Source organism: Alicyclobacillus fructus (genome assembly GCF_017329605.1).
Taxonomy (GTDB): domain Bacteria; phylum Bacillota; class Bacilli; order Alicyclobacillales; family Alicyclobacillaceae; genus Alicyclobacillus; species Alicyclobacillus fructus.
The window spans coordinates 1-88,524 of the sequence record NZ_JAFMTY010000012.1; the positions used below are offsets into that span (position 1 = coordinate 1).

Sequence of the window (88,524 nt, forward strand, 5' to 3'; positions counted from 1 at the left end):
TTTAGTTTTCAAGGAGCGACCCCGCAGTATCCCGCGGCTTTCGCGCCGCCTCGCGGGCGGCGAGAATGATACTATCACCCCTGCCCCCTGCCTGTCAAGCGGGATCGCACAAGGAAATTTTTGTTTCACCATGCGCGTGGCGGGCGCGTTCCGGCCCGCCATCTCACACGGCTCGAAAGCTCAATCGTCCTGGCGTTCGCGCATGAGGGGGAACAACAGCACATCGCGAATGGACGGTTGGCCCGTCAACAGCATCACCAGCCGATCGATGCCGACGCCAAGGCCGCCCGTCGGAGGCATGCCATGCTCCAGCGCCGTCAGGAAGTCCTCGTCAAGCGCCTGCGCTTCCTCGTTGCCCGCTTCCTTCTCGCGCAATTGCGCCAAGAAGCGCTCGCGCTGATCGATGGGATCGTTCAACTCGCTGAAGGCGTTCGCGTGCTCGCGGCCGACGATGAACAGCTCGAACCGGTCGGTGAAGCGGGGATCGTCGGCGTTCTTCTTGGCGAGCGGCGAGATCTCGACGGGATGGCCATACACGAACGTCGGCTGAATGAGCTTGTCCTCGACGCGCTGCTCGAAGAACTCGTTCAGGATGTGCCCGTAGGTCATGTGCGGCTCGATTTTCACGCCGTGTTCCGACGCGAGGCGGCGCGCTTCTTCGTCCGACGAGACGGCGCGAAAGTCGACGCCCGTGTGCTCCAGGACGAGATCGGCGATGTGCGCGCGCTTAAAGGGCGACTCGAGGTCCACGACGTGATCGCCATACGGGATGTGCAATTTGCCGATCACGGCCTGAGCCGCGTGACGCACCATGTTCTCGGTGAGATCCATGATGTCGTGGAAGTCGGCGTACGCCTGATACAACTCGAGCATGGTGAATTCCGGATTGTGGCGCGTGGAGACACCTTCGTTTCGGTACACGCGGCCAATTTCGTACACGCGCTCGAGCCCGCCGACGATGAGCCGCTTCAGGTGCAGCTCGATGGCAATGCGCAGGTACAGATCCATGTCGAGCGCGTTGTGGTGCGTCGTGAACGGGCGCGCGTGCGCGCCGCTCGCGACGGTGTGCAGGGTCGGCGTCTCGACCTCGAGGAAGCCCTCTTGATCGAGAAAGCGCCGGATTTCCTGGATGATGCGGGAGCGGGCGATGAAGATCTGACGCACGTCCGGGTTCACAATGAGATCCAGATACCGCTGGCGATAGCGGGTCTCGACGTCCTTCAGGCCGTGCCACTTCTCGGGCAGGGGGCGGAGCGACTTGGTGAGAAACGTCACCTGCTCGGCGAGCACGGTGATCTCGCCGCGGTTGGTGCGAAACACCGTGCCCTCGACGCCAAGGATGTCGCCGAGATCGACAAGGTGCTGAAACGTGTCATACGCGTCGGGGCCGAGGACGTCGTACTTGGCGTAGATCTGGATGTTCCCCGTGACGTCGTTCAGGACGGCGAACGTCGCCTTGCCGTGTCCGCGGCGGGCGATCATGCGCCCGGCGATACGCACGCGCAAGCCCTCGCGCTCGAGCTCCTCCTGGCTCTTGCCTTCGCCGAACCGATGGATATCGGCCGCGTGATGCGTGACCTCGTAACGGCCGCCGAAGGGATCGATGCCGCGCTCGCGCAGGGCATTCATCTTTTCGATCCGGTGTTGAATCAGCTCTTGCTCTTCCAAACCGACACGCTCCTCAGGAAGGTTGGCCGGGCTCGTCCGCCCGGCGTTTCTTGTATCATCATTCGACAAAACGGCGCAAGTTGCAAACCAGGGCGAGCGGAGGCTGGCGCCCGAAGCCACTCGGCCGCTTGCCGGCTCGCCGGGTCTTCGCCAGACATGGAAAGGGACGAGGCGCATGGACCTCGTCCGCACAACCGAATGTCAAAAGCCGGGCGCTCTGCCGCGGAATACGCTTACCGTTTGATCTCGAGGATTTTGAACTTGATGACGCCGGCGGGCACATTCACTTCCACCGTGGAGCCGATTTGCTTGCCAAGGAGCGCCTTGCCCACGGGCGACTCGTTGGAGATCTTGTTCTCCGCGGGATTGGCCTCGGCGGAGCCGACGATGGTGTATTCCACTTCCTCGTCGAGATCCAGATCCAGAACCTTGACGGTCGAGCCGATGCTGACGACGTTCGTGTCGACCTCGTCCTCGTTGATGACGCGCGCATTGCGCAGCTGCTTCTCGAGGGTCATGATGCGGCCTTCGATGAAGGCCTGCTCGTTTTTGGCGTCTTCATACTCAGAATTCTCACTAATATCTCCGTAGCTGATGGCAACCTTGATGCGCTCCGCGACCTCGCGCCGCTTGACGCTCTTCAAGAGCTCGAGCTCTTCCTCGAGCTTTCGCAGGCCCTCGGGCGTGAGCAACACTTCTTTATCTGCCATGGCTGTCTCTCCTTTGCTCCCAGTCGATGCTTCAAGGCTCCTGGAATAGCGAGAAGCGTGCATGCCATCGCTGGCAGCACGCGCGCTTCGAGCCATCGAGGATACCATTGTCCGGAAAACGGAACCGTCACTCGCGGATCTATGCGCCATTATAGAGAGGGCCCCACAGATTGTCAATGGACGATCGCGCCCTGACACCCCGGCGGCGTTGCATCCTCCTCGCCGGGATGTCCGTCCCTTTCGCGCTCCGCGCCTTCGCCCCAGGCGCCATCGGCTCTGGATGGGCCGTACAGCTCCTCCTCGTCGACACAGAGGACGCTCGCGATGGCCGAGGCGAGATCGGGCGTCGGCTGGCGGGTGCCTCGCTCGATCCCGCCGATGGTGGCGAGGCTTATGCCGAGAGCGCGGGCGAGATCGGCCTGGGTCATCTGTTTGAGCTTGCGAAAGGCGCGCAGCCGCCTACCAAAAGCGTCCAACCTCATGCACCTCGTCTTTCCTTCGCAGGCGCGCCGCGAGATCGGCCCACGTCTCGCCCGTCGGAGCGAGGCCGTTGGGATGGAGATCCGCGAGCGGCACCATGACAAACGCCCGCTGCCACATGCGCGGGTGCGGCAGCGTCAAATCCGGATGATCGAGCTCGAGATCGTCGTACAGGAGCAGGTCGAGATCGAGCGTACGGGGGCCAAAGCGGACGTCCCTCGTTCGCCCGGCCCGGGCCTCGATGGCAAGCAGCCCGCGCAAAAGCTCGTGCGGCGAGAGGGATGTGCGCAGGTGGACGGCCAGGTTCAGAAAATCGCCCTGATCCAGGTAGCCCACGGGCGCGGTCTCGTACACGCTCGACACACCGACCACGTCGCCGAGCTGTTTCAGCCCGTCGATGCCGAGGCCGAGATAATGGATCCTGCGCCCCACGTTCGATCCGGCCCCGATGTACGCGTCATGAAGCGGACCGGTCGCCATGCGCCAGGATCGCCTCCATCATGCGCACCACGCGCACCGAATCGCGCACGTCGTGGACGCGCACGTACGCGACGCCCGCCGTGCACGCGTGCGCCACGACGGCGAGCGATCCGGCGAGCCTCTCCCCCACCGGGACGCCGCCCAGCGCGTGGCCGATGACGCGCTTGCGGCTGGCGCCCACGAGCACGGGGAAACCGAGGTCCCGAAACCGAGCGATCTCGGCGAGGCAGGCGAGATCCTGCTCCCGCGTCTTGCCGAATCCGATGCCCGGATCCACGATGATATCCCGCGCGGGCACACCCGCTTCGAGCAGCCGCGCGAGCGGGCTGCGGAGTTCCTCGACCATGGCGGAGACCGGAAGCCCGGGCAAAACCTCATGCCGGGTGTGCATCAGGACATAGCGCAGGCCGTGATCGCGCACGACGGCGGGCATGTCGGGGTCCCGCAACATGGAGACGTCGTTCACGACGGCGATGCCGTAAGCCGCCGCGCGGCGCGCGGTCTCGGCGTGGTACGTGTCAATGGAGATGGGCACGCGCAGCCGCCCGGCAAGCCGCTTGAGGACCGGCTCCAGCCGGCGCCACTCCTCGTCGGGCGAAAGCGGCGTGTGCCCGGGCCTCGTGCTCTCCGCGCCGATGTCGATGACGCCCGCGCCCTCCGCCTCCATCTCCAGAGCCCGCGCCACCGCCGCGTCCGGATCGAGGTAACGCCCGCCGTCCGAAAACGAGTCCGGCGTCACGTTCAAAATGCCCATGACGACGGTCACGGCGCCGCCACCTCCTGCCGCTCGATCTCGGCCATCATGTCATCCAACGCCTCGCGCCCGAACGTGTACACGTTGCCGCAGAAGTGGCACGTGAGTTCGGCCTGACCCTGCTCGTCCCGGATGGCGCGGAGTTCTTCCTTGCCGAGGCTCAACAGGACATCGCGCAGGCGGGGATAGCTGCACTTGCAGCGGAAGCGCACATCCTGCATCGCTAGGATATGCGCGTCCGGGAACAGCTTGAACAGGAGCGAGTCCGCGGCCGGAAACTTCTCCAAAAAGCCCGTAACACTCGGAACCTCCGCCAGGCGCGACTCCACGTAGGCCGCATCTTCGTCCGTATGCCCCGGCATCAGTTGAATGAGGAAGCCACCCGCCACAATGGGGACGTTGTCCGTGCCGACGAGCACGCCGGCACCCACCGCGGAGGGCGTCTGCTCCGAAGTCGCGAAGTAATAGGTGAAGTCGTCCGCGATCTCGCCCGAGACGAGCTCACTCGACGACGTGTAGTACGATCTCAGCCCCGTATCTCGCACCACATACAGGTGTCCACGCCCGATGGCGCCGCCGACATCCAGCTTGCCCTGGCTGTTGGGCGGCAGGTGCACGTGCGGATTGCCAGGATATCCTCGCACGTCCCCGGACGGCAACGCCTCCACCACCAAATAGCCAATCGGCCCGTCTCCTTCGATCTTGACCGTGATGGACTCGTGATTCTTGAGCAGAGAGGCCATCATCGCGGCGATGGAGGCCGTGCGCCCCAGCGCCGCCGTGACCACCGGCCAGGTGTGGTGGCGCCTCGCGAGCTCGCGCACAAGCTCGGTGGTGTGGCTGGTGATGACTCGCACGCGCCCTTCCCGCGCCATGGCACGGATCACGCGGTCTTTCGTCATGTCCATTCCCCCCGCGCGGCGGGCAGACGAGCCCGCCGCCTTATCTCACGCCTCGCACGTCACGATGTGCACGTCCATCGAGGCGGCGAGATCGATCTCATACGGTTCCACAGGGCGGCCATCGGCATCCTCGATGACGCGCACCACGGGATACTGCCGATTGCGCGCCGAGGGCACCACGACGACGCCCAACGTGCCGTCCGACAACCGGACCGACATGCCAAGCGGATACAGCGACACGGTCGTGAGAAACGCCTCCATCACCTGCTTGGGGAGCTTGCCGGTTGCCGTGTCGTTCTCCAAGATGGCGAGTGCGTCGTGCGGCAAGAACGCCCGCCGATAGACGCGGTTGGCCGTGAGCGCCTCGTACACGTCCGCAACCATCGCCACCTGGCTGAAGACGTGGATGTCCCTGCCCACGAGCCGATCCGGATAGCCCGTGCCGTCCAGCCGCTCGTGGTGCTGAAGGGCGATCACGGCCGATCGCGCCGAGATGTCGCCTTGCTTCATCAGGATATCGTACCCGATTCGCGCGTGTTGCTGAATGATGCGAAATTCCTCGTCCGTAAGCCGGCCGGGCTTCTGCAGAATTTTCCGATCCAGCCGCAGCTTGCCGACGTCGTGCAGAAGCGTGCCGATGCCGAGATCGATCAGGTCCTGCCGATTCATGCCGAGCTTCAGCCCGAGCGTCACCGCGTAGAACATCACGTTCACCGAGTGATGGAACAGCTCTCCGTCCTGCACGTAGACCGTGCTCAGTTGGTCCGCGGCCGCCCCGGTCGAGCGGAGTTCGTCGATCACGTCCTCCACCACCGGCGTGAACATCTTGCGAATCTGAAACGCCCGCACATGGGGAGCAAACTGGGTGACCGCGAGTTCATGGAGCGTATCGTAGGTCATGCCGAAGAGGCGCACCTTGGTGTCCTCTTGCACCACTTCCCGAACCACGACGTCTTCGGTGGCCTTGTCCTCGATGCACACCGCTCGCACGCCAAGTTCGATCAGCCTGCGAATCAGGCTGTCCGTCAACACGACACCTCGCGCCAGCAGGGTGCGCCCCCGCTTGTCCGGCACGCGCTGTGCCAGAATCGAATTCGGTTTTACGTATTGTGTGGCCACCCACCTCACGGGGCGCATCCCTCCGCATGTCCTATCCCTGTTGAGCCGAACACCCTATCTTCATTCAAGGCGAGGTGCCCCGGATCCTGCTGACAAGCGTGTTCGTCATCATAATACCTTACTCTAAGCACTTGAATGCTTTCTTGAACGATATGAAAGCCTGCACAATGCGTGCTCAAAGATAGGTCTTACGACTCATGCGGATTATGTTCTTGACCTCTAAAATGTTAAGCAATTCTGGTCAACAGGGAGTGAACCATCGGATGCCTCAGTCGAAGTTTTATGTCAGCGTTCTCACGAAGGTCATCACTGGTGTAGCTTCGCTCGCTACGGTGCTTTCGCCACTGGTGGCAAATGCAGATGCAAGTCCACAAGACTCGAACCCCACCTATGAGTGGCATGTCTCCAGTGTAGGTCCGTCCTTCACGTCAGCTGGACCTTGGAATAATGGGCCTGTGGGATGGGGGCCAGGCATCTTGCAATTTTCACAATCCATATCCGTATCCAATGGCGTAACAGGCCAAATCTATGTATCGGCAACTGAAATCTCAGGGAGCGTTGGATGGAATGTAGGTACTGGGTACACATACTCAGTGAGTTACACCGAGTCTGCCTCTTATCAAGTTTCAGTGCCCAGCGGACGCAAGTATCAAATTCAGTGGAGAAACGATAACGTGTGCAAAAACGTATATCAACAGGAATACGTGGTCAATCACCCTGGACCAACATACCCAGTCGGCTCCCCTGTTACCTGCATCGCATACAGATGGAACAATTTTGAATATCGTCATGTGGATGTGACAAATACATGAGACACATGAGACGTTTATCAACATTCTTACTCTCGGCCACTCTGGTCGCAGGAACAACCGCGGGCTGCGGACACGCAAGCAACCCACCCAATCGCTGGACGGTGTACAATCAGTGGCTCTACTCTCTCGTTACAACCCGCGTGAGTCCCGTAAGTATACAGGTAAACGTCAGCAATCCGCAGACCGGTTCACGATTGCAACTCCGCGGGGCCGAGCTGATTACGGACGCACTCAAACCCATTGCGCCACTCCAAATTGAAACGAGTCAGCAAAAAACGTTCTATCAGTACGCTTTGCTTTGGAATACCCGCGCGGTTGGTGCGTACCAGGCAGCTCCCGTCCGAGTCACCATTCGTCTTACAAGCGGAGAGCAGTCGTTCGCTCTCGGCAAAGCATATACACGCGTCGTCGAGCACCCCGTCGATTGGCTCGCGCTCCCCTACTTGCCTGGCGGAGAAGCGGGACAGCCCGACTACGTGACGGACCCGCACTACTTCGACTTTCGATTCGCAAATCGGTCGGACGTGCCTGTGCGCCTGCTCGGTTTTGAAACCGCGGGAGGATTTCAGTTCTCCAAGGTCGGTTACACGATGAACAGCAAGGACGTTCCAGGTGGCTATCCAAAAGATGCGAAACCGCTCACGAGTGCTGGCGTCCTCATCCCGCCGCACGCCATCTGCAACGTGTACGCGGAGTTCAAGCAGCCGAGCGGATACCTGAACGACCTCATCCAGGTGGCAGCCGTGCTGGAGCGCGGCGGCGTCCGCGGCGAGGAAATTGTGGGTCCGGCAATGTACACCGTGAACTACTTCCTAAACGACGATCCATCCGCCTACTATCCCGCGCTCAACGTGACGAGCTGAGCGCAAGGCGGCGCGGGGATCGACGGAGCGTTCTGCGCCGCGCACTGCGGCCTCATCAAAAGGGAAAGCGGGATGTCGCCACGTCCTTGGCGCATCCCGCTCCTGCATTTTTGCCTTCATCAATTCGGTCCCAGAATCTCCATTACTTCCTTGCGGCCCGCGCACATCCGCATGTTCCCCGATCGACAGCCCAAAATGGGCCCGAAGACTCATGCGCGGCGCGCGAGCGAATTGTATAACACACGTAAACCGTTCGGATAAGGAGGAGTCGCGTGAACCGCGGGCATCTCTGGACCTGTGCCGCTGTCGTCGCCCTCTCCGCAAGCCTCGCCACAGGCTGTGGGCATTCGAGTGCACCGCCGGATCGCTGGACCGTCTACAACAAATGGCTGTACTCCGTCGTGAGTGCTCCCGGAGGAACGGTCAATCTGCAGGTCGATATCACCAACCCGCACAATGAAAAACGGCTCGCACTCCGCGGTGCGACGCTCGAATCGAACGCGCTCCAACCTGTCGCGAAGGTGCACATGCAAGCGAGTCAAACCCCCGAATTCTACCAATATCTGTTTCTCTGGACCGTGCGCGCGGCGGGCGAGTATCAGGGCGAGCCCGTCCGCCTTCACGTGAATCTTGCAAACGGCGAGCAATCGTTCGATCTCGGCAAGGCGTACACCCGCGTCGCAGAGCGTCCGGTTTCGTGGCTCGACATCCGCATCCTACCTGGAGGCGAATCCGGCGAGCTCGCGAACACCGTGCATGATTTCGACATGCAATTCGTCAACTCGTCCGGCGCCCCTATCCGGCTCCTCGGCCTTGAAACCGCGGGAGGCTTTCAGTTCTCGAAGACGGGTTTCGAGCTGAATCAAGAGAATTTTCGAGGCGGTTACCCTCCCAACGTCAAACCGCTCCCGAGCGCCGGCTTCCTCATCCCGCCACACGCCACCTGCAACGTGTACGCGGAGTTCAAGCAGCCGAGCGGATACCTGAACGACCTCATCCAGGTGGCAGCCGTGCTGGAGCGCGGCGGCGTCCGAGGCGAGGAAATTGTGGGTCCGGCGATGTACACCGTGAACTACTTCCTAAACGACGATCCATCCGCCTACTATCCCGCGCTCAACGTGACGAGCTGAGCGCAAGGCGACGGTGCTGGACCGGCTGGCAGGCCACCTGCCCCGACCGGCCGCAACGCGCCTTTTGTCGACATCAGGCCCCGCTCGTATCGGCGCGTCGTCCTGCCTCAAAACGAACAGCGGGACGCCGCCACGTCCGTGGTGCATCCCGCTTTCCACTTGGGGTCTCAGGCCCCTGTTCACCGATACCGCTCCAGGATCTCCTTCACTTCCTCGCCGTCGAGGGTCTCCTTTTCCAAGAGCCGCTCCGCCAGCGCATCGAGCGCCTCGCGCTTCTCCGTCAGGATTCGCCGCGTTCGCTCGTGGCAAGTCTCGACGATTTCGCGCATCTCCTGGTCGATCTCGTACGCAACCTGATCGCTGTAGTTCGGCTCGCCCTGGAGATCCCGGCCGAGGAAGATGGCCCCGCCCGCCCGGCTGCCGTACTGCAGCGGGCCGAGCCTGTCGCTCATGCCGTACTCCGTGATCATCTGCCTCGCGATGTTCGTGACGCGCTCCAGGTCGTTCGAGGCGCCCGTCGAAATCTCGCCGAAGACAATCTCCTCCGCGACCCGCCCGCCGAGCGTCATGCAGATCTCGTCGAGCATCTGCTGCTTGGTGATGAAGTACCGGTCCTCGTTCGGCAGGCTCAGCGTGTAACCGCCCGCCATGCCGCGCGGCACGATGGTGACCTTGTGCACGGTGCGATCCGGCTGGAGAAAGAAACCGACCACCGCGTGCCCCGCCTCGTGGAAGGCGACGAGGCGCCGCTCCTTCTCGCTCATCACGCGGCTGCGCTTCTCCGGCCCGGCCATGACGCGATCGATGGCCTCGTCGATGTCCGCGTTGGTGATTTCCTTCTGCTTCTTGCGCGCCGCGAGCAGCGCCGCCTCGTTCAGCACGTTTTCGAGATCCGCGCCGGTGAAGCCCGGCGTCCGCTTCGCGATGATCTCGAGGTTCACGTCCGGCGCGAGCGGCTTGTTCCTCGCGTGCACGCGCAGAATCTCCTCGCGCCCTTTCACGTCCGGGCGGTTGACGACAATCTGCCGATCAAAGCGCCCCGGGCGCAACAGCGCCGGATCCAGGATATCCGGCCGGTTGGTGGCTGCGATGATCACGATGCCCTCGTTGGCCGAGAAGCCGTCCATCTCCACGAGCAACTGGTTCAGCGTCTGCTCGCGCTCGTCGTGCCCGCCGCCGAGCCCCGCGCCGCGGTGGCGGCCCACGGCGTCGATCTCGTCGATAAAGATGATGCAGGGCGAGTTTTTCTTCGCCTGATCAAACAGATCCCGCACGCGCGAAGCGCCGACGCCGACGAACATCTCGACGAAGTCGGAGCCGCTGATGCTGAAAAACGGCACCCCTGCTTCGCCCGCCACGGCGCGCGCGAGGAGCGTTTTACCGGTTCCAGGAGGTCCCACCAGAAGCACGCCTTTCGGGATGCGCGCGCCGAGGGCGGTGAATCGCTTCGGATCTTTCAGAAATTCTACAATCTCCTCAAGCTCTGCCTTCTCCTCATCAGCCCCCGCGACATCCGCGAACGTGACCTTGCGCTTATCCTCGGTGTACATCCGGGCCCGGCTCTTGCCGAAATTCATCACGCGGTTGCCGCCGCCCTGCGCCTGATTAAACAGAAGGAACATGAGGATGAAGAGGAAGGCAAACGGAACCACCTGTTCGAGCAGCGAGAGCCACACGCTTCCGCGCGGCTGCGGAATGACGTTAAAGGAGACGTTGTGGCTCTGCAGAAAGGGCTCCAGGTTGTTGTCGTACAAAGCCCTCGTCTCGAACTTTTCGCCGTTTTTCAGGGTCCCGTCGATGGTCGCGGTGAGGCCGTCGGGCGTGACCTGCAGCGTGCCCGTCACCTGGTTGTGCTCGACATATTGGATGAACTGGCTATATGGAATCGGCCCGCGAACCTGTTCAGGGCCGGTGAGGTATCTCAGTACGCCGATCAGCACGAACAGGATCAGCACGTACAGGACAACGCTCCGGTAAAAACGGTTCATGCCTTACCTCCTCTCGGTTACGGCGCGACTATTGTACCATACCAGGATGGGCGTTCCTAGCAAGAAAGACGCCCGCCAGGGAGACGCGCGTCAACCTGTCGCATAGATGTCAGACTTGAGGATGCCCACGTACGGCAAATTGCGATACCGCTCCGCGTAGTCGAGGCCGTAGCCGACCAGAAACGCGTCCGGCACCGTGAAGCCGTAGTAGTCCGGCTGAATGTCCACCTTGCGCCCGCTCGGCTTGTCGAACAGCGACACGATTTTGACGCTCGCCGCCTGCCGGCGGATCATCGTGTCGCGCAGGTACGCGAGTGTGAGCCCCGTGTCCACGATGTCCTCCACGATGATGACGTCGCGCCCCTCGACCGGGCGTTCGAGATCGTACAAAATGCGGACCGCGCCGGACGATTTGGTCGACTGGCCATAGCTTGAAATGGCCATGAAGTCGATCTCGACAGGCACGTCGATGCGTTTGACGAGATCGGCCATGAACAGCGCCGCGCCCTTGAGGATGCAGATGAGAAGAGGCGTCTTCCCCGCGTAGTCTCGGCTCAGCGTCGCCCCCATCTCGGCCACCTTGGCCTGCAAGGTTTCCTCATCGAACAGGATACGCTCCAGATCAGGATGCATGAGTGCCTCCCCATATCCGCTGTGAAATGTTCGGCCGCCGGCGTTCACCAGCCGCCGAAGGCGCCGCGAACGGCCTCCGGGGGCCGCGCACGGATGACATGCGCTGGCCCGCCGCGCCACAGGTGCGCGCCGGATCGCACGAGACCGGGAATCCATGCGATCTCGCCGTTTACAAGGAAAACAGGCCAGCGCGCGCGCAAGGCCCGCGGCACCTTGGCGTCGGTGAAGACGTCCTGCAGCTTCTTGGTCCCATGCCCGCCGAACAGCCGCACCCGCGCGCTCGTCGGCATCCCCACGGCAATCCCGACGTTCGACACGTCGGCGGGCAGCATCAGCCACCAGAGAGACGGCATGCGGGCGGACGCCGGACGATTCACGCGCAGCCGGCGAAACCGCCATCGCTCGTCGCCCTCTCCGGCGCACACCTCGGCCGTCCGATCGAGCTCCCACGCCACCCGCGTCGTCGGCGCGGGCATCGCGCTCGGCGGGTGGCCTATGTACAAATGGTCATAGGACCGCACACACCGTACGTCCGCCGCGAGGTGGATTTCGCCAGAAGCCGGGCCGCAGAGCGCCAAGCGGCGAACCGCCTCCACGTGGGCAAACGTCCACTCGCGCGCAGAGAAACAATTCAATAGTATGTGAATCACCCTGCGTTGTAAAGAAACGTGCAATTCGCCAAGCCGGCTGGCGGAAAAAGCGATTCCGCCCTGTTCCCTCTGCGGAGCGAGGCGGGCCAAAGCCTCACGCGAAGCCTCTCGCATGTACTCGTCTTCGGCCCAGAGCATCTCCAGGGCCGCGAGGACCTTTTGATCCACGTGAGGATCGGCGGCGCGAAGCGCCGGGATCACGACCTTGCGAATGCGGTTGCGGAAAAACCGCTCGTCCTCGTTCGTCTCATCTTCCACGTGGGGCACGCCGTGCATCTCGGCGTAGCGGACGATCTCGCCCTTCTCCACCCGAAGCAGGGGGCGCAGGACGCGAACGCCGTTCCACTCCGCCTCGGGGCGCATGGCCCCCAGGCCGCCGGGGCCCGCCCCGCGCAACAGGCGCATGACAAACGTCTCCACTTCGTCCTGCGCGTGATGCGCGACGAAGATGACGCCGCCCTTGGCCTTCGCCCGCTCGGCGAGCGCCTCATACCGCGCTCGCCGAGCCGCCGCCTCCAGACCCTCTCCGCAAGTGTCCACCACCCGCACGTGCACGAGCTCGCACGGGATCCCGTGATCGCGGCAGTAGCGTTCCACGAAGGCCGCGTCGCGATCGGCCGCCTCGCGCAGATGGTGGTGGACGTGAACCACAGAAAAACCGCCCAGCGCACGCGGCGCCTCTTCCGCAGCGCGCCGACACAGGTGCAGCAGCACCATCGAGTCCACGCCGCCGGAGACGCCGATCACCACATGGGCGGTCTCAAGCCGATGTTGTTGGAAGAAAGCCAGAACATGCGTGAGAAGATTGCGCGATGGCCCCAAGAATCGTCCCGCCGTTTCCGAATCTTGGCCGCATGGCGCGGCCGGAGCCTGACTCCACGTCCATTGTAGCAGAGCGCGGCGGCCCGCCGAAGCCCCCCAGAGAGCCGGCGCTCAGAGAAGCCCGAGGTAGAGGGCCCACGCGCAGGCGGTGGAGACGACGGCGCTCGCAAGGCTCGCCCACATGAAGGTCGCCGTCCAGTCGCGATGGCCCGTTTTGGGTTCGTCCTTCACGCGCACCGCGGCAATGGCGGCGCGAAGCGAAGGGGCATCGCCAATCTCGCGCCGCAGCACGCGGTTCCAGACGGGCCGCCAAGCGCCGTCCATCTTGTCCGCGACCATTCTGCCAAGCAGCTCTCGCCGCCTTTCAGGCGGGAGATCGTACAGCGTCGCGGGCCACTGCGCCTCGAGCGAAACGGCCATCAGCATGACGGCGAAGACGTCGTACAGGGCGCTTGCCCGGCGATCGCAGAGCCCGAAAAAGGCGCCGTCCGTCGTCGGCGTGAACTGCCGAACCGCTTTGCCGAACGGCGTGACGCCGCCGGGATCGACAAAGCGCACCTGGCCAGTGGCCTCCTGGACGAGCACGTTCTGCGGCTTGACGTCGCAGAACGCGTGCCCCGTGGCGTGCAGCGCGGCGAGCCCTTCGACAATCCGCAGCATGACCTCTTTGCGCGCGGCGGGCGCGAGCGCCGGCCACGCCTTGTCGAGCGGCCGGCCCGAGATGCGCTCCATCACGTAAAAGTAGCGCGCGCCGGGGCGGTCGGAATCGTCGATCTGCTGAGGAGCGGGAAAGGGCGATCCCGGCCCGCGGACCAGGTTCAAGAGCGACCATTCGAACGCCACCTGGCCCGCCGTTTCACACACCTTCATGGCGCCAGGAAGCCCGTCGTCCCGCTCGACCGCGTACACGATGCCGTTGGCGCCCGTGCCGAGCACGCCGCGAATGCGCCAGCGCCGATGGGTCCACTTGCCCACCACCCATGTGCCTGGCGCGAGCGGGCGAGTGGAAACCGTCATCCGAACTCACGCCGCGGTCCGTCTTCCTCCGCCGCACGCACGCGCGAGAGGAGAAGGTCGGCCGCGTGATCGATGGCCGGGCCGGTCGGCGTGCCGCCTCGCGCCACGAGTTCCGCCTCGAGCGCGGCGACGTTGACCTCGGAGGAGAACGGCTGCACGAGGCGCGTGGCCTCCTCTCCCTTGCCCGGGAAGGCGAGGACCGCGACGGCCAGCGGACCGGATCGCACCTTCAGCGACAGGGCGAGATCGCGCACGGCCTCGCGCACCGTGGGAATCTTGTCGCGCATGCTGGCGCTCGTGTCGAGGCAGACGGCGAGGTCGAGCGCAACTTCGTCCTCGAGCTTCTCCACCACCTGCATGACGCGGGCGCGCTCCGCGGGCGGGAGATCCTCCGTCGACTTGCCCATGACGGCGAGAAGCTCCTGATTCACGACCTGCTGAAGCGTCATCTGCATGGTCTGGTGCGTCATCATCTGGGCGGTCGCCGAGATATCCGTCGGCTGCACGATGCGGCACAGGCCGCCGCCTGCGTCCGCGATGGAGTGCGCCTCGTTGTAGCCCTGTTCCCCCGCGTCGCCGCGGCCCACGATGCCGATGACGTTCACCACGATGCCGTGCCGGTGCGCTCGGCGCGCGGCTTCGACGGGATCGGGCCCGATGTTCGAACAGCCGTCCGTGATGACAAGAATCTGCCGGATGGTCGCTTCCCTGGACAACACAATCCACCTCCGCGAAACTTGCTAGTCGCAGTATCGCCGAGGTGGAACGGTTTCATTCCCAAAAGCTTGATAGAATCCGTTGCGCGGCGCGATCACGCCATGCGGCGCTTTCGCTCGGTGGATCGCAGGCTCGGGACGTTCGGCAGCCGGATGGCCGCCCACTGCTCCTGATACCGCTCGATCACGGCCGCCACCGCGGTCATATCGTCCCGCACCTTGCCGTGCCCGGCCTCGACGGCCATGGCCACGAGCTCGTCCACGAGCGTCTGCGGATCGGTGGAGCGGATCTGCGCGAGCGCGGCTTGAATCCAGTCGTCTTCCGCTCCTTCCGGTGCCGCGTCATAGACGCCGTCCGAGACGAGAATGAGCACGTCGCCCGGGAGGAGTTGCACCTCGATGGTCTGGATCTCGATCTCCTCGAGGATGCCGATGGGCACGCTGTTGCCCGTCACCTTGATGACTTCCTGGCCGCGCTTGATGTAGCTCGGCGCCGAGCCGACCTTCAGAAATTCGCACTTGGCGTGAAACAGGTCGATCACGGCCATGTCGAGCGTGGTGAACATCTCCTCGCGCGAGCGAAGCACGAGCGCGGAGTTGATGGTGCGAACGGCGAGCTTCTCGTCGAATCCGGCCTTCATGAGCCGCTTCAAGAGATCGATGGCCGACTTCGACTCCTGCTTCGCGCGCTCGCCGTTGCCCATGCCGTCCGAGATGGCGAGGGCGTAGCGGCCGTTGCCGAGATCGACGGCCGTATGCGTGTCGCCGGAGACGGGCCGGCCGTCCTTGGCGATGGCCATGGCCGCGGATTGCACCTGGTACTGGCGCGCCGAGGCAAACGTCGCCGTGCAGGGCCCGCCGTGCGGCGGCACGTGAAGCTTGGCAACCGTGATGTGTTCGCCGAGAATGCCCGACAACAAGGGCGCGATCATCCGCGCGGACGTCTCGTGCGCGCTCTCGGAAGGCTGAACCACCTCGATCTCGACCCGCCCCGGCTCGAGGCTGATGATGCGCACGTCGTTCACGTAGAGACCCAGTTCCTCGAGGGCGCTCACAATCTTCTCGCGATCCGACAGGAGCGTTTTCTGCTCCATCTCGAGTTCCTTCGCGATGGCCCGGACGACCTCCGCCACCCCCGCCAGCTGGTGCGCCACGAGCTTTCTCTCTTCCATCATCTTTTTCAGCCACTTGTAGTCCCGGTGCGTCAGATCGAGGTTGTACCGGAGCGTGCTCATCATGGGATCGAGCCGGATGCAGCGATCTCGCAGTTCCGGCGTCGGCGCCGCGCGCCGGCCGTGCGCCGACTCGATGTTGGTGAGCGTGTGCTTCATGGCGTTGTAGGTCTGAAGCATCTCACGCCCCCAGCAGAGGGTCTGGCGCGGGCACAGCGAACAGACGCTGTCGCGCGTCTTTTGAATGGTTTGCGTGACGAGATCGCGCATCAGGCGGTAGTCGTTGCCGCTCACGTCGGAAAAGGTGTCGGCCAGTTCGTCGAAGATCTGGCTGACTTCGTGGATCTTTTCCGTCATCAGCGCGTGGACCCGCTCCGCCCTGGAGCGCTCGTCGGCGGAATGTTCAGGCGTCCCTGGCACAAAGGAACGCAGTTCCGCGAAGAGGCTGCGCGGCGTGATGAGATACAGCACCGAGGCGGCGGCGGCGGCCGACATCTGAACCAACAGCGGCGCATAGGCGTGGGCGTACGCGAGCGTGAGCACCCCGACGCCCGCGACAAACGTCGCGGCCACCGCGAACCGGTTGGCCTCCCGCATCAGCCCACAGATGAGCGCGATGAAACCAAGCACCGCCACTTCCATCAGCGACGCCTGGTGGCTGAGGAGCGACAGCATGCTGATGGCGACCGCGCCGGACACCGCCGGGCCGATGCCTGTCGCGCAGAGAACGAGCACAATCCAGTCGATGGCCACAAGCGCAAGCGGAACGCCGCGGATGGCGAGTCCGTCAAAGCCCATGATGACGGACGCGATGAGGATGACGACGCTCATCACCTGCTCGTAGCGGAGCGTGCGCGAAAGCTCCTGTCCGAGGAAGAGATGAATGCACTGGAGGAAGATGAGCGCTAAGATGGTGACCAGGGCACCTTGGCTGAACGCGAGCAGGGCCTCGGCGAAGGTCAGGCTTGTCCCGAACGTGGCCAGGTGGACGGCGAAGCCCACGGCGCCGGCGACGACGGGCGCCCAGATGATGTCCGCGGTCCTGCGCCGGAAGATCACCCGATGGACGAGCTTGTACAGCACGATCGCGGCAGCGAGTTCGAGCCCCCCCTCGACGCTCGTGGTGAACGCGCCAAGAATGCCGGCATACGCGGGCCACGCGCGGCGCTCCCCAGCGAGCGCCATCACGACGGCGTAGTAGGCGAGGGCAAACGGCGCCACGGCGTGATCGATGGAGGCGCGACCCAGGAGGAAGGCCAGCGCGCTGATGAGGAACGCGCGGCGCCAAGCCCTCCAGGCCCAACGAGAGGCAGGTGTGGAGCGGGACACCCGGTTCGGCTCCGCAGGTGACGAATTGGACCCGCTCCTTGTTCGCTTTCCGACCATACATCCGTCCCCTTTCATCCATGTGTATGGCCATTATAGGGCAGGCAGAACTGCAGATTTTGTCAAACGACGTCTGCGTCAACGGGAAAGTTTTCGAGAATTCTGGACAGGGTTCGGCATGGGGAGGGCGTGATCGACATGGAGACCAGGCGCGAGCGGATGGACTGGCACAGCTTCTTCGCGTCCCAGGCGCGGGTGATGGCGGCGAGATCGACATGCACGAGGCTGCAGGTGGGGTGCGTGGTGGTGCGGGACAAGCGCATCATCGCCAGCGGGTACAACGGGAGCATTCACGGGGACGAGCACTGCGTCGACGTCGGCTGCAAAGTGGTGGACGGCCACTGCGTGCGGGCGATTCACGCCGAGCAGAACGCCCTGTTGCAGTGCGCGCGGTTCGGGATTGCGGCGGAAGGCGCGGATTTGTACGTCACGCACACGCCCTGCCTGACGTGCACGAAGAACCTGATCCAGGCCGGCATTCGGCGCGTGTTCTACGAGTTCGAGTACCGGCCGGATCCGTACGCGATGGAGCTCCTGTCGAAAGCGGGCGTGGTTGTCGAACGAGTGCGAAGCCGGTTGGATCTTCTCGTCTAGCTCCGAAGGGCGCGCCGCGGGACCGAACTTGGCGCGGCGCGCGAGATTCCTGGGCGCGCTTTCTGTCCCCGGCGCGTACACTACATACAACTGCGATGAGCGAGGTGAAGCGGAATGCCGGAATGGCTTCGGAGTCAACTCAGGAGAGCGTTCCTCAATCGCGATCGCAAGGCCATCGTCATGTTGAATGAAGCGTATTACCGATATCGCCAGGCGGACGCGAAGGCTCAGCCGTGAGCCGGGCCGACAGCCGCCGAGCGGCGCCCCGGTCACCCGCCGCGGCCCCTTGAGCCGAAGGTCCGGCCTATCCGGGGAACCCCGCGATCCGCCCGTGAAACTTGCCCAGAATACGGTCCAGCACCTCTTGCGTGATGGGCCCGAGCTGGGCCTTGTACATATCCAGCGAGATATGGCAGCCGTCGCGATCGTTCTCGTTGTCAAAGGCGAGAAACACGCGCGTGCCATCGTGGAGCTCGTATTCGAGATAATAGGTGTCCTCGGGCACGAAACTTCTCCTCTCAAGCGAAACGGGTCTCGAGCGAAGCTTGTCCTTTGTACGCGAAAACACCGGGCCCTTGCAGAACCCGGTGCCTTTTCACGATGTTCTCGCGACGTGAGCCGCCTTTCGGCAACGCTCGCGCTGGCAGCCCGGCCTCAGCCGCGCCGCCCGCCGCGGCCGCCCCGCTTGGCCTCGCTCCGCCGGAGCTGCGCAAGGCGCTCCTCGCTGTCTTTGAGAAATCGGTTCATGATCTGTTCGAATCCCTGGCGCCGATCCTGGCGCTGACCCCCTCGCGATCCTCCGCGATGCGCTCGGCCGGACGACGATTCGTTGGCCTGGCGAATGGACAGGGCAATCTTCCCATCTCCGCTGACGCTCAGGACCTTGACGGTGACCTCGTCGTTCACCTTCAGGTAGTCGTTGACGTCGCGGACGTAGTCGTCCGAGATCTCGGAGATGTGCACCAAACCCGTCTCGCCCTCGGGCAGCGTGACAAACGCGCCAAACCGCGTGATGCCCGTCACTTTGCCCGTCACTTTGCTCCCGACCTCAATGGCCATAAAGTTGCTTGTTCCTCCCTGTCCGATTGAACGAAAAGAATCCGATGAACGGCTTGCTGAGAACGGCGTGAAGCCCCGGCGGCCACCTCCGCTCATCCGTAGGATATCCGCCTTGCGCCCTTTCGACTCACGTACGCCCGCGACGTCAGCGGTGGTTCGACGACTGCAAATCGAACGGCACGGTGTTGGGCATCACGAGGTTCTGATGCTCCGTCGCGTACTTTTCAATGTACGCCGGATTGTTCAATTGTTGCTTCTGCGTCTGCAACGTGCGCTGCTCGGCTTGAAGCGCGCCGAGCTGCCGCTCCAGTTTCGCGTTCTGCGCCGCCAACTGGCGCAATTGGGGACGTTCCGCGTGCCAGTAGTAAAAGAACGCCCACGCGCAGATGGCGAGTGCAGCCACATAGCGGATGCGCACAGGGAAACGCCGGCGCACGGGATGAAGCTGCCGCTTTACGCTGGATACTGGGCGTGACTCGACTGCTCGCACTGCGAAACGCTCCTCGCTGAAGGTTACCGGGCGGCGCGCCGACGCTCGAATCGAACGTCAACGAGCCGATCCACGGCTTTGAGTCAACCAATTCGACGCGCGCTGCCAGAAATCCTCTTGCCAGGAGGCTAGTTTTTTTCTCCATAGGGCGTCGCGGCGGACGTACCGGCGAAGGGGAAACGTCATGACGGCAAACGCGATCGCGACGATGCGGCACGCGACGTTCTCGATCGCCACGCCCGCGCGGTACAGCAGCGTGGCGATGGCGAGCATCGACCTGCCCAGCAGGCGGAGCGGCCAGACGATGGCGATCTCCATCAGGCGCCGGACAAGCCTCGCGATGAACCGGATCACGGCGACGACCACGAACGCGCCCTGCACGACGCGCCGCCTGAGCGTCACGCGGTACAGGCCATAGCCAACGGCCAGAAGCACCAACGTCCAAATGCGAAACTCGCCGTAGATGGTGCGAAACGTGAGGAGATAGACGCCGACAGCCGCCGCTGTCCAAAAGGCGAGATCGCACAAGGGCCGCAGGCGGCGCAGCCAGCGAAAGCCGCCCGAGATGGTGTTGTACCAATCGAAGACCGTCCCCATCGCGGCCCCCGACACGAGCATCCACAGGACGTAGGCCGTGTTCTGTCCGGCGTTCATGGCCGAAGCCGCCCCCACCGCGCAGCCCGCCGATGATCGCCGTACATCAGCGCGCCGATCTCGCCCTCGATGCGTATGACCCCCGTTTGGCGATCGAACGCCTTGATGGCGAGCGATTTCCCCTCGACGCACAGCTCGCCCGCGCGCGTCGCAATCACGAACGTCTCCGCGTCAAACCGATCGAGCCGTTCGACCCCGGTCACCTCGATCTCCCGCCTGGCCAGGATGTGCACCTCGTGTCCCTCGGCCGGAACCATGCCGACACCTCCAACGACCCTGTCGTTGCCAGTGTATGACGGAGGGTGGACGAGTAGACCGGGCGCATCTGCCCCGCGGCGCGCTGCCGATGGACGACGCGGTCCGGATCAAAAAAACAGTAGACCGGCCCAATGGGCCGGTCCGAACCGGGCTCATGGAGTCTCTTGTTCGTCGTCGACAAACTCCTCGTCGACGTCGCCCGCGCGAGGTTCCACGCGGACCAAGTCATACAGAGAAGCCGCTTCGTCCCGCCGCGGGTTCTCCGCGAGGCGCCGGACGACGACCGTCACCGTCTTATTGCCGTAATGGATGACGATCTCGTCGCCCACCGCCACATCCGTGGCCGCTTTGCCGGGCCGCCCGTTGACGTCGACGCGCCCGGCGTCGCAGATCTTCTTGGCCAAGGTGCGTCGTTTGATCAAGCGGGACACCTTGAGAAACTTATCGAGTCGCAAGGTTCTTCAGCGCGTGACTTCCTTGAGCTTGTTGCCCGGTTTGAAGGCAGGCACCGTGGAAGCCGGGATCTCGATGACCTCGCCCGTCTGCGGATTGCGGCCCGAGCGCGCGGCCCGCGAGCGCGTCTCGAACGTGCCGAAGCCGATGATCTGCACCTTCTCGCCGTTGGCGAGGGCCTTCTCGATGACCTCGAACACCTTGTTCACGGCGGCTTCGGCGTCCTTCTTCTTTAATCCCGTCTCTTCCGCGACACGGTTGATGAGTTCCATCTTGTTCACGCGTGCGATACCCCTTTCGTGGGAATGTCGGGAATGTTATTCGTTCTTCTCGCCGGGAATCCTGCTAGTTCGACTGTGAAATTGCGATTTTTGCCTCGTTCCAGTACGCGTCCAGCGCTTCCGAAGACGCCGTTTCCCACGATTCTCCACCCGACCGCAGGCGATCTTCCACGTACCGGAACCGGCGGACAAAACGGCGCGTCGCCTGCGCCAGGACGGTCTCGGCGTCGAGCTGAAGGAATCGGCACAGGTTGACGACGGCAAACAGAAGGTCCCCGGCTTCCGCGGCGAGCTTGGCGGCATCCCGCGGCTCGCGGCGCCGTTCCACATCAAGTTCATTCATTTCCTCTTTCACCTTCTGCCATACGTCGGCCTCATCCGTCCAGTCAAACCCGACCTTGGCCGCCGCCTTCTGGACCGCCTGTGCCACGGCGAGCGCCGGCCCGGCGAGCTTCACGCCCGCTAGGGCGCTCTCTTCACGCTCTTCATTTCTACGCTCATCCCGTTTTACCTGCTCCCAAATGCCACGCACGTCGTCCGCCGTCTTCGCCACCTCGTCCCCAAATACGTGGGGATGGCGGCGAACCAGTTTCGCAGCCAGGCCCGCAAACACGTCGCGAAGCGTGAACGAACCGTGTTCCTCGGCGATCCGCGCATGAAGAAGAATCTGCAACAGCAGATCCCCCAGCTCCTCCGCGAGATGGTCGGGATCGCCCTCATCGATGGCTTCGGCGACCTCGTACGCCTCCTCGACGACATACTTGCGGAGCGACTCATGCGTCTGTTTCCGATCCCACGGACATCCATTCGGCCCGCGCAGGACCTCGACAATTCGCGGAGCCTCGTGCAGATCGCGGTACAGCACGGCCGCATCCTTCGCCGGCGGAACGTACAGCGTCGTCAGGTGATCGATCCACGTCAGGCGGTCGATCTCGTACAGCGGCAACCGCTCGATCCGCTCTTCCCCCCGCACGCCGGCCGCGCGCACGATGGCGACCTCATACGCATCGGGATAGACTTCCATGAGCGTCAACTTCACGTCGCTCGCCACGGCGCGATCGTAGACCTGAGCGACGAACGTGTGCAGCCGCGGGTTGAGCTGGTCATGCCGCAGCGCGAGACCGTCGAGCATCAGCATTCCCTCGACCGGATCGACCCCCAGGCGCGCGACGGCGAGATCGAGAAAGCTTTGGCCAGGTCCGATCTCGACCTCGACATCCGGGCGCGGCTGCGACAACAACATCTGCACCGCCCGTTCGGCGACAAGCGGGTGTCCGGGCACGGCATACACGACGTGCGGGTGATCCTTGGCGAGACCGAGCAGGCGCGCGACAATCGCCTCGTAGACGGCGTCGAACGTGTCGCACTGCTCGTAGAGATCGTCACACGCGCGGTAGGCGACGCCCATTTCGTCGAGCCTCCTGACGGCCGGATGCTCGCGCGTGCGAATGACCACGGGCCAGCCGCGCCGCATGATCTCGTACGAGCCGAGCGGGATACTGTCGGGATCTCCGGGACCCAATCCGACAATGTGCAGAATGCTCAATGCGTTGCCCTCCATGGCGGAACGGTTTTCGTGAGGTTCATTGAAGCTCGCGCTTCAGGCGTTCGCCTCCAGTATACTCCACCCATGCCGCACCGCCAGACGTGCGAGCGACTGGCTCATCTCTCCATGAAGACTCCAGCGCCAGGGCCCTTCCCTCCATGCGGCGAGTGCGAGTTCCTGCACCGGAAGATGCGCCCCCATCGACACAAAAAGACCTCCCGCTGACCTCGCCCTGTCGCGCGGCGCGGGAGGCCCCAAGCGATGCGAGATGGCCGGCTCCGTCGTACGCCGGCAGCACTCATCCGTCGGAAGGGTCTTGCATACTCCGTACATATGTGTTATTTTGTGGTTAACCCGCGTTCACTGCTCCATTTGCTTGCCCAAAAAACCGGCGGCCGTTTCCGCCAGCTTCACCTCGGTCTCCCCCATCCGCACGCTCTCGTCGCGGGTGGCGAGGATGACCGCGCCAATGGGATCGCCCGCGGCAATGATGGGAGCGATGACCCGCGCCCCGAAACGCTCCGGGCGATCCCGCACAATGGCGTACTCCCCCGCCGTCGAATTGTGCACCGTCTTCCGCTCTTCCATCGCCTGCTCGATGTCCTCGCTCACAGGCTTGTCCAAAAACTCCTTTTTTGGCGCCCCCGATACGGCGATGATCACGTCTCGATCCGCAATCATCGCGATGTGTCCTGTGTTTTCGGCGAGCGAATCCGCGTATTCCTTGGCGAAGTCGCCAAGTTCGCCGATAGGCGAATACTTTTTCAGGATGACCTCGCCGTCGCGGTCCACGAATATCTCTAAGGGATCGCCTTCGCGAATGCGCAACGTCCGTCGAATTTCCTTCGGAATGACCACACGACCGAGATCATCAATTCTCCGCACGATGCCTGTGGCTTTCAATAAGATCCCTCACCCTCATGAAGTTTGGCGCAACGGGAATCCGACGTGAGTGTATTATGCGACTCGCCCAGATCCTCTATGCACCAGCGAAGCCATGAGGGCGGGTGAGCGGCGCCGGGTCGCTAGACCCCCGCCACCTCTTCCTGCTTTTTCGACTGCCGCACCATCTCCAGATAGTCGGTCAAAAAGGCGATGAGTTTCTTGACGATCTCGTCTCCCGCGAGTCCCTTCGTGCGGAACGCGACAAACACCATGCCGTTCGGCCGCGACGTGACCTGAGCCTTGTGCTTGACCGCCATGGACAGGAGCTTTGGGTAGTCGACGGGCGCGTGCTTCTCGTTCGGAAAGCGCACGGTCGTGTCGGCCCCCTGCGTCGCAATGTGATCCGCGTGCGCCTGCATTGCGAGGCTCTTGAGCCTCGTCACGTCGAGCAAATTGCGCACCTCCTGCGGCGGATCGCCGTAGCGATCGATGAGTTCGTCCTCGAGATCGTCCGCCTCCGACACCGCCTGAATCGCGCGGAATCGCTTGTACATCGCGACCTTCTGCGCCGAGTCCGAGATGTAGGTGTCCGGGATGAACGCCTCGACGGGCACGTCGATGGTCGGCTCGACCGGCTTCTCCAGCTGCTCGCCGCGCAGCTCGCGGATGGCCTGTTGCAACAGTTCCGTGTACATGTCGAACCCCACCGAGTTGATGAAGCCGTGTTGCTCGGCCCCGAGCAAGTTGCCCGCGCCGCGGATGGACAGATCGCGCATGGCAATTTTGAAGCCGCTGCCCAGTTCGGTGAACTCCTTGATGGCGGCGAGGCGCTTCTCCGCGACCTCCGAGAGCACCTTGGCCGGCTGATAGGTGAAATATGCGTATGCAATCCGGTTCGACCGCCCGACGCGGCCGCGGAGCTGATACAGCTGAGACAGCCCGAACTTGTCGGCGTCGTAGACAATCAAGGTATTGACATTGGAAATGTCGAGCCCCGTCTCGATGATGGTGGTCGTGACGAGCACGTCGATCTCGCCCTCGAGAAAGTCGAGCATCACCCGCTCCAGCTCGGCTTCGGCCATCTGGCCATGCGCCACGCCCACGCGCGCCTCGGGCACGAGCGACTGCACCCGTTCCGCCATCCGGTGAATCGTCTGGACATCGTTGTAAACGAAATACACCTGTCCGCCCCGGCCCAGCTCGCGCTCGAGCGCCTCTTTGATCAGCCCTTCGTTGTACTCCACCACGTAGGTCTGCACCGGGAACCGGTTTTCCGGAGGCGTCTCGATGATGGACAGGTCTCGCACCCCGAGCATCGACATGTGCAGGGTGCGCGGAATCGGCGTCGCGGTGAGCGTCAAACAGTCGACGTTCGCGCGCAGCTGCTTCAGCTTTTCCTTGTGCGTCACGCCGAAGCGCTGTTCCTCGTCCACAATCAAGAGCCCCAGGTCCTTGAACTGCACGGAGTTTTGCAAAAGCCGGTGCGTGCCGATGACGATGTCGATGGTGCCTTCCTTGAGCCCCTTCAAGACCTCCTGCGCTTCCTTGCGCGTCCGGAACCGGCTCAGCATCTCGATCTTCACGGGAAAACCGGCGAACCGCTCCTTGAACGTCTCGTAGTGCTGCTGCGCGAGGACCGTCGTCGGCACCAAGACCGCCACCTGTTTGCCGTCCATGACGGCCTTGAACGCCGCGCGCATCGCCACCTCGGTCTTCCCGTAGCCCACGTCGCCGCACAGGAGCCGATCCATCGGCCTGGGCTTCTCCATATCCCGCTTGATCTCCGCAATGGCCCGAAGCTGATCCGGCGTCTCCTCGTACGGGAACATGTTTTCAAAGTCCGCCTGCCACGGCGTGTCGGGAGAAAACGCGTGTCCGGGCGTCGATTCGCGCTTCGCGTACAGCTTCAGAAGATCGCCCGCGATGTCGCGCACCGACTTTTTCACGCGGTTCTTCGTCTTCTGCCACTCGCTCGATCCGAGGCTGTGCAGCTTCGGCTCCTTCTCGCCCGACCCGATGTACCGCTGAATCTGGTCGATCTGGTCCACCGGCACGTACAGGCTGTCGCCGCCCGCGTAGCTCAGGTACAGGTAGTCGTTGCGGCGCCCATCCACCTCAAGCGTCTTGATGCCCATGTAGCGGCCGATGCCGTGGTTCACGTGCACCACGTAGTCCCCGACATTCAGCTCCTGGTAGCTCTTGATCCGCTCCGCGTCCGAAACCTGCGCGCGCGTCTGGCGATGTTTCCGCTTCGCCGTAAACACTTCCGTCTCGACGATCACGGCGATGCGATGCATCGGTAACTCAAACCCGCTCGATAGGTTAGCGACCACGATCTGCGGCACCTTCGACCCCGGCGTGAACACCTCGACCTGATCCGCCTGGATGCGGTAGTCGTCGAGAACCCGCGCCAAATGATCCGCCCGCTCCTTGGTCGCGGCCGCAAACACCACCTGCGTGTGCGCCTTTTCCCAACGCGCCAGCTCCTGCTTCAGCACGTTCATCTGACCGTGAAAATTCTGCATGCTGCGCGCGGAGATGTTGAGCACCTGCTGGTAGCGCTGGCTGCCCCTCGTGTGCGCAAACGTCGCGAAATGGACCTTCGGCCGGTTCAACTCCTGAAATTTTGCCTCATAGTGAATGGCGTCCACCGTGCCCGACAGGACCTCGCCCCGCATGATGGCGCTCGACAGCCACTCGCGGAATTCCTTCTCGAGCACGTCCGCGCGCTCCAGAATGCGCGACGTTTCGTCGAAACAGACGAACGCCGGCTGCGGGACGTGATCGAACAGCGTGTCCGCGTGCTCGGGGTACAGCAGCTGATACCTGGCCACGCCCGCGAACGGCTGCCCTTCGCGCAGCTTGCGGATGTCCGCCGAGATGGATTGCTCCAGCCGATCCCGCAGGGCGGCATCGGTCACCGTCTTGAGCCTGGCCTCGAGGCGCGCCTCGACCTCCTCCGCGACCTTGTCCGCCACCGGCTGAGGCAGCATCAGATCGAACGCCGGCCCGAACGAGACGCGTTCCCGCTTTTCTTGGGATCGCTGCGTGGCCGGATCGAATGTGCGGATGGAGTCGATCTCGGTGTCAAACCACTCGATGCGATACGGGAGATCGTGGCCCAGCGGAAACACGTCCAGAATCCCGCCGCGCACGCTGAATTGCCCGCGGCTCTCCACCAGATTGACGCGCTCGTAACCGCCGCGCACGAGTTGCGCCACGACGTCGTCGATGGGCTTGCTCTCCCCTACCGCGAGGTTCACCAGCGAGTGTAGAAAGTGACTTTTTTTCGTCACCGGCTGCCAGGCGGCCAAGAGCGTCGTGACCACGACGACGGGGCCCTCCTGCGTGAGGGCCTCCAGCACGTGCAACCGATCCGCCAGCACGTCGGAAGACGAGGCCAGATAGTCGACGAGGGCGTTGTCGCGCTCGGGGTAAAGGTAGACGCGCGCATCCGGCAGGTATTCCTTCAAGTCCTCCCAGATGGTCTGGGCATGACTCGCGGTGTGCGTCACCACAATCATCGACTCTGGGAGACGGCGATTGCGGAGCTGGTACAGGGCTGCCATCACGAGTTGCCGGCCTGCGCCCGTCACACCCGTGATGAGCATGTCGTTTCTGCGCGGCCCCATCCCGTCCGCCAGCGACGCAAGCGCCCCGTCCGCGGCCATGAGTTCGACGAGACCCTTCACCTTTTCCCCCTCCCAGCGCACGCATGTACCTGGATTTATTGTATGATACTTCCTTCCAATAGCAATTCGGGATGACTTGCGATGGCCTGCTCACAGGCGTCGCAAACGGTCTGAATCTCAAATTGGTTTTCGCGCGGGCGGATGACGTCCCATTGGTGATCGGGTTCGAGATGGTGCAGCCCGAGCCGCTCCATCGCGACGCCGAGCGACCAATGAGGCGCCTCCACCTCTCCGATCTTCTGTCTGCAGTAGCGGCAGACGTATTCGAAGCGCATCGGGATGGCCCCCTTTGTCAGACGCGTGTCAGACAAGTCTCCCCATAGTATGGAGAGGAGATGCGCTTCCCATACCTCCGCCGCTTGCGGCGGCCCATTACGCCTGGGCCGCCGCGTTGAAGCGCGTCATGGCTTCCGCGAAGCCGCGCTCGATGGCGTACAACACCGCTTCGGCCGCCGTCGCAAGCGCCCCGCGGATGTGGGGCTCTTCCTCCGCTGTAAACGCTCCCAGCACGTACGGGACAATGGGCGCACCTTTCGGCGGCCTGCCGATGCCGATGCGAACGCGGCCGAACTTCTCGCTGCCAAGCGACTCGATGATGGACTTGATGCCGTTGTGTCCGCCGGCCGATCCCTGTGCGCGCAGGCGCACGACGCCCGGCGGGAAATCCATGTCGTCATAGAGAACGATGAGATCCATAGCCGGATCGATTCGATAGTAGCGGACGATCTCGCCCACGCAAAGGCCGCTTACGTTCATATACGTGTGCGGCTTCACCAGCAGAACCTTTTCGCCCGCGAAGCGCGCGTCGCCGACCAGCGCGTGGAAATCGGCCTGGTCCACGCGCGCCGCGAGTTTCTCCGCAAGGGTGTCAATGGCCATGAACCCGGCGTTGTGCCGGGTGCGCTCGTACTCGCGACCCGGATTTCCGAGTCCCACGATGACTTTCAACGCCCGTCTCTCCTCAGTCGAACAGCTGGCTCACGGATCGCTGCGTGTGCACGCGGATGATGGCCTCGGCGATGAGTTCCGCCACCGACAGCACCTTGATTTTGTCGATCCGCTTGTGCTCGGGCAGCGCGATGGTGTTGGTGACCACCACCTCTTCGATGGCCGAATTCTGCAAGCGCTCCACGCCCTGCCCCGAGAGCACGGGATGAATGCAACACGCGTACACGCCGCGCGCCCCGCGCTTCAGAAGCTCCGCGGCGCCGGCGGTGATGGTCCCCGCCGTGTCGATCATATCGTCAATCAGGATGGCCGTCTTGCCCTCGATGTCGCCGATGATGTTCATGACCTGCGCGACATTCGCGTCCGGGCGCCGCTTGTCGATGATGGCGAGCGGCGCGCCGAGCCTCTCGGCGAACGCGCGCGCCCTCGTCACGCCGCCCATGTCGGGCGAGACCACCACGGGATTCTCGATTTGCTTGTCCAGAAAGTAATCCGCCAGAATCGGCATCCCAATCAGGTGATCCACCGGGATATCGAAAAAGCCCTGAATCTGGCCGGCGTGCAGATCCATCGAGATGACGCGGCTCGCACCGGCCGTCTGAAGCAGATTGGCCACCAGCTTCGCCGTGATGGGATCCCGGGCGCGGGCTTTCCTGTCCTGGCGCGCATAACCATAGTACGGGATCACGACGTTGATGGTGCGCGCCGACGCGCGCTTCACCGCATCCATCAGGATCAGAAGTTCCATGAGGTGTTCGTTGACCGGCTGACTCGTGGGTTGAATGATGAACACGTTTGCGCCTCGCACGCTCTCGCCCAAGCGGATGCGGACCTCGCCGTCCGAAAACCGCCCGACTTGGCAGTCCGCCAGCGGGACTCCGATGTAGTCGGCGATCTCCTGCGCCAATGCAGGATTGGCATTCCCCGTGACGAGCTTCAAGTCGGCGTCAATGGCCACAATGGTTCCCGCCCTTCTCCGGATTCCGATTCTGCCTGCGCGCCTTCCAGGCCCGGACGTAGTTCGGCTTGGTGGTCTGCGGCACGCGGCCGATGGCGAAGCCGTCGTCGCCGACGTCGTCCGTCACCGTCGTGCCCGCGACCACATACGCGCCCTTGCCAATGGTCACGGGCGCAATCAGGTTGACATTCGAGCCGATGAAGCTGTCGTCCCCGATGACCGTGCGATGCTTTCGCTCGCCGTCGTAGTTCACGGTGATGGCGCCGCACCCGACGTTGACATTGCGGCCGATCTCGGCATCGCCCACGTACGCCAGATGGCTCACCTTCGTGTCGTCCCCGATGCGGCTGTTTTTCACCTCGACAAAGTCGCCGATCTTCACCCGCCGCCCAATCTCCGCGCCAGGGCGCAGATAGGCGAACGGTCCCACCTCGGCTCCCTCGCCGATCACGGCCTCCACCGCCACGGTGTATTGAACGCGGGCCCCTTCGCCCACGACCGTATCCACCAACCGCGTGTGCGGGCCGATCACCGCGCCCGGCGAGACGCGCGTGCGCCCCGCGAGCATCGTGCCGGGGAGCAGGGTCACGTCCGGCGCGAGCTCCACATCCGCCTCGATGTACGTGGCGTTCGGATCCACCACCGTGACCCCTTCCGTCATCCAGCGCGTGAGAATCCGCCGCCTGCAGATGGCCTCCACGCGCGCGAGCTCCGCGCGGTTGTTCACGCTCGCGATCTCGTCCTCGTCCTGAGCGATGTGCGCAATGACCCGTTCGCCGCGGCGCGATAAGATCAGCGCCGTGTCCGTGAGGTAATATTCCCCCTGCGCGTTGTCGTTGGTCACCTCGCGCAGGGCCTCTTCCAGGGCGTCGCGCCGAAAGGCGTAGATGCCCGTGTTGATGAGCCGGTGCGCGCGCTCCTCCGGCGTCGCGTCCTTTTCTTCGACAATCCGCTCGACCTCGCCGAGCGAGTTCAAAAACACCCGGCCGAGCCCCGTGGGATTCGCCACTTCGGCCGCAAGCACGACACAGGCTGCGCGGTTCTCCTCGCGCAGCCGCATCAGGTGCAAAATGGTCTCCGGCCGAATGAGCGGTGCGTCACCGTACAGCACGACGACCGTCTCTGTATCGGAAGGCACGAGCGGCAGGGCCGCCCGCACAGCGTCTGCGGTACCGAGCTGCTTCTCCTGGACGGCGACTTCAGCGCGCCCCCGGACCGACGCCTCCACCTGTTCCCGATGCTGTCCCACCACGACCACCACTTGGTCCATGCGCGCCTCGCGCAGGCTGTCCAACAGGTGGTGAATCATCGGTTTCCCGCATACCGGGTGCAACACCTTGTGTGTCTGCGATTTCATGCGTGTGCCGTGCCCCGCGGCCAGCACGACAGCGGTTTGCGCCATGCAGTATCTCCTCCGAGCGCGCGACGTGTGCGCTCCCACAAATCTTGTCGCCACAAAGTGTACCCGATGGGGGGGTGCATTTCAATTTGCCCGGCCTGCGATCACAAAAAAGCCCTGACTTTCGCCAGGGACTTTTCACACAACCTTCACATCGCCGAGTCGCGAAGCGGCTGCGAGTTTTCGGCCTCCGCCTCCTGCGCGCGGTAATACGCGGCAAGGACGGCCTCCTGGATTTTCTGGCGCGTGGACGAAGAGATGGGATGAGCGATGTCCCGGAACTCGCCGTCCGGCGTCTTCTTGCTCGGCATCGCGACAAACATGCCGTTGTTGCCATCGATCACGCGGATGTCGTGGACGACAAACTCGCTGTCGATGGTAATGGACGCGATCGCCTTCATGCGGCCTTCACTCGCCACCCGGCGAAGCCTTACATCGGTGATCTGCACCCTCTTCACCACCCTGATGTCGCGAATTGGTCACATCTGTCTTGCTCGACCAATTCAACATCGGGGCGGCAAACTCCTGCAGAGATCGTCATCATTTTTTCAAAAATTCGACCTCGTTCCCCGTTTTCCGCGGAGCCCTCCTCAGCCCAGGTAGGCGACGAGCTCGATCTCGACCTTCGCTCCGCGCGGCAGCGCAGCCACCTGCACCGTGGACCGAGCCGGTTTATGGCCGCCGAAGAACGCCTCGCACGCCTCGTTGACCACCTGAAACTCGCTGAGATCCGTCATGAAGATGGTGGCCTTGACGACCTGATCGCGCCTTGCGCCCGCGGCCGTGAGCACCGCGTCCAGGTTGCGGAACACCTGTTCCACCTGCTCCTTCACGCCGCCCTGGACGAGATCGCCCTCCGGCGTGAGCGGGATCTGGCCGGACGTGTAGACAAACCTATCCACCTGAACCGCCTGGGAATACGGGCCGATGGCCTTCGGAGCCTGATCCGAGTGAATGATCTGCATCGACAAGACCTCCTCATGCATGGCAATCGCACTTACAGCGCCCCGAGATTGGGGAGCACCTCGAAACCTTGTTCGCGCACGGGGCCGACCAAGAGCAGGGCGACGTAATCGGCGACCATCTTCTCGACCGGCTGTGACGTGGCCATAAACACGGCGGTGCCGCACACCTCGCCGCCGAACTCCCCGATGAGCTCCGCCACCGCCCGCGCCGTGGCCCCCGCGCGCATGAAGTCGTCCACGATGAGCGCTCTGGCGCCTCGCGGGACGAGCCGAGTGCTGAGCGACATGGTCTGAATCCGCTTGGCCGATCCGGACACGTAGTGCGTCGTGAGCGACGCGCCTTCGGTCACGCGCTGCTCCCGCCTCACGATGGCGAGGGGCGCGTGCAAATACCGCGCGGCGCTCGCCGCGAGCGGAATCCCCTTCGTCTCGACGGTCACGACCACCTCGACGCCCGCGTGCGCGAAGCGGCTCGCCACCATGGCGCCCGCGGTGTCGATCACGTCCGGATCGCCAAGCACGTCCGACGCATACAGAAACTCCCCCGCGATGACGCGATCGGGCGAAGCGAGCCGGCGGGCGACGTCCCACAAGAAAGCCTCGGCGCGGCCGCGTTCGACGTGAGGAACGAAGCGCACGCCGCCCTGCGCCCCGACGAGCGTCTCCACCCGCCCCGCGCCATCCTCGGCCAGCGCCTCGCGGATGAGTTGCACGTCTTCGCTCAGCGTCGACTTGGCGACGCCCCACGCCTCGGCGAGCGACGAGATGCCAAGCGGCGCCATGGGGCGCTCGACGAGCCGGCGAGTCAGGCGGATGAGTCGTTCATGCCGCTGCATGGCCGCCTCCTCAACTCCGCCCGTGCGCCTGGGCGTACCCGCCCACGAACCGGCACACGTACACGTCTTTCATGATGCCGCGGAGCGCGTTGTACAGCCGATGCGCGTGCGTCTGCACGGGGGTCAGCACAAACAGCGTCGGGCCCGACCCGGACATGTGCACGGGCCGCTGCGCGATGGCACGCACGCGCTCCTTGAGCGCCTTCAGTTCTGGGTACAGGCTCAGCGTCACGCGCTCGAGGGCGTTGTGAACCAGCTCAAGCGCGCGCTCGTGATCTCCCTCGACGAGGCAGCGCACCATGTCATGGCTTCGCGGCGACGAGGTGAAATCCGACGGCTCCAGGCCCCGGTAGATGTCGGCCGTCGACACGAAGATCCGCGGGTGCAAAAGCACCGCGTACATCGCCGGGACCTGTGGATACCGGGTCACGCGTTCCCCGCGGCCGCGCGCCACGGCGAGCCCGCCGTAGACGCAGTAGGGCACGTCGGAGCCCACTTCCGCGCCGATCTCGGCGAGCTCGTCCAGCGTGAGCCCTGCGCCGGCCAGTTGGTTCAACCCACGCAAAACGGCCGCGGCGTCGCTCGATCCGCCGGCGAGCCCCGCGGCGACAGGGATGTTTTTCTCCAGCTGAATATGCACGCCGCCCGCAAAACCGGTGTGGCGCCTGAAGGCATGCGCCGCCTGCACGCACAGATTGCGCTCGTCCACCGGCACCGAGGACGAGCTGCTGTCCATCGTGATCTCGCCGTCGTCGCGCGGCTCCAGCCAGATGACGTCCGATAGATCCACGGTCTGCATGACCATGTCGACTTCGTGATACCCGTCTTCGCGGCGCCCGAGGACGTCCAGCGTCAGATTGATCTTCGCGTACGCGCGTTGAAACAACAAAGCGCTCCACCTCGACTAGGACTAGCATGCCGAGGCGGCGTGCCAATGTCAAGGATCACAGCATCGCGAGCCGTCCATCGGCGCCATCCGCCGAAACCGCGCCCCACGGCCGCGCGCCGACGCCCTGCAGCGCCTCCTTCAGCGGCGCCAGTTGCTCATAAAACACGCACGCGACGTCCTCTGGGCCGAGCGACCGTATGGCGAGGAGCGCGGCCTCCCGCTCGTTCAGCACGACGCGCACCGGTTTGTCGGGACAAGCCCGCGAAAGAGAACGGGACAACAGCTGCGCGATCTCGCCAGGCTCTCGCCCGCGCAGATCGGCGTCCTCCTTGACCACGAACTCGTCAAACCACGGCGCCAGCGCGCGCCCCGCCTCCTCCACGACGTGATCGGCCCGATCCCCTGGCACGCCGACGACGCCCACGCGGCGCCTGCAAGGGAGCGCCTGAAGCCATCGCCCGACCTCGCGGAAGCCGGCCGGATTGTGCCCGTAATCGAGCACCACGCGCGCGCCGTTTGGCAGCACGTAGAGCTCGAGCCGGCCGCTGTTGTGTTCCGGCAAAAAGCTGGCGAGCGCCTTGGCCACCGTCCGCACCGGCAGTCCCGCCGCGCGCATGGCGGCCGCCGCCAGCGCGGCGTTTTCGACGTGGAACCGCGCCAGGCCGCCGAGGCAGAGCGGGATTTGGGCCACGGCGACGATGGGTCGCTGCGAACCGCCCTGCCATTCGTACAAGACGCCGTCCGAGACCACCACGGCCGTCCCGCCCGCCTGGACGTGGCGCGCGACGTGCGGGTTGGTTGGGTTCTGCGACACGAACACGAGCCGCGCCCGGAAGCGGGGCGCGAGGGCAAGCACGCGCGGATCGTCGGCGTTGAGGACCACCGCCCCGTCGTCGCGGACGCATTCGCCGACCAGCGCCTTCACGAAGGCGATGTCGTCGATGGATTCAAGCCCGTCCTGGCCGACGTGATCGAGCGACAGATTGGTGAGGACGCCGACGTCCGCCCAGTCATACGCCAGCCCGCCGCGCACAATGCCGCCGCGCGCCGTCTCGAGCACGGCGACCTCGACGCGCGGGTGGGAGAGCACGAGCCTGGCGCTCATCGGGCCTGTCGTGTCCCCGCGGCATACGCACTCACCCCCGATGTAGACCCCTCCCGTGGTCGTCAGCCCCACGACCTTGCCTGCGAGCGAGAAACCGTGCGCCACGAGCCTCGCCGTCGTGGTCTTGCCGTTGGTGCCCGTGATGGACACGATGGGAATGCGCCCGTCCGATCCCGAGGGAAACAGCGACTCGACGATGGCTTCCGCCGCGCGGCGGGGCTCGCCGCAGGACGGGTGTTCATGCATCCGGATGCCCGGGCAGGCGTTCACTTCAATGACCGCAAAACCCCCGGTGTCCGCGGACGAGGTGAGCGAGGGCACGACGAGATCGACGCCGCACACGTCCAGCCCCACAACCTCCGCGGCCCGCTCGGCCACGCGCAGGTAGGAAGGATGCAACTCGTCCGTCACGTCGCGGGCCTCGCCGCCCGTCGACAGGTTGGCGCTCTCGCGCAGCGCCACGCGCTGCCCGGCGGCCGGCACCGACTCGGGCGACATGCCCTGGCGCGCAAGCACCTGCCGCGCGATCTCGTCGATGGCGATCTTCGTCAGCGGCTTCTCGTGGCCCTCGCCGCGGCGCGGATCGCGGTTGACGAGATCGACCAGTTCGCGGACGGTGTGCTCGCCGTCTCCCTCCACAAAGGCGGGCTCTCGCACGGAGGCGGCGACGGCGCGGCCCTGCACCACCAGCACGCGCACGTTCTCGCCCGGCACGTACGCTTCGACGATCACGTCATGCGCGTATCGGCGCGCTTCGCGAAACGCCGCGCGCACCTCTTCCTCGGATTCGAGGCGTAAGGAGACGCCCTGGCCCTGGCGCGCGTCGAGCGGCTTGACCACCGCCGGGCAACCGAGCTTTCGCCACAGGCGGACGGCCTCGTGTTCGTCCGCCGCCACGCCGCCCGGCGGAACGGAAAGCGCCGCCTCCTCGAGGAGCTGCTTCGTCAACGCTTTGTCACTCGCGATGTCGGCCGCGACGCACGAGGTCCGATCCGTCAGGGTGGCCTCGATACGCTTGCGGTGCACGCCGTAGCCGAGCTCGAGAAAGCTGCCCTGCAGGCGCCGCACCGGAATGTTGCGCCGCCGGCACGCGTCGACGATGGCCTGGGTGCTTGGGCCCAGGCGGTCGCCTTCGTACAGCCGCGCGATCTCTTGAATCAGAGCGGCGAGATCGGCAGAATGGCGATCTTCGGCGAGCGATGCGACGATGTCGACGGCGGCCTCGAGCGCCCGGCGCTGGGCGGGGAAGGAGGCGCACTCGATGGCCACGTCGTAGAGGCCCGGACGGCCTGCGTACACGGTCTTGCCGTAATTCGCCGGGATCCCCGCGAGATGCCCCAACTCAATGGCGACGTGTTCGCAAATATGGCCGAAGTAGGTTCCATCCTCGAGCCGCTCGATGAAGCCGCCGGGGCGGCCCTTGGCGCAGTGGTGTTGCGAGAGTCCTGGGAAATGATGCAAGAGACGTTCTTGGAATCCGGGGATGTCGGTGCTCTCTTTGCCGGCGTAGACGCCGAGGTCCAAGCGGGCCAGAAGAACCGGACGATACGTGAAGATATTCGGCCCTTCGATGAAGCGAATGCGCACGATATTCATGAGGTTAGCTCCTTCTGGCGAAGCCAGTGTGGAAAGTCGGGAATGGGCCGGCGCTCGCGCAGCAAATAGCCGCACCCCTCCGGGAGCGTGTGCAGCTTCACGTCACACAGGGCCAAGGACTCGTCACGGCGGATTTTGTCCAGGTTCGAATAGGTCATTCCACCAGCGTCCACCACGCTCACCGCGCCGCGCCCCATGACTTCAAGCACGCAGCCGTCGTGCACCACGACAGCCGTATCTTCGTCGATGCCAAGGCCCAAGTGGTGCGGGTATTGCGCGACGGCCGACAACAGCCGCCCGAGCCTGCCCCGCTGCGCGAAATGCTGGTCGATCACGCAACCATCCAGAAATTCCATGCCAGGCGCCATGCGCACGATGGAAGGGCGAGGATTCGTCTCTCCCTCGCCTTCGACGATCATCGTGCTCGACATCATCGAAGCACCTGCGCTTGTGCCGCCGAGCACCGCCCCATTCCGATGCGCCTTGTGCAAAGCCGAATCCACCTTTGTTCCGCCCAAAAGCTTGGTGATCCGCTCCTGCTCCCCGCCCGTGAAAAAGATGCAGGTCGCCTGCGCGATCATCTGCACGGCGCTGTCGCGGTTCGCGGCCTCGCGCGTGGACACGTCGAACGTCCGCACGTCGCCCGCGCCGAGGCGGTGAAATACGTCCACATACTCAGCGCCGACCTCAACCGGCGTTTTCGTCGCCACGGTGATGACGAGCACGCGCGCGTGCTTGCCGCCGCCGAGATCGAGAAACCGGCGCAGAATGCGGCACTCGCCTGTCTTGTCCTCCGCGCCGCCGATGATGACGAGAGGTCCTCGCTGCCCCAACCGCACGCCCTCCCAGACATTGGTTAACTCACCTGATACGTTTCCCGAAAGGCGCGGCGCTCATGCGAACGCCATCAAAAGGCGGCCAGGACCTTCCTGGCCGCCTTCGGTCACCTCTGCCCGGACTTCTCAGCCAACGCTTGCTCCGCGATCTCGATGGCGCGCTTCACCATGTTCCCGGCGTCGCGCGCTTTGATCCCGCCCCAGCCTTCGCGCTGGACCGTGTCGTAGAACCCGAGCTCTTTGGCCAGTTCCACCTTGAACGCATCTGACATGGTGCTCCTGCGCCGTGCCATGCCAAATCCCTCCCTGGTCAGAGGCGACAGGTTTACGATGCGCCGAGGGAGCGCGTTCTATGCGACGGCGCTCGAGCAAAGCGCCACGGAGCGCACACAAAAAGGGCGAGGCCGAAGCCTCACCCGCGTTCGAATTCAGGGTTATTCAAACTCATGAGGCCTGTCCCCGTGCGGACCCCGGCCTGTCTTCGAGGTTCAGTGTTCGACCACGAACTTGGTGGTGTTCCCGTCCTCCTTGCAGAGCATCAGCTCGACGGTCTCGGTCAGCACGTCCGCGTAGCTATACGAAACGCGCTCGAACGATCCGTCCGGCGGGTCCAGCTTGACGACGAACACCGACGGATACGTCTCTTCGAGAACCCCGAAGCGCTCGATGGTTTTCCGCCTGCCTCCGTTTGCACGGAGCAACACGCGTTCACCCACGAGTCCATCCAGACTCTTCTTAATTTCGTGGAGCGCATTCCTGGCCAACACACACCACCTCTTTCCGCGCTTCATTATACCATCGCGCAGAAGGTGGTGTCAAGGAAATTTAATGATTATATCAGCGCATCTTTTTCAGTGTCAATGGGTATTTTACGGGGATCCGTGACGAAGTTGCTCGAATGTCCCCCCTGTGATGACCTGCCGGCGAGTGATGAGCCTCAGGCGCCTTCGCCCGCTCAAGCGCCGAAAGCCGCGCTCGGCCTGATCTCAATACATGGACTTCGGCAGGCCGAGGCGATACTTGCCGCGCGACTCCAGGCCCCCGATGCCGTCGGTGCCGGTGTAGGTGGATTTCACGGCATCGTACAGGTTCACGGTCTCGTGGATGGGAGTGAACGCCACCTTTTCCGCGATGAACACCGGATCGAGCGCGTGGATCATGATCCGCTGCGGAGACGAGGCGAAATTCGCGCCGGCCTCGATGAGCGCCTCGAAATGCGACTGGCATGCCCCGGCGATGATGACGAGATCGTCCATGTTTCGCACGTATTTGCGGGCGTTCGCCACCGTTTTGACGAAGTTTTGCGAGTTTCTATAATTCTTGATGTCCGACCAGTCCTTTCCCTTGCGGATGACGCCGTCGTGGCCGGTTATGATCAGGATGTCCGGCTCATACGTTTCGAGCAGGTGCACGACCTTGCGCGGCATCTCCGATTCGGCCACGTGCTGGCCGACCGCGCGGATCCCGAGTTCCTCGTACATGGCGAGGCATTTCTGCAGATAGGCGCCGTCGCCGTCCAGGTGCAGCACCGTGCCGGGGCGCTCGAAAAAATCCGGATTGGCGCGATATCGGGCTTCTTTCCGCAAAGCGCGCTTTTCCGACTCGTGGGCGCGGCGGGATCGAATGATGCGCAGGCACTCGCCGACGACCTGCGTGCGCATGGCCTCAAACGCGCGCAGATCTTCTTCGGTGACAGGGGCGAGATCGTCAAAGGGCGCGTCGGCCATCAGCCGCACATCCAACCCCTTCAGGATGGCCGTTTCTGTGCTTTCATCGAGTTCAACGATCACGAAGCAGATGTCATGGCCGTATGACCGGCGGGTGACGCGGTCTCCGATGTGCCACACCGTCCATCGCCTCCCTTGGCGGGCTCTAGACTACGGTATGCGGCACATCGTCCTCGTGATCCCGGGAGGGATGGATGCTGGCAACTGCACGCGACATCACTTGCGTCCTGGCCGCGCGCGACGAGGCGCGCCGAATCGCGAACGTGCTGCGGCAGGTTGCGCGGGCGGGGGTCATGCGCGTCTCACTGTGCGTGAACGGCGCGACGGATGGCACGCTGGCGGCGGCGCGGAGGACCGCATCGGAGCTGGAGCTTGAATTGACGGCGACGGAGTTCGCGAAGGCGCTGGGACACGATGCGCCTCGCGCCATTGCGGCGATGGAAGCGTGGCGGCGCTGGCCTCACGCGCACGGCTTGTTGCTGGTGGACGCAGACTGGCAAGGGAGCTTCGGCCCCATGCTGTCCGATTTCATTCAGGACGCGCTTTGCCACCCCGCGTCCATCACGGGCGTCTGCGGCCGCGTGCAGGCGCCCGATCTCGACCGGCTCTGGGAGCGCATCGTGCGCCGCGCAGGCGCCCCGGCGGCGCTTCGACCGTTTTTGCTCCCGCAGCTCATTCCGCTCTCCACGTTCACGCGGGTTTCGCCCCGCTTCGCCGCGTCGCCTGGGCTGTTCTTCGCCCTCACGCGCCGCTCTGCCATCGCGTGGCGCGCATACGAAGCCTGGGACGGAAGACTGGTGGGGAACCCCGCGCGCAGCGCGCAGGAACAGGCGCAAGTGCTGGAGATCCTGCGCGAAGACGCGCGAGCGGCTGAAAGGGCCCTCTTCGGCGGCGCAGGCGATCCGCCGCCGCTTTGGCCAGGATTGCGCAATTGGCGAGAGGTCGAGGCGTGGATGAGTCAAATCCGCGTGGACACCCCGCTCTTGGCCACGGCGCGCGGAGATCAGGACTTGGTGTAGCGATCCGCCACCTTGCTCGCCCCGAACGACTCGGGCTTGATCCGCGCCTCATAGCCGTTGGACTCGATCCACGCGACAATCTCGCGGATCCACTGCTTGGTCTCACCGCCCTCGCCGATGTCGAGGTGGACCTCGATCTGCCAGTCCTGCCCCGCCTTTTGCAGCCATTCGCTCAACAGCCCGCCCACCTGAAGAGATAACGAGGCCTCCGTAAACATGCGCTGCCTCAGCGAGTGAATATGCTCGTGATGTTCTTTGTGGACGTAGTAGCGAGCGCCGCGTCCGACGCGGTGCAGGATGACCGCGGTCACGAAGGTCGCGGATCCCGTGTGCTCGTGTGGCTGCGAATCGGTGCCGATGATCAGGCGAAATCGGTCTTGCGGATGATCTTTCCTCTCCTGGATGACGTCCTCCGCCACCTGCTCCAGGGTGACCACGCCGAGCGTCGGGCTGCGAAACAGCACGCGCACCGCCCCCTCTCGTTGGCTACGCGGCATCCTCGCCTGCTTCGCGGTCATCTGCCGCAGGATGTCACACGGGCTCAGCTGTGCTGGTCAACGCCCCGCCCTCGTCGACGAGCGCGTTGACCTGGCCGCCGTGACGCGCACCTCCGTCAATTCCGACTTTATCCGAACCATACCACACGTCATGCGTCCCATGCAGCATCATGCACGGCGTGTGCCCGAACACCACCAGCTTGCCCACGCGGTGCGGGCGCGTATAAAACCGCTCGCGGATGGTGAGCAGATCCCGCTTGGCCGTCTGCCGCCAGTCCGCCTTCTCAGGGTCGATCCCGGCATGAACGGCCACCCATCGTTCTCCCTCCCATGCGTAGGGCAGAGCGCGGAGAAACGAGGCGAGCGATGCATCTTCGGCAATGGCGCGGTACAGGGGATCTCGCCTCGGGCCGAGCGGTTTCATCCCTCCGCGCATCCAGCGCACCACGGCTTCCTCGTGATTGCCGCGAAGCGCCACGGCGCCGTCCGCGCAGAGTTGTCGGACCCGTCTGAGAACACCAAGGCTGTCCGGCCCGCCCGAGATATAGTCGCCGATGAGAACCAGTTGGTCTCGATCCGGCCGATAGTCGACGACCTTCAGCAGGCGCGCGAAGGGGCGCAGATGCCCGTGGATGTCGCTGATGAAAATCGTGCGTCCACGCGCTTGGTCCGGCACGGCGATCCCTCCCGAAAACGCTTGCAACCCGCGCTCGCGTTTCACATAATAGAAATTGTATTTCATTGTTTAAATCCTTGCCACAGATCACCTGTGAAGCGAGGCTTGGGGGGCTCGCCCATGGACATCCGCGCCATCCCTGGCGTCATGCCGGTTCGCGAGGAAGACAGGCTCGATTGGAATCGACTCCGCGACTACCTCGTGCGCGAGGGCGTGCTTCCGGCCGATTCCGCTCCACTTTACGCCGTTCAGTTTCCCACCGGCGCATCCAACCTCACCTATCTGATTCAGAGCGGCGAGTTCGTGGCCGTGCTGCGCCGACCGCCCCACGGACCGCTCCCGCCGCGCGCGCACGACATGGGGCGCGAATCGTCCATTCTGGCGAGGCTTCATCCGCATTTCCCGAAGGCGCCGAAGCCGTACGCCTACTGCGACGATCCGGCCGTGATCGGCGTGCCGTTTTTCATCATGGAATACCGCCCCGGCGTCCCCTTGGACGATTCCTTTCCGGAAGGGTTCGCGTACACGCCCGAGGTGGGACGGGCCATCTCGGAACGCGCCGTCCGCGCGCTCGCCGAGTTGCATGCCGTCGATCCGGCCGCGTCCGGACTCATGGCGTTTGGCAAGCCCGAGGGCTTTCTGCGGCGCCAGGTCGAAGGATGGATCGAACGGTTTCATCGATCTCGCACAGACGAAGACGTGCCTCACGCCGACACCGTGATGGCGTGGCTCAGCGGCCACGTGCCGGAGTCGCGGGATGTCGCCGTGATCCACAACGATTTCAAACTGAACAACATGCTGTTTGCGCCGCCGGCCTACCAGGACATCGTCGGCATCGTGGATTGGGAGATGGCCACCGTCGGCGATCCGCTGTTCGATCTCGGCGTCATGCTCAGCTACTGGACGGAGCCGTCCGATCCGCCGACGCTCCGGGCGCTGTTTCCGTCCGTGACGACGCTCGAAGGGTTCTACACGCGGGATCAAATGGCCGAACGTTACGCCGAGGAGACCGGGCGCTCGATCCACGACATGAAGTTCTACTACGTCTTTGGCGTATTCAAGCTCGCCGTGATTCTTCAGCAGATCTACGTCCGGTACAAGATGGGGAAAACGTCCGATCCGCGGTTCGCCCGATTCGGCGATGGCATCCGGGCGTTGGTCGAGCATGCGCGGGGCGAGATCGACCAAGGGTAAGATGTCCTCGTGCAAAAAAAGACGGCACCCGCCACCCCGGGTGCCCTATGGCCTTCCTTGATATCCGCTCCACGTAGAGACCTTGGCTGCGCTCTCTTTGAGCGCCTTCACCGCTCGCTCGACGTCCTCTTCCTGAATCACCGACGTCATGGTGAGGCAGGAGAGGACGAGATCGACCTTGTTCTGCTGGTTGAACACCGGTACGGCCACCGCGGAGATGCCTGGCCACAGTTCCCCATGGGAAACCGCGTACCCCTTCTCGCGCACCTCCTGCAACAGCCGCACGTATTCCTCCTCGTCCGTGATGCTGTAGGGCGTGTACGCCTTGAGTCCCTCCCGCAGCACTCGACGCCACGTGGACTCGTCGTCATACGCGAGAAAACACCGGCCAAACGCGGCGCCGTAGACCGGAAACTGCTGGCCCACGGACACCGCGATGCGCACGCCATCTCCCGGCGGCTCGGCGGATCCGATGTAGATGACGCGATCATCCCGCAGGCGCTTGACCAACACAGCCGTCATGCCGGTCTGGGAAGCGACCTGATGGAGTTCGGCGAGCGCGTGCGCGTACACATCGTTCAGGTCGGCCGCGCGCGCACCCAGTGGGATCAGGTACGGTCCCAGGCTGTAGCGGCGGGACTGGGGATCGTACGAGACGAAGTCCTCCCGCTCCAGCGTACGCAACACCCGCAGGCACGTCGTCTTGTTCACGCCGAGCCGCTCGGCGATCTCTGTCAAGGTAGATTGCCGGTACTTGTGCCGGCTCAACAGTTTCAGCACGCGCGCAGCGAGCGCGACAGATGGCACTTGGTAGTCCAACGGACACCCTCATTCCGCGAAAGAGTCTCAGGCTCGCCGTCAGGCGAGCGGTTTGCGGAACGTCGCCGTACCTTGGACGACGCGGACGTCTCCCGGCGACTTCTGCGCCCAGACGTCGCACGTCACCACCTGATAGCCTTCTTCCTCTTTCACCTCTTGGACGACGCCGTCACAGGTGATAATATCACCGGGCCGCACCATGTCAACGAAGCGGACGCCAAAGGACAGCAGATCGCCTTGCTCGCCGATCTCGTCCGTCAACATCTGCGCGACAAATCCCATCGTGAGCATGCCATGGGCGATGACGCCGCCGAGTCCCGCCTCTTTGGCGAACTCCTCCACCGTATGAATCGGGTTGAAGTCGCCCGACGCGCCCGAATACTTGACAAGCTGAATCTTGGTCACGGGCGGCTTGGTGAGCGGCGTGAGGTGATCGCCCGGCTGATACCGCTTGGCCGTCATTTCGCTCCGCCCCCTTCCGGACGATAGATCACCGTCGACTTCGCCTCCTGGACGATCTCGCCGGCCTCATTCTCCACCTTGTAGGTGAACACGAGCAAAATCATCCGTCCGAGCTTGCCCGCCCGCTCTTTCACGTCGGTCAGAGCGAAGCTCGCGTACAACACGTCCCCCGCGAGGATGGGCTTGTGATACGTGTACGACATCTCCCCGTGAATGAGCCCTTCCGTGGGCATCTCCAGCCCGGGGATGACGCCATAATCGAACGTCCGGCTGAAGGTGGGCGGCGCGACCAGGCGGCCGAAGCGGCTTTGCGCCGCATAGGTTTCGTCGTGATACAGCGGATTGGGGTCGCCAATCGCATCTGCGAACTTGCGGATGGCGCCTTTCTCCACCTCGTTTTTCACCGGCTTCGACCAAACCCCAAGCAGCCGCTCGAAATCCGCGAGTTCCATGGCTCATCTCCTCCACAAGGCTCAGTACATCGACACCAGTTGGCCCTTGTCGTACTGCTCGCGCAGCGTCTTTTTCGAGAACTTGCCCACGCTCGTCTTCGGGATCTCCTCCACGAACACGTAGTCGTCAGGCAACCACCACTTGGCCACCATCTTGGACAGATGGGCCTGGAGATCGTCCTTGGTGACCTTGCCCCTGTATTCCTCGCGCAACACGACGCACGCGAGCGGGCGCTCCTGCCATTTCTCGTGCGGGATGGCGATCACGGCGGCCTCCATCACCGCAGGGTGAGCCATCAGGGCGTTTTCGAGATCCACCGAGGAGATCCACTCGCCGCCCGACTTGACGAGATCCTTGACGCGATCGACGATTTGCAAATAGCCGTTTTCGTCGATGGTCGCAATGTCGCCCGTGCGGAACCAACCGTCCTCGGTGAAGGCCTCCTTGGTCTTCTCCGGATCTTTGTAATAGGAATCGATGATCCAAGGGCCTTTGAGGAGCAGTTCGCCCATCTCCTTGCCGTCGTGCGCGACCTCCTCGCCCTTTTCGTTCACGATGCGCATTTCGAGGCCCGGCAAAATGAGCCCTGTCTTCGCGCGCAGTTTGTACTTCTCCTCGTCCGGCAGGTCCTTCAGGCTGGTCTTCGGGAAGGAGACGAACGTCACGGGGCTTGTCTCCGTCTGGCCATAGCCCTGGTACAGCTTGACGCCGAGTTCCTTTTCATACGCTTCGCTGAGCGACGCCGGCAGCGCGGACCCGCCCGACATGAAGAAGCGCACGCAGGAGAAGTCGTATTCGCCCGGATGTTGACGGACGTGATTCAGGATGCCCATCCAGATGGTCGGCACACCGGCGGAATACGTCACGCGCTCGTTGTGAATCAGATCCGCCAAGTCCTTCGCGGTCGGGCGCGGACCGGGATAGACCTGCTTGGCGCCGATCCACGTGTCCGAATACGGGCGTCCCCACGCGTTGACGTGAAACATGGGCACGACGGGCATCGTGACGTCCGTTTCCCGAGTGCCGAGCTCGTCGACAAGCACCGTCAGGCAGTGGAGGTACAGGCCGCGGTGCGTGTAGACGACGCCCTTCGGGTTGCCGGTCGTCGCCGACGTGTAGCTGATGAGCGCCGGGGTGTTCTCGTCGAACGTCGGAAACTCGAAGTGCGGATCGCCCTGGCGAATCAGATCTTCATAGTGGTACACATTCGTCAGCTTCGTCTCCGGCAGCTTGTCGTTGTCCGTCATCACGACGTACGCCTGGACGGTGGTGAGCTTGGGCGCCACCGCTTCGATGAGCGGCAACAGATCCTCGTCGACAAACAGCACCTTGTCCTCGGCATGATTGATGACATACGCAATCTGCTCGGGGAACAGCCGAATGTTGACCGTGTGCAGCACGCGCTGCGAGCACGGCACCGCGTAGTACAGTTCGAGGTGCCGATGATGGTTCCAGGCGAACGATCCAACGTGTTCAAGCGCTTTCACGCCGAGCACGCGATCGAGCGCGTTTGCGAGCCGGCAGACGCGATCGTACAGATCCGCGTAGGTGTAGCGGAACACGCCGTTGTACCCGCGCGAGACGATTTCCTTTTCCGGGAAGATGGTCTTGGCGCGATACAGCGGCGATTTGAGAAGAAGCGGATAGTTCATCATCGCCATCGACTCCTTTCACGAGTCCAGTTCCTTCGACACCGCGCGGCCGGGGATTAGCTCGGCCGCTCAGCTCCCTGCGCCAGTTCCAGCCTCGCCACGTGGCGCTTGTGCACCTCATCCGGGCCGTCGGCGATGCGGATGACGCGCGATTGCGCCCACATGTACGCGAGCGGCGTGTCCTGGCTCACGCCGGCCGCCCCAAACGCCTGAATGGCGCGGTCGATCACGCGCTGCGCCACGTTCGGCGCGACCACCTTGATCATGGCGATTTCCTTTTGAGCCGCCTTGTTCCCCACGGTGTCCATCATGTACGCGGCCTTCAGGACGAGCAGCCGCGCCTGCTCGATTTCTATGCGCGACTCGGCAATCCACTCCCGGATGACGCCCTGTTCCGCAAGCGGCCGCCCAAACGCGACGCGCTCCTTGACGCGCTGAACCATGAGCTCGAGCGCGCGCTCGGCCATCCCGATTTGGCGCATGCAGTGATGAATGCGCCCCGGCCCAAGCCGCCCCTGGGCGATGGCAAATCCCTTGCCCTCGCCCCAGATGAGGTTTTCCTTGGGCACGCGCACGTTTTCAAACAAGATCTCGGCATGGCCGTGCGGCGCGTCGTCATAACCGAACACGTTCAGCGTCCGCACGATCTTCACGCCAGGCGTGTCGAGCGGCACGATGATCATGGACTGCTGCTCATGCTTCGGGGCATCGGGGTTGGTCTTGCCCATCAGAATGGCGAACTTGCAGCGCGGATCGCCCGCGCCGGACGACCACCATTTGTGGGCGTTGATCACGTACTCGTCCCCATCCCGAACGATGCTGGCCGAGATGTTGGTGGCATCGGAGGAGGCCACCTCCGGCTCCGTCATGGCGAAGCAGGAGCGGATCTTGCCCGCGAGCAGCGGCTTCAGCCACTTCTCCTTCTGCTCGGGCGTTCCGTACCGGACAAGAACCTCCATATTGCCCGTGTCGGGGGCGTTGCAGTTAAACACCTCGGGCGCAATGGGCGACCGCCCCATCACTTCGGCGAGCGGCGCATACTCGAGGTTGCTGAGGCCGGCACCGTACTCGCTGTCCGGGAGAAATAGATTCCACAGCCCCGCCGCCTTCGCCTTCGCCTTCATCTCCTCCATAATGGGGGGGACCATCCAGCGGCTCGGCTGCTGAGCGAGCTGCTCGTAGTAGATGCGTTCGCCGGGATAGACGACTTCCTCCATAAAATCCTCAAGCTTGCGCTTCAGCGCCACCACTTTGTCGGAGTACGAGAAATCCATGTCTATCTCTCCTTCACGCCGAGGCGCGATCGTCACATGGCCGTCGTGCCGCCGTCCACCGCCAACACCTGGCCCGTCACATAGTCCGACGCGGCGGACGCGAAGAATAGGGCCGCCCCCTTGAGGTCGTGCTCACCGCCGACCCGGCCGAGCGGCGTGCGCAGCTGAATGAGATTGCCTCCCCGCTCGAGCACGACTCGCGTCATCTTCGTCGGGAAGAACCCTGGCGCAATGGCGTTCACGTAGATGTGATACCGCGCCCACTTCACGGCGAGATCGCGCGTCATGGCGATGAGTCCGCCTTTCGAGGCCGCGTACCCGACCGCATCCAGCACTTCGGGCAAGGAGCCCCGCATGCCCGCCACGGACGCGATGTTGACGATCTTGCCGCCGCCCTGGTCCTTCATGTGCCGGGCGACGCGCTGAGACATCAGGAACGCGCCCGTGAGGTTGGTCTGGATGACCTTCATCCAAGCGTCGTAGGGCATGTCGAGCGCCGGGGCGCCCCAGGACGTGCCGGAGTTGTTCACCAGGATGTCGATCCGGCCATACCGCGCGATGACCTCGTCCACAAGCGCTTGAATGGAGTCCTCGTTGGTCACGTCGAGCGGCAACGCGATGGCTTCACCGCCCGCCTGGGAGATTTCGCGCGCGACTTCTTCGCAGTTCTCGACGCGCCGCGAGCACAAAACCACGCGGGCGCCAGCCTCCGCGTATGCCTCGGCGATCTGCTGACCAAGGCCGCGGCCCCCACCAGTCACCACCGCCACCTTGCCATCGAGGCGAAACAGATCGAACACGCTCATGCGCGAGCCCCCTCCCTCTCAAATCCGCGCGGCCGATCACGCCTGAAGGCGCGATCGGCCCATTGCTCAGCGATGGCGGCAGCCGTCGATATAGATGACCTGCCCCGATACATATGCGGAATCGTCGCTGGCGAAGAACGCGATGACGTTGGCCACGTCCTCCGGCTTGCCGGTGCGGCGAAGCGCAATCTGCTGCGACGCCGCCTGCTTGAAGGCCTCATAGTCCACGCCGATCCGCTCGGCCGTCGCCCGCGTCATGTCCGTCTCGATGAAGCCCGGCGCCACGGCGTTCACGCGGATGCCAAACGGCCCGAGTTCGATGGCCAGCGTACGCGTGAATCCTTGAATGCCCGCCTTCGCCGCGGAGTAGTTGGCCTGGCCGCGATTGCCAAGCGCCGACGTGCTCGAGAGGTTGATGATCTTGCCGGACTTCTGCTGCACCATGTACTTCTGGGCCGCCCGGCTGCAAAGAAACGCGCCCTTGAGGTGAACGTTCATGACGGTATCCCAGTCTTCCTCGGTCATCTTGAAGAGCAGGTTGTCGCGGATGACGCCCGCGTTGTTCACCAGGATGTCGAGCCGGCCCCACTTCTGGACCACGGATTCGATGGCGCGCTCCACATCGTCCGCCTTCGTCACGTCGCACCCGACGCCGATGGCCTCGCCGCCGGCCTGGCGGATGGCCTCCACCGTATCCTTCGTCAACTCCTCCTTGATATCGAACACGGCGACCTTCGCGCCGTCCGCAGCCAGCCGCTTCGCCGTGGCCGCGCCAATGCCTCGCGCAGCGCCCGTCACAATCGCAACTTGTCCATCCAACTTGCCCATGTTCAAGCCCCTCTCCCATGCTCGACGTATGGCTCGAGCGCCTCGCAAGCGCTCTCATGGCGCCAGAGCCATACGCCGGTATGATTGAATTTCCTCAACGTTCTCGCATATCGCACCATTATCGTAGCATACGAGATCGTGTTTTCATAGATGAAATAGAGTTTCGGAACCGCGGTCAGGCATCGGCCTTGGTCCGCTCGTACTCCTTGTGAAGCTGTGCTGCAATGATATTCTTCTGGATTTCCGAGGTCCCTTCGTAGATCCTCGTGATGCGCGCGTCCCGGTAGAACCGCTCGATGGGATACTCCGCGATGAAGCCGAGTCCTCCGTGGATCTGCACCGCCTTGTCGGCGACGCGATTGTACACCTCGGATCCGTACAGTTTGAGCATCGCGGCCTCCTTGATGACGTTCATCTTCTGGTCCGTCATCCAGGCGACGCGATACACGAACGTGCGCAACAGTTCGATTTCAAGCGCCATTTCCGCGAGGTAGTGTTGAATAATCTGCTGCTCGAAGATGGGCTTGCCAAACTGGATGCGCTCGTGGGCAAAGGCAAGCGATTTGTCCAGCAGATACTCACACGATCCCAGGCACCTTGCGGCAAGCCCCGCCCTTCCGTTGGCCAGGATCTTGAGCGCATTCACGTAGCCTTCGCCCTCTCGGCCGAGGACGTTCTCCTCCGGGACCTCCATGTCCTCGAAGAAGATCTGCGCCGTGTGCGATCCGTGCAGGCCCATCTTCTTTTCAATATGACCCACGCGAAATCCCGGAAAGTCGCGCTCGACGATAAATGAGGTGATCCCCTTCGGCCCCTTGGACGGATCCGTCACCGCCATGACCGTGAACACGTGCGCATACGGCGCGTTGGTGATGTAGATCTTCTGCCCGTTGAGAATGTAGCGATCGCCCTTTTTGACGGCCGTCGTCTTAATTGCGGCGGCGTTCGAGCCAGCCTGGGGCTCCGTGAGCGCGAACGCGCCGATCCACTCGCCGGTCGCCATCTTGGGCAAGTACTTTTCCTTCTGTTCCTTGCTTCCGAATTCGACGATCCCGACGGAGCCAATGCCGTTGTGCGCACCGATGATGGTGGTGTACCCATTGATGGTCTTGCCCAGTTCCTCGTAGATGACGCACTTGCCTAACATGCTGAGCCCGATGCCGCCATACTCTTCAGGGATGCTGAGGCCAAACAACCCGAGCTCTTTCGACTTTTCCAGCACGCTGTCCGGCACCCGATCCTCTTCTTCGATCTGCATGGCGAGCGGCTCGACCTCGTGCTCCACAAAGTCGCGAATGGTCTGCCGCATCTCCTCGAGCTCCGATGGGAGGGTAAAATCCACGCGACTCACCTCCGTCATTTACGAATATGAAATCCGAGTTCAAATGAGAACTACACGGAACATGATAGCGGTTTCTGAGCCGGCGCGCAACGGGAAGGCGCGCCATGCGCCTTTCGAAAGCCAAAGGCGCGCAGCTCGATGTGAGCCGCGCGCCTCGCTGACCAGGTCAGTTGCCTGTGGCATTGCCCGTCGCGGTCGCGTTTGCAGTGGTATTGCCCGTTGAAGAGCCCGTGGAATTGGTTCCGTTTGCGGTGGCATTCCCCGGCGCATTGCCTGTGCCGCCACTCACGCTGTTTCCAGTGGCGTTGCCTGTGGAGGCACCGGTCGAATTGCCTGTCGAATTGCTCGACGTGGAATTCCCCTGAGAGCCTGGCGAACTCGGCCAGTTGGCGAGATTCAACCCGGCGGGCAAGGTCGGGACAAGGGTTTGATACTGGTAATTCGCTTTCGTCACGACTTGCACCTGAAGCGCCTGGATCGATTTCTGAGCGTCTGCCCCAAACGTTTGCGTCAAGGATGATCCAGACAGCGCCATCGAACAGAGCTCTTGTATCTGCGCGATGCGCGGAGAGCCGTTCGATGGATCGACAAAGACGCTCACCGTTCCCTTGATAGACTTCAAAAGCTGGGAGACATTCTCGCCCGGGGCCACCGCGCCGACGCTCCGCAGCGCTGACGCCATGGCTGGGGAGTTCGTATTCAACTGCCCGCGAAACACGTCCAGCCCATTCGACGTCCCTGCCCAAGTCACCTGCGTCAAGAGACCCTTCCATTGCAACAGGCTCTGCTCCAATGAGGCATCGGCTTGCGTCGTATTCGTCCAACTCGAGCCGTCCTCCTGGAGGTAATCGACGCCATCGTCGAAGACTTCCTGCAGGCTGTGAGATCCAGCAGCCGTGTGTACCGTCGCTTGGGCCACGCTGTACAGATGTGAACCGACGTGCATCTGTTCGGCGGAGATGGTGAATTGACTGCTCATCTGGTTGAGCAGCGTCTGGAGCTGAGACTGAGCGCCGGGCTTGTTTTGAAGCGCTGGGCTCAGCTCGATTTTGAAACTTTCCGATTCGCTCAGCTGCATTTGAAGATACGGAGCGCTTGTGGACGCCTGGATGGCTTCGGACAGTTCCTCGCGCTTCGCGGGCGGCAGCGTCCACGAGCCCGGAAATGCCGCCAGGGCTTCTGCCAACCGCTTCATGTTGGATACAAACGCAGTCGCCTGCGATGCGCTTAAGACGCCCCCCGTGGATAAGAGTCCCTGCTCCTGCGCCCAGCCGAGCGGCGTCGTGCCGCCCAGCGTCACGTGGTACAGTTTCGCCGCGATTTCCGCCGCCTGGGAAGCCGTGAGTGGATCATTCGCGCCGAATCGCTTCGCGGTATCCGATTTCGCCAACCCCAGTTCGATGGCTTTATGCACGTATCCCCAGAGCACCGACTTCGTGGGCACGTCCACATAGGGCGACTTCCCCGTCTTGTCCGGTTTGACCGCCGCTGTCTGCAGCAAGAGTTCCAAAAAAGCGCCCTTGGTCTCGACCACATCTGCGCTCGCAAGCGCAGGAACCATCGGCGACAACGTCGCGGCGATGCCTAGCGCGAAACCCCAATATCGCATGCTTCGCACGCCCATGAACCCCCTAGTTCAGTTGGAATTTGTGTATCTCTATTCTAGCATTGGTTGAGCAAGACCTGGAAGTCCATTTTTCAAGTTCCTCTTCTTTCGTCTGCTGGAGTGGCCAGGTCAGCCCATCGCAGCGCTCGCCCCGCCGCGATGGGCGTAAAAAGGAGCGATCACGCCCAAGGTGCGCGCGTGATCGCCCGTCGTCCATTGCGTGGTTCTCAGCTTAACTCGGCCGACACCCGGTCCGGAGCGTTAACTCGCCACCTCGCGCGTCACGCGCTGGATGATGGCGTCCGGCAAGCGGTACACGACGCCGGAAGGGTCTGCGTGCACGGCGTCGACCATCTTGCTGAGCTGCCGCTTGTCGAGCTGGAATGAAGCGAACGTATCCGGCAGGCCGACTTCCGCGCGAAGCGCGCGGATTCGCTCGATGAACGCCTGCAGCGCGGCATCCGGATCGGACGGCGGATCCATACCGAGTGCCGCCATAAACTCGCGAATGCGGGGCCGGTAAAAGGCGGGCATCGCAGCCATCACATTGGGAAGGAGCACGGCGTTGGCCAGCCCGTGAGGGATGCCGAACTTCGCGCCAAACGCGTGCGCCATGTTGTGCACGGGGATGGCGTTGAGCGCGAGGCTGAACGAAAGGATGGCCATGGTGCTCGCCATGAGCATGTTGGCGCGCGCCGTGAGGTCCTGCCCCTGGGCCACCGCCGTGGGCAAATGATCGAAGATCATGCGCGCCGATTGGATGGCATACGCGTCGGTGAACGGGTTTGCCTGCGGCGAGAAATACCCCTCGATGGCGTGCGTCAGCGCGTCGAAGCCGGTGAACGCGGTGATGGAAGGCGGCAGGCCGACGGTGAGTTCCGGATCGAGAATCGCGACGTCGGCGTTGATAAACGGATTGATCAGGTTGACTTTCACGCCGAGATCGTCGTGGAAAACCACGGCGATGGGCGACGCCTCGGCCCCGGTGCCCGCGGTGGTCGGCAGCGCCACGTGCGGAATGAAGATGGGCTGCGCCTCGGGCCACATCTCGAGCACATTCCCAAGAAGCGCGGGCCGGATGTCGGTGAGCCCATGATGGAGCATCCACTTGATGCCCTTCACGGTGTCGAGGACGCTGCCGCCACCGAGGGCAATGAGGCTGTCCGCCGCGCATTCGCGATAGGCGCGCGCAGCTTCATTGATGAGATGCGCTTTGGCGTCCTGCTCGACGCGGTCGAACACACCTGCAATGGTGACGGGAGAGGGGACGAGATCGAACAATTCCAGGATCTTGTCGAGCAGCCCGGCACGGACGATGCCTGCATCCGTCACCACAAAGGCCCGCTTGCCGCCCAGCCCGCGCACGGTTTCGGGCAGCAACACGCGCGAGCCGACGCCGTTGGTGATGGTCGTCCGCGCCATGAATTGAAAGCCGGATCGAATGTAAGGCATGCGCTTCACCACCTATGGAAAGTTGAACGCGTCAGCCGCGGTGTGAAAGGACGATGGAGAACCAATGTCGGTTTTCCGGCTCATGCACGAGAGAAGCGTGGACATGCTTAAGCTGCGTGTACTCGTCGAGGGCGTAGGGGCCAATTTCCCGCCCGAAACCGCTCATCTTGTAGCCGCCGAACGGCGCATCGCTGCGGAACATGTGCCAGTCGTTGATCCAGATGGTTCCCGCGCGAATCTCGCGGGCCACGCGATAGGCCTGATTGAGATCGCGCGTCCAGACACCGCCCGCAAGCCCGTACACGGTGTCGTTGGCCAGCCGGATTGCCTCGTCCACGTCCTGCGCCTTCATCACCGCGAGCACAGGGCCGAAAATCTCCTCCTGCGCGATCTTCATGCGGTTGTCGACGTCGGCGAAGATGGTCGGCTGCACGAAGTACCCGCCGTCCAGTCCCGGGCCCGTGGCGCGCTCTCCGCCGCACACAAGCCTTGCACCTTCGGCCTTGCCGGATTCGATGTAACCGAGAATCGTCTTCAGCTGCGATTCGGAAATGATGGGCCCCATGCCCACCTTGTCGTCGAGCGGATTGCCAAGCTTGATCTTGGATGCCTCCGCCGCCAACCGCTCGACCACCTCGTCGTAGATATCTTGGTGGACGATCACGCGCGTCCCACACTCGCACACCTGCCCGCTGTGCAGAAATACGCCGAAAAGAATGCCGGGAATGGCCAGGTCGAGATCGGCATCGGGCAGAACAATGGCCGGCGACTTGCCGCCGAGTTCGAGCGTGACGCGCTTGATGCCCTCCGCGGCGAGCTGCATGATCCGCTTGCCCACCTCGGTGGATCCGGTGAACGCCACCTTGTCGACCTCCGGATGTGTGACGAGCGCTTCGCCCACGGAGCCGCCCGGCCCGGTGACGACGTTGAACACGCCTTTGGGCAGACCGGCCTGCATCGCAAGTTCAGCGAGCTTCAGCGTGGAAAGCGGCGTATTCGACGCCGGTTTCAGAACGATGGAGTTGCCCATGGCGAGCGCGGGTGCGAGCTTCCACATGGCGAGGATGAGCGGATAGTTCCACGCCGTGATCCCAGCGCACACGCCTACCGGCTCCCGCCACACCTGGTTGTGGCTCGGCTGGGGGAACGGTCGGACGGGCAAGGTGCGCGAGTACTCATACGCCTGCGCGAACTTGGCCGTTTGTTGCAGCAGGTCGACAATCAGCATGATGTCGGCGTTGGATACGCGCCGGACCGTGGCGCCTGAGGTCAAGATTTCTAAGAAGGCGATCTCCTGCGCGTGTTGCACGATGAGGTCCGCAAACCGGATGAGCACTTCGGCCCGCTCGTGCGGCTTCGCCCGCGACCACTCGCCGCTTTCGAACGCCCGGCGAGCGGATTTCACGGCGCGATCCACGTCGCGCGCGTCCGACTTGGCCACACGGGCGCACGGCTGGCCCGTGGCCGGGTTGATGACCTCGAAAAACGCACCGCTTTCAGCGAAGGTATACGCCCCGTCGATGAACATGCCGTATTCCGGCAGCTTGACCTCGGTCGTGGTCACCATGCCCGTTCCCCCTCCTCTGGCCCTTCGATACTCGCTGCAAGCGATTGCACCATCTCGCGAAGCTCAGCGACTTGTTTCTGCAGGTTTTCGATCTCGCGGCGAATGCGGGCCAGTTCGGCGTGATCGGCCTGGTTTTGCCGATTGCGCGCCATGCGGGCCTGCATCAGCCACTTGAAGATGATTTGATTCGAATAGTCCTGCGCCACCATGTCGCGCAGCGCGTCCTCGAGCGTCTCGCGCTTTCCGCGCGGCCCGTGATCTTTGCCATACAGCAGATGACGCTCCAGGATCTTCGGGATCTCCGGGTTGTTCGGCCCGCCGCTCTGTTTGTAAAACGCCTCAATCCGCTTTTGCATCGTCAGTTGTTCTTCGTCGTGGCGAGAAAGCGGAGGACGGCCCCCCGAGGCTGCCAGCTGTCCGGGATCCCGCGATTGAAATTGCACTGCCATGCCCACCCCTCCCATGCCGTGGCGATTCAGATCCGCTTCTTCGAGCGCAAGGTGCTCCACAGCGCCGACAGGCCCAGCGCGCCGCTGACGCCGATGCCCACCCATCCAAGCGGCACGATGCCTCCGTGAGCGTCCGCGTGCGTGTCGGCGAAGGCCAACAGAAGCGCGCCGCCCAAGAAGAACGTCCCCGACATGAGGGCCAGCAAAAGTTTGTTCACGACGCGATGCAGGGTCCGGACCGCCTGATGTGACAACTGAGCGTCGAGGTTGACGCGAAAGTCGTTCCACTCAAAATGTTCGAGAATTTTATTGACTCGACGCGGCAGCGTCGCGGTCAGTTTGGCGAGTTCGGCGACGAAACTCGCATTGGTGTGGTAATTGAACCTGCGCATCATCCAGCGCCGCAAGATTTGCACGTCGGCGATCTCGACGAGCTGATGGTACGAGATCTCCGGGCACAGCCAGCGAGCCGTTCCTTCCGCCGCCGAGAAGCCCTTGGTCCACAGCGCAAGCCCGTTCGGGATGCGGCAATAGTTTTTCGCCGCGATCACGATGGTGCTGAGCAGGAGATTGCCCCAGTTGTAGTAGCTCGCCTGGGTGCTGTTCGTATAGTGGATGAGGAGCGAGCGCAGTTGATCGCGCAAGCTCACGAGATCCGTGTAGCGCGTCGGTTCGTAGATGTCCAAGAGCGCCTCGATGGCGTCCTCCTGCTGATTGACGCGAACATGCATGAGCATGCGAAAGATGGCCTCGGTGTGGGCGGCATCCATCCGGCCCACGAGTCCCCAGTCCAGAATGGCGATCCGCTTCGTGCGCCGATCCACCATCAGGTTGGAGGCGTGCGGATCCGCATGATAGTTGCCTTCGACAAACGCTTTCACGTAGTAGTGAGCGAGGTCCGTCATGCGCTCCAGTCGTTCCTCGAAGGTGAAGAAGTCGACCGGAAAGTCCTTCAGGTTCCAGCCATCGATGAACTCCATCACCAGAACCCGCTGCGTGACGTGATAGACCTCGGGAATGTAGAGCGTTTCAAACTCCTCGACCATGGCCCGCTGTTCGTCCATGATCTCGGCCTCTCGCCTCAAATCCAGCTCATTCATCGTACTGCTGTAATAATCCTCGATGATGCCATGCAGATCGAGCGAAACCTCGAGCTGGGGAGGAAGAAGCCGCTGCAATCTTCGCACGAGCTTGCGCACATTGCCGATATCGACTTGAAAAAGCCGATCCACGAGCGGCCGCACAATCTTCACCGCCGCCATCCGGCCATCCGCGAGTTGAGCGCGGTAAACCTGGGCGAGCGACGCCGATCCCAAGGGGTTCGGATCGATCCAGCGAAACACATCGGCCCAATTGGGAATTTCGTCTTCCAGCACGGCCATCATGTAATGAAAGGGAAGCGGCGGAACGCTGTCGAGCAGGGCCGCCAGCTCCGCCGTCACCGCTTCCGGCAAAAGCTCCTGCCGCGTCATGATGACCTGGCCCAACTTGATAAAGGTCGGCCCGAGCTCTTCAAAGGCGGCGCGGAGGCGCTGGCCGATGAGCCGATGCCTCGTCTCCTCGTCCCCGCTGCGATCCCTCAGAACATGGAGAACACCGTGTTTTACAAGCGCTTTCACCACTTCGTGCTGTCGCCTGCGCGGCGTGATTTTCTTCCGCTCTCGCTCGATCATCCGCCGAGCCCGAGCAAGCTCATTCACCTGTTCCTGACTGAGCGCGACCGCCATCTTACCCACCCCCTCGCCGTCCTCGCGGCGATCCGGACACGAGCGCGCCCCTGCGGGACGTCCGCGAGCGCGTGCTCGTACGCTTCGCTTTCTTGGAGTATACAATCCGAAAAACGCTGGCTATATCCCGAGATCGAGGGGAATTCCGCGGCCCCTCCCCTCTATGAGGGGGATGGCTACGAGCCTCCCGAAAGCGGGTGGGGACCGTCTACGAAGGCGGTGTGCACAATGTACCGCATGGGCGCAAAGCCAAAGTAGTCGAAGGGCCAACAGGTTTGCAACGTGAGCGTCTCGTAGCCCGTCGGGGCTGCCTCGTACACGGCTGTTGGCAAGACGATCTGCGCGTTTTTGACCCGATAGGTGAATCGCCCGTACGGCGTGAGAAACATGACGAGATCGCCCGGGTGCAGTCGGCGGAGCACGCGGAACACGGTATCCCGGTGCCCTGCCACATACACGTTGTTATGCTGACCGGGAAGGGCCGATTGCGGATCGTGCCCGGCGCCGAGGGCGAGATCGGCCCATGTGTCGCCCTGAACCACGGGCACCTCGACGCCTTGTTGCGGGAACACGAGCTCGCCAATTTTCTGGCCATTTTTCGGGGCGGGCGCCCACCAGGGTGTCGCGTGCGCCTCGCCTATCGGATTCCGCGGATGATACTCGGGCAACGGGCGGTCGTTGACCCAGGCGGTCTCCCACAGATAAGCCCACCCCACATCGCCGGCAAGCGCAGCACCGGCGAGAGCCATGAGTAGGGGAACGGCCCGCGCGACGTGCGCGAGCCGCCTGCGCTGTATCGCCTGCACCGTTCACACCAGCCAGCGGCGCGTCAACCGCCGCACCGGATAATAGGCAACAAGGCCCAGGGCCATCATCAACAGACCTGTTGCAATCCACAGCGGTTGTCGAGTCGACGTCTGTGGAAGCAACCCTTGATCGCCGCGCCCCGTGCTCGTGGACACGACGATGTGGGGAGGCGTGGTGCCCGTGGTGCCCGTGCTTCCCGTGCTTCCCGTGCTTCCCGTGCTTCCCGTGCTTCCCGTGCTTCCCGTGCTTCCCGTGCTTCCCGTGCTTCCCGTGCTACCTGTGCTACCCGTGCTGCCCGTGCTGCCCGTGCTGCCCGTGCTGCCCGTGCTGCCCGTGCTGCCCGTGGTGCCCGTGGTGCCCGTGCTGCCCGTGGTGCCCGTGCTGCCCGTGGTGCCCGTGGTGCCCGTGGTGCCCGTGGTGCCCGTGGTGCCCGTGGTGCCCGTGGTGCCCGTGGTGCCCGTGCTGCCCGTGGTGCCCGTGGTGCCCGTGGTGCCCGTGGTGCCCGTGGTGCCCGTGGTGCCCGTGGTGCCCGTGCTGCCCGTGCTGCCCGTGCTGCCCGTGCTGCCCGTGCTACCCAACGCATTCACGGCGATCCCGGCAAGCGACCCCGACGCCGCCACTTGCCCGCCCGACGAACCGACATTGACACCCACACCCGCCGCCCCATTCCCGGCGGCGCTTCCGCCCGACGAGCCCACATTCGCGCCCACGCCCACCGCGCCACTTCCGCCCGCGGCTCCCCCGGACGACAGCGCGTTGAGCCCGAGAGCCAGCGCACCTTGTCCTGAAGCGCTTCCCCCCGACGACAGGGCGTTGACCGCAACGCCCAGCGGCCCAGACGCGGATGCCGATCCACCAGATGACAGCGCGTTCACCGAAACGCCCACAGGCCCCGAGGTCGTCGCGGATCCGCCGGACGCCAAGAGACTCAAATCGAGCGAAACCGCGCCCGACTTCGCCGATGCCGCCGTCCCGCCGCCCGTCCCGCCGGTGTTCGACGACGCGCTTGCCGCGCCCAAAGAATACGCCGCCCCCGCCCCGTCTTCAGATGTGGAACTGCCAGCAGACGAAGCGCCCGCCTGTTGCCCGGACGAGTTCGCCCCGTTGCCTTCGCTGCCCGAACCCACGCTCACGCCCAAGCTCACGAGGCCGCCCGATCCCGGCGCTCCGGATCCTCCGCCCGCCGGCAACAGGTTCAGATTCACATCCACCCCCTTCGATCCACCCAGGTCCAGGTTCAGCCCCAACAGACTACCCTGCGAGGCGCTCGACGCCGTCGATGCAAACGCGGTCCCGCCCCCGACCGTGAACGCCATCGCGCCGATCGCCGTTCCCAGTGCCACAGTCCAGCCCTTGTGCATCATGCATCCCTTCCTCCCGCGATCGTCTTCTTTCTCTCTCATGGAATGTGCTCCTAGGCTAGCGCCATGTTCGCATCTGAAACATCCCAAGGTCGTAGGTTTTCTCGCCCCAAAGACACGGGGAGCGGCTGTCAACCTCACAGCCGCTCAACGATGGTCCCTGTCGCCATGCCAAAACCGATGCACATCACCTGCAACCCATAGCGCCCGCCGGTATCCTCCAATTCGTGAAGCAGCGTCGTCATGATCCGCGCGCCGCTTGCCCCGAGCGGATGGCCCAGCGCGATGGCGCCCCCGCGCGGATTCACCTTGGCCATATCGGGCTGGATCTCGCGCTTCCACGCCAGCACCACCGAGGCGAAGGCTTCGTTGATTTCGATCACGTCGATGTCTTCGAGTTTCAGCCCCGCTTTGTCGAGCGCCTTGCGCGTCGCCGGGATCACGCCCGTGAGCATGATGACGGGATCGACACCCACCACCACACGCGACACGATGCGCGCCCTCGGCCGCAGGCCGAGCTTCGCCGCCTTCTCCCCGGACATGAGCAGCACCGCGGAGGCGCCGTCCGAGATCTGGCTCGAGTTCCCGGCGGTGACGCGCCCGTCCGGACGGAACGAGGGCTTCAGACCCGCCAGCTTGTCGAGCGACGTGTCGCGCCGGATGCCCTCGTCGCGCGTCACCGTCGCCTTCTCCGGGCCGACGTTCTCCACCGGGATCCGTTCGCGATCGAACAACCCCGCGTCTTCCGCTTGGGCTGCCTTCTGGTGGCTCTCAAGCGAAAAGGCGTCCATTTCCTCCCGGCTGATGTTCCACCTGTCCGCGATCATCTCCGCGGAGAATCCCTGCGGCACAATCTGAAAGCGTTTGGTCAGAGCGGTGGAAAACTTGCCGAGGTCCGTGCCCATCGGAACGCGGCTCATGCTCTCCACGCCACACGCGATGACGACATCCATATCCCCGGCCAGGATGGCCTGCGCCGCGTTGTGAATCGCCTGCTGGCTCGATCCGCACATCCGGTTCAGCGAAAACGACGGCACCTCCACAGGCAGACCGGCCGCGAGCACCGCCATGCGACCGATGTTGCCGCCCTGTTCCCCCGTCATGGTGACACAACCGGTCACCACGTCCTCCAGCTCCATCGGATCGAGCTGATTGCGATCCACCAGCGCCTTCAACAGCGGCGCCAGCAGATCCACCGGATGCACCGACGACAGGCTCCCGTTCTTGCGCCCTATCGGCGTGCGAATGGCGTCGACAATCACCACCTCGCGCTGCACAAAAGGTCCCCCTTTCCATTGACCCATCGGGTCATCCGGTCAGAACGTGAACAGGTCGATCCCGCCGCAGACCGGCAGACCGATCCCCGTGATGTACTTCGCCTTGTCAGAGCACAGGAACACGATGGCGTTGGCGACGTCCTCCGGATCGCCCGGCTTGCGGAAGGCCGTGCGCTGGATCATCCGCTCGTTCATCTGCTTGTTGCCCATCTTGAAGGCCTCGGTGTTGATGATGCCCGGCACGATGGCGTTCACCGTGATGCCGTAGCGCGCGCCCTCGAGGGCCATGCTCTTGGTGAAACTCAGGATACCGCCCTTGGTCGACGCGTAGCTCGCCTGACCAAAGCCGCCCTGAATACCCACGATAGACGACATGTTGATGATCCGGCCCCATCCCTGCTCCTTCATGTAGGGCCACACGGCCTTCGTGCAGTTGTACGTGCCCGTGAGATTCACGCGCAGATCCCGCTCCCACAGGTCGTCGCGCTGATTCTCAATTTGGGAGACGTGATCGAGCGTGCCCGCATTGTTTACGAGGATGTCGATCCGGCCGAACTCCTCCTTCACGCGGGCGAAGACGTCGCGCACCTGATCCCGATCCGTCACGTCCATCTTGATGGCGAACGATCGCCTGCCCATCTGGCGAATCTCCTCGGCCGTCTTTTCCGCGTAAACCACCTTCGTGCTCTGCATGACCTGGGCCAAGGGCCCGTACTGCTTCGCGGTCTGGCCGCTCGACTCGTCGCTCTCAATCAGGATGTCGGTGATGACGACGTCGGCGCCTGCCTCGGCCAGGGCGAGCGCGTCAGCGCGCCCCAATCCGCGCGATGCGCCCGTCACCACCGCCACTTTGCCTTTCAACAGTTGATCCCAAGACGACATCTTCCATCCCCCCGGTGTCTCATGCTTTGGCCGCCGTATCCTTCAGGAATTTCGCCGGCCGCTTCTGCAGGAACGCCGCGATCCCTTCAAGCGGTTCGCCGGTGCTGAACGTGCGTTCGAAATTCTCCGCTTCGACGCGCAAGCCGCCCTCCAGCGGAATGGCCGCGTCGATGGCCTGCTTGGCGAGGCCCATGGCGAACACCGCGCGCTCGCTCAGGCTTTCGGCGAACGCGAGGACTTCCTCCCGCAGCCGATCCGGCTCGACGGCTTTGGTGACAAGGCCGATGGTCTCCGCCTCCTCCTTGGTCAACCGCTTGGCAAAGAAGATGAGTTCCGTCGCCTTGGCGCGGCCAAGGAGGGCGGTCATGCGCTGCGTGCCGCCCGCGCCGGGAATCAGGCCGAGCGACACCTCGGTGAGGCCGATGGTCCCGCCGCTCATGATGCGGAAGTCGCAGGCGAGCGCCAGTTCGCAGCCTCCGCCGAGCGCGTGGCCGTGAATCGCCGCGATGACGGGGCGCGGAAACTTGGCGACGCGATCGAACACGCGCTGCATGCGGCTCGCGGCGTCGCGAATGGCGCCGCCTTGCCCGGCGTACTTCGACGCATTCTGCGTCATCATCTTGAGGTCCGCCCCCGCGACAAAGTTTTTGGGATGCGCGGAGGCGAGGACGATGACGCGCGCCGACTTGTCTCCCTCGAGTTCCAAGAGAAGCGCGTCGAGATCGTCGACCAGCGCGTCCGAGATGGCGTTGGCCGGCGGATTGTCGATGTCCACCCAGACGACGCCTCGGTCGAGGCGATCGACGCGCAGCGTTGAATAAGCCATGCCATCACCCCCTCACAGGCGCAGGCCGTGCGGCTCGTACAGCCGCCGGGCGACAATCAGGTGCTGGATTTGGTTGGTGCCTTCGAAAATGTCGAAGACCTTGACGTCGCGGTACAATTTCTCCACCAGATGCCCATCGAGCCCAATCGGCCCCATGATCTCGAGGCAATCCGAGCACACCTCAAGCGAAATGCGCCCCGCGTGCGCCTTGCACATCGCCGCTTCCTTGGCGTTCGGTTGGCCGAGATCCGCCTTCCAGGCGGCCTCCCACGTGAGAAGCCGCGCGGCGTGAATTTTCGCATCCATTTCGCCCAATTTCGCGAGCACGTCGCTTCGGACGCGCTGACCGCGCGGATACTCCTTTTTGACAAAGTCGAGCGTGTACTCGTAGGCCGCGCGAGCGATGCCCACCGCCATGGCGGCGACAATCGGGCGAGTGCTGTCGAACGTGGACATGGCCACGCGGAATCCGGACGATCCGGCGCGATTCTCGTAGTGCGCCTCGCCGCCGAGCAGGTTGTCGATCGGCACGAAGCAGTCCTCGAAGACGAGTTCCGCCGTCTCGGACGCGCGCAGGCCCATCTTGTGCGCGACGCGCGTGCATGTGAATCCAGGCGTTCCCTTCTCCACCACGAACGCGCGGTGCCCGGCCCGCCCGAGTGACGGATCGACCGTGGCAAACGCCACGACCCATGACGCGCGGCCGCCGTTGGTGATGTACACCTTGTGGCCGTTGAGGACGTACCCGCCGTCGACCTTCTTGGCCGACGTGCGGATGCCCGACACGTCCGATCCGGCCCCCGGCTCGGTCAGCGCGTACGCGCCCCAGCGCGGTTCGTCCTTCGTGAAGATGCCGAGGAACCGCTCCTTCTGCTCCGGCGTGCCGGTCGACATCACAGGCGGCCCGCCCAGCCCCGGCCCGGGCAGGGACAAGGCGATGGCCGGATCGCCCCAGGCCAACTCCTCGGCGGCGATGACCCCCAAGCGGTTGGTCTGGCGTTCGCGCGGCTCCTTGCGAGCCTCGCCCTCTTTTTTCTTCCCGCCATCTCCGCCGAAGTTCGACATGCTGAGCGAAATGCCCATGCGGTTGACCTTGGCCAACCAATCGTCCGGCACGCGCTCTTCTCGATCCGCGAGGAGAGAGATGGGCCGCATTTCGTGTTCCGCAAACCAGTGCACCATGTCGCGAACCTGCTTTTGCTGCGGGTTCAACTCGAAGTCAATCACACGAGCACACCTTCCTTCTCCGCCACGCCCAGGGCTCGGCCGCCCGCCCGCTCGAACCACGCCGTCTCACGGCCGTACAGCACGCACTGCGCCTGGGCGTCCCGCATCCACTTTTCGACCGGGTACTCCTGCAGATAGCCGGCGCCACCGAGCATCTGCACGCCCTGATTCGTGACGAACCGCGCGCTGCGGAGCGCGTAGGCGAGGGCGCGCGCCGCTTCCCGAACCGATTCGGCGCCGCGCGCATCCACGGCGTGAGCCGCCTGCCAGACCAGGTTGCGCGCCGCTTCCGTTTCGATGGCCATGTCGGCGACGGTGAATGAAACGCCCTGAAACTTCGGAATCTCCTGTCCAAACGCCTTGCGCTGACTCGTGTATTCAATCGTGTATTCGAGCGAGGCGCGCATCACGCCCACGCACTTCGCCGCCTCGAGCACGGCCACGCGGGTTTCAGCCTCGCGAACGAGGGCCTCGGCTTCCGCGCCGCGAGCGAGGATGTCCTCCTGCCGGACCAGGGTGGCGTCGAAGATGGCCCGGCCGACATGCGCCGCCAACAGGCCGAGACGCACGTCGCCCGCCTCGTCCCGCCACTCGGTCTCCGTGCGGTTGAGCCAAGCCAGCACGGCTTCTCCGCCCGGCGCGAAGAAGCTGACCAACAGCTGATCCGCCCCCAGGACGGATCGGCGCGGATGCGTGACACCCTGAAGGCGAAAGCCGCCCTTTTCCTCCACCACCGCGATCTCGCCCGCCTCCAACTTCAACCACGGGACCCGCTGCGCGGCGCCGTCCGCCAATTCGAGCCGGCCCGGATCCGGCAACACGCGGATGAGCGACGAACTGTCGCAAAGCCCGGGCAATCCCTGCACGATGCCGAGATCGCCATAGGACAACGCCTCGAGGATTTGCACCTGCGAGACCAAAGGCAGCTCGGAACCGGCCAACGATTCCGGCAACTCGAGCGAGATGAGCCCGAGTTCATGGGCCTTGGCGACGATGCCGTCCGACGGCATGCGCGATTTCTCCGCTTCCCGGGCCGCCTCGCGCAGTTGGGTGCGCGCGAACTCGCTCGCCACCTCGACAAACGCCTGTTCCTCCTCGCTCGGCAGGAATGAAATCATGTCCTTCCCTCCTAGGTCTCATGCGAACTGAATCGACTTCGCCATTTCACGCAGCTTCTTCTTGTCGACCTTTCCTATCAAATTCTTCGGAAGATAAGGCACAAACTGAATCACCCGCGGCGTCTTGTACTTCGCCAGGTTTTCCTGGCAGTACGCGATCAACTCCTCCTCCGTGACCTCGGCGCCCTTCTTGCGGACCACGTACGCCACCACCTCTTCGCCCATCCGCTCGGACGGCGCGCCGACGACCGCCACCTCCGCCACGGCGGGATGCTGACTGAGCAGTTCCTCGAGGTCGCGCGGGTAGATGTTGAATCCGCCGCGGATGATCACGTCCTTCTTTCGATCCACGATGTACACGTACCCCTCCTCGTCGATTCGAGCCATATCCCCCGTGAGCAACCAACCGTTGCGGAACACTTTCTCCGTCTCGTCTGGAAGGTTGTGATAGCCCGGCGTGACGTTGGGGCCCCGAACCGCCAGCTCGCCCACTTCTCCGGGTGGCAGCGGATGGCCGTGATCGTCCATCACGCACACCTCGACGCCCGGGAGCGGCAGTCCGACCGAGCCAGGCTTCGGCGGCCGGTCAAATCTCGGGGCGGTCACGACGGGCGCGGCTTCCGATAACCCGTAGCCTTCGAAGACCACGCAGTGGAACTTCTCTTGAAACGCCTTGCGCAGCGACTCCGGCAACGCGGCCGATCCCGAGATGCAGATGGACAGCGACGACAGGTCGTACTTGTCGGCGTCCGGGTGATGCAACAGCGCGTGGAACATGGCGGGCACGGCGGTGAAATGGGTCACCCGGTACCGTTCAATGGCCTGGAACACGAGGACGGGATCGAAATAGGGAAGCAGGACGTCCAGTTCGCCCAAGCAAAGCGCCGTATTCATCATGGTGAAACCGAACGCGTGCGAGAGCGGAAGGATTCCGAGGCCGACGCGTTTGTCGCTCTTGAGCGCGTAGTTGGCGGCGAGATCGGCCGCCGCTTTGGCGTTGGCACACAGGTTTTGATGGGTCAGGATGACGCCCTTGGGACGGCCGGTGGTGCCGCTCGTGTAGAGAATAACCGCAGGCTGATCATCTTCCACGGAGATGTCTGGCCGCTTGGTCGGATAGTGCGAGAGCACCGCCTCGAACGACTCGAGTCCCGCGTCGTCCACCGACCAGACGATGGGCGGATTGGGCAGATCCTTGATGGCCTGCTGGATCTTCGGCTTCAGCACTTCACACGTGACCACGAGCTTCGGCGCCGCGTCCTCGACGATGTAGCGCACCTCCGGCGCCTGCAAAAGCGGCATGGCGGGGACCGAGATGGCGCCGCATTGGGCGATGGCGTAGAATGCCATGACCACCTCGGGCCGATTCGGCATGGTGACCATGACCGTGTCGCCCGGGGAAACGCCGCGAGCTCGCATGTGATGCGCCATCTGCGACGAGAAGGCCGCGAGCTCGGCGTTGGTGTACACGCGCCCTTCGTAGACGAGCGACTCGTACACGCCGAACCGCTGCATGTTGTCCTCTAATAATTGAACGAGATTCATATGCCATCTCGCCTTTCCTGAATTTTCTCCAGGGGCGCGCGCCGACCGCCGCGGATCTTGCGTCGCGGCCGACGCACGCGGCGCGGACCGGGAGCCCCGCCGCCCGACGGCGGCGGGGTCACGCCGTCAGGTGGCGGTATAAGCGCTAAGAACGGTCTCGAGCTGCATGGCGAGGCCGAGATCGCCCTCCACGCGGAGCTTGCCGCTCATGAACGCCGCGGTGCCGTTGAGATTGCCCTGCAGCATGTCCTTGAAGTCGTTCGAGTCCATCTCCAGCGTGCAATTGGCGACCTCCTGCTCGCCCTCAACGGCGTACGCCTTGTCGGGCTTGAGGATGAGCTGGTAGGTTCCGGGATCGTCGCCGGTGATGTTGAACTGGTACACGGCCTCGATCCCGCCCGTCCGGGACGGATCGGCGGCAAGCGCCTGGTTGATCAGGTCGAAGATCTCCTTGGTCGACGGTGTGGTGGTCATGTTATCGCCCTCCTGAATCTTTCGATGGATGCGGGAGCGAAGCCAGATGTGCTGCGCTTCGAGACCCGTCCGCCTGTTGATGCCATTGTATCGCCAGGCAAGCGCTTTCCCATCCCGAGGAATCCGGGGAGTTGGGGGATGCCCTCCCCTGAACTCGGGGTTCTCCGTGCGCCCGTCCGCAGGCCGGCTACATCTCGGTGTAGAGCGGCTCCTGCTCCACCTCGAGGTGAGCGGCCGCCCGCGCCACGCCGGATCGGACCGCGGCCGCCTGCACCGCCCGGCTCACGGCCGGGACGACGTTCGGGTCGAACGGGCTGGGAATGATGTACTGCTCGGACAACTGCGATTCCGGCACACACTCCGCAATGGCAAGGGCGGCGGCCTGTTTCATCTCCTCCGTGATGTCCCGCGCCCGGACGTCCAGGGCGCCGCGGAACATGCCTGGGAAGCACAGCACGTTGTTGATCTGATTGGGATAATCGGAACGGCCCGTCGCCATCACGCGCACATGCCCCGCCGCAGCCTCCGGCAGGATCTCCGGGATGGGATTCGCCATGGCGAACACAATGGGATCGCGCGCCATCCGCTTGACGTGATCGACCGTCAGAATCCCCGGGCCCGAGACGCCGATGAACACGTCCGCGCCGCGAATGGCGTCGTCGAGGGTCTCGCGCCGGTTCTCGAAGTTGGTGTTTTCCGCGTACCACTGCTTCACGGGGTTGTCATAGTGGCGGCCGCGCTCGATGATGCCTACGCGGTCGATCCCGACGATATGCCCGACGCCCGCAGCGAGCAGGATCTTCGTGCAGGCCACGCCCGCCGCTCCGACGCCCGCCACCACCACGGACAGATCCTCGATCCGCTTGTTCACAATCTTCAGCGCGTTCAAGAGCCCCGCGAGCATCACCACCGCGGTCCCGTGTTGATCGTCGTGAAACACCGGGATGTCGAGCCGCTTGCGCAGCCGATCTTCGATCTCGAAGCAGCGCGGAGACGAGATGTCCTCCAGGTTGATGCCCCCGAAGGAAGGCGCGATTCGCTCCACCGTCTCGACGATCTCGTCGACGTCCTGTGTGGCCAGGCAAATCGGAAAGGCATCCACGTCGGCGAATCGCTTGAACAGCATCGCCTTGCCCTCCATGACGGGCAGCGCAGCCTCGGGGCCAATGTTGCCGAGGCCGAGAACCGCCGACCCGTCGCTGACCACCGCGACTGTGTTCATGCGAATCGTGAATTCAAACGCGCGATCGCGGCGGTCGCGAATGGCCTCGCAGACCCGTGCGACGCCTGGCGTGTAGACGACCGAGAGATCGTCGCGGTCCACCACGGGCACCTTGAGGTGCGTCGCGATCTTGCCTCCGACGTGAGCCAAGAACGTGCGGTCCAGCGTCTGCAGGCGCCGCACGCCCGGCTCCTCGTCCAGCGCCTGCTCGACGGCGCGGACATCGGCCTCCGTGTCGACCGCCACCGTGATGTCGCGCACGCTGTGATCGGGGTGGAGCACCCGGGTTTCCATGGCAATCACCTCGCCCCCGGCGCGGACGATGGCCCCATACACCTCCCCCAGCGATGCGTTCGCCTCGAGGCTAACGCGAAACATGACTCGAACGTTGCCGGCTCGCGTCAGTGTCACATTCCACTCCCCCTGGATCTCGTGCCCCCTTGCGTTTCGTAGATCCCCAGACGAATTGAAACACAAGGAGAACACATGTATCTGATATATAACAGCTTGATGCCATTGTAGCGCACGAGGCGACCTGCGGCCTCCCGCAAATGTTGCAATATTGTGAATAAGAACCCCGGAAATGTGGGGAGGCATCGTGCGAAGGCCGTTGGCGCGCAAAAGGCACCGCGGATCCAATACGAAAGGCGGGCAGGCCGAGCGGCCCGACCGCTGCGCCAACGCTCAGGAGGTGCAGAGGGAGCGCGTGGATGGATCTCGGTTGGAGGATGGGCCGAGCCCAGCGCCCCGACGGCGCGGCGGCCCGGCGAGCGCTTTCCATCGCGGGCGCTCGCCCATTGTGGGCCCATCCCTGGCCATGCGACCAACCTTCATCAATGGATGATCCGCTCGCGCATGGCTTTTGCGACAGCCTCCGTGCGGTTTTTGGCACCGAGCTTTCGCAGGATGGAGCTGACGTGTTCGGTGACGGTATAGTCGCTGATGTGCAGAGCGCGCCCAATTTCTTTCGTGTCCACGCCGTCCGCAATGAGCTGCAGGATCTCCCGCTCGCGCTTGGTCAACGTCGTGAGGGGGGTGATGGGCGCCGTACCCGCCTGGCGATACATCTGCGCGACGATCATCCGGCCTGCCCGAGCGAGCATCGCCTCCACCATGCGAATGGTCGCGTTGTCGGGCGTGAACGCACGCCCGCCGTGATCGAGCAACATAATCCCCAACATCCTCCGATTGTCGATCACCGGGCACACGAGCAGAGAAGAGAGGTGAAACTTGTTCACGTACGGCTGTGGAAGAATGTTCCCCACATCCTTCAGAAAGACGGGCTTGGCGATCTGCACAAATTGCGTCAGCGACGGGATGTCGCGATCCGTCTGGCGGATGCGCATGATCTCTTCCACGTTCACGTTGTACCCGTGCACGCCTTCCACCGTCTGCGTGATGGGATTGTATAAAAAGAGCGCACTGCGCTTGAAGCCGCCTCGCCGGCACACGTGCTCCACGACGCAGGTCAGCAGCTCGTTCATGTCGCTGGCCGATGCGAGTACGTCGTCAAACTCCAGCAGCACTTCGAGCATCTCGGCGCGCCCGCTCCCGTGGCCGCCTCTCACGTAAATGGACAGCTGTAAGGCGTTCTGAATCCACTGCGCCGTCTGGCGAAAGCGCCGAATGGTCAGCGGATCGTGACGCGCTTCCGCTACCGCGTACAGGTTGTCCCCCACGGCGGCCACAAATGGCGATCCGTCGGACAACGCCTTGCGAACCTGCTCCGTCCGCTCGGGATGGGGCGCCTCGGCCGTCCACATGCGGGTCTCGGGCACGTACAGCGCGGACTCCTCCACGTTGACCTGAGGCCGAGTGCGGACAAGCGCGAACCACTTCCAGTCGCATTCGGCGCTGAGCACGTTCAGCCAGTTGACGAGCGGAGCATCGCACATGTATTGCGTCCGGGCGGCCAGCTTGGCGGGGAAATATCCCTCGGAGAGCGCTTCGCGGGCGAGATCGAAGCACAGGCGGTGGGCAAAGCGCACGAACGACTCAATCTGAGCGGCTTCGACCATCCGCCAAGCCATGGAAATCATCAGTTCTTCGAGAAATCCGACCACCACGAGCACATCGGACGCCATGACGCTCGGCTGAGCGCGCATGACCTCGGCCTGGAACGCGCGGACGAGCGCCTCCTCGTCGGTGAGAGCGCTTTCAATATTTCTCAGAAGAAACTGAAAAAGGTGCGTCAGCACCGGCTGGGTCACTTCGGGGATCTCGAGCCGCGCCATGCGCAGGCTCCAATTCATGCGGCACTCCGCTTCCTGCGCCTGCAAGGTCTGCAGAACCAGCGCGAGCGTTTTTTTGGGAAGCGATTCTCCGGACGGCGGAAGCGGCGACGGACGACTCATCGTACATCCCCCTTCGGGCGGTCAGAGCGACAACCTTTGGCGAGTGACATCCTGATGATACGTCGCCCCGTCATGGGTCAGAACCGAGCCTATCTTGAAGGAACGGAGTTCACACCACACCCGTACGTATCGTGGAGTGTTAGCGACATTATAGAGGAATTCGCACGGGGAAACAAGAAAAGGATATCCACCGCCCGGCCAGTCGGATGGGCCGTGGAGGAGGTTAGCTGCCGTTGCCCCATGCGAGGACGCGTCTAGAAAGCCCCAGTGACCACGGGTTGGGCAACGGCGAAGCGGTCACTTCATGGAGAGCGTCATCGCGGGGATGTCCGCGTGCGAAGTCGTGAGGTAGCCATCGATGGTGAATTCGACCCGCGACAATTCCAGGCGCGGCAGCGTGCTCCCGGCGAGCAAAAGGAGGACGTCCCGCTTGTTGCGGAAACTGCCGATGCTCGCGAGATTGCGGAGAACCGTGGTCTGGATTTTGGTATGACCCACGGTGACGACGCCCCCGGACGAGATCGACATTGTAAGTCCGTCCGCCGTCCGGGCGATCTGCATGCCTTCTATGGTGGCGGATTGGAACGACAAGGTGTTCGTGAGCACGTTCAGCCGGGCGTGATGAGCCTGAATCCGATGGGCCTTGAGGAGAAACGGCGCCGGAGCTGCCACGGGATCCCTCCTTCCTTCCTCCTGCGCTCGCCGAAGCCGCGTCAACTGGTGGACATCTGCATCCCCGGCATCTGGATAGCCTGGGTGCTCATCGACGTGTCGATGGTCAGATTCACGTCGGTGAGGACGAGAGTCGGGATGGGCTTCTGGATGAGCGCGTCCGCGAGGACCGTTGCCACGCTCGGCGACTGCACGTGAAACAGGGACCCGATGTCGTCTTTCAGCGTGCTGAACAGGGAAGTTTTGATGACCGTCTGCCCGGCCGACGCCGTTCCATTGACGGCGATGGTGTAGGTGTGACCGCCGGCAGAATAGGTCAGGGTCATCCCCTGGATGGTGGCGCTCGAAAACGACATCGATTCACCCAGGATGCTGATGACCGCGTTCTGCGCGACGATCTCGGACGCACGAAGCGTAAAGGGAACCCTGCCCGGAAGAATGGTTCCGGCGCGGGGCACTGAAGCTGGCATGAGCGTCATGGCACATGCGGCGGCAACCGCCGTCAGACCCGTCGCCCTCGTCGCGCGCTTGTTTCTGAGGTGCCGCGCGTTTCGGAACCTCATGCTCATCCCCCCTGCCCTTGAATTTCAGAAGGGGAGCGGAGGTTGGCATCCGCTCCCCCTGTGTTGCATGGACATCAGGTGCCATTGGACGTGCTCGTACCGGAAGAACCCGACGAATTGCTCGACGCGGGCGTGATCGACAGCGACATTCCCGGCAGCGTGATGCTCTGCGTGCTCAAGTAGGGCACCTGGAGGTTGGCGTTGTTCATCTGCAGATTGCTGCCGGACAGCGTGCCGGTGGAAGCGTCCATGCTCAATCCCTGCGGGAAGCTCGTGTCGCCGCCCAGGCTCGACGCGTACACCGTCATGCCGGTCGCTTGAACCGGCGTGCTGCCCTTGCCCGCGCTGATGTTGATGTTGAATGTCCCAAGCGGGGTGTTCACCTGCTTGGTGATGGTCATGTTTTGCAACGTGCCATTCATGACGATTTGAGCAGCACCCTGTTGCTGATTCGGCACCTGCCCCGGCGCCAGGCTGAAGCCCGTGCCATTGATGCTCGAAGCCTGCACGGTGAACGGAATCGGCAGATTCACAGCAGCGGACACCACCCCGTTCATCACCATGCCTGTCAATGCGCCGATGCCTGCCACCCCGCCCGCGAGCACGCCGGCGAAGACCTTCCAGTTCGTCCGCCCCTCCACGGGCATGGCCATCTCTGGATACATCCTGAACCCCTCCTTGAGAATTCGCTTACATCCCTCGTAAGGGAAGTTGATTTATGCGGAAGCGGAAGGCGTGTTGGGAAGATTCGGCGCCTTCGATTTTCGGGTCTTCTGTTTGTTAGGCTGCGCCGGGCGCCACGCCACCGCCATCGCACCGCCGACAAGACTCAGCAACATGCCAATCAACAGGCCGCCAAACGAAGCAACAACCAGGGATACGAGCGCGAGCACCACGGTGATGCTTCCGGTCAGCAACGCGTAGAAGGGAAACACCCACTCCAAGAGTCCCATGATGAAAATGAGGATGCCGACCGCAGCGCCGATGGGCACGCTGGACTGCGAAAAAGCGACGACGTGCAAAAGGCTCACCGGCCCCGCCGCCACAATGACGCCGCCGAGCATCGACAGCAGGCCCGCCGTGAAGGGCCGCGTCCGCCGCCACCGGCGGAACCCCTTGCTCGAAGGCTGCGCCGGCGTCGTCTCCGTGGCTTCCACGTCGACGATCACGCCCGTTTCTCGCGACTTGGGGCTGGACTCAGGTGCGGGCGCGACCGACACCGTTTCCGGATCCATGGCCACCATTCCTCCTCTCCGCGGCGCGGACTGCACCTTTCTCCCCCTGCGACGCGTGTCGTCGTCCGGCAACCGAAGCGGATCGCCGCGGACAATCTGCGTGGGCGTCAACACGCCGGGTGGCAGGTCGTCGTTGAAAGCGCCTTCCTCATCGCCCGACGGCTCCGCCTGGTCAACGCCGTCGCTCACCTCGGCCGCTTCTGCCGCAGAGACAGCCGCCATGGCGGGCAGCAACAGGTCGGGATCGACCGCCTCGTGCCGCCTCCTCCTCGCGCGCGGCACCCCGTCGGATGCGGCGGAAGGTTGGAGCGACGTGGCCGCCTTGTCCGCACCGCCATCACCGATGGGAGGCAAATCTTGCTTCAGGTCCGGCGTGTTCGTCGCCTCGCGATCCGCCCCCACCCCGTCGTGACCCGCAGGCGAACGCCTGTCACCCTCGTCGGGCTCTGAAGCTCGCCGTGCGGCTTCGGGCTCCGCCTCTTCATTGGCCACGGTCGATCCGGCCTGCGAAGTGTGCGCGCTCAGTTGGACAAACACGTTTTGGCGCCACTCCGTCATGACGTCCGGATCTGGCCCGGCCACCGGTTTGGCGTGATGGCGTACTGAAACACATGCGGCTTGGCCTGTTCCGGCGTCGCGCCGGGCGCGTCTGCCCCGCGGAGATCGTCACTCTGATGCGGATTCGCGGTCGCCATGATCTCAGCCCCCTCAATGGCCTGAATCCCCGAATCCCGGGCGGCTTTCACTCGACGCACCTGCGACTCCAAGCCATGAATCGCGGGGTTTGTGCTTATGCTACTCCGAGGAAAGCGCTTCACCTATCCCATCGGCGTGGGAACTTCACTCCGAGATCTCAGGGGTTGCCCCTCCTCGGAACATCCTGACAATAGTGTGGGGAGGAGGGATCTCTCTTGACCCTACTATCGACCCAATCTTCAGACAGTGTCAAGACCATGGCGCCCAAAGCCCATCCGCTGGTCCTCGTCCACGGCCTGCGGAACGCGCACCGCTGGACGGACGCGTTTCTTCGCAAATGCGTGGAGATTTGGGGATCGGATCGCGTATTTGTGGTGCATCTGAACCGAAGCGAACACCTTTGGAGCCAGCCGTACGAAGAGGGCCGCGCGCACTTCGCGGGCGTGCTGCACCAGGGCGCCGGTTGCGACACGGTCGAGCGGCAATACGAGTATCTCCGCAGGAAACTCGAGCTGTTCGAGGCGCACGCCGGGTTGACGCGCCCCTTCGACGTGATCGCCCACAGCATGGGAGGACTCGTCCTGCGGCGCTATGTGCGGGATCACCCGGAGGACGTCGCGGCGGCCGTCACGCTCGGCACGCCCTATCAAGGTGCGCCCATGGCGCGCGATTTCCTATGGTTCGGCTGGATGATCGGGGCCGGGCGCGCGTTTCACGACCTGACGCCCAGGTTCGTCCGCGAATTCGTCCGCCAGCATCCGTGGCCGAGCCGCGTTCCGCTTTACTTCGTGCGGGGCATCCACCGCGGCGTGAGCTGGGGGGTGGGCGGCGAATTGTTCATCGGAACCCTGTACCACTTCGCCTTGCGCCGCCCGTCCGATGGCCTCGTGCCCGCCGACAACGCCCTGTGCCCCGACGCCCAGCACCTCGCCGATCTCCCTGGCCACAATCACCTTCACCTGGTCTCCGATCCGAAAGTGGCCGAGCTCTGCGCTTCGGTGCTGCGATGATCCCCCGGTTCTGGGGTTCAGCCTTTCGATTCACCACGAAGTCAGGGATGGCCGCCCTGAGGCTCGGCCCGTATGGTGAGAGTAGAATTCGATCCACTGGAGGCGACACCCATGGCATTGACGGAGACGCCGCGCGTGTTTCAGACCACGAGCGAAAAGCGTTTGAACCACAGCATCTTGCCGATGCGGTTGTATCACAAGGCGAAGAAGCTCGGCGTTTGGGATCCCAGGGACATTGATTTTTCGAAGGACAAAGAAGACTGGCAGGCCATGAACGAAGCGGAGCGGCGCGTCATCCTCCGCCTGTGCTCGCTGTTTGTCGCAGGTGAGGAAGCGGTTACACTGGATCTCCTGCCGCTGATCATGGCGGTCGCTCGCGAAGGCCGGCTGGAAGAGGAAATGTATCTGACCACCTTCCTCTTCGAAGAGGCCAAACACACGGAGGTCTTCCGCCGCTTCCTGGACGAAGTCGCCGGGGAGACGTCGGATCTGTCGACGTTCCACAAGGACCACTATCGCAAGATCTTTTACGAATACCTGCCGCAGGCGATGGGGCGGCTGGTGCACGATCCGTCTCCGGAGGCACAGGCGGAAGCGTCCGTGACCTACAACATGGTGGTCGAGGGCGTGCTCGCCGAAACCGGATATTACGCGTTCTACACCGCGTTGCAAAAGGAAAATAAGCTGCCCGGGCTCATTCAGGCGATTCGCCTGCTCCAACGGGACGAGTCACGCCACATCGGCTACGGAACCTATCTCCTTTCGCGGCTCATCAGCGAAAATGAACACATCTGGGACGTGGTCAATCGTCGGATCAACCTGCTCTTGCCGCACGCCATCGGGGTGGTTCAGGATCTCAACGCCGAGCTCGACACCGAGGAAGCCCAACAACTCGCCGCGGAACTCGGCATCACCGATGTCCCGTTTGGGCTGAACCCGGACGAATTCGTGGCCTATGCGCAGAAGCAGTTCGCCACGAGGCTCGGCGTTCTCCAGCGCGCGCGCGGCAAGTCCGTGGACGAAATCTACTACTACACGGAGGAAACCGTCGGGGTCGAGCAATGACCCCTGGCCGCGCTGGCGACGCCCAACGCGGCCTCATCCCCCTACTCATTTCCTGCCTCTCACGGCATCCGGCTCTCCATCCCCAAGTCGGGGCTGAACGCTTGCCGTTCAGCTCCTCTTTTTGTCCCGGCTCGCATGCCGATCACGACAGCCGGCGCTGCGCTTCCACCGTGCGTTGAGAGCGGCCTTTCATCTGCGACAGGCGCCCGCCTCCATGCGGTCTCCGCCCTCTCCCATCAGGCGCCGTCCATCCACCCGCTCTCCTTCCCCACCTCATCCGCCAGCCGCACGAAATCCGCGAGCGACAGCTGCTCCGCGCGCGCCCCCGGGTCGATCCCGGCCGCCACAATCTTCTGCCGCACCATCTCCTTCGGCGCGCCGAGCCCCGCCGCCAGCGCGTTTTCGAGCGTCTTTCTCCTCGTGCCAAACGCCGCGCGCACCACGCGAAACAACGCCTCCTCGTCGGACGCGCGCACCGGCGGGCGCTTGCCGCAATCGATCACCACGACCGCCGACTCGACGCCCGGCTGCGGAAGGAAGGCGCTCGGCGGCACGTTGAACACTCGCCGCACCTCGCCCCTGTACTGCACCCCGACCGACAGCACGCCGTAGTCCTTGCTCCCGGGGCTTGCCACCATGCGATCCGCCACTTCCTTCTGCACCATCACCACGGCGCGCGCGACGGGCAGCCCTGAGTCGAGCACGTGAAAGAGAATCGGCGTCGTCACGTAATACGGCAGATTGGCGGCGAAGACCAGCCTGTCCCCCGCCTCCAGCCGAGGCTCGACCAAGGCGCGCAGGTCCACCTTCAGGCAATCCTCGTAGAGGACCTCCGCATTGCCATGCGGACCGAGCACCTCCTCCAGCGCCGGCCGCAGGCTCGCATCCTTCTCGATGGCCACCACGCGCTTCGCCCGCGCCGCCAGCGCCGCCGTCAGCGCCCCCAGTCCCGGCCCGACTTCCAGCACCACCGTCCGGGCGTCGGGCTCCACGGCGCGCACAATGCCATCCAGCACGCGCCCATCGACGAGGAAATTCTGGCCATAGCCCTTTTTGGCGATCACGCCATGCCGGCGAAGCAGTTCCTTCACCTCGCGCGCGGACGCTGCGGTCATCCGTCCAACCTCCTGACGGCGTCTTCAAACTCCTGGCGCGTCACGCCATACGCGTTCAGCTTGTGCAAAAACGCCTTCGCGTTTCCGTAGCCAATCGCCAGCATGTCGCCGAGCCGCTCGCGCCGGCTGGCGGCGTCGGGATGGTGAATGAGGCGGTGCTGGACGAGATCGTCCAGGGAAAATTCCGGCGCCCGCGCGGAAGGCGTCTCCCCGTTGCGCCGATCCCGGCCGCGCGCCTCGACGAGCGCCCGCCGGACATCTTCGGCCTTCGCGTGCTCGATCCCGACGCCGTGAGGCGACGTCGCGCTGGTCCTGCGCAGATAGGCGTGCTGGAGCCCGGGAACGAGCTGATCCAGCCGGCGCCGGATGCGCTCGCCCGCGCCGTCCGGATCCGTGAGCACGATCGCGCCCCGCACCTGGACCGCGCGCCGGAGCAAATCCACCGTGCGGCGGCTGATGTGATCGCCGCCCAGAATGAGCACCTCGGCGTCCACCGCCTCGTCCACGCGCTGTTTGTCGTGCAGCCCTTCCACCACCACCACTTCGCGCAGCTTCGGCCGCACGTGGGTCATGGTTTCACCTTCCCGAACAATCGGTGCGCGTTCGCCCAGGTGATCTCCGCCACCTCGTCCACGGAGAGCCCACGCGCCGCCGCCAGGGCCTCGGCCACCAGCGCCACCCGCGCCGGCTCGTTGCGCTTGCCGCGAAACGGGTGCGGCGACAGATACGGGCTGTCCGTCTCGATGAGCAGCCTGTCCTCCGGCACCACCGCCGCCACCGCGCGCAGTTCGTCCGACTTCTTATAGGTGACGGGGCCCGCGAAGGAGATGTACATGCCGAGATCGACCGCGCGCCGCATGATCTCCTCGCGCTCGTTGAAGCAGTGCATGACGCCGCCCGCCGCATCGCCGGGGCGCGTGCGCGCCAGCACGTCGATCACGTCCTCTGTGGACTCGCGGTTGTGCACGATAATCGGAAGCCCGACGCGTTTGGCGATCTCCACCTGCCTGATCATGACCTCCTGCTGCACGGGGCGCGGCGCCGAGTCCCAGTAATAGTCGAGGCCTATCTCGCCAATGGCCACCACCTTCGGGTGCGCGGCCATCCGCTCGATCTCGTCATACGCCCCCTCCGGCACATCGCCCGCCGCCTCGGGGTGAATGCCGACGGCCGCGTAGACGCCGTCGTGGGCCTCCGCGATGCGGATGACCTCGCGCGAAGTGGCGAGATCGACCGCGGGCACGACGATGCGCGCCACGCCCGCCTCGCGGGCGCGAGCCAGCACATCGTCGAGATCGTCCGCAAAACGGCCGTCCATCAGGTGGCAGTGCGTGTCGAACAGCCTCACTTCACAATCGCTCCGTTCGGCATGCTGTCCGGAACCGTCACGATGGAGAGCGAGTCGCCTTCGGACGCACAGAGGATCATCCCGAGCGACTCCTGCCCGCGAAGTTTCACAGGCTTCAGGTTGGCCACCACGACCACCTTTTTGCCCACGAGTTCCTCGGGCTTGTAATACTTCGCGATGCCGGACACGATCTGGCGCTGTTCGCTGCCGAGATCGACCTGCAGAACGAGCAGTTTGTCGGCGTTGGGGTGCTTCTCGCAAGCGAGCACCTGGCCCACCCGCAGTTCCACCTTATCGAACACGTCGATGGTGATCTCGTCCTTGTGTGTGACGGTCTTCACGTCCTCGGCCTTGGATTCCGCCTTGGCCTCCGACGCCGGTGTCGTCATCTCTGTCAAGATCTCAATCTCCTTTTCCACATCGAGTCTCGGGAACAAAGGCTCCCGCTCGGCGACTTTCTGACCGCTTGGACCGCGCCCCATCTCCGCGCTATCCCACGTGAACGCGTCGTCTGCCCAGCCGAATTGCTCCCGGATGGCCCTCGGCGCATCGGTCATGAACGGCTGGACGAGGATGGCGGAGACGCGGATGGCCTCGACCATATGGTACAACACCGTGGCGAGCCGATCCCGCTCTCCCTCCTTGTTGAGCTTCCACGGCTGACAGTCGTCGATATACTTGTTGGCGCCGCGCACGAGGTTCCACAGCTCGGCCAGCGCGACGGAGAACTGAAGTTGGTCCATGTTCTCCTCGACCTTGGCCTTCGCGTCGACGGCGAGCTGGCGCAGGGCGCGATCGACATCGGCGAGCGCCCCGGGCTCAGGCACCACGCCGCCGTTGAAGCGGTTCAGCATGGCGGCGGTGCGGTGGACGAGGTTGCCAAAGTCGTTGGCGAGATCGTAGTTCAGGCGCTCGACCATGCCCTCGGGCGTGAACGTGCCGTCCTGCCCGAACGGGATCTCGCGCAGGAGGAAGTAGCGGAACGCGTCGCGCCCGTACCGATCGACGAGTGTCAGGGGATCGATCACGTTGCCCTTCGACTTCGACATTTTGCCGCCCTTGACGAGGAAAAATCCGTGGCCAAACACCTTCTTCGGCAAAGGCAGCCCGAGCGCCATCAGAATGATGGGCCAGTAGACGGCGTGGAAGCGGACGATGTCCTTGCCGACCACGTGCACATCGGCGGGCCAGTAGCGCTCGAACTTCGCCCGCTCGGCCGGATCGTCCGAAAGGTACCCGAGGGCGGAGATGTAGTTGACCAACGCGTCGAGCCAGACGTAGACCACGTGCTTGGGATTCGACGGCACGTGCACGCCCCAGTCGAACGAGGTGCGCGAGACGCAGAGATCCTGAAGACCGGGTTCGATGAAGTTCTTGATCATCTCCGTCTTGCGCGACACGGGTTCGATAAAGCCCGGGTTCTCCTCGAAGTACTGCAAGAGGCGATCGACGTATTTGCTCATGCGGAAAAAGTACGATTCCTCGCGGACAAACTGGACGTCGCGACCGCACTGCGGACACTTGCCTTCGACGAGTTCGCGTTCGGCCCAATACGACTCGCAAGGCGTGCAGTACCAGCCCTGGTACTCCGAAAGGTAGATGTCGCCCTGCTGGAGCAGGCGCTCGAAAATCTGTTCCACCACGCGTTCGTGGCGCGGCTCCGTCGTCCGGATGAAATCGTCGTAGGAGATGTCGAGCTTCTTCCAAAGCTCCTGAATCCAGGCGATGATGGGATCCAGAAACGCCTTGGGCTCGAGCCCAGCCTGCTCCGCGCGCTGTTGAATCTTGAGCCCGTGCTCATCGGTGCCTGTGAGAAAGAACACGTCGTAACCCCGCAGGCGCTTGTAGCGGGCGATGGCATCGGCGGCCACCGTGGTGTACGCGTGGCCGATGTGCAATTTGTCGTTCGGATAGTAGATGGGCGTCGTGACGTAGAACGTCGGTTTCATGTTCACTCCTGCCTTTCCGATGCGGGATGCCGCCCGGATCCTTCCCGGCGGCTCATAAAAAAACCCCGTCCCGCATTGGGACGAGGATCTCTCGTGGTACCACCCAACTTCGCGCGATTCGCTCGCGCCTCGTTGCGGCCGAGCGCCGTGGCTCAGCCTGTTCGATAACGGGAACTCCCGCGCCCGCCTCACCGGGCGTTGGCCCTGGCTCGACGAGCGGCGCTCCAGAATCATACTCCCCAGCCGCCTTGTTGCCGGCTTCCACCCTCCCGGCTCGCTGGTAACCGCGCCACTGGGTACCCTTCCTTCACCGCGCACGATGCATTTGTCACAGAACGAGAATGATGCTTGATCTTACGCGATCGCGCCCCAAAACGCAAATGTGGAACAGCGCTCGCAAGAAATTTTTTTGTTCGCCAAAAACCGCATCATGTCGCGGTTTTTTAGCAATTTGAATCGTGGAACAGCCAGGATCAGAACTGTAAGGTCTTGCAAAACTCTGCGCATCCATTATAGTAAGAGTATAGAAGTATTTGCATGGCGTGATAGCGACGGCGCGGCGTCGAAACACCGTCTGTCTCGCTGCCTTGCCGTGCGAGTATTTCTCAAGAGACAAACAGAAAAATTTCGAAGAAACGGGGATGGTACAGTGAAGTCTACAGGTATTGTCCGCAAGGTGGACGAACTCGGTCGCGTCGTCATTCCGATCGAGTTGCGCCGCACGCTCGGCATCGGCGAGAAGGATGCGCTCGAGATCTACGTCGATGGAGATCGCATCATTCTCAAGAAGTACGAGCCGGCCTGCATCTTCTGCGGTCAGGCGGACGAGATCATCCACTTCAAGGGCAAAAACATCTGCCCGTCCTGCATCGCCGAGATGCAGCACGCGTAAATCGTCGATAACGTGAGGCCGCAGCGGCAAAGAGACACTTTGCGCTGCGGCTTGTTTCATGTTTCCGCCGTGTCTCCGTCGGACAGGGTTCGGTTGTAGAGGTCGCGCCGCTTCACCCTGTACGTTTCACTCGCCCGCTTCACGGCCTCCTTGTGCGACAACCCTTCGTCCATGAGCCGTTCCACCGCGCTCACGGCTTCCTCCCAGCGAGTCTCTTCGTCCTCGCCCGCGCCCGCCTCGGCCTCCGCGCCGCGGTTGTCGACCACAATCACGTACTCGCCGCGCGCCCCTTCCTCCGCCATGCGGCGCTCGAGTTCCGGGAGCGTGCCTCGCCAAAACGACTCGTGCACTTTGGTCATCTCCTTGGCCACCACCGCCCTGCGATCCCCGAGCTCCTCGACGAGCCACCCGAGGAGGTTCGCCACGCGGTGCGGCGCCTCGTACATCACGAGCGTCGCCGGAAGCTGGCGATAGGGTGAGAGGAACCGCGCGAACTCCGAGCGCGATCGCGGCGGAAAGCCCAGATACACAAACGGCGTCGCGGGTAGCCCGCTCGCGACCAGTGCAGCCAGCAAGGCGCTCGGCCCGGGCACCGGCACGACGGGCACGCCAGCTGCGAGCGCCGCCGCCACGGCCGAATCGCCGGGATCGGACACAAGCGGCGTTCCCGCGTCGCTGACGAGCGCCACGCGCCTTCCCTCGCGCAGGCGCTGCTCGAGCCACCCCGCACGCGCCGCCTCGTTGTGCTCGTGAAAGCTCACCAGCCGATCCCCGCCCGGAATCTCGTAGCGTGCCAGGAGCTTTCGCGTCTGCCGCGTGTCCTCGCACAGAATGATGTCGGCTTCGCGCAGCACGTCGAGAAGCCGCAGCGAAACGTCGCGCAAGTTGCCGATGGGCGTGCTGCAGACGTACAGACATCCACCTTCCGATTTCCTTGGTTCTGCCAACCCGTTCTCCTCCATGTCGCCTCATGCGAAAAAGCCCGCTCGATCGCGCTGTGGCGATCGAACGGGCCCTGCCGTCAAGCGCGTTCGATGAACGCCAGACAAAACAGACATTCCCCGTCTGTGCGCAGGCTCCCATATTTGACATTGCAGATGTGAAATCCTTCTCGATAAATGCGGCGCAGGTTCTCCTGCGCCGAGCCCGACTCCGCAAGGCCCTTTCCCATCGTCAGCGCCTGATAGTGTTCGTTTTCGCGCCGCAGCCGCTGATTCTCTTCAATGAGCTCCTGAATCTGATGTTTGAGCGATCCGAGCTCCTCGTACAGCTCGCCGATGCGCGCCTCCAAATTCGCAACCTGCACAAACAGCGATTGTTTGTCCATGCCTGGACACCAACCTCTTTACGCCATCGCGTCCTGGTCGTGGTATGCGTCGTTCTCGAACTTCAAGCAACACATCAGGCGGCCGCACAGTCCCGAGATTTTGGACGGATTGAGCGACAGACTCTGATCCTTCGCCATCCGAATGGAGACGGGATCGAACTCCCCCATCCACGTCGAGCAACACAGCAGGCGCCCGCACGGGCCGATCCCGCCCAAGATCTTCGCTTCGTCCCGCACGCCGATCTGCCGAAGCTCGATCCGCACGCGAAACACGCTGGCCAAATCTTTCACCAGTTCGCGAAAATCCACGCGCCCATCGGCGGTGAAGTAGAAGATGAGTTTATTCCGGTCGAACGTGTACTCCGCGTCCACGAGCTTCATCTCCAGGCCGTGCTTCGCCACCTTCTCGCGAAACACGCCCATCGCCTGCTTGGCGCGCCGGCGATTCTCTTCTACCACCGCCTGATCCGCGTCCGTGGCAATGCGCATGACCTGCTTGAGCGGAAGGACCACGTCGTCCTCCGCCACCTGTTTTGGCCCAATCACCACGCGCCCGCACTCGATGCCGCGCGTGGTTTCGACGATCACGTCCGCGCCTTTTTCTATCGGAAGATCGCCGGGATCGAAATAATAAATCTTCCCGGCGGGTTTGAAGCGAACGCCGACTATCGTCACCATGAGGTTGTAACCTCCCGCAAACGGACGCACATCTGCTCAAGGTTGAGCAGCCAAGCGACGTGCGACTGAAGGCGCAGTCTGGCGTCCATCACCGCCTGAACACACGCCGCGTACTGCCCGACCTCGAGAATGGGAGCGATGCGCCTGAGGGCCTCCTGCCACCTCGCGAAGCGTTCCGCGTGGCCGCCCGCGCGAACCCGCATGAGCTCGCGGAACCACTCGGCAAGAAGCAGCAGGCCGTCTTCCGCGGGGACATCCTTTGCTATCGATTGCCAAGACGCGGCCATCTCCCAAGGCGAAGCGCCGCCGGAAAGCCACGTCTCCGTCCATTCTATCACCCGGTCCATGAGCCCGGCAAACGAAGGATCTTCCGCGCTGGCGGCGCGCTTCACCACCGGAACGGAGGTCGGATCTGTGAAGGTGAACGGGGGCGATGCGGGAAGCAGGCAGGAAAACGAGCGGGATCGAAGGGTGGAGAGCACCTTTTGCCGGCTTGTCGCGGTCAGGACCGCATACGTCCCAACTGCCGGCTCTTCAAGCGTCTTGAGCATGCGGTTGGCCGCGACGGGCGTCATGTCGTCGACGCCGTGGAGAAGGTAGACCTTGCGCGTCCCGTGGCCCTTGGTGGCGAGCCAGCCCTGAAGCGCCTCGACATCGCCCGCCTTCAGCCCCTCGTCGCCCGACTCCCAAACGTCCGGGTGGGAACCGGCCGCAAACTGCGCGCAGCTCCTGCACCGGCCGCACGGCACATCCGTCTTCGGCGCTTCGCAGAGCAGAGCGCGAGCGAGCCATCTGGCCGCTCGCTTGGTCTGGCTGGGCTCGCCCAAAAGAAGCACCGCATGCCAAAGCTCGCCCGCGCGCAGCCTCCGCACGAGGACTTCCGGCAGTTCGGCCGCCTCATTCGAGCGCCCTTCCGCTTCCAACTCCGCCAAGCTGTCGACCGCCTTTCCTGTGTCAGAACTGCTCAAACCGCTCAATGTCGAGCACGAACACCGTCGCGCCGCCCACCTGGACGTTCACCGGATACGGAATGTACGACTCCATGCTCGCGCCCATCGGCGACACGGGCGCCACCACCTGCTCCCTCGCCTTGCACGACCGCTGGATGATCTGCATGACGCGATCGACCAGGTGATCCTCCACGCCGATGAGAAACGTCGTGTTGCCCGCGTGCAGGAAGCCGCCGGTCGACGCCAGTTTCGTCGCGCGGATATCCTCCTTGACGAGGTTCTGCGCCAGCTTGTTGCTGTCTTTATCCTGAACCACGGCGATCACGAGTTTCACGTGGGCTCACCCACCTCTACAAGTGTTGTTGGATGAGATTCCATACCAGCGCCCGGATCTCCTGCTCGATCTCGTCCGGCGATCGCGACGCGTCGATCCGCTTCCGCACCTGCGGCATCTCTCGCCACATCCGTTCGAATGCGTCCGCCACGCGCGCGAAAAACGCGTCATCCCGCCGCTCAATCCGGTCGAGACCTCCGCGCTCCGTCCGCGATCGCAGGCGGGATCGCGCCGTCGGCCAGTCGAGATCGAACCAAAGCGTCAAATCCGGCCGCAGGCCGCCGAGGGCGTAATCGTTCAAGGCTTCGACCCAAGCCTCGCCCAGCCCGAGCCCCGCGCCCTGATAGGCGATGGACGCGTCCACGAATCGGTCACACAGGACGATCTCGCCCCGCGCCAGCGCCGGCCGGATGAGCTCCTCGACGTGCTGCGCGCGCGAAGCGGCGTAGAGAAGCGCCTCGGTCCGCGGCGCCATCTCCCGATGGCGCGGATCGAGCAGAATCGCGCGGACGGCGTCGCCAATGCGCGTACCGCCCGGCTCGCGGGTGACAATTACCGGAAGGCCCTCGGCCTCCAGCCACGCTGCGACGCGAAGGAGTTGCGTCGTCTTTCCCGCACCATCGATGCCTTCGAATGTGATGAGAAGTCCCTTACGCATCGCACACCTCAATGGTTCCGTCTGCAGCCACGCCCACGATGTCGTGACCTTCCATCCACATGCGCGCGAGAATCTCGACGTGCTGTTCCGAGATGACCTGCCCCGGCCAGAGGGCGGGGACACCCGGAGGATACGGGGAGATGGGCCGCTTGGCGACGAGTCCCGCGGCACCTCGGAGGGGCACCCGCCGTCCCGGCAGGTGCTCGATGGCGCTCGGCCGCAGCGCGAGCACCGCGGGCGCCTCGTAGAGGAAAGCGCCGTGCCACGGGGTCTCCGGCGTTTCCTCGCCCGCTTCCTCACACCACGTTCGATACACCTCGAAAAAGCGGGCCACATCCCGTTCGCCCTGGCCGAAGCCGAAGATGGCCAACGCCCCCGAGGCATCCCAGTACTCGAGAAACATGCCCCGTTCCTCGAGCCGCTCGGCCAGCCGGGCGCTCCGCGCCCGAGAACCCGTCGGGATCCACATCCGCATCGGATCGGATTGTGGCTCCAACGGTCGATAGCGCGCGAGCACGTCCAGCGTCTCGCGCACCAGATCCTGGCCGGATCGGAGAAAGGCCTGCGCCGCGTCCAGGGACGCGAGGAGCAGGTACGAAGGACTGGTGGTGTGGAGAAACAGAAGCGCCTCGTGAACGCCATCCGCGAGGTCCGGCCGAGACACGTGCATCCACGCCGCCTGCGTGAGGCAAGGCAAGGTCTTGTGGGGGCTTTGAATGACGACGTCCGCCCCCTGCGCCACGCTGTGGTCCGGCAGGCGCGGATCCAGCCCAAAGTGCGCACCATGCGCCTCGTCCACCAGGAGAAGCGCGCCGTGCCGATGCGCCACCTCGGCGAGCGAGCGCACGTCCGCGACGAAGCCCGGATACGTGGGGCTCGTCACGAAGACCGCCTTCACCGGCTGCCACTGGCGAAGCTCCGCGTCCAGCGCGGCGGGCGAGGGCGGATCGAACGCCTGTCTGGCGGGATTCCACGGGCTCGGCACCCACACGGGCACCGCGTCGGCGTACACGAGCCCGCGCCACACGCTCATGTGACATGGACCGAGGACCAGCACGCGCTGGCCGGGGACGCCGCAGGCGCCCTTGAGGGCCGCCATGACACACGCCGTCGCTCCATTCACGGAGTAGTACGTCCGGTAGGCCCCGTAGTGCCGCGCGCACAGCTCCTCGGAAGCGGCGATGCAGTCGCTCGCGCTGTGAAAATTGTCAAGCCCCGGGAGTTCCGTGAGGTCCAGCTTGAGGGCTTGGCCAAGCCAGGCCGAAAGAGGCTGGGGCAGGTACCTTCCATGATGTCCCGGCACGTGAAACGACGCCCGCTCGTTGGCGGCGTGGTGCATCAGCCGATCCAGGATGGGCATCGCCGCGCCGAACCCGTCGCTCTCCCTCGTCACTCCGCCGAACCCCCGCGGCGGGACAGGTCAGCGCGCCTGCGAATCTCATGTCGGATGAGCCAAGCGAGTGCCACGGCGCTCGCGAGGGTGTACAGTACGCCAAAGAGCGGCCAAACCAGCTTGTGCACCCCGATTCAACGCCCTTTCTCATGCCCTTGCAAGATGTTGCTCCCATTGTACCACGGCCCATCCGGAGTGCGCGAAGCGCTGAAGACACAGACAAGGCGCACCGCGGCCCGCGATGCGCCCACGGCCTCCCGGAAGAGGCGAAAAGCTCCCATTCACAGTGCCAAAGCCGATAGCCAAATCAGCTTCATCTGCTCCACATAGCGCCGATAGGCATCGTCCTCGACCTCCGTCTGGACGATCTCGCGCTCACACGCGTCGCAGATGAGTTGGCCGCACACCCGCATGCCCTCTTGTCCGGCGCGGCCGCAGATGATACAGCCGTCCGACGGACGGGCTGCGCGCCACATCTCCTCAAGATCCGCCGTCTCTTTCATCGCATCCTCACCTTCTCAGAGAGGCCATGTCGAAGTTACCCACATGTCCATTGTTGCACGAAATCCACCGCGGCATACGCCCGCGCTCAAAATGCCCCGAACGGACTCATGCCAACGTATGCCGTACCTTGCGGGCGGTGCCCAGACCGCGGCGGATTCGGGCTTCCAATGAAGCTGCATGCTATAATCTCTTCGAAATGGGGGTGGAGAGGTGAATTCGCCCGGATCGGGTACGGCCAAACTGGCTCGCGGAACCTCTCTGTACGTGATCTGCGTGGCTCTGGCCAAAGTGCTGGGGCTGGTCTGGGTCATACCCGTGACCGCGATCATCGGACCGACAGGCAACGGCATCTATGGCAACGCGTATGCCGTTTACAATATCCTTCAGCAACTCGCCACCGCGGGCTTCCCGCTCGCGATGGGCAAGCTTATCGCCGAGCGCAGAGCGCGCGGAGAGCGCGCGGTGGTCGAACACATCTACCGCGTGACCATGCGCTCGCTCATGATCTTCAGCGTCTGCGCGTTTGTCCTGATGTGGTTCGGAGCGCCGCTGTTTGCGCACATGGTCTCGCTCAAGGACAGCGCGGCATCCGTGGAACAGAACGTGCCCAGCATTCGCGCGGTGTCGTTGATGCTCCTCGTCATCCCAGCGATGAGCGGTCTGCGCGGTTACCTGCAAGGCTTTCAGCGGCTCGAGGGCCCCGCGTACTCCCAGACCTTCGAGCAGTTGTTCCGCGTCATCGCGATGGTAGTAGGCGCTTACCTCGTCGTGGACGTGTGGCACCGCGATCGCGCGGTCTACGGCGCAGCCGCGGCGACGTTCGGCGGATTCGTCGGGGGACTCGCAGGCCTCATCCTGCTCGTCGCCTATGCGCTTCCCGTTCGCAGGCGCGAGCGCCCGCTGGGCTATGACGACAGCCCTTTTCGAAGTGGGCAAATTCTGCGCATGGTGTATCGGATTGCGCTTCCGGTCAGCCTGGGCGGCCTCGTGGTGCCGATTGCCAACCTGGTCGACTCGTGGACCGTGACCAACCTGCTGCAGGCGAGCGGCGAAAGTTACGCGCAGGCGGTCGCCGACTACGGCATTTTGACCCGCCAGGCCATGTACCTCGTCATGCTGCCCATGTCGTTCGCCTACGCCATCGGGGTCTCGGTGCTGCCAAGCGTTTCCACGGCTAAGGCCAAGCGGAGCCAGGCGGATTTGCAGGCCAACATCGTCTTCACGCTGCGAACGATGTTCCTCATGAGCTTCCCGACGTCGGCGGCGCTGCTCGTGCTGAGCCGCCCCATTAACCTGGCTTTGTTCGGGACGACGGCCGGATCGGACATCATCTCCACCGTCTCGTTCATGAGCATCTTCGCCAGCATGGAACTCATCTCGACGTACGTGCTGCAGGGGCTCGGCAAGATGTATCGGCCCGTGCGCAACATGTTCATCGGGCTCGGCATCAAGACCGCACTCAACTTCGCGCTCATCCTGACGCTGCACCACGCCATTGGTGCAGCCCTCGCCACGACGTTCGGCTACATCGTCTCGTCTCTTCTCAACGTGGCGGCCGTGCGCAAGTATGGTCAGGTGCGCTTCTCGCTGCGCCGTCTGATGCGGCCCTTTTTCCGATCGGCGCTGGTCGCCGCCATCGTGATGTTTGGCGCGGACGAAGGGCTCGGGCATCTTTTGCGCGCGGGACACGGCCTGGAAGGGCGGCTGGATGCCGTCATGGAACTGGTGATTGCCGGTGGGTTGGGCGCGCTGGTCTACCTCCTGCTCGTGGCGCGATCCGGCGTGATGACCGAGGAGGAGTTCCGCAGCGTGCCAGGCGTGGGGAAGTACCTGGGCAAAGTGGCGCGCAAATTGCGCAAGCCGCCCCGGCGGCCCGGCACGGAGCGGCTACGCAAGTACCCATAAGTGAAGCACGGCGATCGCGGCGAGCCCAGGCAGCCCGAGAAAGCCTGCCGCGAGAACGGTGACAGGGTTGATGGGCAGATGAAAGCCGAAATGGCTGCCGATGGCGTCGACGGCCCCTATCAGCACGCAACCGAGCAGGAGACCGCGCAGCATCCAGAGCAAGGCGCGACCAGGCTGCTGAAAGAATTGGCTGATCACCAGGGCGCCAAGCACAACGGCGCCGCACCACAGCCAGACGGATGAAATGTGCATGGACGACCCTCCCCCGCGTCATTCGACGCGCCACTCGTCGGAGGTCCAGTCGAATTCAGGGCCGTCGAACGAGATCCCATACTCGCGCGCGAGTCGAAACAGATAATTGAGTTGCCGCTCCGCGGCGCTTATGCGGAAGACGACGTGATCGATGAGGAGCGGATCCGAGACGGTTTCAAATTGGCGCCGCGCGATCTCGAGCTCGCGCCAACTCTTCAAGATTTCGCGCAGAAACCGCTGACGATCCAGCAGATCCGGTCGATCGGGCAAATGCGGCTCGGATGGCGTGCTGCGCTCGGCGCCAGGCAACGCGGAGGCGCCGAACCGCCTGCGCGCCCATGGCAGAACGGTGTGCGTAGAGGTGTGTGGGGACGACTTCGGGTCCGATGGCGTCACGCTCCGGTCCCTCCCTTGTCCAAGTTAATACATCATAGGCGGGAGAGAGCCGGAATATGACTAAGGGCCAAATACCATGCCAAGTACTCGCCATGAGCCTTTTGCAGAATGACTGATTCCATCGCGAGCGAAAACGACGCACACTTCTCGTGAAAGATAACACATGCCATAAAAATCCTTTTCTGTTGTGTGG

The 88,524-nt window shown here is 63.7% G+C and carries 92 protein-coding genes and 1 pseudogene; 10 read left to right on the plus strand and 83 right to left on the minus strand.

Going from position 1 to position 88,524, the window contains the following annotated elements; translation table 11 throughout:
- Positions 1–180: 180 nt before the first annotated feature.
- The 7 genes from lysS to J3481_RS07620 form a co-directional block, all read right to left on the minus strand.
- Complete coding sequence (lysS, locus tag J3481_RS07590; RefSeq protein WP_206831455.1) at positions 181–1,668, minus strand: lysine--tRNA ligase; 1,488 nt, start codon at positions 1,666–1,668, stop codon at positions 181–183.
- A 233-nt stretch (positions 1,669–1,901) separates the two neighbouring features.
- On the minus strand, positions 1,902–2,378 hold the full coding sequence (greA, locus tag J3481_RS07595; protein ID WP_067850152.1) for a transcription elongation factor GreA: 477 nt from the start codon (positions 2,376–2,378) through the stop codon (positions 1,902–1,904).
- Between the two features lie 173 nt (positions 2,379–2,551).
- Positions 2,552–2,860, minus strand: a complete 309-nt coding sequence (locus J3481_RS07600) for a helix-turn-helix transcriptional regulator (protein WP_206831456.1) — start codon at positions 2,858–2,860, stop codon at positions 2,552–2,554.
- Positions 2,838–3,338: a 2-amino-4-hydroxy-6-hydroxymethyldihydropteridine diphosphokinase gene (gene folK, locus J3481_RS07605; protein ID WP_206831457.1), complete on the minus strand. Its 501-nt coding sequence runs from the start codon at positions 3,336–3,338 to the stop codon at positions 2,838–2,840. Before folK ends, J3481_RS07600 begins: the two co-directional genes overlap by 23 nt.
- Positions 3,316–4,104, minus strand: a complete 789-nt coding sequence (gene folP, locus J3481_RS07610) for a dihydropteroate synthase (RefSeq protein WP_206831458.1) — start codon at positions 4,102–4,104, stop codon at positions 3,316–3,318. The genes folK and folP overlap by 23 nt, the downstream gene beginning before the upstream one ends.
- Positions 4,101–4,994: an Hsp33 family molecular chaperone HslO gene (gene hslO, locus J3481_RS07615; protein WP_206831459.1), complete on the minus strand. Its 894-nt coding sequence runs from the start codon at positions 4,992–4,994 to the stop codon at positions 4,101–4,103. Before hslO ends, folP begins: the two co-directional genes overlap by 4 nt.
- A gap of 45 nt (positions 4,995–5,039) precedes the next feature.
- On the minus strand, positions 5,040–6,131 hold the full coding sequence (locus J3481_RS07620; RefSeq protein ID WP_236011390.1) for an HD-GYP domain-containing protein: 1,092 nt from the start codon (positions 6,129–6,131) through the stop codon (positions 5,040–5,042).
- A 988-nt stretch (positions 6,132–7,119) separates the two neighbouring features.
- On the opposite strand from J3481_RS07620, the gene J3481_RS07625 reads away from it, so the two are divergent.
- The gene (locus J3481_RS07625) at positions 7,120–7,788 is read left to right on the plus strand and encodes a hypothetical protein (RefSeq protein ID WP_236011391.1); all 669 of its coding nucleotides are present in this window, start codon (positions 7,120–7,122) and stop codon (positions 7,786–7,788) included.
- A gap of 272 nt (positions 7,789–8,060) precedes the next feature.
- Complete coding sequence (locus J3481_RS07630) at positions 8,061–8,918, plus strand: hypothetical protein (RefSeq protein ID WP_206831461.1); 858 nt, start codon at positions 8,061–8,063, stop codon at positions 8,916–8,918.
- Positions 8,919–9,097: 179 nt separating this feature from the next.
- On the opposite strand, the gene ftsH is transcribed toward J3481_RS07630, so the two are convergent.
- The 6 genes from ftsH to spoIIE form a co-directional block, all read right to left on the minus strand.
- Positions 9,098–10,906, minus strand: a complete 1,809-nt coding sequence (gene ftsH / locus J3481_RS07635) for an ATP-dependent zinc metalloprotease FtsH (RefSeq protein WP_206831462.1) — start codon at positions 10,904–10,906, stop codon at positions 9,098–9,100.
- Between the two features lie 90 nt (positions 10,907–10,996).
- Entirely contained in the window at positions 10,997–11,539 is a 543-nt protein-coding gene (gene hpt / locus J3481_RS07640) for a hypoxanthine phosphoribosyltransferase (protein ID WP_206831463.1), read from the minus strand.
- A gap of 44 nt (positions 11,540–11,583) precedes the next feature.
- Positions 11,584–13,011, minus strand: coding sequence for a tRNA lysidine(34) synthetase TilS (tilS, locus tag J3481_RS07645; protein WP_206831464.1), 1,428 nt, complete (start codon positions 13,009–13,011; stop codon positions 11,584–11,586).
- Positions 13,012–13,122: 111 nt separating this feature from the next.
- Positions 13,123–14,028 carry a protein kinase domain-containing protein gene (locus J3481_RS07650; RefSeq protein WP_206831465.1) on the minus strand — a complete coding sequence of 302 codons (906 nt, stop codon included), beginning with the start codon at positions 14,026–14,028 and terminating at the stop codon, positions 13,123–13,125.
- A complete protein-coding gene (locus tag J3481_RS07655; RefSeq protein ID WP_206831466.1) occupies positions 14,025–14,744 on the minus strand; it encodes a vWA domain-containing protein in 720 nt (239 codons plus the stop codon). The genes J3481_RS07650 and J3481_RS07655 overlap by 4 nt, the downstream gene beginning before the upstream one ends.
- A 95-nt stretch (positions 14,745–14,839) precedes the next feature.
- Entirely contained in the window at positions 14,840–17,302 is a 2,463-nt protein-coding gene (gene spoIIE / locus J3481_RS07660) for a stage II sporulation protein E (RefSeq protein ID WP_206831467.1), read from the minus strand.
- Between the two features lie 138 nt (positions 17,303–17,440).
- Here spoIIE and J3481_RS07665 point away from each other — a divergent pair, with 138 nt between their 5' ends.
- Positions 17,441–17,896: a deoxycytidylate deaminase gene (locus J3481_RS07665; protein WP_206831468.1), complete on the plus strand. Its 456-nt coding sequence runs from the start codon at positions 17,441–17,443 to the stop codon at positions 17,894–17,896.
- Positions 17,897–18,010: 114 nt separating this feature from the next.
- A complete protein-coding gene (gene cmpA / locus J3481_RS07670) occupies positions 18,011–18,133 on the plus strand; it encodes a cortex morphogenetic protein CmpA (RefSeq protein ID WP_206831469.1) in 123 nt (40 codons plus the stop codon).
- 67 nt (positions 18,134–18,200) lie between these two features.
- On the opposite strand, the gene J3481_RS07675 is transcribed toward cmpA, so the two are convergent.
- The 24 genes from J3481_RS07675 to yabG form a co-directional block, all read right to left on the minus strand.
- Complete coding sequence (locus J3481_RS07675; RefSeq protein WP_206831470.1) at positions 18,201–18,401, minus strand: hypothetical protein; 201 nt, start codon at positions 18,399–18,401, stop codon at positions 18,201–18,203.
- Positions 18,402–18,550: 149 nt separating this feature from the next.
- Positions 18,551–18,955: a S1 domain-containing RNA-binding protein gene (locus tag J3481_RS07680; RefSeq protein WP_206831471.1), complete on the minus strand. Its 405-nt coding sequence runs from the start codon at positions 18,953–18,955 to the stop codon at positions 18,551–18,553.
- 145 nt (positions 18,956–19,100) lie between these two features.
- Positions 19,101–19,445: an FtsB family cell division protein gene (locus J3481_RS14950; RefSeq protein ID WP_206831472.1), complete on the minus strand. Its 345-nt coding sequence runs from the start codon at positions 19,443–19,445 to the stop codon at positions 19,101–19,103.
- Positions 19,446–19,502: 57 nt separating this feature from the next.
- Positions 19,503–20,099, minus strand: coding sequence for a spore cortex biosynthesis protein YabQ (yabQ, locus tag J3481_RS07690; protein ID WP_206831473.1), 597 nt, complete (start codon positions 20,097–20,099; stop codon positions 19,503–19,505).
- Entirely contained in the window at positions 20,096–20,356 is a 261-nt protein-coding gene (locus tag J3481_RS07695) for a YabP/YqfC family sporulation protein (protein ID WP_206831474.1), read from the minus strand. The genes yabQ and J3481_RS07695 overlap by 4 nt, the downstream gene beginning before the upstream one ends.
- Before the next feature lie 153 nt (positions 20,357–20,509).
- Entirely contained in the window at positions 20,510–20,812 is a 303-nt protein-coding gene (locus J3481_RS07700) for an RNA-binding S4 domain-containing protein (protein WP_206831475.1), read from the minus strand.
- 6 nt (positions 20,813–20,818) lie between these two features.
- On the minus strand, positions 20,819–21,091 hold the full coding sequence (locus tag J3481_RS07705) for an HU family DNA-binding protein (RefSeq protein WP_014463137.1): 273 nt from the start codon (positions 21,089–21,091) through the stop codon (positions 20,819–20,821).
- Between the two features lie 64 nt (positions 21,092–21,155).
- The gene (gene yabN / locus J3481_RS07710) at positions 21,156–22,637 is read right to left on the minus strand and encodes a bifunctional methyltransferase/pyrophosphohydrolase YabN (protein WP_206831476.1); all 1,482 of its coding nucleotides are present in this window, start codon (positions 22,635–22,637) and stop codon (positions 21,156–21,158) included.
- A 54-nt stretch (positions 22,638–22,691) separates the two neighbouring features.
- Positions 22,692–22,844: a hypothetical protein gene (locus tag J3481_RS07715; protein ID WP_206831477.1), complete on the minus strand. Its 153-nt coding sequence runs from the start codon at positions 22,842–22,844 to the stop codon at positions 22,692–22,694.
- Positions 22,845–22,997: 153 nt separating this feature from the next.
- Positions 22,998–23,540 (minus strand): stage V sporulation protein T, encoded by a 543-nt coding sequence (gene spoVT / locus J3481_RS07720; RefSeq protein WP_008340726.1) that lies wholly within the window; start codon positions 23,538–23,540, stop codon positions 22,998–23,000.
- 122 nt (positions 23,541–23,662) lie between these two features.
- Positions 23,663–27,214, minus strand: a complete 3,552-nt coding sequence (gene mfd, locus J3481_RS07725; protein WP_206831478.1) for a transcription-repair coupling factor — start codon at positions 27,212–27,214, stop codon at positions 23,663–23,665.
- Between the two features lie 35 nt (positions 27,215–27,249).
- The gene (locus J3481_RS07730) at positions 27,250–27,489 is read right to left on the minus strand and encodes an anti-sigma-F factor Fin (protein ID WP_206831479.1); all 240 of its coding nucleotides are present in this window, start codon (positions 27,487–27,489) and stop codon (positions 27,250–27,252) included.
- 97 nt (positions 27,490–27,586) lie between these two features.
- Complete coding sequence (gene pth / locus J3481_RS07735; RefSeq protein ID WP_206831480.1) at positions 27,587–28,162, minus strand: aminoacyl-tRNA hydrolase; 576 nt, start codon at positions 28,160–28,162, stop codon at positions 27,587–27,589.
- Between the two features lie 13 nt (positions 28,163–28,175).
- Positions 28,176–29,120, minus strand: a complete 945-nt coding sequence (locus J3481_RS07740; protein WP_008340731.1) for a ribose-phosphate diphosphokinase — start codon at positions 29,118–29,120, stop codon at positions 28,176–28,178.
- On the minus strand, positions 29,110–30,522 hold the full coding sequence (gene glmU / locus J3481_RS07745; protein WP_206831481.1) for a bifunctional UDP-N-acetylglucosamine diphosphorylase/glucosamine-1-phosphate N-acetyltransferase GlmU: 1,413 nt from the start codon (positions 30,520–30,522) through the stop codon (positions 29,110–29,112). Before glmU ends, J3481_RS07740 begins: the two co-directional genes overlap by 11 nt.
- A 146-nt stretch (positions 30,523–30,668) precedes the next feature.
- Positions 30,669–30,968, minus strand: a complete 300-nt coding sequence (spoVG, locus tag J3481_RS07750; protein WP_008340735.1) for a septation regulator SpoVG — start codon at positions 30,966–30,968, stop codon at positions 30,669–30,671.
- Between the two features lie 141 nt (positions 30,969–31,109).
- On the minus strand, positions 31,110–31,484 hold the full coding sequence (locus J3481_RS07755; RefSeq protein WP_206831482.1) for a RidA family protein: 375 nt from the start codon (positions 31,482–31,484) through the stop codon (positions 31,110–31,112).
- A 32-nt stretch (positions 31,485–31,516) separates the two neighbouring features.
- Positions 31,517–32,320, minus strand: coding sequence for a pur operon repressor (gene purR / locus J3481_RS07760; protein ID WP_206831483.1), 804 nt, complete (start codon positions 32,318–32,320; stop codon positions 31,517–31,519).
- Between the two features lie 10 nt (positions 32,321–32,330).
- On the minus strand, positions 32,331–33,209 hold the full coding sequence (gene ispE / locus J3481_RS07765) for a 4-(cytidine 5'-diphospho)-2-C-methyl-D-erythritol kinase (protein WP_206831484.1): 879 nt from the start codon (positions 33,207–33,209) through the stop codon (positions 32,331–32,333).
- A gap of 55 nt (positions 33,210–33,264) precedes the next feature.
- A complete protein-coding gene (cphA, locus tag J3481_RS07770; protein WP_206831485.1) occupies positions 33,265–35,910 on the minus strand; it encodes a cyanophycin synthetase in 2,646 nt (881 codons plus the stop codon).
- Positions 35,907–36,743: a cyanophycinase gene (locus tag J3481_RS07775; protein WP_206831486.1), complete on the minus strand. Its 837-nt coding sequence runs from the start codon at positions 36,741–36,743 to the stop codon at positions 35,907–35,909. Before J3481_RS07775 ends, cphA begins: the two co-directional genes overlap by 4 nt.
- A gap of 110 nt (positions 36,744–36,853) precedes the next feature.
- Complete coding sequence (locus tag J3481_RS07780; RefSeq protein ID WP_169304837.1) at positions 36,854–37,039, minus strand: small, acid-soluble spore protein, alpha/beta type; 186 nt, start codon at positions 37,037–37,039, stop codon at positions 36,854–36,856.
- A gap of 195 nt (positions 37,040–37,234) precedes the next feature.
- The gene (gene veg / locus J3481_RS07785) at positions 37,235–37,510 is read right to left on the minus strand and encodes a biofilm formation stimulator Veg (protein ID WP_008340745.1); all 276 of its coding nucleotides are present in this window, start codon (positions 37,508–37,510) and stop codon (positions 37,235–37,237) included.
- A 222-nt stretch (positions 37,511–37,732) separates the two neighbouring features.
- Positions 37,733–38,593: a sporulation peptidase YabG gene (gene yabG / locus J3481_RS07790; RefSeq protein ID WP_206831487.1), complete on the minus strand. Its 861-nt coding sequence runs from the start codon at positions 38,591–38,593 to the stop codon at positions 37,733–37,735.
- A 74-nt stretch (positions 38,594–38,667) separates the two neighbouring features.
- Here yabG and J3481_RS07795 point away from each other — a divergent pair, with 74 nt between their 5' ends.
- Positions 38,668–39,492, plus strand: a complete 825-nt coding sequence (locus J3481_RS07795; protein ID WP_236011392.1) for a hypothetical protein — start codon at positions 38,668–38,670, stop codon at positions 39,490–39,492.
- Here J3481_RS07795 and J3481_RS07800 read toward each other — a convergent pair.
- Together J3481_RS07800 and J3481_RS07805 are read right to left on the minus strand one after the other, a co-directional pair.
- Positions 39,477–39,956: a ribonuclease H-like YkuK family protein gene (locus J3481_RS07800; RefSeq protein WP_328702070.1), complete on the minus strand. Its 480-nt coding sequence runs from the start codon at positions 39,954–39,956 to the stop codon at positions 39,477–39,479. The two genes, J3481_RS07795 and J3481_RS07800, sit on opposite strands and share 16 nt — an antisense overlap.
- A 67-nt stretch (positions 39,957–40,023) precedes the next feature.
- Positions 40,024–40,731, minus strand: coding sequence for a metallophosphoesterase family protein (locus tag J3481_RS07805; protein ID WP_206831489.1), 708 nt, complete (start codon positions 40,729–40,731; stop codon positions 40,024–40,026).
- Positions 40,732–40,785: 54 nt separating this feature from the next.
- On the opposite strand from J3481_RS07805, the gene J3481_RS07810 reads away from it, so the two are divergent.
- A complete protein-coding gene (locus J3481_RS07810; protein ID WP_206831490.1) occupies positions 40,786–41,859 on the plus strand; it encodes a phosphotransferase family protein in 1,074 nt (357 codons plus the stop codon).
- 45 nt (positions 41,860–41,904) lie between these two features.
- On the opposite strand, the gene J3481_RS07815 is transcribed toward J3481_RS07810, so the two are convergent.
- The 29 genes from J3481_RS07815 to J3481_RS14680 form a co-directional block, all read right to left on the minus strand.
- Entirely contained in the window at positions 41,905–42,678 is a 774-nt protein-coding gene (locus tag J3481_RS07815; protein WP_206831491.1) for an IclR family transcriptional regulator, read from the minus strand.
- A 39-nt stretch (positions 42,679–42,717) separates the two neighbouring features.
- Entirely contained in the window at positions 42,718–43,140 is a 423-nt protein-coding gene (locus J3481_RS07820) for a MaoC/PaaZ C-terminal domain-containing protein (RefSeq protein WP_206831492.1), read from the minus strand.
- On the minus strand, positions 43,137–43,592 hold the full coding sequence (locus J3481_RS07825) for a MaoC family dehydratase N-terminal domain-containing protein (RefSeq protein ID WP_206831493.1): 456 nt from the start codon (positions 43,590–43,592) through the stop codon (positions 43,137–43,139). Before J3481_RS07825 ends, J3481_RS07820 begins: the two co-directional genes overlap by 4 nt.
- A 21-nt stretch (positions 43,593–43,613) precedes the next feature.
- A complete protein-coding gene (locus J3481_RS07830; protein ID WP_206831494.1) occupies positions 43,614–45,248 on the minus strand; it encodes a long-chain fatty acid--CoA ligase in 1,635 nt (544 codons plus the stop codon).
- A gap of 53 nt (positions 45,249–45,301) precedes the next feature.
- A complete protein-coding gene (locus tag J3481_RS07835; RefSeq protein ID WP_206831495.1) occupies positions 45,302–46,519 on the minus strand; it encodes an acyl-CoA dehydrogenase family protein in 1,218 nt (405 codons plus the stop codon).
- Between the two features lie 32 nt (positions 46,520–46,551).
- Positions 46,552–47,325: an SDR family oxidoreductase gene (locus J3481_RS07840; RefSeq protein ID WP_206831496.1), complete on the minus strand. Its 774-nt coding sequence runs from the start codon at positions 47,323–47,325 to the stop codon at positions 46,552–46,554.
- 66 nt (positions 47,326–47,391) lie between these two features.
- The gene (locus J3481_RS07845; RefSeq protein WP_206831497.1) at positions 47,392–48,153 is read right to left on the minus strand and encodes a beta-ketoacyl-ACP reductase; all 762 of its coding nucleotides are present in this window, start codon (positions 48,151–48,153) and stop codon (positions 47,392–47,394) included.
- Positions 48,154–48,328: 175 nt separating this feature from the next.
- Positions 48,329–49,495 (minus strand): acyl-CoA dehydrogenase family protein, encoded by a 1,167-nt coding sequence (locus tag J3481_RS07850; RefSeq protein ID WP_206831498.1) that lies wholly within the window; start codon positions 49,493–49,495, stop codon positions 48,329–48,331.
- Between the two features lie 166 nt (positions 49,496–49,661).
- On the minus strand, positions 49,662–51,113 hold the full coding sequence (locus tag J3481_RS07855) for an S-layer homology domain-containing protein (RefSeq protein ID WP_206831499.1): 1,452 nt from the start codon (positions 51,111–51,113) through the stop codon (positions 49,662–49,664).
- Between the two features lie 249 nt (positions 51,114–51,362).
- Positions 51,363–52,553 (minus strand): iron-containing alcohol dehydrogenase, encoded by a 1,191-nt coding sequence (locus J3481_RS07860; protein WP_206831500.1) that lies wholly within the window; start codon positions 52,551–52,553, stop codon positions 51,363–51,365.
- 31 nt (positions 52,554–52,584) lie between these two features.
- On the minus strand, positions 52,585–54,120 hold the full coding sequence (locus J3481_RS07865) for an aldehyde dehydrogenase family protein (protein WP_236011394.1): 1,536 nt from the start codon (positions 54,118–54,120) through the stop codon (positions 52,585–52,587).
- Positions 54,114–54,569, minus strand: coding sequence for a hypothetical protein (locus tag J3481_RS07870; RefSeq protein WP_206831501.1), 456 nt, complete (start codon positions 54,567–54,569; stop codon positions 54,114–54,116). Before J3481_RS07870 ends, J3481_RS07865 begins: the two co-directional genes overlap by 7 nt.
- A 26-nt stretch (positions 54,570–54,595) precedes the next feature.
- Entirely contained in the window at positions 54,596–56,296 is a 1,701-nt protein-coding gene (locus J3481_RS07875) for an ABC1 kinase family protein (RefSeq protein WP_206831502.1), read from the minus strand.
- Between the two features lie 176 nt (positions 56,297–56,472).
- Entirely contained in the window at positions 56,473–57,102 is a 630-nt protein-coding gene (locus J3481_RS07880) for a class D sortase (RefSeq protein WP_206831503.1), read from the minus strand.
- Positions 57,103–57,105: 3 nt separating this feature from the next.
- Positions 57,106–58,506 carry a hypothetical protein gene (locus J3481_RS07885; RefSeq protein ID WP_206882449.1) on the minus strand — a complete coding sequence of 467 codons (1,401 nt, stop codon included), beginning with the start codon at positions 58,504–58,506 and terminating at the stop codon, positions 57,106–57,108.
- Positions 58,507–58,601: 95 nt separating this feature from the next.
- The gene (locus J3481_RS07890) at positions 58,602–59,741 is read right to left on the minus strand and encodes a thiolase family protein (protein ID WP_328702071.1); all 1,140 of its coding nucleotides are present in this window, start codon (positions 59,739–59,741) and stop codon (positions 58,602–58,604) included.
- 39 nt (positions 59,742–59,780) lie between these two features.
- Positions 59,781–60,623: an SDR family NAD(P)-dependent oxidoreductase gene (locus J3481_RS07895; RefSeq protein WP_206831506.1), complete on the minus strand. Its 843-nt coding sequence runs from the start codon at positions 60,621–60,623 to the stop codon at positions 59,781–59,783.
- 19 nt (positions 60,624–60,642) lie between these two features.
- Positions 60,643–61,449, minus strand: coding sequence for an enoyl-CoA hydratase/isomerase family protein (locus J3481_RS07900; protein WP_206831507.1), 807 nt, complete (start codon positions 61,447–61,449; stop codon positions 60,643–60,645).
- A gap of 12 nt (positions 61,450–61,461) precedes the next feature.
- The gene (locus J3481_RS07905) at positions 61,462–62,676 is read right to left on the minus strand and encodes an acyl-CoA dehydrogenase family protein (RefSeq protein ID WP_206831508.1); all 1,215 of its coding nucleotides are present in this window, start codon (positions 62,674–62,676) and stop codon (positions 61,462–61,464) included.
- Complete coding sequence (locus J3481_RS07910; protein ID WP_206831509.1) at positions 62,673–63,794, minus strand: acyl-CoA dehydrogenase family protein; 1,122 nt, start codon at positions 63,792–63,794, stop codon at positions 62,673–62,675. The genes J3481_RS07905 and J3481_RS07910 overlap by 4 nt, the downstream gene beginning before the upstream one ends.
- A gap of 18 nt (positions 63,795–63,812) precedes the next feature.
- A complete protein-coding gene (locus tag J3481_RS07915) occupies positions 63,813–65,339 on the minus strand; it encodes a long-chain-fatty-acid--CoA ligase (protein WP_206831510.1) in 1,527 nt (508 codons plus the stop codon).
- Between the two features lie 126 nt (positions 65,340–65,465).
- Entirely contained in the window at positions 65,466–65,813 is a 348-nt protein-coding gene (locus J3481_RS07920; RefSeq protein ID WP_206831511.1) for an SCP2 sterol-binding domain-containing protein, read from the minus strand.
- A 187-nt stretch (positions 65,814–66,000) separates the two neighbouring features.
- The gene (locus J3481_RS07925; RefSeq protein ID WP_407929325.1) at positions 66,001–67,446 is read right to left on the minus strand and encodes an NAD-dependent malic enzyme; all 1,446 of its coding nucleotides are present in this window, start codon (positions 67,444–67,446) and stop codon (positions 66,001–66,003) included.
- A gap of 422 nt (positions 67,447–67,868) precedes the next feature.
- Positions 67,869–69,389 (minus strand): LuxR C-terminal-related transcriptional regulator, encoded by a 1,521-nt coding sequence (locus J3481_RS07930; protein ID WP_206831513.1) that lies wholly within the window; start codon positions 69,387–69,389, stop codon positions 67,869–67,871.
- Positions 69,390–69,686: 297 nt separating this feature from the next.
- Complete coding sequence (locus tag J3481_RS07935) at positions 69,687–70,061, minus strand: hypothetical protein (protein ID WP_206831514.1); 375 nt, start codon at positions 70,059–70,061, stop codon at positions 69,687–69,689.
- A gap of 41 nt (positions 70,062–70,102) precedes the next feature.
- Entirely contained in the window at positions 70,103–70,624 is a 522-nt protein-coding gene (locus J3481_RS07940; protein ID WP_206831515.1) for a hypothetical protein, read from the minus strand.
- Positions 70,625–70,698: 74 nt separating this feature from the next.
- On the minus strand, positions 70,699–71,289 hold the full coding sequence (locus tag J3481_RS07945) for a DUF6230 family protein (protein WP_206831516.1): 591 nt from the start codon (positions 71,287–71,289) through the stop codon (positions 70,699–70,701).
- 51 nt (positions 71,290–71,340) lie between these two features.
- The gene (locus J3481_RS07950; protein ID WP_236011396.1) at positions 71,341–72,417 is read right to left on the minus strand and encodes a DUF6114 domain-containing protein; all 1,077 of its coding nucleotides are present in this window, start codon (positions 72,415–72,417) and stop codon (positions 71,341–71,343) included.
- Positions 72,414–72,614: a hypothetical protein gene (locus J3481_RS14680; protein WP_236011397.1), complete on the minus strand. Its 201-nt coding sequence runs from the start codon at positions 72,612–72,614 to the stop codon at positions 72,414–72,416. The genes J3481_RS07950 and J3481_RS14680 overlap by 4 nt, the downstream gene beginning before the upstream one ends.
- Before the next feature lie 156 nt (positions 72,615–72,770).
- Here J3481_RS14680 and J3481_RS07955 point away from each other — a divergent pair, with 156 nt between their 5' ends.
- Both J3481_RS07955 and J3481_RS07960 read left to right on the plus strand, forming a co-directional pair.
- Complete coding sequence (locus tag J3481_RS07955) at positions 72,771–73,565, plus strand: alpha/beta fold hydrolase (RefSeq protein WP_236011398.1); 795 nt, start codon at positions 72,771–72,773, stop codon at positions 73,563–73,565.
- Between the two features lie 111 nt (positions 73,566–73,676).
- Complete coding sequence (locus J3481_RS07960; protein WP_206831517.1) at positions 73,677–74,630, plus strand: R2-like ligand-binding oxidase; 954 nt, start codon at positions 73,677–73,679, stop codon at positions 74,628–74,630.
- A gap of 236 nt (positions 74,631–74,866) precedes the next feature.
- Here J3481_RS07960 and rsmA read toward each other — a convergent pair whose 3' ends face one another.
- Genes rsmA through metG form a run of 4 tightly spaced genes read right to left on the minus strand, consistent with a single transcriptional unit; the run spans position 74,867 to position 79,042 of the window.
- Positions 74,867–75,745, minus strand: a complete 879-nt coding sequence (gene rsmA / locus J3481_RS07965; protein WP_206831518.1) for a 16S rRNA (adenine(1518)-N(6)/adenine(1519)-N(6))-dimethyltransferase RsmA — start codon at positions 75,743–75,745, stop codon at positions 74,867–74,869.
- Positions 75,742–76,317, minus strand: coding sequence for a ribonuclease M5 (rnmV, locus tag J3481_RS07970; protein ID WP_206831519.1), 576 nt, complete (start codon positions 76,315–76,317; stop codon positions 75,742–75,744). The genes rsmA and rnmV overlap by 4 nt, the downstream gene beginning before the upstream one ends.
- On the minus strand, positions 76,314–77,093 hold the full coding sequence (locus J3481_RS07975) for a TatD family hydrolase (RefSeq protein ID WP_206831520.1): 780 nt from the start codon (positions 77,091–77,093) through the stop codon (positions 76,314–76,316). The genes rnmV and J3481_RS07975 overlap by 4 nt, the downstream gene beginning before the upstream one ends.
- Positions 77,090–79,042 carry a methionine--tRNA ligase gene (gene metG / locus J3481_RS07980; RefSeq protein WP_206831521.1) on the minus strand — a complete coding sequence of 651 codons (1,953 nt, stop codon included), beginning with the start codon at positions 79,040–79,042 and terminating at the stop codon, positions 77,090–77,092. The genes J3481_RS07975 and metG overlap by 4 nt, the downstream gene beginning before the upstream one ends.
- A gap of 649 nt (positions 79,043–79,691) precedes the next feature.
- Between metG and J3481_RS07985 the strand changes: the two genes are divergently transcribed.
- Complete coding sequence (locus J3481_RS07985; protein ID WP_012809578.1) at positions 79,692–79,934, plus strand: AbrB/MazE/SpoVT family DNA-binding domain-containing protein; 243 nt, start codon at positions 79,692–79,694, stop codon at positions 79,932–79,934.
- A 56-nt stretch (positions 79,935–79,990) separates the two neighbouring features.
- On the opposite strand, the gene rsmI is transcribed toward J3481_RS07985, so the two are convergent.
- From rsmI to J3481_RS08025, 9 genes and pseudogenes are all read right to left on the minus strand, one after another.
- Positions 79,991–80,881, minus strand: coding sequence for a 16S rRNA (cytidine(1402)-2'-O)-methyltransferase (gene rsmI, locus J3481_RS07990; protein ID WP_236011399.1), 891 nt, complete (start codon positions 80,879–80,881; stop codon positions 79,991–79,993).
- Positions 80,882–80,955: 74 nt separating this feature from the next.
- Positions 80,956–81,261, minus strand: coding sequence for an initiation-control protein YabA (locus J3481_RS07995; RefSeq protein ID WP_008338013.1), 306 nt, complete (start codon positions 81,259–81,261; stop codon positions 80,956–80,958).
- A 42-nt stretch (positions 81,262–81,303) separates the two neighbouring features.
- Positions 81,304–81,939: pseudogene (locus J3481_RS08000) on the minus strand (PSP1 domain-containing protein); the annotation flags it as partial.
- Positions 81,933–82,871: a DNA polymerase III subunit gene (locus J3481_RS08005; RefSeq protein ID WP_206831524.1), complete on the minus strand. Its 939-nt coding sequence runs from the start codon at positions 82,869–82,871 to the stop codon at positions 81,933–81,935. The pseudogene J3481_RS08000 and the gene J3481_RS08005, both read right to left, overlap by 7 nt.
- A 22-nt stretch (positions 82,872–82,893) precedes the next feature.
- Positions 82,894–83,223 (minus strand): cyclic-di-AMP receptor, encoded by a 330-nt coding sequence (locus J3481_RS08010; protein WP_206831525.1) that lies wholly within the window; start codon positions 83,221–83,223, stop codon positions 82,894–82,896.
- 16 nt (positions 83,224–83,239) lie between these two features.
- Positions 83,240–83,881 (minus strand): dTMP kinase, encoded by a 642-nt coding sequence (gene tmk / locus J3481_RS08015; protein ID WP_206831526.1) that lies wholly within the window; start codon positions 83,879–83,881, stop codon positions 83,240–83,242.
- Complete coding sequence (locus tag J3481_RS08020) at positions 83,874–85,274, minus strand: aminotransferase class I/II-fold pyridoxal phosphate-dependent enzyme (protein ID WP_328702072.1); 1,401 nt, start codon at positions 85,272–85,274, stop codon at positions 83,874–83,876. The genes tmk and J3481_RS08020 overlap by 8 nt, the downstream gene beginning before the upstream one ends.
- Positions 85,271–85,402 (minus strand): hypothetical protein, encoded by a 132-nt coding sequence (locus J3481_RS14835; RefSeq protein WP_268884322.1) that lies wholly within the window; start codon positions 85,400–85,402, stop codon positions 85,271–85,273. Before J3481_RS14835 ends, J3481_RS08020 begins: the two co-directional genes overlap by 4 nt.
- A gap of 153 nt (positions 85,403–85,555) precedes the next feature.
- Positions 85,556–85,777, minus strand: a complete 222-nt coding sequence (locus tag J3481_RS08025) for a sigma factor G inhibitor Gin (protein WP_206831527.1) — start codon at positions 85,775–85,777, stop codon at positions 85,556–85,558.
- A gap of 211 nt (positions 85,778–85,988) precedes the next feature.
- Between J3481_RS08025 and J3481_RS08030 the strand changes: the two genes are divergently transcribed.
- Positions 85,989–87,683, plus strand: a complete 1,695-nt coding sequence (locus J3481_RS08030) for a putative polysaccharide biosynthesis protein (protein WP_206831528.1) — start codon at positions 85,989–85,991, stop codon at positions 87,681–87,683.
- On the opposite strand, the gene J3481_RS08035 is transcribed toward J3481_RS08030, so the two are convergent.
- Positions 87,666–87,935 carry a pro-sigmaK processing inhibitor BofA family protein gene (locus tag J3481_RS08035; protein WP_206831529.1) on the minus strand — a complete coding sequence of 90 codons (270 nt, stop codon included), beginning with the start codon at positions 87,933–87,935 and terminating at the stop codon, positions 87,666–87,668. The two genes, J3481_RS08030 and J3481_RS08035, sit on opposite strands and share 18 nt — an antisense overlap.
- An 18-nt stretch (positions 87,936–87,953) precedes the next feature.
- On the minus strand, positions 87,954–88,331 hold the full coding sequence (locus tag J3481_RS08040) for a YaaL family protein (RefSeq protein ID WP_206831530.1): 378 nt from the start codon (positions 88,329–88,331) through the stop codon (positions 87,954–87,956).
- Between the last annotated feature and the right edge of the window lie 193 nt (positions 88,332–88,524).

Bases quoted from the DNA above. Each gene is read 5' to 3' on its own strand.
- J3481_RS07960 (WP_206831517.1), top strand. From the start codon at position 73,677: ATGGCATTGACGGAGACGCCGCGCGTGTTTCAGACCACGAGCGAAAAG.
- glmU (WP_206831481.1), bottom strand. From the start codon at position 30,522: ATGGCGCAAACCGCTGTCGTGCTGGCCGCGGGGCACGGCACACGCATG.
- J3481_RS07780 (WP_169304837.1), bottom strand. From the start codon at position 37,039: ATGGCACGGCGCAGGAGCACCATGTCAGATGCGTTCAAGGTGGAACTG.
- spoIIE (WP_206831467.1), bottom strand. From the start codon at position 17,302: ATGGTCGGAAAGCGAACAAGGAGCGGGTCCAATTCGTCACCTGCGGAG.
- J3481_RS07860 (WP_206831500.1), bottom strand. From the start codon at position 52,553: ATGCCTTACATTCGATCCGGCTTTCAATTCATGGCGCGGACGACCATC.
- hslO (WP_206831459.1), bottom strand. From the start codon at position 4,994: ATGACGAAAGACCGCGTGATCCGTGCCATGGCGCGGGAAGGGCGCGTG.
- J3481_RS08035 (WP_206831529.1), bottom strand. From the start codon at position 87,935: ATGCACATTTCATCCGTCTGGCTGTGGTGCGGCGCCGTTGTGCTTGGC.
- J3481_RS07900 (WP_206831507.1), bottom strand. From the start codon at position 61,449: ATGGCTTATTCAACGCTGCGCGTCGATCGCCTCGACCGAGGCGTCGTC.
- J3481_RS07755 (WP_206831482.1), bottom strand. From the start codon at position 31,484: ATGCAGATCATTCACTCGGATCAGGCTCCGAAGGCCATCGGCCCGTAT.
- J3481_RS07840 (WP_206831496.1), bottom strand. From the start codon at position 47,325: ATGAGCGTGTTCGATCTGTTTCGCCTCGATGGCAAGGTGGCGGTGGTG.
- J3481_RS07945 (WP_206831516.1), bottom strand. From the start codon at position 71,289: ATGTATCCAGAGATGGCCATGCCCGTGGAGGGGCGGACGAACTGGAAG.
- metG (WP_206831521.1), bottom strand. From the start codon at position 79,042: ATGAAACCGACGTTCTACGTCACGACGCCCATCTACTATCCGAACGAC.
- J3481_RS07805 (WP_206831489.1), bottom strand. From the start codon at position 40,731: ATGAAATACAATTTCTATTATGTGAAACGCGAGCGCGGGTTGCAAGCG.
- J3481_RS07940 (WP_206831515.1), bottom strand. From the start codon at position 70,624: ATGAGGTTCCGAAACGCGCGGCACCTCAGAAACAAGCGCGCGACGAGG.
- rsmA (WP_206831518.1), bottom strand. From the start codon at position 75,745: ATGACCGCAGCGTCCGCGCGCGAGGTGAAGGAACTGCTTCGCCGGCAT.
- folK (WP_206831457.1), bottom strand. From the start codon at position 3,338: ATGGCGACCGGTCCGCTTCATGACGCGTACATCGGGGCCGGATCGAAC.
- J3481_RS07730 (WP_206831479.1), bottom strand. From the start codon at position 27,489: ATGCGCTTCGAATACGTCTGCCGCTACTGCAGACAGAAGATCGGAGAG.
- J3481_RS07665 (WP_206831468.1), top strand. From the start codon at position 17,441: ATGGAGACCAGGCGCGAGCGGATGGACTGGCACAGCTTCTTCGCGTCC.
- J3481_RS07695 (WP_206831474.1), bottom strand. From the start codon at position 20,356: ATGGTTCCGGCCGAGGGACACGAGGTGCACATCCTGGCCAGGCGGGAG.
- ftsH (WP_206831462.1), bottom strand. From the start codon at position 10,906: ATGAACCGTTTTTACCGGAGCGTTGTCCTGTACGTGCTGATCCTGTTC.
- J3481_RS07995 (WP_008338013.1), bottom strand. From the start codon at position 81,261: ATGGACAAACAATCGCTGTTTGTGCAGGTTGCGAATTTGGAGGCGCGC.
- J3481_RS07680 (WP_206831471.1), bottom strand. From the start codon at position 18,955: ATGGCCATTGAGGTCGGGAGCAAAGTGACGGGCAAAGTGACGGGCATC.
- cphA (WP_206831485.1), bottom strand. From the start codon at position 35,910: ATGAATATCGTGCGCATTCGCTTCATCGAAGGGCCGAATATCTTCACG.
- J3481_RS07895 (WP_206831506.1), bottom strand. From the start codon at position 60,623: ATGTCGTCTTGGGATCAACTGTTGAAAGGCAAAGTGGCGGTGGTGACG.
- J3481_RS07795 (WP_236011392.1), top strand. From the start codon at position 38,668: ATGCTGGCAACTGCACGCGACATCACTTGCGTCCTGGCCGCGCGCGAC.
- hpt (WP_206831463.1), bottom strand. From the start codon at position 11,539: ATGCATCCTGATCTGGAGCGTATCCTGTTCGATGAGGAAACCTTGCAG.
- cmpA (WP_206831469.1), top strand. From the start codon at position 18,011: ATGCCGGAATGGCTTCGGAGTCAACTCAGGAGAGCGTTCCTCAATCGC.
- J3481_RS07620 (WP_236011390.1), bottom strand. From the start codon at position 6,131: ATGCGCCCCGTGAGGTGGGTGGCCACACAATACGTAAAACCGAATTCG.
- J3481_RS07600 (WP_206831456.1), bottom strand. From the start codon at position 2,860: ATGAGGTTGGACGCTTTTGGTAGGCGGCTGCGCGCCTTTCGCAAGCTC.
- J3481_RS07830 (WP_206831494.1), bottom strand. From the start codon at position 45,248: ATGATGAACTATCCGCTTCTTCTCAAATCGCCGCTGTATCGCGCCAAG.
- J3481_RS07950 (WP_236011396.1), bottom strand. From the start codon at position 72,417: ATGACGGAGTGGCGCCAAAACGTGTTTGTCCAACTGAGCGCGCACACT.
- purR (WP_206831483.1), bottom strand. From the start codon at position 32,320: ATGCAGCGGCATGAACGACTCATCCGCCTGACTCGCCGGCTCGTCGAG.
- greA (WP_067850152.1), bottom strand. From the start codon at position 2,378: ATGGCAGATAAAGAAGTGTTGCTCACGCCCGAGGGCCTGCGAAAGCTC.
- J3481_RS07820 (WP_206831492.1), bottom strand. From the start codon at position 43,140: ATGACGGCCAAGCGGTATCAGCCGGGCGATCACCTCACGCCGCTCACC.
- J3481_RS07810 (WP_206831490.1), top strand. From the start codon at position 40,786: ATGGACATCCGCGCCATCCCTGGCGTCATGCCGGTTCGCGAGGAAGAC.
- J3481_RS07875 (WP_206831502.1), bottom strand. From the start codon at position 56,296: ATGGCGGTCGCGCTCAGTCAGGAACAGGTGAATGAGCTTGCTCGGGCT.
- J3481_RS07845 (WP_206831497.1), bottom strand. From the start codon at position 48,153: ATGGGCAAGTTGGATGGACAAGTTGCGATTGTGACGGGCGCTGCGCGA.
- J3481_RS07870 (WP_206831501.1), bottom strand. From the start codon at position 54,569: ATGGCAGTGCAATTTCAATCGCGGGATCCCGGACAGCTGGCAGCCTCG.
- J3481_RS07910 (WP_206831509.1), bottom strand. From the start codon at position 63,794: ATGATTTCATTCCTGCCGAGCGAGGAGGAACAGGCGTTTGTCGAGGTG.
- J3481_RS07650 (WP_206831465.1), bottom strand. From the start codon at position 14,028: ATGACGGTTTCCACTCGCCCGCTCGCGCCAGGCACATGGGTGGTGGGC.
- J3481_RS07825 (WP_206831493.1), bottom strand. From the start codon at position 43,592: ATGGAACTCGCGGATTTCGAGCGGCTGCTTGGGGTTTGGTCGAAGCCG.
- J3481_RS07930 (WP_206831513.1), bottom strand. From the start codon at position 69,389: ATGAGTCGTCCGTCGCCGCTTCCGCCGTCCGGAGAATCGCTTCCCAAA.
- J3481_RS07920 (WP_206831511.1), bottom strand. From the start codon at position 65,813: ATGACCACCACACCGTCGACCAAGGAGATCTTCGACCTGATCAACCAG.
- J3481_RS07915 (WP_206831510.1), bottom strand. From the start codon at position 65,339: ATGAATCTCGTTCAATTATTAGAGGACAACATGCAGCGGTTCGGCGTG.
- J3481_RS07885 (WP_206882449.1), bottom strand. From the start codon at position 58,506: ATGAGAGAGAAAGAAGACGATCGCGGGAGGAAGGGATGCATGATGCAC.
- yabQ (WP_206831473.1), bottom strand. From the start codon at position 20,099: ATGAACGCCGGACAGAACACGGCCTACGTCCTGTGGATGCTCGTGTCG.
- tmk (WP_206831526.1), bottom strand. From the start codon at position 83,881: ATGCGTAAGGGACTTCTCATCACATTCGAAGGCATCGATGGTGCGGGA.
- rnmV (WP_206831519.1), bottom strand. From the start codon at position 76,317: ATGACCCACGTGCGGCCGAAGCTGCGCGAAGTGGTGGTGGTGGAAGGG.
- J3481_RS07865 (WP_236011394.1), bottom strand. From the start codon at position 54,120: ATGGTGACCACGACCGAGGTCAAGCTGCCGGAATACGGCATGTTCATC.
- J3481_RS08025 (WP_206831527.1), bottom strand. From the start codon at position 85,777: ATGAAAGAGACGGCGGATCTTGAGGAGATGTGGCGCGCAGCCCGTCCG.
- J3481_RS07835 (WP_206831495.1), bottom strand. From the start codon at position 46,519: ATGGATTTCTCGTACTCCGACAAAGTGGTGGCGCTGAAGCGCAAGCTT.